Origin of the sequence: Nocardia sp. NPDC049707, assembly GCF_040674855.1 — a bacterium.
Classification (GTDB): Bacteria; Actinomycetota; Actinomycetes; order Mycobacteriales; family Mycobacteriaceae; genus Nocardia.
Genome location: NZ_JBFANN010000007.1, coordinates 1 through 115,343 on the forward strand (window position 1 = coordinate 1; position 115,343 = coordinate 115,343).

99 protein-coding genes, 1 tRNA gene and 1 pseudogene (1 of these 101 running past the window's edge) are annotated in these 115,343 nt (G+C 66.1%); 50 read left to right on the forward strand and 51 right to left on the reverse strand.

Going from position 1 to position 115,343, the window contains the following annotated elements:
• Window positions 1-205: 205 nt before the first annotated feature.
• Window positions 206-290, reverse strand: a tRNA-Leu gene (locus AB0J29_RS09190).
• Window positions 291-346: 56 nt separating this feature from the next.
• Complete coding sequence (locus AB0J29_RS09195; RefSeq protein WP_364781820.1) at window positions 347-505, reverse strand: hypothetical protein; 159 nt, start codon at window positions 503-505, stop codon at window positions 347-349.
• A gap of 543 nt (window positions 506-1,048) precedes the next feature.
• Between AB0J29_RS09195 and AB0J29_RS09200 the strand changes: the two genes are divergently transcribed.
• The 3 genes from AB0J29_RS09200 (at window position 1,049) to AB0J29_RS09210 (ending at window position 3,683) form a co-directional block, all read left to right on the forward strand.
• Window positions 1,049-2,209 (forward strand): nucleotide disphospho-sugar-binding domain-containing protein, encoded by a 1,161-nt coding sequence (locus AB0J29_RS09200; protein ID WP_364781823.1) that lies wholly within the window; start codon window positions 1,049-1,051, stop codon window positions 2,207-2,209.
• A gap of 92 nt (window positions 2,210-2,301) precedes the next feature.
• Window positions 2,302-2,496 carry a DUF3046 domain-containing protein gene (locus tag AB0J29_RS09205; RefSeq protein WP_364781826.1) on the forward strand — a complete coding sequence of 65 codons (195 nt, stop codon included), beginning with the start codon at window positions 2,302-2,304 and terminating at the stop codon, window positions 2,494-2,496.
• A gap of 2 nt (window positions 2,497-2,498) precedes the next feature.
• Entirely contained in the window at window positions 2,499-3,683 is a 1,185-nt protein-coding gene (locus AB0J29_RS09210) for a tetratricopeptide repeat protein (protein WP_364781829.1), read from the forward strand.
• Window positions 3,684-3,685: 2 nt separating this feature from the next.
• Here the strand turns inward: AB0J29_RS09210 and AB0J29_RS09215 are convergent, their stop codons facing one another.
• Window positions 3,686-4,201: a CGNR zinc finger domain-containing protein gene (locus AB0J29_RS09215; RefSeq protein ID WP_364781832.1), complete on the reverse strand. Its 516-nt coding sequence runs from the start codon at window positions 4,199-4,201 to the stop codon at window positions 3,686-3,688.
• A gap of 154 nt (window positions 4,202-4,355) precedes the next feature.
• Here AB0J29_RS09215 and AB0J29_RS09220 point away from each other — a divergent pair, with 154 nt between their 5' ends.
• From AB0J29_RS09220 to recX, 5 genes are all read left to right on the forward strand, one after another.
• Window positions 4,356-4,817, forward strand: coding sequence for a VOC family protein (locus AB0J29_RS09220; RefSeq protein WP_364781835.1), 462 nt, complete (start codon window positions 4,356-4,358; stop codon window positions 4,815-4,817).
• Between the two features lie 36 nt (window positions 4,818-4,853).
• Window positions 4,854-5,741, forward strand: a complete 888-nt coding sequence (locus AB0J29_RS09225) for a pyridoxamine 5'-phosphate oxidase family protein (protein ID WP_364781838.1) — start codon at window positions 4,854-4,856, stop codon at window positions 5,739-5,741.
• 26 nt (window positions 5,742-5,767) lie between these two features.
• Window positions 5,768-6,217: a nuclear transport factor 2 family protein gene (locus tag AB0J29_RS09230; RefSeq protein WP_364781841.1), complete on the forward strand. Its 450-nt coding sequence runs from the start codon at window positions 5,768-5,770 to the stop codon at window positions 6,215-6,217.
• A 426-nt stretch (window positions 6,218-6,643) separates the two neighbouring features.
• Complete coding sequence (recA, locus tag AB0J29_RS09235; protein WP_364781844.1) at window positions 6,644-7,690, forward strand: recombinase RecA; 1,047 nt, start codon at window positions 6,644-6,646, stop codon at window positions 7,688-7,690.
• 730 nt (window positions 7,691-8,420) lie between these two features.
• Window positions 8,421-9,089: a recombination regulator RecX gene (gene recX / locus AB0J29_RS09240; RefSeq protein ID WP_364781847.1), complete on the forward strand. Its 669-nt coding sequence runs from the start codon at window positions 8,421-8,423 to the stop codon at window positions 9,087-9,089.
• Between the two features lie 144 nt (window positions 9,090-9,233).
• On the opposite strand, the gene AB0J29_RS09245 is transcribed toward recX, so the two are convergent.
• Window positions 9,234-10,118 (reverse strand): NAD(P)H-binding protein, encoded by an 885-nt coding sequence (locus tag AB0J29_RS09245; protein ID WP_364781850.1) that lies wholly within the window; start codon window positions 10,116-10,118, stop codon window positions 9,234-9,236.
• A gap of 96 nt (window positions 10,119-10,214) precedes the next feature.
• Here AB0J29_RS09245 and AB0J29_RS09250 point away from each other — a divergent pair, with 96 nt between their 5' ends.
• The gene (locus tag AB0J29_RS09250) at window positions 10,215-11,165 is read left to right on the forward strand and encodes a LysR family transcriptional regulator (RefSeq protein WP_364781853.1); all 951 of its coding nucleotides are present in this window, start codon (window positions 10,215-10,217) and stop codon (window positions 11,163-11,165) included.
• A gap of 208 nt (window positions 11,166-11,373) precedes the next feature.
• Here AB0J29_RS09250 and AB0J29_RS09255 read toward each other — a convergent pair whose 3' ends face one another.
• The 4 genes from AB0J29_RS09255 to gluA form a co-directional block, all read right to left on the reverse strand.
• Window positions 11,374-12,273 carry an amino acid ABC transporter permease gene (locus AB0J29_RS09255; protein WP_364781856.1) on the reverse strand — a complete coding sequence of 300 codons (900 nt, stop codon included), beginning with the start codon at window positions 12,271-12,273 and terminating at the stop codon, window positions 11,374-11,376.
• Window positions 12,270-12,944 (reverse strand): amino acid ABC transporter permease, encoded by a 675-nt coding sequence (locus tag AB0J29_RS09260; RefSeq protein ID WP_364781859.1) that lies wholly within the window; start codon window positions 12,942-12,944, stop codon window positions 12,270-12,272. The genes AB0J29_RS09255 and AB0J29_RS09260 overlap by 4 nt, the downstream gene beginning before the upstream one ends.
• A 121-nt stretch (window positions 12,945-13,065) precedes the next feature.
• The gene (locus AB0J29_RS09265) at window positions 13,066-13,899 is read right to left on the reverse strand and encodes a glutamate ABC transporter substrate-binding protein (RefSeq protein WP_364781862.1); all 834 of its coding nucleotides are present in this window, start codon (window positions 13,897-13,899) and stop codon (window positions 13,066-13,068) included.
• Window positions 13,900-13,964: 65 nt separating this feature from the next.
• Window positions 13,965-14,693: a glutamate ABC transporter ATP-binding protein GluA gene (gene gluA, locus AB0J29_RS09270; RefSeq protein ID WP_364495602.1), complete on the reverse strand. Its 729-nt coding sequence runs from the start codon at window positions 14,691-14,693 to the stop codon at window positions 13,965-13,967.
• A 253-nt stretch (window positions 14,694-14,946) separates the two neighbouring features.
• Here gluA and miaB point away from each other — a divergent pair, with 253 nt between their 5' ends.
• Complete coding sequence (gene miaB / locus AB0J29_RS09275; RefSeq protein ID WP_364781865.1) at window positions 14,947-16,503, forward strand: tRNA (N6-isopentenyl adenosine(37)-C2)-methylthiotransferase MiaB; 1,557 nt, start codon at window positions 14,947-14,949, stop codon at window positions 16,501-16,503.
• A 419-nt stretch (window positions 16,504-16,922) separates the two neighbouring features.
• Complete coding sequence (locus AB0J29_RS09280) at window positions 16,923-17,504, forward strand: hypothetical protein (protein ID WP_364781868.1); 582 nt, start codon at window positions 16,923-16,925, stop codon at window positions 17,502-17,504.
• A 392-nt stretch (window positions 17,505-17,896) separates the two neighbouring features.
• Here AB0J29_RS09280 and AB0J29_RS09285 read toward each other — a convergent pair whose 3' ends face one another.
• On the reverse strand, window positions 17,897-19,327 hold the full coding sequence (locus AB0J29_RS09285) for a DUF349 domain-containing protein (protein ID WP_364781871.1): 1,431 nt from the start codon (window positions 19,325-19,327) through the stop codon (window positions 17,897-17,899).
• Between the two features lie 263 nt (window positions 19,328-19,590).
• Between AB0J29_RS09285 and AB0J29_RS09290 the strand changes: the two genes are divergently transcribed.
• From AB0J29_RS09290 to trpA, 10 genes are all read left to right on the forward strand, one after another.
• Window positions 19,591-20,379, forward strand: coding sequence for a hypothetical protein (locus AB0J29_RS09290; protein ID WP_364782319.1), 789 nt, complete (start codon window positions 19,591-19,593; stop codon window positions 20,377-20,379).
• The gene (gene miaA, locus AB0J29_RS09295) at window positions 20,376-21,293 is read left to right on the forward strand and encodes a tRNA (adenosine(37)-N6)-dimethylallyltransferase MiaA (protein WP_364781874.1); all 918 of its coding nucleotides are present in this window, start codon (window positions 20,376-20,378) and stop codon (window positions 21,291-21,293) included. The genes AB0J29_RS09290 and miaA overlap by 4 nt, the downstream gene beginning before the upstream one ends.
• Complete coding sequence (locus tag AB0J29_RS09300) at window positions 21,290-22,135, forward strand: TrmH family RNA methyltransferase (RefSeq protein ID WP_364781877.1); 846 nt, start codon at window positions 21,290-21,292, stop codon at window positions 22,133-22,135. The genes miaA and AB0J29_RS09300 overlap by 4 nt, the downstream gene beginning before the upstream one ends.
• A gap of 27 nt (window positions 22,136-22,162) precedes the next feature.
• Complete coding sequence (gene dapF, locus AB0J29_RS09305; protein WP_364782322.1) at window positions 22,163-23,050, forward strand: diaminopimelate epimerase; 888 nt, start codon at window positions 22,163-22,165, stop codon at window positions 23,048-23,050.
• A gap of 233 nt (window positions 23,051-23,283) precedes the next feature.
• Complete coding sequence (gene hflX, locus AB0J29_RS09310) at window positions 23,284-24,747, forward strand: GTPase HflX (protein WP_364782325.1); 1,464 nt, start codon at window positions 23,284-23,286, stop codon at window positions 24,745-24,747.
• Between the two features lie 242 nt (window positions 24,748-24,989).
• A complete protein-coding gene (locus AB0J29_RS09315) occupies window positions 24,990-25,889 on the forward strand; it encodes a lysophospholipid acyltransferase family protein (RefSeq protein WP_364781880.1) in 900 nt (299 codons plus the stop codon).
• Window positions 25,890-25,955: 66 nt separating this feature from the next.
• A complete protein-coding gene (locus tag AB0J29_RS09320) occupies window positions 25,956-27,002 on the forward strand; it encodes an alpha/beta hydrolase family protein (RefSeq protein ID WP_364781883.1) in 1,047 nt (348 codons plus the stop codon).
• A gap of 167 nt (window positions 27,003-27,169) precedes the next feature.
• Complete coding sequence (locus AB0J29_RS09325) at window positions 27,170-28,315, forward strand: acyl-CoA dehydrogenase family protein (RefSeq protein WP_364781886.1); 1,146 nt, start codon at window positions 27,170-27,172, stop codon at window positions 28,313-28,315.
• 556 nt (window positions 28,316-28,871) lie between these two features.
• On the forward strand, window positions 28,872-30,122 hold the full coding sequence (gene trpB, locus AB0J29_RS09330; RefSeq protein WP_364781890.1) for a tryptophan synthase subunit beta: 1,251 nt from the start codon (window positions 28,872-28,874) through the stop codon (window positions 30,120-30,122).
• A complete protein-coding gene (trpA, locus tag AB0J29_RS09335) occupies window positions 30,119-30,928 on the forward strand; it encodes a tryptophan synthase subunit alpha (protein WP_364781893.1) in 810 nt (269 codons plus the stop codon). Before trpB ends, trpA begins: the two co-directional genes overlap by 4 nt.
• A gap of 80 nt (window positions 30,929-31,008) precedes the next feature.
• On the opposite strand, the gene AB0J29_RS09340 is transcribed toward trpA, so the two are convergent.
• The gene (locus AB0J29_RS09340) at window positions 31,009-31,635 is read right to left on the reverse strand and encodes a histone deacetylase (RefSeq protein WP_364781896.1); all 627 of its coding nucleotides are present in this window, start codon (window positions 31,633-31,635) and stop codon (window positions 31,009-31,011) included.
• Window positions 31,636-32,184: 549 nt separating this feature from the next.
• Between AB0J29_RS09340 and AB0J29_RS09345 the strand changes: the two genes are divergently transcribed.
• Both AB0J29_RS09345 and AB0J29_RS09350 read left to right on the forward strand, forming a co-directional pair.
• Entirely contained in the window at window positions 32,185-32,790 is a 606-nt protein-coding gene (locus AB0J29_RS09345) for a helix-turn-helix domain-containing protein (protein WP_364781899.1), read from the forward strand.
• A gap of 32 nt (window positions 32,791-32,822) precedes the next feature.
• The gene (locus AB0J29_RS09350) at window positions 32,823-33,476 is read left to right on the forward strand and encodes a TetR/AcrR family transcriptional regulator (RefSeq protein WP_364781902.1); all 654 of its coding nucleotides are present in this window, start codon (window positions 32,823-32,825) and stop codon (window positions 33,474-33,476) included.
• Between the two features lie 108 nt (window positions 33,477-33,584).
• On the opposite strand, the gene AB0J29_RS09355 is transcribed toward AB0J29_RS09350, so the two are convergent.
• The 3 genes from AB0J29_RS09355 to AB0J29_RS09365 form a co-directional block, all read right to left on the reverse strand.
• On the reverse strand, window positions 33,585-33,974 hold the full coding sequence (locus tag AB0J29_RS09355; protein WP_364781905.1) for a nitroreductase family deazaflavin-dependent oxidoreductase: 390 nt from the start codon (window positions 33,972-33,974) through the stop codon (window positions 33,585-33,587).
• Window positions 33,975-34,327: 353 nt separating this feature from the next.
• A complete protein-coding gene (locus AB0J29_RS09360) occupies window positions 34,328-35,356 on the reverse strand; it encodes an AraC family transcriptional regulator (RefSeq protein ID WP_364781908.1) in 1,029 nt (342 codons plus the stop codon).
• A gap of 358 nt (window positions 35,357-35,714) precedes the next feature.
• On the reverse strand, window positions 35,715-36,359 hold the full coding sequence (locus AB0J29_RS09365) for an SUMF1/EgtB/PvdO family nonheme iron enzyme (protein ID WP_364782328.1): 645 nt from the start codon (window positions 36,357-36,359) through the stop codon (window positions 35,715-35,717).
• A 108-nt stretch (window positions 36,360-36,467) separates the two neighbouring features.
• On the opposite strand from AB0J29_RS09365, the gene AB0J29_RS09370 reads away from it, so the two are divergent.
• The gene (locus AB0J29_RS09370) at window positions 36,468-36,755 is read left to right on the forward strand and encodes a hypothetical protein (protein ID WP_364781911.1); all 288 of its coding nucleotides are present in this window, start codon (window positions 36,468-36,470) and stop codon (window positions 36,753-36,755) included.
• Between the two features lie 19 nt (window positions 36,756-36,774).
• On the opposite strand, the gene AB0J29_RS09375 is transcribed toward AB0J29_RS09370, so the two are convergent.
• Window positions 36,775-37,536: a DUF6875 domain-containing protein gene (locus AB0J29_RS09375; RefSeq protein ID WP_364781914.1), complete on the reverse strand. Its 762-nt coding sequence runs from the start codon at window positions 37,534-37,536 to the stop codon at window positions 36,775-36,777.
• Window positions 37,533-38,384, reverse strand: coding sequence for a thioesterase domain-containing protein (locus AB0J29_RS09380; protein ID WP_364781917.1), 852 nt, complete (start codon window positions 38,382-38,384; stop codon window positions 37,533-37,535). Before AB0J29_RS09380 ends, AB0J29_RS09375 begins: the two co-directional genes overlap by 4 nt.
• Window positions 38,385-38,903: 519 nt before the next feature.
• Between AB0J29_RS09380 and AB0J29_RS09385 the strand changes: the two genes are divergently transcribed.
• Window positions 38,904-39,569, forward strand: coding sequence for a class I SAM-dependent methyltransferase (locus AB0J29_RS09385; protein ID WP_364781920.1), 666 nt, complete (start codon window positions 38,904-38,906; stop codon window positions 39,567-39,569).
• Here the strand turns inward: AB0J29_RS09385 and AB0J29_RS09390 are convergent.
• The 6 genes from AB0J29_RS09390 to lexA form a co-directional block, all read right to left on the reverse strand.
• Window positions 39,550-40,194 carry a TetR/AcrR family transcriptional regulator gene (locus AB0J29_RS09390; RefSeq protein ID WP_364781923.1) on the reverse strand — a complete coding sequence of 215 codons (645 nt, stop codon included), beginning with the start codon at window positions 40,192-40,194 and terminating at the stop codon, window positions 39,550-39,552. The two genes, AB0J29_RS09385 and AB0J29_RS09390, sit on opposite strands and share 20 nt — an antisense overlap.
• 35 nt (window positions 40,195-40,229) lie before the next feature.
• A complete protein-coding gene (locus tag AB0J29_RS09395; RefSeq protein WP_364781926.1) occupies window positions 40,230-41,762 on the reverse strand; it encodes an NAD(P)/FAD-dependent oxidoreductase in 1,533 nt (510 codons plus the stop codon).
• Entirely contained in the window at window positions 41,759-42,616 is an 858-nt protein-coding gene (locus tag AB0J29_RS09400) for an SDR family NAD(P)-dependent oxidoreductase (RefSeq protein WP_364781929.1), read from the reverse strand. The genes AB0J29_RS09395 and AB0J29_RS09400 overlap by 4 nt, the downstream gene beginning before the upstream one ends.
• Window positions 42,600-43,553, reverse strand: a complete 954-nt coding sequence (locus tag AB0J29_RS09405; protein ID WP_364781932.1) for an alpha/beta hydrolase — start codon at window positions 43,551-43,553, stop codon at window positions 42,600-42,602. The genes AB0J29_RS09400 and AB0J29_RS09405 overlap by 17 nt, the downstream gene beginning before the upstream one ends.
• Window positions 43,534-44,886, reverse strand: coding sequence for a cytochrome P450 (locus AB0J29_RS09410; RefSeq protein WP_364781935.1), 1,353 nt, complete (start codon window positions 44,884-44,886; stop codon window positions 43,534-43,536). The genes AB0J29_RS09405 and AB0J29_RS09410 overlap by 20 nt, the downstream gene beginning before the upstream one ends.
• A 597-nt stretch (window positions 44,887-45,483) precedes the next feature.
• Window positions 45,484-46,194, reverse strand: coding sequence for a transcriptional repressor LexA (lexA, locus tag AB0J29_RS09415; protein ID WP_364781938.1), 711 nt, complete (start codon window positions 46,192-46,194; stop codon window positions 45,484-45,486).
• 322 nt (window positions 46,195-46,516) lie between these two features.
• Between lexA and AB0J29_RS09420 the strand changes: the two genes are divergently transcribed.
• From AB0J29_RS09420 to nrdR, 3 genes are all read left to right on the forward strand, one after another.
• Window positions 46,517-46,957 carry a hypothetical protein gene (locus tag AB0J29_RS09420; protein ID WP_364781941.1) on the forward strand — a complete coding sequence of 147 codons (441 nt, stop codon included), beginning with the start codon at window positions 46,517-46,519 and terminating at the stop codon, window positions 46,955-46,957.
• A 150-nt stretch (window positions 46,958-47,107) separates the two neighbouring features.
• Window positions 47,108-48,361 carry a hypothetical protein gene (locus tag AB0J29_RS09425; protein ID WP_364781944.1) on the forward strand — a complete coding sequence of 418 codons (1,254 nt, stop codon included), beginning with the start codon at window positions 47,108-47,110 and terminating at the stop codon, window positions 48,359-48,361.
• A 176-nt stretch (window positions 48,362-48,537) separates the two neighbouring features.
• Window positions 48,538-49,014: a transcriptional regulator NrdR gene (gene nrdR / locus AB0J29_RS09430; RefSeq protein ID WP_364781947.1), complete on the forward strand. Its 477-nt coding sequence runs from the start codon at window positions 48,538-48,540 to the stop codon at window positions 49,012-49,014.
• A gap of 9 nt (window positions 49,015-49,023) precedes the next feature.
• Here the strand turns inward: nrdR and AB0J29_RS09435 are convergent, their stop codons facing one another.
• The 3 genes from AB0J29_RS09435 to AB0J29_RS09445 form a co-directional block, all read right to left on the reverse strand.
• A complete protein-coding gene (locus AB0J29_RS09435; RefSeq protein ID WP_364781950.1) occupies window positions 49,024-49,248 on the reverse strand; it encodes a hypothetical protein in 225 nt (74 codons plus the stop codon).
• A gap of 102 nt (window positions 49,249-49,350) precedes the next feature.
• Window positions 49,351-53,610, reverse strand: a complete 4,260-nt coding sequence (hrpA, locus tag AB0J29_RS09440) for an ATP-dependent RNA helicase HrpA (protein ID WP_364781953.1) — start codon at window positions 53,608-53,610, stop codon at window positions 49,351-49,353.
• A gap of 5 nt (window positions 53,611-53,615) precedes the next feature.
• The gene (locus AB0J29_RS09445; protein WP_364781956.1) at window positions 53,616-53,939 is read right to left on the reverse strand and encodes a hypothetical protein; all 324 of its coding nucleotides are present in this window, start codon (window positions 53,937-53,939) and stop codon (window positions 53,616-53,618) included.
• A gap of 157 nt (window positions 53,940-54,096) precedes the next feature.
• On the opposite strand from AB0J29_RS09445, the gene AB0J29_RS09450 reads away from it, so the two are divergent.
• Genes AB0J29_RS09450 through AB0J29_RS09460 form a run of 3 tightly spaced genes read left to right on the forward strand, consistent with a single transcriptional unit; the run spans window position 54,097 to window position 55,664 of the window.
• Window positions 54,097-54,180 (forward strand): hypothetical protein, encoded by an 84-nt coding sequence (locus tag AB0J29_RS09450; RefSeq protein ID WP_364782331.1) that lies wholly within the window; start codon window positions 54,097-54,099, stop codon window positions 54,178-54,180.
• A gap of 15 nt (window positions 54,181-54,195) precedes the next feature.
• Complete coding sequence (locus AB0J29_RS09455; protein ID WP_364781959.1) at window positions 54,196-54,429, forward strand: hypothetical protein; 234 nt, start codon at window positions 54,196-54,198, stop codon at window positions 54,427-54,429.
• Window positions 54,430-54,440: 11 nt separating this feature from the next.
• Window positions 54,441-55,664: an aminotransferase class III-fold pyridoxal phosphate-dependent enzyme gene (locus AB0J29_RS09460; protein ID WP_364781962.1), complete on the forward strand. Its 1,224-nt coding sequence runs from the start codon at window positions 54,441-54,443 to the stop codon at window positions 55,662-55,664.
• 12 nt (window positions 55,665-55,676) lie between these two features.
• Here the strand turns inward: AB0J29_RS09460 and AB0J29_RS09465 are convergent, their stop codons facing one another.
• From AB0J29_RS09465 to AB0J29_RS09490, 6 genes are all read right to left on the reverse strand, one after another.
• Complete coding sequence (locus AB0J29_RS09465) at window positions 55,677-57,110, reverse strand: aminobutyraldehyde dehydrogenase (RefSeq protein ID WP_364781965.1); 1,434 nt, start codon at window positions 57,108-57,110, stop codon at window positions 55,677-55,679.
• Between the two features lie 271 nt (window positions 57,111-57,381).
• Window positions 57,382-57,669, reverse strand: coding sequence for a hypothetical protein (locus tag AB0J29_RS09470; RefSeq protein ID WP_364781968.1), 288 nt, complete (start codon window positions 57,667-57,669; stop codon window positions 57,382-57,384).
• A gap of 73 nt (window positions 57,670-57,742) precedes the next feature.
• A complete protein-coding gene (locus tag AB0J29_RS09475; protein ID WP_364781971.1) occupies window positions 57,743-58,699 on the reverse strand; it encodes an alpha/beta hydrolase in 957 nt (318 codons plus the stop codon).
• A gap of 135 nt (window positions 58,700-58,834) precedes the next feature.
• Complete coding sequence (locus AB0J29_RS09480; protein ID WP_364781974.1) at window positions 58,835-59,377, reverse strand: YceI family protein; 543 nt, start codon at window positions 59,375-59,377, stop codon at window positions 58,835-58,837.
• Between the two features lie 6 nt (window positions 59,378-59,383).
• Window positions 59,384-60,316 carry an RNA polymerase sigma factor SigJ gene (sigJ, locus tag AB0J29_RS09485; RefSeq protein WP_364781977.1) on the reverse strand — a complete coding sequence of 311 codons (933 nt, stop codon included), beginning with the start codon at window positions 60,314-60,316 and terminating at the stop codon, window positions 59,384-59,386.
• Window positions 60,313-61,506 (reverse strand): FAD-dependent oxidoreductase, encoded by a 1,194-nt coding sequence (locus AB0J29_RS09490; protein WP_364781980.1) that lies wholly within the window; start codon window positions 61,504-61,506, stop codon window positions 60,313-60,315. The genes sigJ and AB0J29_RS09490 overlap by 4 nt, the downstream gene beginning before the upstream one ends.
• A 182-nt stretch (window positions 61,507-61,688) precedes the next feature.
• On the opposite strand from AB0J29_RS09490, the gene AB0J29_RS09495 reads away from it, so the two are divergent.
• From AB0J29_RS09495 to AB0J29_RS09505, 3 genes are all read left to right on the forward strand, one after another.
• Window positions 61,689-62,519 carry an SDR family NAD(P)-dependent oxidoreductase gene (locus AB0J29_RS09495; protein ID WP_364782334.1) on the forward strand — a complete coding sequence of 277 codons (831 nt, stop codon included), beginning with the start codon at window positions 61,689-61,691 and terminating at the stop codon, window positions 62,517-62,519.
• Between the two features lie 141 nt (window positions 62,520-62,660).
• Window positions 62,661-63,293, forward strand: coding sequence for a helix-turn-helix domain-containing protein (locus tag AB0J29_RS09500; protein WP_364781983.1), 633 nt, complete (start codon window positions 62,661-62,663; stop codon window positions 63,291-63,293).
• Window positions 63,290-64,933, forward strand: a complete 1,644-nt coding sequence (locus tag AB0J29_RS09505) for an MDR family MFS transporter (protein WP_364781986.1) — start codon at window positions 63,290-63,292, stop codon at window positions 64,931-64,933. The genes AB0J29_RS09500 and AB0J29_RS09505 overlap by 4 nt, the downstream gene beginning before the upstream one ends.
• A 63-nt stretch (window positions 64,934-64,996) precedes the next feature.
• On the opposite strand, the gene AB0J29_RS09510 is transcribed toward AB0J29_RS09505, so the two are convergent.
• Window positions 64,997-65,461, reverse strand: a complete 465-nt coding sequence (locus AB0J29_RS09510; RefSeq protein ID WP_364781989.1) for a L,D-transpeptidase — start codon at window positions 65,459-65,461, stop codon at window positions 64,997-64,999.
• A 295-nt stretch (window positions 65,462-65,756) separates the two neighbouring features.
• On the opposite strand from AB0J29_RS09510, the gene AB0J29_RS09515 reads away from it, so the two are divergent.
• The 4 genes from AB0J29_RS09515 to AB0J29_RS09530 all read left to right on the forward strand — a co-directional run bounded on the left by AB0J29_RS09515 (window position 65,757) and on the right by AB0J29_RS09530 (window position 70,480).
• Window positions 65,757-66,122, forward strand: a complete 366-nt coding sequence (locus tag AB0J29_RS09515; protein WP_364781992.1) for a hypothetical protein — start codon at window positions 65,757-65,759, stop codon at window positions 66,120-66,122.
• Complete coding sequence (locus tag AB0J29_RS09520) at window positions 66,119-67,408, forward strand: hypothetical protein (RefSeq protein WP_364781995.1); 1,290 nt, start codon at window positions 66,119-66,121, stop codon at window positions 67,406-67,408. Before AB0J29_RS09515 ends, AB0J29_RS09520 begins: the two co-directional genes overlap by 4 nt.
• The gene (locus AB0J29_RS09525; protein WP_364781998.1) at window positions 67,395-68,375 is read left to right on the forward strand and encodes a hypothetical protein; all 981 of its coding nucleotides are present in this window, start codon (window positions 67,395-67,397) and stop codon (window positions 68,373-68,375) included. The genes AB0J29_RS09520 and AB0J29_RS09525 overlap by 14 nt, the downstream gene beginning before the upstream one ends.
• 449 nt (window positions 68,376-68,824) lie before the next feature.
• The gene (locus AB0J29_RS09530; RefSeq protein ID WP_364782001.1) at window positions 68,825-70,480 is read left to right on the forward strand and encodes an acyl-CoA synthetase; all 1,656 of its coding nucleotides are present in this window, start codon (window positions 68,825-68,827) and stop codon (window positions 70,478-70,480) included.
• On the opposite strand, the gene AB0J29_RS09535 is transcribed toward AB0J29_RS09530, so the two are convergent.
• Window positions 70,473-71,201 carry an SDR family NAD(P)-dependent oxidoreductase gene (locus tag AB0J29_RS09535; protein ID WP_364782004.1) on the reverse strand — a complete coding sequence of 243 codons (729 nt, stop codon included), beginning with the start codon at window positions 71,199-71,201 and terminating at the stop codon, window positions 70,473-70,475. The two genes, AB0J29_RS09530 and AB0J29_RS09535, sit on opposite strands and share 8 nt — an antisense overlap.
• Window positions 71,202-71,388: 187 nt before the next feature.
• Between AB0J29_RS09535 and AB0J29_RS09540 the strand changes: the two genes are divergently transcribed.
• Window positions 71,389-72,426: an AraC family transcriptional regulator ligand-binding domain-containing protein gene (locus AB0J29_RS09540; RefSeq protein ID WP_364782007.1), complete on the forward strand. Its 1,038-nt coding sequence runs from the start codon at window positions 71,389-71,391 to the stop codon at window positions 72,424-72,426.
• A gap of 242 nt (window positions 72,427-72,668) precedes the next feature.
• Window positions 72,669-73,361: a DUF5134 domain-containing protein gene (locus tag AB0J29_RS09545; RefSeq protein WP_364782010.1), complete on the forward strand. Its 693-nt coding sequence runs from the start codon at window positions 72,669-72,671 to the stop codon at window positions 73,359-73,361.
• Window positions 73,362-73,770: 409 nt separating this feature from the next.
• Here AB0J29_RS09545 and AB0J29_RS09550 read toward each other — a convergent pair whose 3' ends face one another.
• The 4 genes from AB0J29_RS09550 to AB0J29_RS09565 form a co-directional block, all read right to left on the reverse strand.
• Window positions 73,771-74,445: a PhzF family phenazine biosynthesis protein gene (locus AB0J29_RS09550; protein WP_364782337.1), complete on the reverse strand. Its 675-nt coding sequence runs from the start codon at window positions 74,443-74,445 to the stop codon at window positions 73,771-73,773.
• A 140-nt stretch (window positions 74,446-74,585) separates the two neighbouring features.
• The gene (locus AB0J29_RS09555; protein ID WP_364782013.1) at window positions 74,586-77,864 is read right to left on the reverse strand and encodes a DUF4132 domain-containing protein; all 3,279 of its coding nucleotides are present in this window, start codon (window positions 77,862-77,864) and stop codon (window positions 74,586-74,588) included.
• A 133-nt stretch (window positions 77,865-77,997) separates the two neighbouring features.
• Window positions 77,998-78,537, reverse strand: a complete 540-nt coding sequence (locus AB0J29_RS09560; protein WP_364782016.1) for a carboxymuconolactone decarboxylase family protein — start codon at window positions 78,535-78,537, stop codon at window positions 77,998-78,000.
• 49 nt (window positions 78,538-78,586) lie between these two features.
• Window positions 78,587-79,174: a peroxiredoxin gene (locus AB0J29_RS09565; protein WP_364494490.1), complete on the reverse strand. Its 588-nt coding sequence runs from the start codon at window positions 79,172-79,174 to the stop codon at window positions 78,587-78,589.
• Window positions 79,175-79,288: 114 nt separating this feature from the next.
• On the opposite strand from AB0J29_RS09565, the gene AB0J29_RS09570 reads away from it, so the two are divergent.
• Both AB0J29_RS09570 and AB0J29_RS09575 read left to right on the forward strand, forming a co-directional pair.
• Window positions 79,289-80,203: a hydrogen peroxide-inducible genes activator gene (locus AB0J29_RS09570; protein WP_364782019.1), complete on the forward strand. Its 915-nt coding sequence runs from the start codon at window positions 79,289-79,291 to the stop codon at window positions 80,201-80,203.
• Window positions 80,204-80,232: 29 nt separating this feature from the next.
• The gene (locus AB0J29_RS09575; protein ID WP_364782022.1) at window positions 80,233-80,715 is read left to right on the forward strand and encodes a gamma-glutamylcyclotransferase family protein; all 483 of its coding nucleotides are present in this window, start codon (window positions 80,233-80,235) and stop codon (window positions 80,713-80,715) included.
• Between the two features lie 33 nt (window positions 80,716-80,748).
• On the opposite strand, the gene AB0J29_RS09580 is transcribed toward AB0J29_RS09575, so the two are convergent.
• On the reverse strand, window positions 80,749-82,263 hold the full coding sequence (locus AB0J29_RS09580; protein WP_364782025.1) for a hypothetical protein: 1,515 nt from the start codon (window positions 82,261-82,263) through the stop codon (window positions 80,749-80,751).
• Window positions 82,264-82,447: 184 nt separating this feature from the next.
• Here AB0J29_RS09580 and AB0J29_RS09585 point away from each other — a divergent pair.
• Window positions 82,448-82,552, forward strand: a pseudogene (locus AB0J29_RS09585) (23S rRNA (guanosine(2251)-2'-O)-methyltransferase RlmB); the annotation flags it as partial.
• 749 nt (window positions 82,553-83,301) lie between these two features.
• Here the strand turns inward: AB0J29_RS09585 and AB0J29_RS09590 are convergent.
• The 7 genes from AB0J29_RS09590 to AB0J29_RS09620 form a co-directional block, all read right to left on the reverse strand.
• Entirely contained in the window at window positions 83,302-87,273 is a 3,972-nt protein-coding gene (locus AB0J29_RS09590; RefSeq protein WP_364782028.1) for a DUF5682 family protein, read from the reverse strand.
• Window positions 87,274-87,279: 6 nt separating this feature from the next.
• Complete coding sequence (locus AB0J29_RS09595) at window positions 87,280-88,362, reverse strand: AAA family ATPase (RefSeq protein ID WP_364782031.1); 1,083 nt, start codon at window positions 88,360-88,362, stop codon at window positions 87,280-87,282.
• Window positions 88,363-88,440: 78 nt separating this feature from the next.
• Complete coding sequence (locus tag AB0J29_RS09600) at window positions 88,441-91,818, reverse strand: DUF4132 domain-containing protein (RefSeq protein WP_364782034.1); 3,378 nt, start codon at window positions 91,816-91,818, stop codon at window positions 88,441-88,443.
• 135 nt (window positions 91,819-91,953) lie between these two features.
• Window positions 91,954-93,156, reverse strand: coding sequence for an adenosylmethionine decarboxylase (gene speD / locus AB0J29_RS09605; RefSeq protein ID WP_364782037.1), 1,203 nt, complete (start codon window positions 93,154-93,156; stop codon window positions 91,954-91,956).
• Window positions 93,157-93,164: 8 nt separating this feature from the next.
• The gene (locus tag AB0J29_RS09610; RefSeq protein WP_364782340.1) at window positions 93,165-94,265 is read right to left on the reverse strand and encodes a type III PLP-dependent enzyme; all 1,101 of its coding nucleotides are present in this window, start codon (window positions 94,263-94,265) and stop codon (window positions 93,165-93,167) included.
• A 126-nt stretch (window positions 94,266-94,391) separates the two neighbouring features.
• Window positions 94,392-96,890, reverse strand: coding sequence for a DUF3516 domain-containing protein (locus AB0J29_RS09615; protein ID WP_364782040.1), 2,499 nt, complete (start codon window positions 96,888-96,890; stop codon window positions 94,392-94,394).
• A gap of 49 nt (window positions 96,891-96,939) precedes the next feature.
• Window positions 96,940-97,884 (reverse strand): PAC2 family protein, encoded by a 945-nt coding sequence (locus AB0J29_RS09620; RefSeq protein WP_364782043.1) that lies wholly within the window; start codon window positions 97,882-97,884, stop codon window positions 96,940-96,942.
• 263 nt (window positions 97,885-98,147) lie between these two features.
• On the opposite strand from AB0J29_RS09620, the gene AB0J29_RS09625 reads away from it, so the two are divergent.
• Window positions 98,148-98,870, forward strand: coding sequence for a sensor domain-containing protein (locus tag AB0J29_RS09625; protein WP_364782046.1), 723 nt, complete (start codon window positions 98,148-98,150; stop codon window positions 98,868-98,870).
• Window positions 98,871-99,240: 370 nt separating this feature from the next.
• Window positions 99,241-100,545 (forward strand): DUF4192 domain-containing protein, encoded by a 1,305-nt coding sequence (locus AB0J29_RS09630; RefSeq protein WP_364782049.1) that lies wholly within the window; start codon window positions 99,241-99,243, stop codon window positions 100,543-100,545.
• A gap of 102 nt (window positions 100,546-100,647) precedes the next feature.
• Here the strand turns inward: AB0J29_RS09630 and galE are convergent, their stop codons facing one another.
• Together galE and AB0J29_RS09640 are read right to left on the reverse strand one after the other, a co-directional pair.
• Complete coding sequence (galE, locus tag AB0J29_RS09635; RefSeq protein ID WP_364782052.1) at window positions 100,648-101,628, reverse strand: UDP-glucose 4-epimerase GalE; 981 nt, start codon at window positions 101,626-101,628, stop codon at window positions 100,648-100,650.
• A 3-nt stretch (window positions 101,629-101,631) separates the two neighbouring features.
• Complete coding sequence (locus tag AB0J29_RS09640; protein WP_364782055.1) at window positions 101,632-102,318, reverse strand: iron dependent repressor, metal binding and dimerization domain protein; 687 nt, start codon at window positions 102,316-102,318, stop codon at window positions 101,632-101,634.
• Between the two features lie 199 nt (window positions 102,319-102,517).
• Between AB0J29_RS09640 and AB0J29_RS09645 the strand changes: the two genes are divergently transcribed.
• A complete protein-coding gene (locus AB0J29_RS09645) occupies window positions 102,518-103,795 on the forward strand; it encodes an acetoin utilization protein AcuC (RefSeq protein WP_364782058.1) in 1,278 nt (425 codons plus the stop codon).
• A complete protein-coding gene (locus AB0J29_RS09650) occupies window positions 103,788-106,556 on the forward strand; it encodes a GNAT family N-acetyltransferase (protein ID WP_364782061.1) in 2,769 nt (922 codons plus the stop codon). Before AB0J29_RS09645 ends, AB0J29_RS09650 begins: the two co-directional genes overlap by 8 nt.
• Window positions 106,557-107,607: 1,051 nt before the next feature.
• On the opposite strand, the gene AB0J29_RS09655 is transcribed toward AB0J29_RS09650, so the two are convergent.
• The 3 genes from AB0J29_RS09655 to AB0J29_RS09665 all read right to left on the reverse strand — a co-directional run bounded on the left by AB0J29_RS09655 (window position 107,608) and on the right by AB0J29_RS09665 (window position 111,106).
• On the reverse strand, window positions 107,608-108,576 hold the full coding sequence (locus AB0J29_RS09655; protein WP_364782064.1) for a sigma-70 family RNA polymerase sigma factor: 969 nt from the start codon (window positions 108,574-108,576) through the stop codon (window positions 107,608-107,610).
• 195 nt (window positions 108,577-108,771) lie between these two features.
• Window positions 108,772-110,289, reverse strand: a complete 1,518-nt coding sequence (locus AB0J29_RS09660; protein ID WP_364782067.1) for a methyltransferase — start codon at window positions 110,287-110,289, stop codon at window positions 108,772-108,774.
• 76 nt (window positions 110,290-110,365) lie between these two features.
• The gene (locus AB0J29_RS09665) at window positions 110,366-111,106 is read right to left on the reverse strand and encodes a VOC family protein (RefSeq protein ID WP_364782070.1); all 741 of its coding nucleotides are present in this window, start codon (window positions 111,104-111,106) and stop codon (window positions 110,366-110,368) included.
• Window positions 111,107-111,380: 274 nt separating this feature from the next.
• On the opposite strand from AB0J29_RS09665, the gene AB0J29_RS09670 reads away from it, so the two are divergent.
• Window positions 111,381-112,658, forward strand: coding sequence for an MFS transporter (locus tag AB0J29_RS09670; protein ID WP_364782073.1), 1,278 nt, complete (start codon window positions 111,381-111,383; stop codon window positions 112,656-112,658).
• A gap of 239 nt (window positions 112,659-112,897) precedes the next feature.
• On the opposite strand, the gene AB0J29_RS09675 is transcribed toward AB0J29_RS09670, so the two are convergent.
• The gene (locus AB0J29_RS09675; RefSeq protein WP_364782343.1) at window positions 112,898-113,251 is read right to left on the reverse strand and encodes a DUF3099 domain-containing protein; all 354 of its coding nucleotides are present in this window, start codon (window positions 113,249-113,251) and stop codon (window positions 112,898-112,900) included.
• Window positions 113,252-113,422: 171 nt separating this feature from the next.
• On the opposite strand from AB0J29_RS09675, the gene AB0J29_RS09680 reads away from it, so the two are divergent.
• On the forward strand, window positions 113,423-113,656 hold the full coding sequence (locus tag AB0J29_RS09680) for a DUF3039 domain-containing protein (protein WP_364782076.1): 234 nt from the start codon (window positions 113,423-113,425) through the stop codon (window positions 113,654-113,656).
• On the opposite strand, the gene AB0J29_RS09685 is transcribed toward AB0J29_RS09680, so the two are convergent.
• On the reverse strand, window positions 113,632-114,708 hold the full coding sequence (locus AB0J29_RS09685) for a YihY/virulence factor BrkB family protein (protein ID WP_364782346.1): 1,077 nt from the start codon (window positions 114,706-114,708) through the stop codon (window positions 113,632-113,634). The two genes, AB0J29_RS09680 and AB0J29_RS09685, sit on opposite strands and share 25 nt — an antisense overlap.
• A 372-nt stretch (window positions 114,709-115,080) precedes the next feature.
• Here AB0J29_RS09685 and AB0J29_RS09690 point away from each other — a divergent pair, with 372 nt between their 5' ends.
• On the forward strand, window positions 115,081-115,343 hold the 5' portion of the coding sequence (locus AB0J29_RS09690) for a DEAD/DEAH box helicase (RefSeq protein ID WP_364782079.1). 1,444 nt of this gene lie beyond the right edge of the window; only the first 263 of its 1,707 coding nucleotides appear in the window; its start codon is at window positions 115,081-115,083; the stop codon falls past the right edge of the window.

Consider the following 115,343-nt stretch of genomic DNA (forward strand, 5'->3'; position numbering starts at 1 on the left):
CATCGGCAGACCGGCACCGATACCGCAGGCATCGCCGCCGACCAGGCCGATGGAGGAGAAGGAAGGGATCAGCGGAGATAATGTGTCATCGGTCACATCGACCACCGCAGAACAGAGCAAAACCGCAGGTGACGGGGTACGACCAGGACAGCGTGTCCAGGCGATGCCCGGACCCGATTTTGGAGGCATAAATGCCACAGTTAGGTGTCCGGAGGGGGACTTGAACCCCCACGCCCGATAAAGGGCACTAGCACCTCAAGCTAGCGCGTCTGCCATTCCGCCACCCGGACCGGTGTTGCTGAGCAAGGGTAACGGATGGGTGGGGAAGTATTGAAATCGGTTGGGGTCAGTGGGTGTCCGCGACTCGTTCGATCACTGGGCGCCAGGATTCGACGGAGGCGACGCGCAGACCGACCATCTTGGCCGCGTCGTCGGCACGGCGGAGGGTGAGGGCGGCGGTGAAGTCGGGATCGGTTCGGAATTCGGCGATTTCGGCTTCGGTCATGGGGCCGCCCTGGGCGACCGGGGTGTGCCGGCTGGCGGGGGAGAGGGAGTGGACGGTGTCGGTGGCGGCCGAGTAGCGCGTGGCGACAACGTGCAGTTCGACCAGTCGGGTGACGCGGTCGCCGAGTAGCGCTCAGATCGCGTCCGCACTGTGCTGGCCCGCATCGTCGCCGGGGACGAGTTTGTGGCCGATATCTGCAGGCGTCCGGCGAGTTGCAGTTCCTCGTCCTCCAGGTGGGATCGGCGCAGCAGGGCGCGAGCATTGCGGGTCGCGGTCCAGCGTGTCGGTGGGGTCGTCGCTGCGGTCGGGACTGTCCCAGACATCGGCGCATCCGGTCAGCAGGTTCGCCAATTTTTCGACGGTGGTGACGGGCACCTCGACCCCAATCTGTCGATCGCTGGGGAATGGTCTAGAACAACATGCCGTCGATCCGCACTCGGCGCGTTGCGCCTGGGTGGCATTTCGATGAACGCACCCAGGGGCGGATCGGGAACCCGAACCGCGTCGCACCGAATTCCGATATCGATGTGGCAGGCTGGCCGCATGCGTGTTGCCGTTGTTGCCGGGCCGGATCCCGGCCATGCGTTCCCGGCGCTGGCGCTGTGCGAACGGTTCCTGGCCGCCGGTGATGATCCGGTGCTGTTCACCGGACCGCGTTGGTTCGATGCCGCCAAGGAGGCGGGCATCGCGGTGCGCAGGCTCAAGGGGCTCGCGCCGCGCACGATCGACGACGACGATGACGCCGGTCAGCGCATCCATGAGCGTGCGGCGCATATTTCGACCGAAATCCTGCCCGATCTGAGCGCGATGCTGCCCGAGCTCGTGGTGTCGGATGTGCTGACCGCGGGCGGTGGCATGGCTGCCGAGCGACTCCGGGTGCCGTGGGTCGAGCTGTCGCCGCATCCGCTGTATCTGCCGTCGAAAGCGTTGCCGCCCATCGGAAGTGGCCTCGCGCCCGGGGAGGGGGTGCGCGGACGCCTGCGTGACGGCATGTTGCGCACCATGACCGCACGCGCCATTCGCAACGGTGTGCGTCAACGGGAGCGGGCCCGCGAAAGTGTCGGACTGCCCGTGGCCGATCCCGGCCCGGCGGCCCGCCTGATCGCCACCTTGCCCGCGCTCGAGGTGTCGCGCCCCGATTGGCCCGAGCACACCCACATCATCGGCCCGTTGCTGTGGGAGCCGACTCCGAAAATCCTCGAACCACCCCTCGGTGCCGAGCCGCTGGTCATGGTGGCACCGTCGACCGCGCACACGGGTGTCGCGGGCATGGTCGAAACCGTGCTGGCCGCATTGGACGGCGGGGGCGTCCGGGTGGCCATTTCCATGCTCGACACCCCGCCCACCGACCTGCCGCGGTGGGCGACCGCCGGACTCGGTCGCCAAGACGAACTGCTCACTCACGCATCGGTCGTAGTGGGCGGCGGCGGCCACGGCCTGCTCGCGAAATCGCTGCTCGCGGGTGTTCCGATCGTCACGGTTCCCGGCGGCGGCGACCAATGGGAATTGGCGAATCGCGCCGCCCGCCAAGGCAGTTCTATCCTGGTCCGCCCGCTGACCGCCGATGCGGTGCGCATCGCGGTCCTCGATCTGCTCAACACGCCCGATTACACTGCCGCCGCGCAACGAGCGGCCGCGGGTATCGCGGACGTCGCCGACCCGATCCGTATCTGCCACGACGTGCTCAGCGTTCGGACCCACTAGCGCAAGGTTCAAGCGGATTCCATCGGATAGCCGCTGACGCCAATCGAACGGCCCGGGTGGGGGACCGCAGCGGCGCGAGTATCTTGACTACGGTGCGGTTGACCGAGTTCCAGGAGCTGTTGCACACCGAGTTCGGTGTGGCCCGCGGCGATGCGCTGCTCAAGGATCACACCATCCCGGCATTGGACGGGCGGACGGGTGCTGCCGCCATCGAGGCGGGCACCGACCCGCGTGACGTGTGGCGCGCACTGTGCGCGGATTTCGACGTACCGAGATCACGCTGGTGAGCGTGTACCGCTTCGACGAGCGGCTGCGCATGATCGCGACCGATCATGCGCAGCTGGCCGCTCACGTTGCGGCCGCGCGACCCGTCGACTTCGCTGAATTCCGCAAGATCGGCATCGAGCTGATGCTGCTCGGCCGCTACGCCGAGGCCCTCGATCACCTCGATCGCGCGCTCGAACTCGCGGATAGTGACTATCGCCGGATGTCGGTTTGGATCAATCTCGGTGATGTCTACCGCTATTGGGGTGACACCGTCACCGCCGAAACGCTGTATCGCCGAGCCGTGGACCGAGCTGGCGATTCCGAGGTGCTGTCCTTCGCGCTACAGCATCTGGGCAAGGCCCTCGCCGAACAGGGCCGGTTGCCCGAGGCCAAGGCTCGGCTCACCGAGGCGCTGAAACTGCGTGTCGTCGAGGGGGATGCCGAGCTGATCGAATCCACGCGCACCACCCTCGACCTCCTCGACGACCTGCCGGCGACCTTGCCGCCGAAGGTCGCCGCGGTGCTGGGTGACGACCCCATATGGTCGGCGGAGCACGAGGGGATGAGTGGCGGTGTCGCGTATGTTGATGGTGCGTACTGGGTCAAGCGGGGGCCGCGGGCCACTGCCGAATATGAGCGGCTGAATTGGTTGCGGGATAAGGGGATTCAGCTCCCGGACATCGCAGTGTTCGAAGCGGATATCCTTGTTCTGGCCGACGCGGGTCTGCCGAGTCTGGCTGCCGAACCGACGGAATCGGTGGGTGCGGTCATGGGTGCGCTGCTGCGGCGTCTGCACGACATTCCCGTCACCGAATGCCCGTTCGACGGCACGCTGGACGTCATGCTGGCCCAGGCGCGGCGCCGCGTGCTCGAGGGTTTGGTCGACGCCGACGACTTCGACGACGACAATCGAGGGCTGGCGCCGGAACAGATCTACCAACGACTGCTCGTCGAACGTCCGCCGGACGAGGATCTCGTTGTCGCGCATGGTGATTTCACCCCGTCCAATGTGTTGGACGGCGGTCTGCTGATCGACCTGGGTGGTCTGGGTGTCGCGGATCGATACCGCGATCTGGCCTTGGTCGAGCGCGATCTGCGCGCGGACTTCGAAGCCGACGAACTGTGCGCGTTCTACGCCGCCTATGGGTTCGCCGAGCCGGACCGGCGGCGCCTGGGCTACTACCGATTGCTCGACGAACTCTTCTGAGCTCAGACCTTTTTCGCGTAGTGGCGTGCGGCTTTGGTGCGATTGCCGCAGGTCGCCATCGAATGCCACCGTCGGGTGCCGTTTTTCGAGGTGTCGTAGAAGAACAGCACGCAGTCCGGATGGGCGCACTGACGGATCCGGTCCGGCGCCTCGGCCAGTAGCCGGAGCAGGCTGTCGGCGGCGAGCCAGCCGGGGAGCCAGGTGGCTTCCGGTACGTCGACGAGATCGGTGGGGCCGGTGTCGGTCAGGGTGCGTCGGATCCGGCCGTGGTCGAGCACGTTGTTGAGCGCGGTGTGTGAGGCATGTTTCACCACGTCGTAGATGGCGGTGCGGGTGGCGAGTACTGCCTGCAGGGTCGGCTCGTCGGCATTTGCGCGATCGTCGAGTCCGGCCGTGGTCAACCAGATGTCGAGACCTGCGACATCGGTGAGCAGATCCTGCGGTCCATCCTGGATCCACCGGGTGTTCAGCAGGTCGAGTGCCAGCGGTTCACCGAGGTGGGGGCGTGGATCGGGCATACCTGAGGGTAACGATCTCCCTGTCGTCGCCAAGACAACCACCACCGTTCTAACCAGCTAACCTCATTTTATAGGTTGACTCGCGTATCGACTCTTGCTACGTTTTAACCGTTAAAACGCTATATAGCGGTTAAGCATTCCGAGGAGGATTACTATGACGACAGCCATCGCTCCCCAGCTCGCCACCGGACACATCGGCCTGAACGTCTCCGATCTGGACCGATCGGTGGACTTCTATCGCCGCGCATTCGGTTTCGAGCAGCTCGCGGCCAGTACCGACGACGACAGGCGCTGGGCCTTCCTCGGCGCGAACGGCAAACTCGTGCTGACCCTCTGGCAGCAGTCCGATGGCGCCTTCTCCGCTGAAACTCCTGGCCTGCATCATCTTTCGTTCCAGGTCGACACCATCGAACAGGTGCGCTCGATCGAGGCGCTGCTGCGCGAGCTCTCGGTGAGTTTTGCCCACGATGGTGTGGTCGCGCACGGCGAGGGCGTCGCTTCGGGTGGCATCTTCTTCACCGATCCCGACGGCATCCGCCTCGAGGTATACGCACCCACGGGCGCGGAATCCGCTCCCGCGCCCAGCGGTGCCGCCCCGACGTGCGGATTCTTCTGAGCCCGACCCCCTGTTGAACGCCGCGGGAGGATCCTGATGACGCACTATCATTCGGGCGAGGTCGCCGTGCAGCAGCGCATGGGTCAGGCGCATATCGCTGATCGGGTGGGACGAATGATTCGCGCCGACATCCCGGATGTAGCGGCGGGTTTCCTCGCGGAGCAGCCGATGGTTGTGATCGCGGCTGCGGACCGTGCTGGGCGGATGTGGGCAGGCACGTTGGTCGGGTCGCCCGGATTCGTGCACGTCATCGATGCCGAGACCATCGCGATCGATGCTTTTCCGGCCGTCGGGGATCCGCTGCACGAAGCGCTGACCCGACCGGCTCGGATCGGCATGATCGCGCTGCAACCGCAGCGGCGTAGGCGAATGCGCGTCAATGGATTCGTGGTGCCGACGGAGTCGGGGCTGCGGTTTACCGTCGAACAGGTGTATTCGAACTGCCCGAAGTACATCTCGCGCAGGCAGCTCGAATCGTACCGCCCCGACGTCGACCTCCCGCCGCCCCGTCATGACACGGAACTCGATGCGCGACAGCGCGCGCTGCTCGCGGCGGCGGACACCTTCTTCGTGGCCACCGCGGATACCGATGGCAATGCCGACGCCTCCCACCGTGGCGGGAATCCCGGCTTCCTCCAGGTGCTTTCGTCCACTCGGCTGAGATGGCCGGACTACCAGGGCAATTCGATGTTCATGACGCTCGGGAACATCGCGGCGAATCCACGCTGCGGCATCCTGATCCCGGACTGGACCACCGGCGGAACTCTGCAACTCACCGGAACCGCCGAACTGTCCTGGGCGCCCGAAACCTTCACCGCCGGGGCCCAGTGCTCGATCGACTTCACCATTGCGGAAGTGATCGAAGTCCACGGCGCGGGCCCGCTCCGCTGGGGCCCCGCCGAACTCTCCCCGGTCAACCCCTGACCTCCGATACCCGAAAAGGAATTGCCATGCGACCTCCGCTGCCGCCGTTCGACCTGGAATCCGCCAAAGCCAAGGTGCGCGCTGCCGAGGATGCCTGGAACACGAGGGATCCCGAGCGCGTCGCCGCCGCGTACACCGAGGATTCGGTGTGGCGCAATCGCGATGAGTTCTTCGCCGGCCGCGCCGCCATCGTCGAATTCCTCACCCGCAAGTGGTCCATCGAAAACGGTTACGCACTGCGCAAGGACCTCTGGGCGTTCGAAAGCAACCGCATCGCGGTTCGCTTCCAGTACGAATGGCACGACGAATCCGGTCAGTGGTGGCGCAGTTACGGCAACGAACAGTGGGAGTTCACCCCGGAAGGCCTGATGTCGCGGCGCGAGGCCAGCATCAACGACGTCCGCATCGACGAATCCGACCGCCGCATCCCCGGCCCGCGGGCGGAAGGTGACGAATCCGTCCTGCCGCAGCAGTAATCGGCAGGTGCCGGGCATCCGGTCGCCGGACCGGGTACTCCATGTGTGGGGTGCCCGGTTGGTACGTGGTGTGCCTGGCCGGATCGCGGGTTGCCGGGGCCGATGACGGTCGCGACGGTCGGTGCTCAGGCGACGACGGTCTCCCGCTGGAAAGGTGGAGGTGACGCCCGTGTTGCGCGGTGTACAAGCATGCGCAGACAGTGCTGGACAGTGATCGGATCTCGCTGGTGCGGTGCGATTCGGTGCCGCGATCGGCGGTAGCGTGGCGGTTGCCGTGTTCGGGAAGTTTACGGCGCGTGTTGTCGGGCGCGTCGCTTGACTCGAACATCTGTTCGGCTAGGCTGGTCGCCAGAACTTGTCGGTGCCGCCCTCTAATGTGGGCGCCAACCACGAACGAGACTTACCTGTCGAAAAGGGGATCAGGATATGGCACCACAGGCGTACGACCGTGACAAGGCGCTCGAGCTGGCGCTGGCTCAGGTCGAGAAGAGCTTCGGCAAGGGCGCGGTCATGCGTCTCGGTGAGGAGGCGCGCCAGCCCATTTCGGTGATCCCGACCGGATCCATCGCCCTGGACGTGGCGCTCGGCATCGGCGGTTTGCCGCGCGGACGCGTCGTCGAGGTCTACGGTCCGGAGTCCTCGGGTAAGACGACCGTCGCACTGCATGCGGTGGCCAATGCTCAGGCCGCGGGCGGTGTCGCCGCCTTCATCGACGCCGAGCACGCGCTCGATCCCGATTACGCCCGCAAGCTGGGGGTCGACACCGACGCACTGCTCGTCTCCCAGCCCGATACCGGTGAGCAGGCGCTGGAGATCGCCGACATGCTGGTGCGTTCGGGCGCGATCGACATCATCGTCATCGACTCGGTGGCCGCGCTGGTACCGCGCGCCGAAATCGAGGGCGAGATGGGTGACAGTCATGTCGGTCTGCAGGCGCGCCTGATGAGCCAGGCGCTGCGCAAGATGACCGGCGCGCTGAACAGCTCCGGCACCACCGCCATCTTCATCAACCAGCTGCGCGAGAAGATCGGCGTGATGTTCGGTTCGCCCGAGACCACGACCGGTGGTAAGGCGCTGAAGTTCTACGCCTCGGTGCGTCTGGATGTGCGCCGCATCGAAACGCTCAAGGACGGCAGCGATGCGGTCGGCAACCGCACCCGCGTGAAAGTCGTGAAGAACAAGGTTTCGCCGCCGTTCAAGCAGGCCGAATTCGACATCCTCTACGGCCAGGGCATTTCCAAGGAGGGCTCGCTCATCGATATGGGCGTCGAGCATGGCTTTATCCGCAAGTCCGGCTCCTGGTACACCTACGAGGGCGATCAGCTCGGCCAAGGCAAGGAGAACGCCCGCAAGTTCCTGCTGGAGAACACCGACGTCCGCGACGAGATCGAGAAGAAGATCAAGGAGAAGCTCGGCATCGGCGCCGACGTGACCGCGGATGGCGCGGCCGCTGAGGTTCCCGCCGACTTCTGATCCGATGACCTCTCGGCGCCCAGCCCCCACCCGGCCCGCACCCGATACAACGCGGCCCGACCCGGTCACCGAGGCCCGCCGCCGCCTGAACGAACTACTCTCCGCCTCAGGCCGCCCACCCATCCCAACCCCTACCGGATCCGGCTCAGGCGAGCAAGAGCCGGACCGGGGCCGTTGGTCTGAGGTCGAGTCGGCCGCCGACGGTTTTCGTTCGGATGAGCCCGAGCCAGGGCGCGGCCAGTGGTCCGAGGACGGCTCGAACGCTGACGGGTTTCGTCCGGATGAGTCCGGGCGAGCGCAGCGATCCGCGTTTGATGCGGAGCCTGCGGAGTTCTGGTCGAATGAGTCCGAGTTGGACCGAGTGCGGTGGTTCGAGGCCGATCCGGGGAGCGACGGGTTCACGTCGGGTGAGATCGAGTCGGGTCGAGGTCGGAACCGTTGGACCGCTTCACGGCTCGGTCGTGCCGGAGCGGAGGAGTCCAGAGCAGGGCAGGGGCGGTGGCCTGAGAGTGCTTCAGGGGCTGCTGGTTCCGGGTCGGGCGAATATGGATCTGGGCGAGAGCGGTGGTCTGAGGGAGATACGGAGGACTCGGGTTTTCGGGTCAGGGGGCGGGGGGATAGGCGAGTCCGGTTGGCCGAAGGTGGTTTGGCCGATTCGGACATCATGGGAACTCGGTCGAGCGCGCCCGATCCGCAGCGGGCGCGTTCGACTGGGTCCCGGCGCGGTCGCGTGCGCCGGAAGGAATTCCGGCGCGACGACTCCCACTCGGCTGACTTCCAGAGTTCCGAAGGCCGATGGGCGGATCTGGTGGCGGCCGGATCCGAGGGGGGTGCGCAACAGACAGGTGCCGTCGGTTCCCGCGCAGACGAGGACGATTCGCGGTCCCATGCCGAGCGCACTCCCCAAGGCGGGACGGTCGAGCAGGCGAAGGAGGCGTGTCTTCGCCTGCTCGCCGTCCGCGCCCGCAGCCGTGCCGAACTAGCGCAGCGTCTCGCGGCCAAGGGCTTTACGCCCGAAATCACCGAACGGGCCCTCGACCGCTTCACCGAGGTCGGCCTGATCGACGACGTCGCCTTCGCCGAACAATGGGTCCACTCCCGCCACACCTTCTCCGGCAAGGGCAAACAGGCTCTCGCCCAAGAACTCCGCCGCAAGGGCGTATCCCAATCCGACGCCGCCTCTGCCCTCGACGCCATCACCGCCGATGACGAGGAACAGCGCGCCACCGAACTGGTTCGCCGCAAACTGCGCACCATGCCCACCAACCTGGACCGCGACAAAATTATCCGCCGTCTCGTAGCCATGCTCGCCCGCCGCGGTTACAACCAATCCACCGCCTTCACCGTAGTGAAAGCTGAACTCGCACAGGCACAGTCCGACGCGGCGGACTCCGACTGAGCCGCAGTCGCGCGCCCGCAGTGTGTGGCGGTCATTCCTCTGGCGAATTGCCCTGGAGATGGTTGCCGCAAGGTGCACACTCTGTGAAGCTGGATCGGTTTCGCATCGGTGCCCTGCCGATGAGCCGGGCCGCTGCGGCGACAGTCAGCAGTCGAGGGCGGGGGCGAGGACTTCTTCGCACCACTGGCGGAAGGTGGTCGGAGTCGTGGCTTGGGGAGTGCGGGGTTCGGCATTGTCGAGGCCGTTCTCCTTTGCTTCCAGCATGTCGTACATGCCCTGGGCCATGGCCGCGGACATGCCGGATTCGAGCATGGTGGCTTTATAGGCTGCGCCGGAGACTTGTTGGAACCGGATCGGGCGAGCGAGCACTTCGGACATGATTCGCGCCATGTCGCTGTTGGACAGGTCTTCTGGGCCGAGTACGGGGACGCTGTCGTATCCACGCCACGAGTCGTCGAGCAGCAGTTCGGCGGCAACGGCGGCGATATCGCGGGTCGCGCAGGTGGGGCGTTTGAGATCGGGGGACAGCGGTGCGACAAAGATGCCCTGACTCTTGATCAGCTCGACCTGCCAGAGGTAATTGTCCATGAACGAGGGCATCGTCAGCGCGCGATAGTTCACGCCGGTGCTCGCGATCAGATCGTCCATCGCCAGTGATGCCGTGACCAGCCCGGCCTTTCCGACCGACGCGGCCCCGCGCCCGAGGCCGGATACTCCGACGACGCGCTGGACGCCCTGGCTTTTGAAGGCCTCGCATGCGGGTCGGGTGAAATCCAGAAAGGCCGCATCGAGACTCGCGGTCTGCCGATCCGGCGGAAGCAGCCAGAATACGGCATCGGCACCGGCGAATGCCTCGGTAACGACATCGATGTCCCCGTGCGAACCAGCTACGACGTCGACGCGCTCGCGGATGTCAGCGGGCAGGCGTGCGGGATCACGCGCGATGACGCGGACCGGCACCTCGGCGGCGAGGAGATGCGGGAGAACCTGACGGCCGATGGCGCCGGTAGGGGTGGTGACAACGATCATGACGACCTCTGCTCGAGTGACTGGGCACTGATCAGTCAAGTCGGCGCGGTACCGAACCTGAAGGACCGATCCGATAAGCGTTGATACCGTGGGGATATGAGTGATCTGGAGGTTCGGCAACTCCGATACTTCGTGGCCGTCGCAGAGGAACTGCATTTCGGACGCGCGGCCGAGCGACTGGGGATGGCGCAACCACCCCTGTCCCGCGCAATCCGAGAACTGGAACGTCAACTGGGCGTTCAACTTTTCGAGCGCACCACCCGGCACGTCGTACTCACCCCTCCCGGCGAGACCCTGCTCCGCGACGCCAGGACCGCCCTCGATGCCGTCGCTGCGGCTGCGCAGCGCGCCCAGCACGTGGGTCTGCACGCACCGGGTCTGCGCCTCGCGCTCAAGGCTGACTACGACGCCGGACTGCTGCCGCAGATCGTCGAGACATACCGCCTCGACGAAGCGGCTGTCCCGGTGGAGTTCATGTTGGGTGGGCGGGGGGAGCAGGTCCCGGCATTGCACCAGGGCCGTGCGGATGTCGCGCTCCTTGCCACCCCGTTCGACGACCGCGGTCTGGATATCGAACCGCTGGTCACCGAACCCCGCCTTGTCGCACTGGCCGCCTCGGATCCGCTCGCCGCCCAGGCAACCCTGTGCCTGGCCGACCTGGCCGGTCGACTGCTCCCTGATGGAGCGCCCGCCGACCATGACGGCCTCGTCCTGCCATCGGAGACTCCGCGTCCAGTGCGGGATCTTGCGCAGATCTTCAACCTGATCGAACTCGGCGACAGCATCTGGTTCCCGCCCGCCTCGGTCGCCCGCCGCCACCACCGCCCCGGCATCGCCTATCGGTCCGTCACCGACCTGAAACCAACCACCCTCGCGGTAGCGTGGCCGCAGAACTGTCACTCACTCGCGGTGGCCGCCTTCGTCCGCGCTGCCACCGCCGTGGCCGCAGCGAACTACCCACCCGAATCCGTCCCGTTCGCCGAGACTTTCACCTCCCCGGTCCACCCCGAGGCTGCCGAACTCCGCAGCACCGCACCCTCGTCCTGATCACTGCGGCCGAATACTCGGACGTGTCCGGCCACCCGGACTGCCCGTGGCCGCACATCGATTGTGCGGCCGCCACGGCGAGGGTGATCGCTGAGAACGCCAACGAAGCCGATTCCGCCCGAAAACGGGTCTGAGCGCGCACTTTCCCGCGAAATCCAGCAATTTCTGCCGGATTCAGGCGAGAAGCGCACGCTCAGACCCGCTGGACTTACGGCTTCTGGGTGATATCCATCCCAGGAGTCGCATCGGTCAGAATCGAGTCGGCAGCCACGACAGCCGCGCCCTTGGCCCGCTTGCGCGAGCGCAACCGCTGCTCCAGCTTATTGGCCACGATCGTCAACGTGCTGTTCAGCAGAATCATCACGACGGCGACGACCATCAGTGCGGGCACCGTATTGCGCTCGGCCGCACCGAGTTGCGACCCCTGACGCACGATCTCGAGGTAGGTGATCTGATAACCGAGCGCCGAATCCTTCAGCGCCACAACCATTTGCGAAATCAATGCGGGCAGCATGGCGGTAATCGCCTGCGGCAGCAGGATCAACCGCATCAGCTGCCCCTTGCGCAGGCCCAGCGCGACGGCGGCCTCGGTCTGTCCCTTCGGCAGCGATTTGATGCCCGCGCGCACGATTTCGGCGATGACCGAACCGTTGTAGACGGTCAGTGCGATCACCACGGCCCACAGCGCGAGCTGGTCGACCTTGAACACCTTGTAATCGGAGAAGACGTAGAACAGGAAGATCATCAGGATCAGCACCGGAATGGACCGGGCCACTTCGACGATCGCGCCCGCCACCCAGCGCACGACCCGGTGCTCGGACAGGCGCAGGATGCCGAAGACCATGCCGATCACCAGCGCGAACACGATGGACAGCAACGCCGCGACCAGGGTGCCGCGCAGACCGGGCAGCAGATAGGTCTTCCAGACGTCCGCCTCGATGAACGGCTTCCACTTCTCGGCGGTGAACTGGCCCTTATCGGCGAAACCACGGTAGAACACCCAGCCGAGTGCCAGCACCGCGACAATCGCTATGACGGAATAGATTTGGTTTCGAATGCGCGCGCGGGGTCCGGGCGCATCGAACAGAACCGAAGCTCCAGCACTCACCGGGCCACCTCGAATCGCTTGGCCAGCCAGCCGAACAGCAGGCCGGTCGGCAGGGTCAGGATTACGAAGCCGAGTGCGAAGATGAAGCCGATGGTGATCAGCGCGGCCTCGTTCTCGTTCATCTTGGCCATCAGGGTCGCGGCCTCGGCGACACCGATCGCCGAGGCGATCGTGGAGTTCTTGGTGAGCGCGATCAGGACACTGCCCAGCGGGGCGATGACCGAGCGGAATGCCTGCGGCAGCACCACGATTCGCAGATTCTGGGTGAAGGTGAGGCCCAGTGAACGGCCCGCCTCGGACTGGCCCATGGGCACGGTGTTGATGCCCGAGCGCAATGACTCGCATACGAATGCCGCCGTATAGATGCTGAGTCCGAGTACCGCGTAGCGGAAGTTGTTCTGCGCCAGCGAGTTCGGCCCCTCCGGTGCGAGCTTCCAGCCCATGGTGGAGTAGAGGCCCAGTGAGCAGAACACGATGATCAGCGTCAGTGGGGTATTGCGGAAGAGGGTGACGTAGGCGGCACCGAGAAAACGGCCGACGGGCACGGGCGAGACGCGCAGCGCAGCGACGAATGTGCCCAGGATCAGGGCGAGGACCGCCGACGACGCGGTCAGTTTGATAGTCACCCAGAAGGCGCCGAGGACGTCATACCTCGAGATCAGGTCGAACACGGTAGACGCGCCCCTCCGATCGGATTGTGCGGCGGCCGGAGATCGTCCTGCCGCGCGCGATGTACAGGTTGCTCGTAGCGAAGCGATCGGGTGGCCCGTGCGGGCCACCCGATCACGAATCTCAGTACCGGTTCACCGTCGGCGGTGTCGGCGCCTGGTAGCCGGAGATGCCGACCGTGGAGTCGAACGCCTTCTTCCACGACCCATCGGCGATCATGGCCTCGATCGCGTCATTGACCTTTCCGCGCAGCTCTTTATCACCCTTCTTCAGGCCGATGCCGTAGTTCTCCGTGGTGAACGGCTTGCCGACGACCTTGAAGGTGCCCGTGCTCTGCGCCGCGTAACCGGCCAGGATGATGTCGTCGGTGGTCACCGCGTCATACGAACCGGCCTGCAGGCCCTCGAGGCACAGCGAGTAGGTGTCGTTGGTCTGCAGCTGCGTAGCGGGGTAGTTCTTCTCGATGTTCTGGGCCGGGGTGGAGCCCTTCACCGAGCAGACTTTCTTACCCTTCAGATCGTCGGGGCTATTGATGCTGTTGTTGTCGGCCTTCACCAAAAGTGACTGGCCCGCAACGTAATACGGCCCGGCGAAGTCGACCTTCTGCTTACGCGCGTCATTGATCGAGTAGGTCGCGACGATGTAGTCGACCTGACCATTCTCGATCAGCGTCTCACGCTGCCCGGACGGGGACTCCTTGAACGTGATGTTCTCCGGCTGCACACCGAGCTTGCCCGCGACATACTTGGCGACCTCGACGTCGAAGCCACTGAACGAGCCGTCCTTATTGCGCAGGCCGAGGCCCGGCTGGTCGAATTTGATGCCGACGGTGAGCTTTCCGCCCTTGGCGTTGTCCAGTGCGGACTTATCGCTACCACCGCCACACGCGGCGGTTGTTGCGGCCAGCGCCAGAGCTAACGCCCCGATACCGAGTCGAAGCGAACGGTTGATCCTCATCGATTTCCTTCTCTTTCTGGTGATTTCGCTGCCCGTGGTCTTTACGGTTGCGGTGATTTCTCGGTTCAGTGGCTCAGAATCTTGCCGAGGAAATCCTTGGCACGGTCAGACTTCGGCGCGGTGAAGAACACCTCGGGTGTGGCGTCCTCGACGATCAGCCCGTCGGCCATGAACAACACCCGGTTACCTGCCTTGCGCGCGAAGCCCATCTCGTGGGTGACGACCAGCATCGTCATCCCCTCCTTGGCCAGCGACACCATGACGTCGAGCACCTCATTGACCATCTCCGGGTCCAGCGCCGAGGTCGGCTCGTCGAACAACATCACCTTCGGGCTCATCGCCAACGCGCGGGCGATCGCCACGCGCTGCTGCTGGCCGCCGGACAGCTGCGCCGGATACTTATCGGCCTGATTGGCGATCCCGACGCGTTCGAGCAGCTCCATCGCGCGCTTGCGGGCATCCTCCTTTTTCGCCTTGCGAACCTTCAGCGGCGCGAGCATCACGTTCTCGACGATCGTCTTATGCGCGAAGAGGTTGAACGATTGGAACACCATGCCGACATCGGCGCGCAATGCGGCAAGCGCGCGGCCCTCTGCGGGCAGTGGTACGCCGTCGATGGCGATATCGCCGGAATCGATCGGCTCCAGTCGATTGATGGTGCGGCACAGCGTCGACTTCCCGGACCCCGAGGGGCCCAGAACGATGACGACCTGCCCCTTGGGGACTTCGAGATTGATATCGCGCAGCACATGCAGGTCACCGAAGTGCTTTTCCACATTGCTCATCGAAATCATCGGTGCGTTCATTCCGGTACTGCCCTCATCAGAACTAGCTGCCCCGGTTTTGGCCAACCCGATTGTGTCGGGTGCGGTGGCGTCGTCGGTCATGGTTCAAGACCTTAAGCGGAAAACGGCGATTTGCCCGAGTTTCGGCGACACACCGTAACGCCGCGCCGACACGACACAGCGCTGTAACCCATCCGATGCAGCCCAGAGCCTGCGCCGATGCGCTGAAAACCGGCGTTGCGCACCCCCGTACCCTGGACGGGTGGATTCGATCGGACAGGCAGTGCTGTCTCCCGCCCCTGCGGCCGCGGACGGCGCACGCAGTTACGAGGTCCGTACCTTCGGTTGCCAGATGAACGTGCACGATTCCGAACGCTTGTCGGGCCTGCTCGAGGATGCGGGTTATGTGAAGGCCGCGCCGGGCGCGACGGCCGATCTCGTCGTCTTCAATACCTGCGCGGTGCGCGAGAACGCGGACAACAAGCTCTACGGCACCCTCGGGCACCTCGCGCCGATCAAGGCCGACCGGCCGGGTATGCAGATCGCCGTCGGCGGCTGCCTGGCACAGAAGGACCGCGACACCGTTGTGCGCAAGGCGCCGTGGGTGGATGTGGTGTTCGGCACACACAACATCGGATCGTTGCCGGTGCTGCTGGAGCGGGCGCGGCACAATGCCGAGGCGCAGGTGGAGATCCTGGAATCGCTGGAGGCATTCCCGTCGAGCCTGCCCGCCAAGCGTGAATCCGCCTATGCGGGTTGGGTCTCGATCTCGGTGGGCTGCAATAACACCTGCACGTTCTGCATCGTGCCGTCGCTGCGTGGCAAGGAGGTCGACCGGCGTCCGGGTGACGTGCTCGCCGAGGTGCAGGCGCTGGTCGATCAGGGCGTGCTGGAGGTCACGCTGCTCGGCCAGAACGTGAACTCCTATGGTGCGTCCTTCGCCGATCCCGATGAGGCGCGCGATCGCGGTGCCTTCGCGAAATTGCTGCGCGCGGCTGGGGGCATCGATGGGCTGGAGCGGGTGCGCTTCACCTCGCCGCATCCGGCCGAATTCACCGATGACGTGATCGAGGCGATGGCCGAAACGCCGAATGTCTGCCCGCAATTGCATATGCCGCTGCAGTCCGGGTCGGATCGAGTGCTGAAGGCGATGCGCCGGTCCTACCGCAAGGCGCGCTACCTCGGCATCATCGAGAAGGTGCGGGCCGCGATGCCACATGCCGCGATCACCACCGACATCATCGTCGGCTTCCCCGGCGAGACCGAGGAGGACTTCCAGGAAACCCTGGATGTGGTCCGGCAGGCGCGGTTCACCAGCGCTTACACCTTCCAGTACTCCAAGCGCCCCGGCACACCCGCCGCCGATATGCCCGACCAGCTGCCCAAGGCGGTGGTGCAGGAGCGCTACGACCGGCTGATCGCGCTGCAGGAGGAAATCTCCCTCGACGCGAACAAGGCGCTCATCGGCACCGAGGTCGAATTGCTCGTCGCCGAGGGCGCGGGCAAGAAGAACGCCGCGACCGCCCGTATGAGCGGCCGCGCCCGCGACGGCCGACTGGTGCATTTCCGCCCCGAAGGCGCCGCGGAGAAGATCCGCCCCGGTGACATCATCACCGTCGACATCACCAATGCCGCCCCGCACCACCTGATCGCCGACGCGCCTGTCAAATCCCACCGCCGCACCCGCGCGGGCGACGCGCACGCACAGGGCATCACCCCCAAAACCGAACCCATCGGCGTCGGCCTCGGCCTCCCCCGCATCGGTGCCCCAGCCCCCGAACCCGTCGCCACAGGCTGCTCGACCGGCTGCGGCGCATGAGTACCCAGCCGGGTGACGACGACCTGACGCGAGCTGCGGGAGCGGATCGCGCACCCGGTGCGTCTGGGGCGGGTTCGCCGGAGTCGGGTTCGGCTGGTGCGGAAGCGGATCGCGGGGGCCGCACTACCGGGGGAGCGGATCGCGTACCGGGTGTATCTGGGGCGGCATCATCGGCGTCGGGTTCGGCTGGTGCGGCACCGGGTCGCAGGGCGGGTACTGAGGACAGTGCCGCGCCGAACAGTGAACGCGGTGAGGACACGCCGAACTCACCCGCGGTGAACTCGCTCGGGGATTCAGGTGCGGAGGATGCGCGTACTACCGGACGTAGTGGGGTGGCTGCGGAGTATGGGCGCGGTGATGGCACAGTGGATGCCGATAAGGCAGCGGAGCAGGGAACAGCCGAAGGAGACGAGGGCTCAGTGAACTCGGTCGAGAGCAGTAATGGCTTCGAGCAGTTCAAGAATGATCTCGATGCCGTCGAGCGGCGCATCGCGGGGGAGATCGATCCGGGGGTGCGCGCGATGGTGGTCGCGGGCGCGGTTTTCCTGCTGCTGTTTTCGCTCGTGCTATCGCATGCGGGTGGTGCCCGCGGATTCGATGTGCTGCTCGGAACCGATGCCGCGCGCGCCGAGCACATCGGCCTGCCGTCGCGGATCTTCGTCTGGTTCGCCGTGGTCTTCGGCATCGGCTTCTCATTGCTCGCGCTGATGACCCGCCGCTGGGTGCTCGCCTGGATTGCGGTCGCCGGTTCCGCCATCGGCAGTGTCTTCGGCGTCTTCTCGATCTGGCACCGCCAGACCCCCGGCCTCGGCAACTACCACGGCGCCGGCCCCGGCATCGGCCTCATCCTCGGTGCCATCGCCATCAGCATCCTGACCTTCCACTGGATCCGCGTCGTGTGGAGCCGCACCGCGCTGCAACTCGCCGCGGAAGAACAGCGCCGCAATGCCGCGGCCGCCGCCGAGGAACGCGACCGCCGTCGCCGCACCGGCGACTCCTGAACCACCCGGCGCGTACCTACCTCTGCCGGAACCGCGCACTGTGGCAGTATGTGGCAGAAATCACTCGAATCTGCATAGCGCACCGACTCATGGAGTCGACTGTGCCCTGAGCTGCCCGCGTCTGTTGGCATGAACATCCGCCGCCGACGATGGGCCGGTATGCAATGCTCTTGTGCGCGATTTCGCGAGCATGCGGTAAGAACTTCGATTCGGTGGAGCATGCGCGCTCATCGAAGTTGGCGACTCTCTGAGCTGTCCTGCGCGCGCTTCGGCGCTCGGCGTCCCGGACCCGGGCACAGTCACTCCGGCGGCCGGATGCCGATCGCAGCCGAGTTCGGCAACCGGTCGCGGGGCCGACCGATGAGGTCCGCACCGGAGTGCATGTCGCCGGATCAGCGGTTGCTGACTGCGCCTTCGGCGGCCTCGGCCCATTCGCGCCACTGTTTGGCCTGCTCCAGGGCCTTCTCCGCATCGCGCTTATTGCCTGCCGCGGTTGCCTTGGCAGCCTGTTCCTCGAACTGGGCGACGCGCTCGCGGAACTGGGCGGCTCGGGCCACGGCCTCCGGGTCGGTGCGGCGCCATTGGGCGTCGACCGCGTCGCGGACGCGCTTTTCGATAGCGCGGAGTTTGCCTTCCAGTTCCTGGATGCGGTCGCGTGGGACCTTGCCGATCGCGTCCCATTTGTCCTGGAGTTCGCGTAGGGCAGCGCGGGCGGCGTCCAGGCCGGCGGCCGGATCGATGTGGTCGTAGGCGCCCAACAGTTCTTCTTTGGCGGCGGCGTTGTGCTCGAACTCGGCGTCACGCTCGGAGACGGCGGCATTGCGCGCGGCGAAGAAGACGTCCTGGGCGCTCTTGAAACGCCGCCACAGTGCCTCATCGGCCTCGCGCGGTGCCCGGCCCGCTGCCTTCCACTCTGCGAGCAGATCGCGGAACACACTGGCCGTACCGGCCCAGTCGGTGGAGCTGGACAGTTCCTCGGCGCGCACGCAGAGTTCTTCCTTGCGCGACTTCGCGGCCGCGCGCTCGCGATCGAGTTCGGCGAAGTGCGCGCCACGGCGCCGGTTGAACGCCTCACGCGCCTTGGAGTAGCGCTTCCACAGTGCGTCGTCGACCTTGCGATCCACGCCGCGGATGGACTTCCATTCGTCCAGGATTTCGCGCAGCCGATCGCCCGCGGCCTTCCACTGGGTGGATTCGGTGGCGATCTTCTCGGCCTCGGCGCACAGCGCTTCCTTGCGCTCGGTGTGCTCGTGCCTGGCCTTTTCCTTCTCCTCCTTGGCGTGCGCGGCCGCCTCTTCGGAGTGTTCGGCAATGGCCTGCAGTCGCCGCGCCAGCCCGTCGACGTCACCGATCACCGCAGCGGTGGGCAGCGATTCGGCGATGGCGACCGCGGCCGCCTTGGTCTTGCGGGCATCCGCCCCGGCGGCCAGCCGCGCTTCGAGCAGCGCCACCTCGGTGGCCAGATCGTCGAACCGACGGCCGAAGTGCGCCAGGCCCTCGGTGGCGTCGCCGGCCTGCCAGGATCCGACGATGCGCTCGCCCTCGGCGGTTTTCACCCATGCGGTGCCGTCGTCGTCGACGCGACCCCACGCACTCGGATCGCTGACAGTCGGAACGACCACGGGATGCGGATGCTGCTGCGCGGCCGGTCCCGGTGCCGGCTTGACCGCATGCGGCTTGGGATGGGCCGTCGACCCACCCGGTTTGGGGGTCGCGGATGGTTTCGGGGTGGCGGAAGGTTTAGGCGCGGCGGCCTTCGGGGAATCCGAGGGGCGCGGCGCGCTGCCGGGGGTCGCTTTCGCCGTTCCGTTGCTATCGCTCATTGCTCCTCGTCCCTGCCGCGCGTCACGGCTGCCTGGTTACGTCCTAGCTCACTCCATTGAACCCGGTTCGAGCCCGGTAAACCATCGATCAATGCCCTCCGACTGATGATTCCCGGGGAAATCAAACCGTGATGACCTGGGTTGTAGCACCTCGAACACTATCAATCCCGGCCGAGTTTGCGGCAGAGACACTCGAAGCCCGTGGTTGCGGGGCGGCAGCAGTGGTGTGGATCGCACATTCGGCGAACGACTACGGTTACGGCGTGTTCTCCATTGCGGCCCTGGTCCCGTCGCCGCCGATCCTGGTGCCCGAGCTCTGCGGCGCCGTCGCGCGGGCGGCCGGGCCGGATTCCGACGACGCGCCCGCGGTGTTGCGCGCGGCGGCGCTCGCCGCGGTCGGCGCCTTGGCCGCGACGACTCGGCACTGGACGGTTGTCGGTGTGGGCGCGGCCGCGCAGGTCGTAGGACCGGATGCGGTCGGCACCTTCCGCGGTTTCGGTGCGAACGTGCGGGTCGGGCTTTCGGAGGACGCGCTGTCGCGATCGCGGCACACGCCCGGCGCAGCAGATCCCCAGCAGCCGCTACCTGCGCTGATCGCGGGGTGGTTGCGTGGTCAGGTCGCGCCAGAGGCGGTGGCCGCGACCACCCTTATCGCCGCCGACACCCCCGCCGACGACTGCGCCCGGATCGGCGCGCAGTTGCGTACCGCGCTGGACGATTCGCCCGAGCGGGCGGGTGTACTCGTCATCGCGGACGGTGCGGCGACGCTGACCCGCAAAGCACCGGGATACCTCGACGAGCGCGCCGTCGACGTGCAGCGCGAACTGGACCGCGCACTGGCCGAAGGCGATGCCGCCGGACTGCTCGCCCTGGATCCGGCCTTGTGCGCCGAACTCGGGCTGTCCGGCCGCGCGGCCTATCAGGTGCTCGCCGGACTGTTCGCCGCCGACCCGATCGCGCCCTCCGTCGAAACCCTCTACAGCGATGCCCCGTTCGGCGTCGGATATCAGGTGAGCGTCTGGCGGCCGAGCGCACCGGGAGGTGATCGGTGATAACGCCGATCGCCGTCGTCGGCCCCACCGCCACCGGCAAATCCGATCTCGGTCTCGATCTCGCCGAACGACTCGGCGGCGAAATCGTGAATATCGATGCGATGCAGCTCTACCGGGGCATGGATGTCGGCACCGCGAAACTGCTGCCCGCCGAACGCCGGGATATCCCGCACCACCAACTCGATGTGCTCGAGGTGACCGAAACCGCCACTGTCGCCGCCTATCAGGCCGCGGCCAGTGTGGACGTGCGCGAGATCATGGCGCGTGGCCGGATGCCGATCATCGTCGGCGGTTCGATGATGTATGTCCAAGCGCTGCTCGATGATTGGGAATTTCCGGCCACCGATCCGACGGTCCGCGCGCGCTGGGAGGCACTGCTGACCGAGCGCGGCGTCGGTGCGGTGCACGACGCATTGCGGGCGGCCGATCCGGCGGCAGCGGCGACCATCCTGCCCACCGACGGCCGCCGCATGGTGCGCGCGCTCGAGGTCGTCGAACTCACCGGCCGCCCGTTCGCGGCCTCGGCGCCGGTCATCGGAAAACCGCGCTGGGACACCGTGATCATCGGCGTGGACCGCGACACCACCGAACTCGATGCGCGCATCGAACGGCGCACCGCGCTGATGTTCGAGGCCGGTCTCGTCGACGAGGTCCGCGGGCTCATCGATAAGGGTCTGCGCGCGGGCGTCACAGCGCGCCGGGCGATCGGCTATGCACAAGTCCTGTCGTATCTGGACAACGAATACGACCTGAACCACGCGCGGGAACGCACCCTGATCGGCACCCGGCGTTATGTCCGGCGGCAGCGCTCGTGGTTCCGCCGCGATCCAAGGGTGCGGTGGGTGGACGGCGCCGATCCCGATCTGGTCGCGACCGCGTTGTCCCTGTTAGAGAAGGAACAGATGCCGCAGTGACACGTCGTGTGAGTACCCGCAATGCCTCGGTCCAGGTGTGGCAGGCGTATCTGAACAATCGGACCAAGCGCCACCGCGACGGCCGCTTTCTGGTGCAGGGCGTGCGGCCGATCACCCAGGCGATCGCCAACGACTGGCCGCTGGAGACGATGCTCTACCGCCTCGGCGGACCGGATCTGTCGACCTGGGCCCGCGAACTACTGGAGACCAGCGGTGTGCCGCAGGTCGGCCTGGTGCCGGAGCTGATGGCCGATCTCGGCGAAAAGTCCAGCGGCATACCGGAATTGGTGGCCATCGCGATATCCAGGCAACCCGAGCTCGATACTTTCGAGCCCGGCGAACCCGGTGATGCCGCGCCACCCGTCGTGGTGGTTTTCGACCGTCCCAACTCGCCAGGCAATCTCGGCACACTCATCCGCTCCGCCGACGCCTTCGGTGCCAGCGGCATCATCGTGACCGGTCACGGTGCCGACCAATACGATCCGCAAACGGTCCGCGCATCCACCGGTTCGCTGTTCGCCATGCCGGTCTTCCGCGCGGCCGGGCCTGCACAGGTGCTCGAATTCCGCGACCGGCAGGTCCAGCGCGGCATCCCGACCCGCATCGTCGGCACCGATGAGCACGGCGCGGACGCGGTCTTCGACTACGACTTCGCCGAGGCGACGATCCTGGTCGTCGGCAATGAGACCGGCGGTATGAGTGCGGCCTGGCAGCAGGCCTGTGACGATATGGTCTATATCCCGATGGGCGGCACGGCCAGCTCGCTCGGTGCGCCCTCGGCCGCCGCGATCGCGCTGTACGAAATTTCGCGGCAGCGCCGTACGTTGGTTCGAGGACGATAAGCAGGGAGAATGCGCGACGTGTCGGATATCGAGTTCACGAAGGGCCACGGCACCGAGAACGACTTCGTGGTGCTGCCCGATCCGGAGGTCCGGCTGGACCTGACGCCGGACCGGGTCGCCGCGCTGTGCGATCGCCGCCGCGGACTCGGCGCGGACGGTGTGCTTCGGGTGGCGCGTGCCGGTGCGCTGCGAGACGCGGGTGTGCTCGCCGAGATTCCCGAGGGGATCGCCGAGACCGACTGGTTCATGGACTACCGCAACGCCGACGGCTCGATCGCCGAGATGTGCGGCAACGGGGTGCGGGTTTTCGCGCACTACCTGGCGGCGAACGGGCTCGAATCGCGTACGGAGTACGTCGTCGGTAGTCGTGCCGGGGCTCGTCCGGTCACCGTGCACGCCGGTGGGCCTGCCGATGGCGAGGTCACCGTGGGGATGGGTATCGTGCGCGAGCTCGGTTCCTCGACCGCGACCATCGGCGGCTGGGCCCTCCCCGGCATCGGCATCGACGTCGGCAACCCGCACCTGGCATGCGTCGATTCGAGCATGTCCGTGGACGCGCTCGCCAAACTCGATCTCACCGTCGCCCCAGGCTTCGATCCAGACCTGTTCCCACAGGGCGTGAATGTCGAGATCCTGACCGGACTGGTCGACGGCGCGGTCGATATGCGCGTCTACGAACGCGGCGTCGGCGAAACCCGTTCCTGCGGAACCGGGACCGTCGCCGCCGCGGCATCCGCCTTGTCCGCCAACGGCTTCCGCATCGCCGCCGATACCGGCGAGGTGCGCGTCCGGGTGCTCGGTGGCGAGGTCACCGTTCGGCTCGCCGAGGGCGCGGCCTGGTTGCGCGGACCGTCGGTGCTGGTTGCGACCGGTCGGATCGCGGAAAACTGGTGGTCGTCGCAGTCGGCCAGCTGAGTGCTGATAACCCTCGCCTGAGCAGAGCGGTGCTGGCCGGGTCCGGACCGACGCCGGCCGTGTGCGGGGATAACCGAATGCGCAACGGGGAGCAGTCGTGGCAGCATGGATGGCGTATGAGGAAATCGAAGACTTATGAATTCACTCCGGCCGCCGACGACAACGACCACGTCGAGGCCGTCGAGGACACGACGGAAGACACCGGCGATGTCGTCGCCGAGCACGCCGCGCGGATGCGGCGGTCCGGTTGGACCGCCGACCCCACGGTGGGCGAGATGCAGCTCGACGAGCGCTCCTCGCTGCGGCGTGTCGCTGGCCTGTCGACCGAGCTCACCGATATCACCGAGGTCGAGTACCGGCAGCTGCGACTGGAGCGGGTCGTGCTGGTCGGGGTATGGACCACCGGTACCGCGACGCAGGCCGAGGCCAGCATGGCCGAACTGGCGGCACTCGCCGAAACCGCGGGCTCGGAGGTGCTCGAAGGACTGATCCAGCGTCGAGACAAGCCGGATCCGGCCACCTATATCGGCTCCGGCAAGGCCGACGAACTGCGCGCCGTGGTACTCGAAACCGGCGCCGATACCGTGATCTGCGACGGTGAACTGACCCCGGCGCAGCTGACCGCGCTGGAGAAGGTCGTCAAGGTCAAGGTGATCGACCGGACCGCACTGATCCTGGATATCTTCGCCCAGCACGCCACCTCCAGCGAGGGTAAGGCGCAGGTATCGCTCGCCCAGATGGAGTACATGATGCCGCGACTGCGCGGTTGGGGTGAGTCCATGTCCCGGCAGGCCGGTGGTCGCGCGGGCGGCAATGGTGGCGGTGTGGGGCTGCGTGGTCCCGGTGAGACCAAGATCGAGACCGATCGCCGCCGCATTCGCGAGCGAATGGCCAAGTTGCGCCGCGAGATTCGGGAAATGAAGACCGCGCGCGATACCAAGCGGGCCCGTCGCACCTCCAGCGGTATCCCGTCGGTCGCCATTGTCGGCTACACCAACGCAGGCAAATCCAGTCTGATGAACGCGTTGACCGGCGCGGGGCTGCTAGTCCAGGACGCCCTGTTCGCGACCCTGGATCCGACCACCCGCCGTGCCGAACTGGACGACGGCCGCGAGGTCGTCTTCACCGACACCGTCGGATTCGTGCGACATCTGCCGACCCAGTTGGTCGAGGCCTTCCGGTCCACCCTCGAGGAGGTCACCGGCGCCGATCTGCTGCTGCACGTCGTCGACGGTTCCGACCCCCTGCCCGCCGAACAGATCAAGGCGGTCCGCGAGGTGATCACCGATGTGATCAAGCAATCCGGGATATCGGCACCGCCGGAGCTGTTGGTGGTCAACAAGATCGATGCGGTCGACCCGGTCGAGCTCACTCGGCTGCGCGCGATGTTGGCCGACGCGTCCTACGTTTCCGCGCGCAAGGGCACCGGCATCACCGAGCTGCGTGAGCGCCTCGCTGAGGTGCTCGGCGGCCTCGACGTCGAAATCAGTGTGCTGCTGCCCTACACCCGGGGCGATCTACTCGCCCGCATCCACGCGGACGGTCGCATCACCACCTCCGAGCATGAGGAGGGCGGCACCCGGGTACGCGCCCGCGTACCGCACGCACTGGCGGCGGCGTTGTCGCCGTACGCGCACGCGGGTGGTTCAGCCGACGCCGACGGAGCGGGTTCATCGGAGGCGAATGGGACTCGTTAGGCGGGTGCCAGCGGCCGGCGAGCGGTTTCCGAGTGGGTCGACGAGACATCTTCCGCGCCACTGATTTCGGGAACACATGGGCAACTCGCCTGGTACGTCCGAAACGCAACCCGCTGATCGGGCGCCGGTTCGCCAGATCCGAGTCGCCCAACGACTCGCGGGCCGGCAAAGGTTCCCGAGAGGCGGAGGAGCGCAGGCGAATTCGTTGCGCTATCGTCATCGAATCGACATCAGGAGGGTAAATGTCGCATGACCACTCCGGTCAGGCCGATTCGGGTGATCGGCGTTCCGGTGCTTCGTCGCTCGATGCGCCGGTGCTGAGTGACGGTGCGCCACTATCGGTTTCGCTCACCGACACCGATATTCGGGTGCTCGACACCGTGCTCGCGCCGCTGCGCGCATGGACGAGTCCGCGGTTCTACGGTCTGGAGAACATTCCGGCCGAGGGGCCGGTGCTGCTGGTCGGCAACCACAATCTGATGGGCGGCATCGATGCACCGCTGTTGCTGCCCGAGGTGCTGCGCAGGCGTGGTCGACTGATCCGCGGGCTGGCCGAGAATGTGCTCATCAATGTGCCCGGCATCCGTCAGGTGCTGCACCACTTCGGCTCGGTGCGCGGTAACCGCCGCAACTGCCTGGCGCTGCTGGCCCGCGGCGAAGCCGTCATCGTATTTCCGGGCGGCGGTCGAGAAGCGGTGCGCCGCAAGAACGAGAAGTACGTCCTCAAGTGGGAGGGCCGCTCCGGCTTCGCGCATATGGCGATCGAGGCTGGCGCGCCGATCGTGCCGGTGGCGATGATCGGCGTCGACGACGCCTACGACATCGTCTTCGATGGCGACCATCCGGTCATGCGACCGGTGCGCTGGGCTGTCGAGGCACTCGGTCTGAACCGCGATCTGACTCCGCCGCTGATCCGCGGCGTCGGCCCGACCGGCATCCCGCGTCCCGAGCGCTTCTACTTCTCCGCCGGTGCGCCGATCGACCCGACGCCGTGGCGGGATGCGCCGGATAAGCATGCCGCCGCGGTGCAATTGCGTGACGTGGTGCGCAAGGAATTGGAGGAGGAGCTGAAGTTCCTGTTCAGCGAGCGCGATCGGGATCCGGGTCGCACCTTCTTCGGCCGACTGCGCAGTCTGTTCTGAGTCTGCTCTCAGTTATTTGTCAGTAACTCTCCATACCTTGGCCGAATGGCTGGAACGAGAGTGCGAATGGCAGCAGTGGCGGGTGTAACAGCAGTTCTGATGGGATTCCCCGCCGCATCGGGTGGCTTTCTCGCGTCCGCGGCCGGCGTCGCCGATCCGGTCATCGCGTCCGGCAAACTGCTCACCTCGTCGCGCTCGTCCGATGGCTCGTATGTCGCCGATGTCGCGGTGCACGACAACCGCAATCTGACCTTGCAGGTGTACTCGGCCGCGATGGGCAAGAACATCGAGATCCAGGTGCAGCGCCCTGCCGACACCTCCACCCCGCGCCCGACCCTGTATCTGCTCAATGGCGCGGGCGGCGGGGAGGATTCGGCGACCTGGCAGGCGCAGACCGATGCCGCGCGGTTCTTCGACGACAAGAATGTGAATGTGGTCACACCGGTCGGAGGCAAATGGAGCTACTACACGGACTGGCGCGCTCCCGATCCGGTGCTCGGCGTGAATATGTGGAAGACCTTCCTCACCGAGGAATTGCCCTCGCTCATCGATAGCGGACTCGGCGCGAACGGCACCAATGCGATTGCGGGCCTATCGATGTCGGGTACTTCGGTACTCCAACTGCCCATCGCCGCACCGGGCCTCTACCAATCGGTGGCGGCCTACAGCGGATGCGCGCAGATCTCCGACCCGGTCGGCTACAACTTCGTGAACGCCGTCGTCGCCGCGGGCGGCGGTGATTCGGCGAATATGTATGGGCCGCAGGGTGATCCGATGTGGGCCGCCAACGACCCGTACGTGCACGCCGACCAACTGCGCGGCCTGAACCTGTACATCTCCGACGGCAGTGGTATGCCCGGCCGATGGGACACCTTGAACGGCCCGCACGCGCTGCCCGGCGCCGGTGGCCTCGTCAACCAGGTCGCCGTCGGCGGCGCACTCGAAGCCGCGGCCAACTACTGCTCGCACAACCTGCAGACTCGCCTGAACCAATTGGGCATCCCCGCCACCTATGACTTCCAGCCCACCGGCACTCACTCCTGGGGCTACTGGGAAGACGCGCTGAAGGCGTCGTGGCCGGTCCTGGCACGGGGCCTCGGGCTGCCCGCCTAGGGTCGGCGCACTTCTGTATTTGCTGATCGGTACGGCAAATTTCCTCCGCTGTTCGAGGTGAGACCGCGATTTCTGGTCCAGAAGTAAACGATAGTTCTCATTCCGGGTACCGTATGTAGCAACGACGGGTCGGTGTGGACCGGCCGTGTGGTCACTAGGAGGTTGGCGTGGAGCGCACACTGTTCGAACCCGAACACGAGCTGTTCCGGGAATCGTTCCGCAAGTTTCTCGATCAGCACGTCGCGCCGAATCACGCGCAGTGGGAAGAGCAGGGCGTTGTCGACCGCGATGTCTGGCTCGAGGCCGGTAAGCAGGGATTCCTCGGCATGGCCGTGCCGGAGGAGTTCGGCGGCGGCGGGGTAAAGGACTTCCGCTACAACGCGATCGTCACCGAGGAATCGGTGCGTGGCCAGTACTCCGGCCTCGGCTTCGCCCTGCACAACGATGTGATCGCACCCTATCTGCTCGAACTCGCCAACGATGAGCAGAAGCAGCGCTGGCTGCCCGGGTTCTGTTCGGGCGAGATCATCACCGCCATCGCGATGACCGAACCGGGCACCGGTTCCGACCTCCAGGGCATCAAGACTCGCGCGGTTCGCGACGGCGACGACTGGATCCTCAACGGCGCCAAGACCTTTATCACCAACGGCATCAACTCCGATATTGTCATCGTGGTCGCCCAGACCGACCCGGAGAAGGGTGCGATGGGCTTCAGCCTGCTCGTCGTGGAACGCGGCATGCCCGGCTTCGAACGCGGCCGCAACCTCGACAAGCTCGGCCTGAAGGCCCAGGACACCGCCGAGTTGAGCTTCACCGATGTGCGCGTCCCGGGCAAGAACCTGCTCGGCACCGAGGGCATGGGCTTCATCCACCTGATGAACAACCTGCCGCAGGAACGCCTGTCGATCGCCGTGGTGGCGGCCGCTGCCATGGAATCCTGCCTGGAGATGACCATCCAGTACGTACGCGACCGCAAGGCCTTCGGCAAGCCGATCGGCGCCCAGCAGAACACTCGCTTCGTGCTGGCCGAACTGGCCACCAAGACAACCGCCGTCCGGGTCCTGGTCGACCGCTTCATCGAAGACCTCAATGCGGGCAAGCTGTCCGTCGAGGACGCCGCCATGGCCAAGTGGTGGAGCACCGAGGAGCAGCTCGATCTCATCGACCGCTGCCTGCAACTGCACGGCGGCTACGGCTATATGAAGGAATACCCGATCGCCAAGGCCTACATGGATGCCCGGGTCCAGACCATCTACGGCGGCACCACCGAAATCATGAAGGAAATCATCGGCCGTAGCTTGAAACTCTCCTGACGGGAGGCGGTTTCCCGGCTCAGCCGACGGCTTCGATCGCCTCGTGGGCGTGGGTGTACACGGTCGGCGGTCGACTGTCGAGTTCGTCGGCGATCGTGAAGCTGGTTGCGCGCTAACCGAACCGGCCGCGGGGCCGCAGTCGGCAGCCAAGGCCCGCGGCGGCACCAGATATCCGCATCTGTGTTCGGAACGCTATGTGCAACAGGATATTTCAGTGCCGCTCGGGGTCGGCGGTGACCCGGCGTTGTTCCGGTCCGGCTGGTAGCTGCTAGCCTTCCTGCGTGCCCATCGCTGTCCGTCTTGCTCCTGGTTGCCGCCCGCGCGGCTGCCGGGCTCCCGCGCGGCGGGTGCACGGACGCCGGGTGCGATGGGTGATCGGCTCCGAGCCGGGTCAGGTCAACGGGATGCGATGGCGGTGCGCGTCGCGCACCGTGCGAGGTAACTGAGGGCGTTTCGGGCCGTTTGCGGCCGGTTCCTCGCTGCACGGGTACGCGTTCTCGTGATTTCACCAGCCATCGCACCGGAACGTGTGTTCCGGCTCAGGAGCGTGTCGACAATGACCAGCGAATTCTTCATTCCTGCCCCGGAGGGGCAGAATCCCAGCGCCGAAGGGTATTTCGGCGACTTCGGCGGCAAGTTCATCCCGGAGGCACTCGTCACTGCCGTGCAGGAAGTGGCTACGGCATATCAGAAGGCCAGCTGTGATCCCGGGTTCGTGGCCGAGCTCGAGCAGTTGCTCGTCCATTACGCGGGGCGGCCCACGGCGCTGACCGAGGTGCCCCGGTTCGCCGAACATGCCGGAGGAGCACGGGTTTTCCTCAAGCGCGAGGACCTGAACCACACCGGGTCACACAAGATCAACAATGTGCTCGGACAGGCGCTGCTCACCAAGCGGATGGGCAAGCCGCGGGTCATCGCGGAGACCGGCGCGGGCTCGCACGGGGTGGCGACCGCCACCGCATGCGCGCTGTTCGGGCTCGAATGCACCGTCTACATGGGCGAAGTCGACATGAAGCGGCAGGCGCTCAATGTGTCCCGGATGGAAATGCTGGGGGCGCAGGTCGTTCCGGTCGGTTCCGGGTCACGCACTCTCAAGGATGCCATCAACGAGACGTTCCGGGACTGGGTCACGAACGTGGACAACACGCACTACATCTTCGGCACGGTCGCCGGGCCGCATCCATTCCCGACCATGATCCGCGATTTCCAGCGCGTCATCGGTGTGGAGGCCCGGCGGCAGATAGTGGAACGCACCGGGCGGCTGCCGGACGCTGCCGTGGCGTGCGTCGGCGGCGGATCGAATGCGATCGGGCTGTTCCACGCCTTCTTGGACGACGAGCACGTGCGGCTCATCGGTTGTGAAGCCGCCGGACACGGCATCGAGACCGGTCGGCACGCAGCGTCGTTGTCGGCAGGCGAGCCCGGCATTCTGCACGGGTCGCGCTCCTATGTTCTCCAGGACGAGGAGGGACAGATCACCGAGGCGTGTTCGATCTCGGCCGGACTCGATTATCCGGGTGTCGGCCCCGAGCATGCTTTTCTGCACGACCGTGGTCGTGGTGAGTACCGCCCGATCACCGATAACGATGCCATGCAGGCATTTCGCCTGCTGTCCGCAACCGAGGGCATCATCCCGGCGATCGAAAGCGCCCATGCACTGGCCGGTGCGCTGGATCTCGGCAGGGAGCTCGGCGCGGACGGATTGATCCTGGTCAATCTGTCCGGCCGCGGCGACAAGGACATGGATACCGCGACCAGCTATTTCGGCCGGGGTGCCGAAGCGACCGCATCGGAGGGACAGCAGTGAGCGGAAACATCCAGTTGCTGAACGAGACCCTGGCCGCGGCTGGACAGGCAGGGCGTACGTCACTCATTGCCTATCTGCCCGCTGGTTTCCCGACCGTCGAGCGCGGCATCACCGCCATGACAGCGGCCCTCGACGCCGGTGCCGACATCCTTGAAGTCGGCCTGCCGCACAGCGATCCGATCCTGGACGGTCCGGTCATCCAGACCGCCGCCGATATCGCCCTACGCGGCGGCACTCGGATCAAGGACGTGCTGTTCACAGTACGCGAGGTGCATCGGGCCACCGGTAAACCGGTCCTGGTGATGACGTACTGGAACCCGGTGTCGCGCTACGGGGTCGAACGATTCGCCACGGAACTCGCCGAGGCTGGCGGGGCGGGCTGCATCCTGCCGGATCTACCAGTCCAGGAATCCGCCAGCTGGCGCGAACAGGCGGCCACGCATGGCCTGGCCACCGTGTTCATCGTCGCGCCGAGCACCGACAGCCAGCGATTGACCCAAATCACCGCTGCCGGTTCGGGATTCGTGTATGCCGCTTCGCTGATGGGTGTCACCGGCACCCGCGCGTCGGTCGGCGAGACCGCCGGGTTCCTGGTCGAGCGCATTCGGGCGGTCACCGATCTGCCAGTCTGCGTCGGCATCGGTATCTCGACCGCAGATCAGGCCGCTGCGGTCGGGGGTTTCGCCGACGGTGTCATCGTCGGCTCCGCGCTGGTGAAGGCCCTACTCGACGCGCCCGACGAGTCGGCTGCGCTGACAGCTGTCCGAACCCTGACGAGTTCCCTCGCCACCGCCGTCCGGAGCTGACCGCCGAGTTACGCATGGTCCGCAGGTGCCGCACGGCATGGTGGATTTCACGGATCATCGTGGTCAACTCGGCTGGGGTCTCACGCGCCCTGACAACCCAGCAGGGTGGTGATGGTGGCGGCGGTCCAGCCTAGATCCGCGCCGGGGCGGGTCGCGATATAGGCGGCGATCTTTTCGACTGTCCAGGTGTGGGATTCGATCAGGCCCGCGGCGAGGTGGCGGATGTAGGCGGCCGACGGTGGGTTGCCAGGGAGGTCGGTATAGCGCCAAGGTGCGGTGATGGTGAGGACCGGATGTCCTTCGAAAGTGCCGGTGCAGACGACGGTTTCGTAGCGACCGGGACCCAGCGTCGAGCGGCCGCGGGTGATTGCTTCGCGCAGGCCCAGGTCGGTGCCGGGGGTTCGGTACATCTCCTGGGCGGCGATATCGCAGAACTGGTCGATGGTGACCAGGTGGGCGCGGGCGGCGGTCGCACCGTGGGCGTCGGGGTCGTAGAAGGCTCGCCCGCCGGTCCAGGTCAGGGATTCGGTGGCGAAGTATTGCACGCCGGGAAGCATGAGTGGTACGGACCGCGGCGGTTCGGCCGGGTGGCGGCAGCCGGGGAGTGTTACCGCGCCGCCCTTGGGTGTGCCGCCGGCCAGGTAGCAGCGCAGGCGGCTCAGATGCATATTCGAGCCGTATGACGCATACCACACGGTCTCGGTCATGGTGCTGGTCCAGGCATCGCACCCACCTTCGGGTTGGAATCGCCGATAAGACGAGCATGCCACGGGTGGTGGCATCAGTGCCTTGCGCCCGTGAGCACGTCCGCCACCAGCGAGTTCGGCAGCGGTGGATGCACCGGCCGGTGTTCGATAACGGTGAGTTCGGGCGCCCGTATCTCCGCCGGCGGCGGAAAGTAGGCGAGTCACCGCACGGCGGCCGCATCGGGAAGTTGTAGAGCTGCGTGGCCCGGTTCCCGCCGTGGGGTCACCAATCCGTTGAGTGCGCGCGTCGGCGCTGCCGACATGGCAGACATCGCTGTCCTTCGAAGCTGTCCCAACAGCCCATATTGTCTGGGACGGATTCGACACCTGTACCGATTATCGGCGGGCGCCGCACGGATACAACGGGATCGAATTCGACGCATCCCTTGCGGCGGTGCGTCACTCGCGCGTTGGGAAGTGGAATCCGCGGCGCGCGAACGGAATGCGTACACTTCTGCCAGCCGGAAGCGATCTGAAACAGGCGTCAGTCGGCCGACATTGGAGGGGTAATTGTCAACACGACGCGACGACATTCTCGATGCGGCACGGGACCTGATCGTGCGCGAGGGCTACGCCGGCGCCAGTATGCATGCGATCGCGCGAGCGGCGGGCCTGACCAGACCCGCGCTGTACGCCGAATTCTGCGATCGGGACGACTTGTTCGAGGCATTGTTCGATCGTGAGGAACAACGGGTGTTCGCCATGGCGGCCGAGGCTATGCCGGTATTCCAGGAGGACGTGGATCTGGCCGCCATAGCGGCGGACGTCTCGGCCGATGCCGTCGATATCTTTCTCGACCTCGTCGCAGCCGCGCCACAGAGCTGGCGATTCGTGCTCATGCACGGCGAGGGACTGCCCGAAACCGCGCACCAACGGGTGGATCGCGGCCGTGCGGCCCTGCGGGCGCGCAGTCGAAAGGTGCTCGGGCTGATGGCCGCGCTCACCGAGCGAGAAATCGATGAGGAGTTGTTGAGCCACGCGGTGATCAGTGTGAGCGAAACCGGCGCCAGACTTGTGCTCGCCGACGGTGGCGCGCAACGGCGCGCAGCGGTATCCGAGACACTGCGCTGGCTGGCACGCCGGGCGGTCGCCGGGGCCGGAGTCGGGGAGAAATAGCGATGGCCGAAACGGCGCCCCATGAGCTATCGATGCCTCGAGCACCTAAACGCAAGTACGCCAGGCGGCTTCAGCCTGCCGACCGACGTGAGCAACTACTCGACGCAGCATTACGCATTGTGGCGGAGGCGGGGTTCACCAGCGTCAGTATTGCCGCCGTCGCCGAGCGCGGCGGGGTGACCAGGCCGGTCGTCTACGACTCCTTCGGCAGCCGCGGCGAATTGCTGGAGGCGCTCATCGAACGCGAGACTGCCCGCATGGCGGCGGCGGTGGCCCGCTCGACCGCCACAACGCCCGACTTCGGTTCCGCCGCACCAGAACAGCTGCCTGCGATGCTCGGGCACTTCCTCACCGAGGTCTGCTCGATGCCCGACACCTGGCGGCTGATCTACTTCCCGATCGACAGTGTGCCGCCGGCACTGCGGGACCCGCTCACCGCGGCGCGCGACGAATTGCGCTCACCGCTGCGGCAGGCACTCGGGCGGTGGCTGACCGAGCAGCCCGATGCCGATGGCGTGGATCCGGACGTGTTGGCCCAGGTCGTACAGTGCACCATCCAAACCGCGGCGGGCCTAGTGCTCGACCATCCCGAGCAATTCGGCATCGACCGGATTCTGGCGCTGTTCGACTATCTGTTCCTCCGTGCGCCAGTGCCGGCGAGTGAACCGTCAGCACTGCGCGCATAGCGTCTTTCGACGGTGACGGAGGGAGCGGCCCGGCGTCGGCGATGGCGATCGCTGTCGTTCCGGTCTCGGGTCGAGCCGATCACGGGCAAACTGGCCTCTCGAAGAGGACTACCCAGCGCCGATCGAGGTGAGTTCGAACACCGGGTGGTGCTCGGCTTCCGCGACAAACCGCTCAACCGGATCGTTCCGGTCGGCCTGAAAGTAGCGTCGAGTGGCAGAGGCGATCTGCACATAGCGCTGGAGCACCGGCCCGGCCTCCTGCGCAGACGCCTCTCGGATGGTGTAGGTGCGGTTCCCGCGCCGGCGGGTGAGCGTCACTCGCCCCGCGTTGCGGGCGTTATGAACCCAAGGCACCGCCCCGTACGGGGCCACCAGCCACAGCCGCCCGTCGTGGTCCACGACAGTGACCGGGTTCCGTCGAGTCAGGCCGGTTCGGTGCCCCACCGTAGTCAACACATATGAGTGCGGCACCAAACCGCCACTGGTAAACGCCGTCATGACGACATTCTCGATACGACGCCAGCGACCCGGCCGGTACCGCCGCTCAGGACGAAACTCCACCGGCTCAGGCTCTCCACCACTGTTCACGTCCTCAATCTACCGTCCATCGGCGGGAGGGGTAGATCCCGCAGAATCCCACATTGCCAGCGGCTTTCGACAATGCGATCGCGCGCTGGCGAAGAATCGGGCGCACCAATTCGCCACCTATGGTGAACTCGCCGCCGCCGCACAGGATGCGCTCGCGGGACGCACGGTCGCACCGCCGCCACCGAAGAAGCGCCGGGGAGTGTTGAGCGCGGTAGTCGCGGCCGTACTGGCCGCCGCGGGCTGCCGCAACGCGTGGGCCAGGGCTATCTGGTTCCGACGAGCGTCCCGCGTGTTCGGAATTCCTGCGGTGGGCAGCCTTGCCAGCGCCGGAATGCGCGGATGAAGGAGGCGGCCTCGGCGTAGCCGAGACGGGCGGCCACTTGTTCGGTGGTCATATCGGTGTGGCTGAGTAGTTCCTCCGACATCATCTGGCGTACTTCGTCGAGGAGACCGCGGAAGGAGGTGCCTTCGTCGCGGAGGCGGCGTGACAGTGTGCGCGGGCTCATGAAAAGCGCTGCGGCGATGGCGATTTGGTCCGGAATCTCGCCAGGATTGCGAACCAGCAGATCGCGCACCGAACCGGCGACACCGCTGCGAGCGCGGCGGGCGGTGAGCAGATCGCGGCACAGCTGTTCGCATGTTCCGCGCGCCCATTCGGTTGCCTGCGGCAGCGCGACATCGAGATACGCACTGTCGAAGGCCAATTCGTTGACCGCCGCGTCGAATTCCGGCTCGACCCCGAAGACGTCCCGGTAGCGCGTCGTATCCGCCGGCGCGCGATGGCGGAAGCTGATCCGGGTGGCTGGCACACCCGCGGAGAACCGCTCCCGGCTGATGGTCTGGATGCCGGTGATGTTGCGTTCGGTCAAGAAGGCGCGCACATCCGCCGGAATCTCCGAATCGTCGACGACGAGCCGCGACTCTTCCGGTCCCTCCTCGAAGGTCAACCGGCCGAAGGCGAAGGCCGAATCGACATAGCGCAGCGAAACCTCGATCACCTCGCGCACCGTGCGACTGCTGAGCAGCGCCAGCCCCCACGGCCCGTACAGAGCCAACTGATAGCGGTTCCCGGCCTCGACGCCCAATCCGGGTTCGGCGCCGAATCGCGCGAGCAGATTGCGCACGACGCGCACCTCTTGATGCGCCGTCACCGCGGCATCGGGATCGTTTATCGCCGCGGGCACCAGTTTCGTGCCCTCGAGACAGGCTTCCGGCGGCATGCCGCGTTGTTGTGCCAATTGCATCAGCACATGCACGCTGGATGTTTTACGCAGTAGATCCCAATCGAACACTGAACTGCATCCTCGTCGAAGCTGGTCCCGTCGTGCTATCGGCGGAACGTATCAACCCTTTCTTATCCATCGCAGAAAAATCAATGGCTCGTTCGCGAATCTGTTCAGCTTCGCACTGCCGATGGGCGGATGGCAGGACTCCGGGATCGGTACGCGATGGGGCGGTGCCGCCGGAATCCGGAAATACAGCCGCCAGCGAGCGATTACGGTGCCGCGCGGACCGGCGTTGAAGCGTGAGTCGACGTGGTACCCGGCCTCGCGCATACGGTTGCGAGCGGTGACCGGATTGATGCGCGCTGGACGGGCGTGGCAAGCGCAAGCTATCGATGTTCTCGGTCGGCAAGCGATAAGTGCGGGCTCAGACGGATATCGAACGCGCTATCCGGAATCCGACATCATCGATGCGGTAGGTCGGATGGCTGCGCCGTCGCACCGAGGCCCGGCAGCTCCACTTCTCGTCGGACCACCCGCCCCCGCGCAGCACCCGATACGAGTCGTACACCTCAGCGTCGTAAATGTCCCAGCACCAATCCCAGACGTTGCCGAGCATGTCGTACAGGCCCCATGCATTCGGCAGCTTGCCGCCGACCTCGTGCACGTGCTCCGCGGAATTGCCGCGATACCAAGCGATTTCGTCGAGCTCGCCATATCGCGGACCCGCGGTGCCCGCCCGGCACGCATACTCCCACTCGGCTTCGGTCGGCAGCCGGTACCCATCGCTATCGGCATCCCACGTGACCTCGTCGTCCTGCACGCGATACGCGGGCGGCAAACCCGCACCAAGCGACAGACCATTGCAGAACCGGACCGCATCGAACCACGAAACGCTCTCGACCGGCAGCCGATCACCGTGCGTCGCACTCGGCAACTCCCCGGTGACCTGCTCGTACTGCGACTGGGTAATCGAAAACGCCGCCAACCGAAATCCTGCCACCTCGACCGCCCAACTCCGCTGGGTCCGCCGATCCGACAGCGTCACGTGCCCCGCAGGCAGCGTGACCATCTCGATTTCCGCACGCATAGCTAGCCGATAGTAATGTATGCGTATCGTGGATTCGGACGCCGCCGACCCGATGGGAGAGGTTCGCCGAACTCCGGCGCCTGGCCGATCATGGCAATGCCGATGCGGCTGAACAACTTTTGCCCATGTCACGCTCTCGAATACCGTGAGTCCACGACCATTCCCGCGCAGGCACGACAGCAGGGTTACGACAGATACACCGGTTTCGAGTACGAGAGCCACGCTGATTCGATCGTCGATCTCGTTGTCGGAGACGAATTCTCGGGAGTGCAGCAGCGCCGTAGCGCACGCCTCTTGCCGATCGTCACGGTGCAGAGCACGAATCCGGTGGTGACCCGGGCCGTGGCATCCGCCGTCCTGCCGCATCTGCCGCGCTGAGGAAGCACTTGTCGTACATTCAATTCCGGTGATCGCCACCATTTCGCTGGTTCGGCAGCGGATGGGCGGCCGATGGTGCGGTTGTCGTGTCCCGACCCCGATCTCGGTGGCCGGTCGAGTCTTCGGTTGGTTGTACGAGTCTGTCGGACATGGTGCTGGTGATGAATTTGGGGATGGCGGGGGCGAATAGTTTGAGGTAAGAGTCCATCCATTCATGGCGGGTGTTGAGGAATGGGAAGTCGGTGGGGGCCATATAGCGAACGGCGAGCATGGGCAGTGGCGCATCGAGTGCGGGGAAGTCCGGGTTGTGCAGCCCCGCGGCGGTGCACCCCGGATAGAACTGACCCAGCATCAGGCCCATTTCGACGAACCGAGACTTCTGCTCGTATTGAATCGCATCGATGTCGGCGTATTCGGTGAGGTCCGGGAAGACCGCGAGGACGGCCTTGAGCTTGGAATCGGGTTCGTCCCGGGGCGGCAAGGCGGGGAACAGGTCGAATAGATCGTCGACGACCGCAGTCAGGTACTCGGCGTCGATGGAACGACCTTCGAGAAATGCGGCCCACAGGAAGTGGTTCGAGATAGCGCGGCTGGTATAAGGACAGACCGGGCCGGATCGACCGAGGTCGGGGTGCGGCTGACACAGATATTCGCGAGTCCACCTTCGCAATTCGGCGGCACGCGAGTGCGCGGCGATCCGCGGCGTCCCTGGATCGGGAGCGAACAGGTTGACTGGTTCGATGCCGGAACGTGTCCCGACGATTCGGTCCGTGTTCATCATCGGCTTGTCCTTGTGGGGGTGTTGGGCTCCGGTGCGGTAGTTCGTGATGAGCGGAAGTGCTCGGTGAGGACGAATCCGATCGCGCGGAGCGAGTCGGGTTCGATCATCCGTTCGTGCCGGATGGGAATGCGATGGTCGGTGATCCGGCCGGTGATGAGGTTGTTCCATGCGAGGACGGGCCGGGGGTCGTCCTCCGGGTGGGCGGTGGCGCTGAAGTAGATCAGGTCAGCCAGGGTGGCGACGGACTCGCCGTCGGCGCGGAGTCGGACGGCGATCGCATGCGCGATGGTGCCGCCGAGCGAGTAGCCGAGCAGGTGGTACGGGCCCGTGGCGTAGGTGACCGCGAGCGTGACATCGCCGCTGTCATGGTCGGCCGAGACCACGAACCGCAGGTCGAAGCGAGACGCCGCTTCGGACAGATCGACCACCGGCAGCTCGACATCGGCCTCGAGATTCCGCAACGCCAGCATCACCTGAAACGGCGGATGCCCGGAGTGCGGCCGCCGCGGAACGCGTTCGTCCACCATCTGCTCGAACGCAACATCGGCATGCCGTGACGGGTCGAAGAACTGATACGGCTCGCCGTCGACCTCTACCAGCCGCAGGTATCCCGACTGGAACTCGCGGCCTGCTCGAATCGTCACCGCGCGCAACAGATCGACATCGAGATCTCCACGCAACTCGATGTACTGCGCCTCGGATATCGGCACATCCGGACTCAACTTCTGCGCCAGCCATAACCCACGTTGCCCAGCTGACAGCGGCACCTGCGTTATTGCTGACGCTTCCGGCTCGGTAACGTCGCTTGATCCCTCGTTGGGATAAAGCTGTGGTCGCAGAACGGTCATTGAACTTTCCTCTATCCCGACCACGGCCAGTCTAGGCGGAATGGTTCGCTGTGCCTACCCGGACTTCGAATCCGCAGCGCGGAATTGTCAACGAATTCCGGAGTGTACCGGGCAGTGCTCTAAAGGTTTCTTCGAGAGCTTTATCGCATGTCAGGGGGTCGAACGTAACACTGTGTCACGCAGGGACCTTCGGTCCTCGATTAGATGACGGAATGCCCTATCCTTCAACGGTGTATGTCATATATATGAACGGCCGGAATGTAATATCGAGATGCGCAAAACGATATAAATTCTGGCACGTTGTTAACATGCGATCGTGGTATTGCGATTGGTTTTGTCCGAATTGGTGAACCGGTCCAGCTGGCGGTAGCTCGGCTGTCGCTGCCCGGTCGCGTCGGATCTCCATGGCGCTTTGCATCGGCAGATCGACCGTCGCCGCCGATCGGGTCCGAGAAGGTTTTGGCGCGTCGATGATCTCCGGCCTAGCCTGTACGCGCACCGTGCGAAGAGGAGACAACCGTGCCCGATGTCCGTGAACTATGGCAGAGCCGAGTCTGGGGGAATCTCGGGGCTCCGGTATACGACTTCGTGCTCGACCATCCGCAGGTGGCCCGGCCCGCCGGACAGGTGATGTGGGGTTGCGATACCCGCCGGATGTATGCGGCGATGGATATCGTCAATCAGCTGCCGGAGGGTTCGGCGCTGCTGGATCTGCCGGTCGGCGGCGGCGTGACCCTGCGTCGACTCGAACACGGTCGCAAGCTGCGCTATGTGGCCGCGGACATCTCCGATGACCAGTTGGCGGCGGCGCGCCGCGTGGCCGAGCGCGCCCGGCTGTCCGATATCGACTATGTGCGCGCGGATGTGGTCGATCTGCCCTTCGCCACCGGCGAATTCGATCTGGTAGTGAGCTTCGCCGGCCTGCACTGCATGCCGGATCCGGCCGCCGCCATCGCCTCGCTCGCTCGGGTACTCGCGCCGGGTGGACGGCTGGTCGGCAGTTGTGTGGTGCGCGGCGTCCGGCCGCGCTTCGACCTACTCATGCAGGTGATGCGGACGATGGGCGTATTCGGTCCGTCCGGCACCGCGGCCGAGCTATCGGACTGGATCGCCGCGGCGGGTCTGCGTGAGGTCGAGCTGGTGTGCAATGGCGCGCTGGCGCAGTTCATCGCCGTGAAGGACTAGGCCCCTGGTCGTAGCGCGGGCCGACCAGGGCAATGGCCGTATCGACCGCGACGTCGATGATGTCGCGGATGTCCTTGCCCTCTTCGACAGTAGAGGCGATGAGTTCGCGGAAACCGCCGTAGAGGATGGTCGCCATCTGACGGGTCGGCGGATGCAGCCCGGGAGCTTCGAACCTCGGCGTCGCGGTGATGCTTTGGATCAGCTCGATGAAAGCCTCACCCGCGTCGTGGTGGACCAGGCGGGCGGCCTCGCCGAGCGCGGGGGTGTCCCGAATCCAGGCCAGGGTGATCGTCGGATCCTGACGGGATGCGTGGATCCAGGCTTCGATGGCCTGTCGGACCTGGGTGCGCCAGGGCGCGGCTGGGTCGACGGCATCGTAGATTTGCTGGATCGTCTCATTGTTGCGCTCGGCGAGCAGTGCGATGAAGCAATCCTGTTTGCTGTCGAAATGTTCGTAGAAGGTGCGACGGGACGTGCGCGCGATGCGAACCACATCGGCGACCGTCGTCTCGCGATAACCACGATCGCGCACGGCCTCGGCCATCGCGTCGAGGAGTCGACGCCGGAATGCGGACTCCGGCGTCCCCTCGGTGGCGATGCTGGCGGCGGGCTGGGCACGGGTCACGAGAATCAGGTTAGTTCGCCCCGCCGCCACGGCGATCATGACCTCGCACGCACCTGAATATGGTCGGGTGCGGCGGCCCGGCTCGCGAATCGGATCGTGCCGTCCTCGATTCGCCCGTGACGCAGTGCGAGCACATCATGGGCGTAGCTCATGCCCAAGCGCCACGGGCGTCGCGATCCGGCCCTGGGAAAACGGTCGATGGAGCGTTGGACGTAGCCGGATCGGAAATTCAGCAGGGGCTCCGGGGCGATGCTCGGATCCGGCCACGGCGTGCACTGGTCATAGCCGTTGTCGTTCATATGCCGCAACAACCGGCACACGAATTCGCCGACCAGATCGGCCTTCAACGTCCAGGACGCATTGGTGTAGCCGATGGTGAAGGCGAAGTTGGGGACACCACTGAGCATCATCCCCTTGTAGGCCATGGTGTCGGACAGTGCGACCGCCCGGCCGTCGACGCTGAATTCGATCCCACCGAAGGCGAGCAGTTGCAGACCGGTGGCCGTCACCACGATATCGGCGGGGAGATCGGCGCCCGAGACCAGCCGCAGGCCGTCGGCGGTGAACTTCTCGATGCGGTCGGTCACCACGGCGGCGCGCCCGGCCCGGATCGCCCGGAACAGATCCCCGTCCGGCACCAGGCAGAGCCGTTGATCCCATGGGTTATAGGTCGGTTCGAAGTGGACGTCCACCTCGTATCCGGTCGGCAATTGCGCGGCCGTCTGCTTGCGGATGAAGTTGCGCATCATGCGCGGGCGGCGCTGGCTGAGTTGGTAGATGATCGTGCCGATCAGCACGTTCTTCCACCGGGTGATCGTGTAGGCCCGGCGGGGGCCGAGCCGTTCGCGCAGGCGGATCGCCAGCGCGTCCTCGGTGGGCATGGACAAGATGTATGTGGGGGAGCGCTGGAGCATGGTCACCTGCGCTGCCGTCTCGGCCATGGCCGGGACAAGGGTCACCGCCGTGGCCCCGCTGCCGACCACGACGACTCGCTTACCCGCATAGTCCAGGTCGGCGGGCCAATGCTGCGGATGCACGAGTTGCCCACGGAAATCGTCGATTCCGGCGAATTCGGGGGTGTAACCGTGGTCATAACGGTAGTAGCCGCTGCACACATACAGGAAGCCGCAGGTGAATGTCGAGGTGGTGCCGCCATGTTCGGCCGTCACCGTCCACTGCGCCGCTTCGGTCGACCAGGATGCCCCGATGACCTTGTGCCCGAATCGGATTCGACGATCGATACCGGCTTCGGCCGCGGTGTTGCGGATGTAGTCGAGGATCGATGACCCGTCGGCGATGGCCGCGGCCTGGGTCCACGGACGGAAACGGTAGCCGAGGGTGTGCATATCGGAGTCCGAACGTACCCCTGGATAGCGGAACAGATCCCAGGTGCCGCCGATTGCCGTGCGCGCCTCCAGAATTGCGTAGCTGCGCTTCGGGAATGCCGTCTGCAGATGGTGTGCCGCGCCGATTCCGGAGAGACCGGCGCCGACGATCAGCACATCGATATGCTCCGGCCCACCCGTCGCCCGGCCACCCCCGATCGAATCGCTGCGCGATGCTTTCATGCTGTCACCCCCGCCTCGGCGCGTGCCCGCAACCGCCGCTCGATTACCGCGAATATGTCGTAGTAATGCGTCGGCGCGACCCGTGCGAGTGCGTCGAAGACGTAGGCATCCGGCCCGACCAGAATACGGGACTTGCCGCGCTCGACTCCGCGACAGATGATTTCGGCGGCCTTATCCGGCGAGGTCATGGTGATCGCTTCGAACTCCGCCGCCAGCTGTTCATGTGAACGGCCGCGTCCCTCGGGATCCTTGCGCACCCGGGCATTGCGCGCGATATTGGTGGTAATACCACCCGGATGCACATTCACCGCGGAAACTCCCGTGCCCCGAAGTTCCTGGCGCAGTGCGTCGGTGAAACCGCGCACCGCGAATTTCGCAGCGCAATACGCACTTTGATTCGGCATGCCGAGCAGTCCGTACACACTGGAGGTATTCACGATGACGCCCCGGTCCTGTTCGACCAAGATTGGCAGAAATGCACGGGTGCCGTTGACCACGCCGTCGAAGTTGATCTGCCGTAACCATTCGTCGTCTTCCGGAACCGCGTCGAGCACCGATGAGGTCACCGCCACACCCGCGTTGTTGAAAACCGCCGCCAACGGCTCGGTCAGCCAGTCCCTGACCTCGGCGGCGAAGGCGAGTTGGTCGGCGGCATCGCGGACATCGAGTACGCGGGTGAGCACCGGGCCGGTCAGTGTGGCAGCCGTATGCTTCAGCCCGACCGCGTCGATATCGGCGATCGCCACGGGTGACCCACGGCGCGAAAGTAATTGGGCGAGACTGCGGCCGATGCCGGAGGCGGCACCGGTAATCATGGCGGGACGGCCGGACAGCGGCCTAGCGGCGCGGGGCATCGGTGCTCCTGGCGGTGCGGATATGGGTATCGATGAGGTCGGTGAGCATCGGCCGGACACCGACGGGCAGGTCGTGGCCCAGGCCGGGCAGGGTGTGCAGACGCGCACCCGCGATGGCGCGCGCGGTGACGGTGCCGCCGGTCGGGTGCACCATCAGGTCGCGGTCACCGTGCAGGATCAGCGTCGGGGCGGTGACGGCGGCGAGTTCGGCGGTGCGGTCACCGGATTTGAGGATGCCGGCGAGTTGACGGCCGACGCCTGGTGCGGGATGGGGATCGCGGTCCCAGGTCGTCGCCGCGGCGGTGCGCACCGCCTGCTCGTCGAACGGATAGCCGTGTGAGCGGATGTGGCGGTACATGCGCACCGTGCGTTCGATGTGTTCGGTGCGCGTGCCGGCCGGTCGGCCGAACATCAATCGCCAGGTCGACAGGGCCGGACGCCCGACCCGTGCCGCACCTGTGGTCGACATGATCGAGGTCAGTGAGGCGACCCGGGCCGGATAGCGGGCGGCGACGGTTTGCGCGATCATCCCGCCGAGCGACATCCCGACCAGGTGCGCGGTGCTCAGCTCCAGCGCGTCGAGCAGGCCGACGGCGTCGGCGGCCATATCGGAGAGGTCGTATTGCGCTGTGTGCCAACGCTTTCGCAGAAAGTCGAGTGGGCCCGGCGGCGGAAAGCCGAAGTGCGTCGACTTGCCGACATCGCGATTGTCGAAGCGGATGACGTCGTAGCCGCGTGCGACCAGGAGCGCGCAGAGACCGTCTGGCCAATCGTGCAGTTGCTGACCCAGTCCGGCGACGAGCAGCAATGGGGTGCCGCCGTCACCGAGGCGCTCGTAAGCGAGGGTGACGCCACCGCCCACATCGGCGAAGTGCTCGAGCCCGCCCGTCACCCGGCCACCACCTTTCATCGGATCGCTACGCGATGCTCTGCTCATGGGTCACCTGTTCGGCCTCGGCCGTGACGGGCCGAGGCGCGCGGCGGTACACCACAGCCCGGCCCTTCTCGGCGGGCACCAGTGCGACGCCGCGGAAGTGCGTGCGCTCATCCGGCGCCTCGGTCGGTTCGAGGGTGAAATCTCGCAGCAGCGTGCGTAATACGACATTCAACTCCATGGTGGCGAAGGCCGCACCGATGCAGCGCCGAGCGCCGCCGCCGAACGGAATCCAGCTGAAGGTGCCCGGCCGGACACCGACGAAACGGTTCGGATCGAAGGTGCGGGCATTCGGGAACAGGTCCTCGTTGTCGTGCATGAGCCGAATGCTGACGACCACATTCTGCCCCTTCGGCAGCGTCCACCGCCCCAACTGCATCGACTCCGCACGGATCTTGCGGGCCGTCATATCGATGACCGGACGCACCCGCTGCACCTCCAACAGGGTGGCCTCGCGTAGTGCCGAACCGCCTTCGTCGACCTCGTCGACCAAGCGCCGCAGCACTTCCGGATGCCTGCGCAACCGTTCGATGGTCCACGACAGGGTGGTCGCCGTGGTCTCGTGGCCCGCGGTGAGCAAGGTGAGCAGTTCGTCGGCGATCTCGCCGCGGGTCATCGGAGTGCCGTCGTCGTAGCGGGCCTGCAGCATCATCGCCAGCACATCGTCGCGCTCGGCGAGCCGCTCGTCGGTCGCTGCGCGATCGACGAGCCTGCCGACGATCTCGTCGTAGTCGCGGCGGTATGCGGCGAAGCGGGCCCATGGCCCGTATCGCCCCAAGAACTTTCGTGGCACCGGCAGCGCCGCCAGCGCCGAGCCGACCAACACCAATTTGGGCAGCAACTCGCGCAGTTCGTCGAATTCCTTGCCCTCGGCGCCGAATACGGCGCGCAGGATCACATTCAGGGTGATCCGCATCATCGAATCCATCGTCGCGAACTCCCGGCCCTGTGGCCAGGTGGCCAGCTCGCGCACCGTCTCCTCCTCGATCAGCGTCTCGTACACCGCGAGGCGACGACCGTGGAACGGCGGGGTGAGCAATTTGCGCTGTTTACGATGTTCGGCGCCCTCCAGTGCGAACAGTGAGCCGGGACCGAGAAACTCTCCGAGATTGACATCGACGTTGTCGGCCACCTCGGCACTCGCGGTGAACAGCGCCTTCACCTCGGCCGGTTCGGATAGCACGACCACCCGCCCGAAGCGGGGAAGGTAGACCGTGAACGCCGAGCCGTACCGCTCATGCAATCTGCGCCATGCGCGGGTGCGGCCCGCCATCACCTCGATGGCCTGTAAGAAGGCCGGACTCGTCGGCCCGTCGGGCAATTTCACCGTGGTCATGCGGCACCTCCCAGCGTGGTACATCTGTGTACCACCGGTATGGTACACAGATGTACCACGATGTGGCAAGGATCACTGTCGGGATTGCCGTCCGCTCCGGCGGTGCTGCTGGTCGAGGTGAGCACGTGCGCAAGCATCGTTGGGTGACAACCGCAGGCTGGGGTTGGTTCGCCATCCTCGCGTCGGTCATCGTGCTGATCGGCGGGGCTGGACCGGCGCCAGTCGGCCGCCGCCGACCTCGTCACTCTCGAGGCCGGCCAGTTGCGCGGTGTCCTGGCCGCGGAGCATCGGTTGTTCGCGGGCATTCCCTACGTGGTGCCTGCGCGGCCTCGGCTGGATCTATGGCGCCGTCGTGACACCGGATCGGCAGCGCCTCGCCACCGAAACGCGAAGGTACCGGGGTTGATTCACCATCGACACCCGCCCGGATTCGGCAGGTCTAGAGCCGATCCGGGCCTACGATTCGGCCGCACCACTGGTCATGTCCTTCCGGCTGGCTGGAAATCGGCTCATCGACTCCTACGCCGCCGACCACCGAGCCGACTTCTGGATGCCATGCTGCCCCGCTGAGCCGGGGCAGATAGCACTGAACTGGGATCAGACCTTGCGGATAACCGTGACGACCTTGCCGAGGATCTGCGCGTCATTACCCGGAATCGGTTCGAACAGCGGATTGTGCGGCATGAGCCAGACATCCTTACCGGTGCGCTTGAAGGTCTTCACCGTCGCCTCGCCCTCGATCATCGCGGCCACGATATCGCCGTTGTCGGCGACATTCTGCTGACGCACGACCACCCAGTCGCCATCGCAGATCGCCGCGTCGACCATCGATTCACCGACGACCTTGAGCAGGAACAGCGATCCGTCGCCGACCAGTTCGCGCGGCAGCGGGAAGACATCCTCCACGGCCTGCTCGGCCAGGATCGGGCCACCGGCGGCGATCCGACCCAGCACGGGCACGAAGGTCGGGATCGGTCGGCCGGTCTCGGCATCCTCGGTGGTCGGCAGACTGGTCACCGCGCGGACCGCTTCGTCGAGTCCGCGAACATCAACGGCGCGTGGACGATTCGGGTCGCGGCGCAGATAGCCCTTCCGCTCGAGGGTGCGCAGCTGATGGGCGACCGACGAGGTGGAGGTGAGTCCGACCGCGTCGCCGATCTCGCGGATGCTCGGCGGGTAGCCGCGTTCGCTCACCGAGGTGCGGATGACCTCGAGAACCTTGCGCTGACGCACGGTGAGATCCGCCCCGGTACCGGACGGGACGGGGCCAACTCCGCTCTCGTCACCCGTGTCGTCTGTGTGGCTCACCGCAACCGCCCTTCTGTGTTCGATGTGCGCCGTTCGCGGGGGCGCTGCGTGACTATCCACGCGGGGTGGTTACGCAAGCTGCCGCCTCCATGCCCGTCGCTCTCGTCGCCTGTCCATTGGTTTCGTCTCAACGAATCTAGTCCGGTCGCGTCGATGTATCAAACATCTGTTCGAGGCATGTCGGCGTTTTCTGCTGACTTTGTCGGTTGGGCGTGGTAGAAATCGATCGCAACTTCTTCGAACATTTGATCGAACAGCTACCTCTCATCATCTCATGACATACCTGAGCACCCACCACCATCCCTTCACGGAGGTTTGTCCGATGAGCACAGCGATCAGCGCCCTGAGCATCGACCTCGAGGACGAGGCCGACGTCGATCTCGGCTTCGAGTCCGGTCGGCGCGTGCAGCGCCCGCATCGCGGTGGTGTTCGGGCGCTGGCCGCCGCGCGCGCCGTGGCGGACCGGCGTCCGCGCGACGGTCGGCCCGGCGGTGCGGTGGTGCTGTACGACCGCGGTCCCGTTCGAACGCGCGCGCTACATCAGGCGGGGGGTCCGCATCCGATGAAGCGGGTCGAACAGGCGCAGGTCGGTTTCGCGGTGCTCGCGGTGGCGGCGCTGTTGAGCGCGCTGGTGGTGACGGCTCTGGTCGGGTTGGCGCATTGGCGCGCCGGAACTTTCGGTGCCGACACCCCGGCGACGGTGCCCGTCGTGGTCGAGCAGCGGTCGGTTCCGGACGGTGTGGGAGTCGGTGTGCCGCGGTAGCTCGTCGAAAACCGGTGTGGCGGATGGTGATCGGCCGATCCGCCACCCAGGGTGGCCGAAATTGTCGATTGCAAATCAGGGCATATTGTTACTGTGCCTGAAACGTGACCTAGGCAACATTTGCCGACGAACGATTTCGGACACTACGCAATGACGTATCGCTCAATCGCTGCACACGCCGTCCGTCTGCCCGCCCGGATCGCCGGCCTGCTGGCCTGTATTATCTTCGGGCTCAGCGTGATTCCGGCCGCACAGGCGGCACCCGCATACGAGATATACCTGGATCTACCCGTGCTCACCGGGGACGGTGCCGGCGGCGGCGGTCTGAATCCCGCACTGCCACTGGACGAGTCGACATTACGCGCGGCGCTCGATCAGGCCAGGGCCGACGGAGTGGCGCCGAGCCGTTATGCCACACTGCTGCACCAGTACTGGCTGGTGATCTCGACCCGCAATGCCGATATCGACCTCGCGTCCTGGGATCCGGCGCTCGGCGTACATGCCAACCAGCGCACCTTCAGCCAGGTGTACGTCAACTACTTCCGGCTGGCGAATGACCATCCGGAGTTCTGGTGGGCGGGCCTGGCCGGAATCGCGGGCGGCTCCTTCGCCTCGGGTTTCTTCGACCTCGGCGATGTCGGTCTGGTACTCGATGTACCGGGCATCCATCAACTCGGCGATGCGGTCGCCGACCTGTTGCGCGACACCCCACCGGAATTGGTGGCCAAGGTGCCCGCCGACATTCGGCTGCTAGCGACCGAGGGTTCGCGCCTGAGCGCCGAGGATATCGCCTGGTACCAGACCCGGCTGATCATCATGCAGAAGCACATCTTCACCGATCTGGTCCCGATGCACGAGGCCTATGCCGCACTCGGGATGGTCGGCATCGACGAGATGTATGCGGCCGGGGTGATCGATGCCGATATCCGCACCGCCTGGCAGTCCATCGATTCGCATACCTACGACGGATATGTGGACGCGCTCATCCGCATGACCGATCGTGAGCAGAACCAAGTCATCGCCGACCAATGGGACGCCACCTCGGCGGGCCGCGGCGCAATGGGACGGGTGCTGACCTACGTGAGCACGGTGGTCGGTAAGCCCGCTGTCCCCGGTGTCCGCGCACCCGGTGTTTTCGCGCCCGCCACCGTCAATGCGGATATCGTGGGGCGCACCGTCTCGCTGCGCATCCCGCTGCCGGACTTCAACTGGGCCGACCGCGATACCCGCTGGGTCTACATCATGGGAGATCTGGCGCAGCGCCATATCGATATGGAGAGCAACCGGCCGTTGGCCGAGGTGGTGCTCGGTGAATCCTTCTGGAGTAAGCTCGCGCACGGCCGGATGATCGCGCGCATTCCCGATCTGATCGCCGATCTGACGACACAGTGGCAACTCGGCTGAGCGGTCGGTCGACGGGATAGTTGGGACGGGTGAGACGGTTGTTGACCCCGCCCGGGTATCCTGGATTAGATATCGACGTATCGGTCTAGACCCCTGTACACGTGCTCGCCGGATCGGGACTGGCGAACCGGAGCCGATTCGGACGCGGGCGCGCGCATCGACGAAGGATCTCTCGGATGCATTGCCCCTACTGCCGACACCCCGACTCACGGGTCGTCGACTCGCGTGAGGCCGAGGAAGGCGCGGCCATCCGCCGCCGGCGTTCCTGCCCGCAGTGTGGGAGACGATTCACCACCGTCGAGACCGCGATCCTATCCGTGGTCAAGCGCAGTGGAGTGACCGAACCGTTCAGCCGGGAAAAGGTCATCCGCGGTGTGCGCCGGGCCTGCCAGGGTCGCGAGGTCGCCGAAGACGCCCTGAACCTGCTGGCCCAGCAGGTGGAGGACGCGGTGCGTGCGAAGGGTTCCCCCGAGGTCCCCAGCCACGAGGTCGGCCTGGCCATCCTCGGGCCGCTGCGCGACCTGGACGAGGTGGCCTACCTGCGGTTCGCCTCGGTCTATCGCTCCTTCACCTCCGCCGACGATTTCGAACGCGAAATCGCCGATCTGCGCAGACATCGCGAAGCGGCGACAGTAGCGGCCAGCGCGGACTGATCCCTGCGGTCACAGGCAGATGCCCGGCGGACATGAGCAGCCGAAGCTGCCCATTTCCTGCCCGGGACAGATGGTGACCGATCCAGTGTCGAGCGGCCGAACCAGTTGCCGCAGCAGGTCGCTATCGGCCTGGACCAGTGTCGGCTCTGGTGTCGGTGGCCGCGCCGCGGCGGCCGCCATCGGGGCGAGCGCGACGGCACATGTGGCGATTATCGATGCGAGGGATTTCCGCATGCTCCTGCGTGCCACCATGTTCGGTGACAGTAGCCGCGCTATCGGTACCTCGTCGTGCCCCAGAACTACCGGTACACGACCAGCCCCGGCGCGCGACGGGCATCAGCGGCGGATGGCGGCGATGGCCTTTTCGATGCGCTTGGTGGAGACCGGGTAGGGCGTGCCGAGTTTCTGCGCGAAGAGGCTGACGCGGAATTCCTCGATCATCCACCAGATTTCGGTGATATCGGGGGCGTGCCTGCGGGTTTCGGGCAGTGCGTTGACGAGGCGGTCGTATGCGGCGAGGACGCGGTCGATTTCGACCATGCCGTGTCGGTCGCGGACCGCTGAGCCGGGTAGCGACCGCAGCCGCATGCGGGCGGCCGCCAGGTAGCGGGGGAGTGCGCGCAGCCGAGCACTGCCCCACTCTGAGATGAAACCGGGGAAGATCAGGTCGTCGAATTGGTGGCGGACATCCTCGGCGATATCGCGTTCGGACGTTTCGGCGAGTGCGGAGGAAACCTGGTGCGCCTCAGCCAGCACCGGCACGACCAGACGCACGATACGGGCCACCGCGGATACGAAATCGGGGCGGATCTTCACGATCAGAGCATCGAACTGATTCGGACTGCGCACCGGTCCACCGGCGGCGGCGATCAGTTCGTCCGCGGCGGCGGCGCGGCAGTCCTCGATGAGCGCGTCGAGCGAACCGTACGGATTCTGGCTCAGCGCAAGCCGATCCCGCGGTGGCAGACTCGCGGTGACGGTGCGGACCGAGGTGGGAATCGCGCCGAGTACCAGTGCGCGCGTGCCCGCGCGCATGGCGGCGGCCTGCTCGGCGGGGGAGCTCAGGACGCGCACCGCGACACCTTCGCCCTCGGGGACCAGCGCCGGGTAACCGGTGACCGTCTGACCGGCCACCTCGCTCTGAACCGTCGGCTCGACCGTCCCCAACGATTCCGAGGTCCACACGGTTGCGGGGGCGCGTTCCGCACCCGCGGTAGCGCGGGCCACCGAGGCCGAAACCTGTTCGGACAGTGTGGTTTTCAACTGCGCCAGGTTCTTCCCGCGCGCGAGTACCCGGCCGCCGGCGTCGATCGCGACGAAGGTCATGCGCAGATGGTCCGGAAGCGCGGCGGGGTCGAGATCGCTCGGCGCGATGGTGACCGCACCCAGCCGTGACAGTTCCCTCGCCAGGCCGGTGCGCAGGGGTTCGGCGCGCGGCGTCAGCGCGGCGAGGGCCGCCGCGGCGAAGTCCGGTGCGGGAACGACGGTGCGGCGCAGCGCCTTCGGTAGCGTCTTGATCAGTGTGGCGGCCAACTCTTCGCGCATACCGGGCACCAACCAGTCGAAACCGACGGCGCGCACATGCGCCAGTTGCTCGACCGGGATCCGTACGGTGACACCATCATCGTCATTACCGGGCTCGAATTGGTAGGTGAGCGGGAAGCTCAACTCGCCCTGGCGCCAGGCGTCCGGGAAATCGGTCGGGTCGAGGGTCGCCGCAGCCTCATTCACCACGGTATCGGTCGAGAAGTCCAGCAGTGCGGGATCTTTGCGCTTCGCGGTGCGCCACCATCCGTCGAAATGGCGCACCGAAACGATATCGGCCGGGATGCGCTCGGCATAGAACTCGAACAGCACCTCATCGTCGACGAGTATGTCCCGGCGGCGGGCGCGGTGCTCCAAATCGGCGACATCGTCGAGGAGTTCGCGGTTGCGGTGGAAGAATTCGTGGCGGGTCTGCCACTCACCCTGGACGAGGGCATGGCGGATAAGCAACTCGCGCGACAGTTCCGGATCGATCCGGCCGTAATCCACGGCGCGGCTCACCACCAGCGGCACGCCGTACAGCGTGACCCGCTCGTAGGCGCGCGCTGTGCCGCGCTTGGCCGACCAATGCGGCTCGGAGTAGGTGCGTTTCACCAGATCTCCGGCCAAGCGTTCGGCCCACTCCGGCTCCACCCGGGCCGCCATCCGGCCCCAGAGCCGGGAGGTTTCGACGAGTTCGGCCGCCATCACCCAGCGGGGCGGCTTCTTCGCCAGCGAGGAGCCGGGGAAGATCATGAATTTGGCATTGCGGGCACCGAGGAATTCGCGGGTCTCGGCCTCGCGGACGCCGATGTGGGAGAGCATGCCCGCCAGCAGTGCCTGGTGGATGTCGGTCGAATCCCATGGGGTGCCATCGTTTTCGGGTGTCTCGGCGGCTTGTTGTTTCGCACCGGTGGAGCTGTCGCGGCTGCGGCGATTTGCTTTCGCGCGAGAGCGGTCCGCGTCACGCCGCGATCCATCGCCGGAGCCATTGGTGGCGGATCGCCCACGGCGCGAACCACTTTCCTCCGAACCGGAACCGTCACCGAGCGCCGACCACCCGAGGCTCCGAGTGATCGTCCGCAACTGTCCGTGCAGATCCTGCCACTCCCGGATCCGCAGGTAGTGCAGGAACTCGTCACGGCACATGCGCCGGAACTGATTGGCCGACAGCGACTTCCGCTGCTCGGTCAGATACTCCCACAACCGCAGGTAGGCCAGGAAATCCGAGCCCTCGACCACGAAGCGGGCATGTTTGGTGTCCGCGGCCTGCTGATGGTCGACGGGACGCTCGCGCACATCCTGAATGGACAGCGCCGCAACGATGATCAGCACATCCGCGAGCACACCGTTGCGCTGGGCTTCGACCAGCATGCGCGCCATTCGCGGATCCACCGGAATCTGGGCCATTTCACGCCCGGTTGTGGTGAGGGTCAGTGTCGCATCCGACACCTGCTCGGCTCGGATCCGTTCGGACGCGGCGCTATCCGACTGGTCTTTCGCCATCGAATCGGCCTGCCGCCGAGCCGGTTTCGGGGTCGCACGTGCTACGAGCGCGCCCAATTCCTCCAGCAGTGCGATACCGTCGCGAATGGCCCTGCGGTCGGGCGCCTCCACGAAGGGGAACTTCTCGATATCGCCGAGTCCGAGCGCGGTCATCTGCAGGATGACGGCGGCCAGATTGGTCCGCAGGATCTCCGGTTCGGTGAACGCGGGCCGGGATTCGAAGTCTTCCTCGGAGTAGAGGCGGATGCAGATGCCGTCCGCGACGCGACCGCAGCGTCCTGCGCGTTGGCGGGCCGAAGCCTGCGAAACCTCCTCGATAGGAAGACGCTGCACCTTGGTGCGCATCGAATAGCGGGAGATCCGCGCGGTGCCTGGATCGATGACGTAGCGGATGCCGGGGACGGTCAGCGAGGTCTCGGCGACATTGGTGGCCAGCACAACTCGTCGCCCTGGATGCGGGGCGAATACGCGATGCTGTTCGGCCGTGGATAGTCGGGCGTAGAGCGGCAGGATCTCGGTGCGCGGCAGTTGTAGGTCGCGCAATGCATCGGCGGTGTCGCGGATCTCGCGTTCGCCGGATAGGAAGACCAGCACGTCACCGTCGCCCTCGGCGAAGAGTTCGCGCACCGCGTCACCGATGGCATCGACCGGGTCGCGGTCCACGATGCGGGTGTCCTCGTCGTCGTCATCGATGGCGAAGGGTAGCTCCAGCGATAGCGGCCGGTACCGGATTTCGACCGGATAGGAACGGCCGGATACTTCGACAATCGGTGCGGGAGTGCCTGATTCGTCCGCGCTCGGGGCATCTGTTTGCTCCGCACGGTGGTTATCTGTTTGCTCCGCAAAGTGGTCATCGGTCGGCTTCGCGAAGTGGCGGGCGAACAATTCCGGATCGATGGTCGCCGAGGTGATGATCACCTTGAGATCCGGTCGGCGCGGCAGCAATTGCTTCAGGTACCCGAGCAGGAAGTCGATATTGAGGCTGCGTTCGTGTGCCTCGTCGATAATGATCGTGTCGTAGCGGCGCAATAGTCGGTCGCGCTGGATTTCGGCGAGCAGGATGCCGTCGGTCATCAGCTTGACCAGTGTGCGATCGGAGGCCTGATCGGTAAAACGCACGGTGTAGCCGACGACATCGCCCAGTTCGGTGCCCAATTCCTCGGCGATGCGCTCGGCGACGGTGCGCGCGGCCAGGCGGCGCGGCTGGGTGTGCCCGATGGTGCCGCGGATGCCCCGGCCGAGTTCCAGACAGATCTTCGGAATCTGAGTGGTCTTACCTGATCCGGTCTCACCGGCCACGATGACGACCTGGTTATCCATGATCGCCTTGGCGATCTCGTCGCGGCGCGCGGAGACCGGTAGCTGTTCCGGATAGCGGATTTCGGGTAGCGCGGCGCGGCGGGCCTCGACGCGCTGCTCGGCCGCCGCGATCTCGGCCGTGATGCCGGTGAGATCGCCACCGCGGGCCCGATCCAGGTTGCGGCGCAACCGGTGTTCATCGCGGAGGGTCAGGGCGGCCAGGCGGGTCCGAAGCTCGCGGAGATTCGCGTCGGCTGTCCTGGTCATTGCGTTCACCAGGGTAGCGAAACCGGCGCGCCGAATCCGCGTCGGGCGTGGGCATCCGGTGCGCACACCGGCGACACTGCGCCGCTCGCGCGGGCCGGTTCACCGATCGAAGCGGTTCTGATGTGGGAAAACCCGGCGATGACAGCCGGTGCCGCGCCACCGTTGATCCGTGTCTCGCGCTTCGCCTGTGCTGTGCTCGGCATCCTTGCACTGGTCTGGATACCGATCCGCAACACGACCGCTCGATCAACGATGTCCTGCACCGCATCCTGCCGATCGTCACGGTCCTGGTCGGTCCCGGTGCCCCGGGGCATCGCCCACGCACTCATCGGCGCCTGGCTCATCCACCCGGCCCGATGTGGCACCTACACCCTCCTCCGCAGCCCCAGCGTGGAGTGGTACCCGTAGCCTTCATCGACCCGCGCGAGCAGGGCTACGTGTCCCTCATCATCGGCCTGCTCATCCGCACCGGCGTCTTCGCCCGCGGTGGCCGTAGCCGCCCTCGGGGCCCTGGTCGAACGGCGACGTGTCGCGAATCAGCGAGGCAGGACCACCGCTGATCGCGGGTGACGGAATCCGGATGCGGTGAGCGCAAGCGCCGAGGTCGGCAGCCCGCTGACCGCGATCCACAAGGTCTCGGTGGGAGATGAACCGGGGTGGGTGGATGACGTGCCGCATCGCCTCATGCCTATCGTGATGATCGTGGACTGGGTGCTGGCACGGGTTGCTCGGTATTGTCCGAGCGGCCGAACGCGGGCCCGCCTGGTCTGCGGCGTGGAGGAGCCGGGGGAGCGACGAAGCGATCTGGTTGTCGAGTAGAGGTGGTAGATATGGGTGCGCTATGGCACGGGTTCGCCGATATGGGCGCGGTCGAACGCGACGGTGCGTTCGTCGTGGCGCGTGGTGACGGTGCCTACGTCTACGACCAGGCGGGTACCAGGTATCTGGACGCGACGGCCGGGCTGTGGTTCACCAATGTCGGGCACGGTCGCGCGGAGATCGCTGATGCGGTTGCCGCGCAGCTGCGCACGGTCGCGCACTACTCGAACTTCGGTGATTTCGCCGAGCCAGCCACTCAGGAATTGGCGGAGAAGCTGGCAAGCATCGCACCCGTGCCGGGCAGCAAGATCTTCTTCACCTCCGGCGGCTCGGATTCGGTGGACACCGCCGCGAAACTCGCGCGCCGCTACTGGCACGAGTTGGGGCGGCCGGATAAGACGATTGTGGTCGGACGTCAGCGCGCATATCACGGAATGCATGTCGCGGGAACGGCTTTGGCGGGTATCCCGGTCAACCGGGAGGGCTATGGCGAGCTGATGGCCGATGCCCGCACCGTCGCATGGGATGATGCGAAGGCGCTGCTGGCGCTGATCGAGGAGATCGGCGCGGAGCGCATCGCCGCATTCTTCTGTGAACCCATCATCGGCGCGGGCGGGGTCTACCTGCCGCCGCAGGGCTACCTCGCCGAGGTCCGCCGTATCTGCCGCGACCACGACATCCTCTTCGTGGTCGACGAGGTCGTCACCGGCTTCGGCCGCATCGGCGGATCCTGGTTCGCCGCAAGCCGTTTCGACCTCGAGCCCGACCTCATGACCACCGCCAAGGGCCTCACCTCCGGCTACATCCCGATGGGCGCGGTCTTCATCGCCCCGCACATCGCCGCCCCCTTCTTCAGCGGCGGCGTCTGGTGGCGGCACGGCTACACCTACGGCGGCCACGCCGGAGCCGCCGCCGCGGCCCTCGCCAACCTGGCCATCGTCGAGCGGGAGGGCCTGCTCGACGAGGCGAAGCGCCTGGAATCCACCCTGCACACCAAACTCGCCCCGCTCGCGGACCACCCGCGCGTCGCCGAGGTCCGCAGCGGTCTCGGGGCGGTCGCCGCGATCCAGCTCGCCGACCCTTCCGAGGGCTTACCCTTCGTGAAAACCCTTCGGGAGCACGGCATCTCAGGACGCGCGGCGGGCCAGGGCGCAATGCAGATCTCGCCGTCATTCGTCATGTCCGACGACCAGGTCGACGAACTCGTCGAGGGATTCACCCGCGCGCTGGGCTGAGCCCTCGCGGCACTAGTCGATCTTGGCCATCACATGCTTGACGCGCGTGTAGTCCTCCAGCCCGTACATCGACAGGTCCTTGCCGTGCCCGGACGACTTGAACCCGCCGTGCGGCATCTCGGCGATCAATGCGGTGTGAGTGTTGATCCACACGCAGCCGAAGTCGAGCGCGGCCGATACGCGCAGCGCCCGCGACACATCCTTGGTCCATACCGAGGACGCCAGCCCGTATTCGACGCCATTGGCCCACCGGATCGCGTCGTCTTCGTCGGTGAACGATTGCACGGTGATCACCGGGCCGAAGATCTCGTTCTGGCTCAGCCGGTCATGCTGGAGCAGTCCGCCGATGACCGTCGGCTCGACGTAATACCCGTGGTCACCTTGGCGGTGCCCGCCGACCACGACCGAAGCATGATCTGGCACAGCATCGAGGAAGCCGAGTACCCGCTGTAGTTGGTTGGCGTTGTTGACCGGTGGCACCCAGGCGTCCCTGTCATCGGCGGGCTTGCCGAATGTCGTTGTGGCAGTGCCTGCCTGCTCGGCCAGCGCCGCGGTCAAATCATCGGCCACCGACGCATGACCGAGCACCCGGGTGGCCGCCGTGCAATCCTGCCCGGCGTTGAAATAGCCCGAGGCCGCGATGTCCTTGGCGGCAGCGGCGATATCGGCGTCGGGGAATACGATTACCGGCGCTTTGCCGCCCAACTCCAGATGTGTGCGCTTCAGCCGGGCACCGGCCGACTCCGCGACGGCACGGCCCGCTGCCACCGAACCGGTGATCGACACCATGTGCGGGGTCGGATGTGCCACCACCGCCGCACCGGTAACCCGGTCACCGGTGACCACGTTGAGCACACCCGGCGGCAGGTGCTCGGCGGCCAGTTCGGCCAGCATCACCGTCGTCACCGGAGTGGTGTCGCTCGGCTTGATCACCACGGTGTTGCCTGCCGCGATCGCGGGAACAAACTTCCAGATCGCCATCATCATCGGGTAATTCCACGGCGTCACCTGCCCGATGACGCCGATCGGCTCCCGGCGGATCCACGATGTATGGCCCGCCAGATACTCGCAGGCCGACTTGCCCTCGAGTACTCGTGCCGCCCCCGCGAAGAATCGGGTCTGGTCCAGCATCTGCGGGATCTCCGCGGCCGAGGTGATGTGGTTCGGTTTGCCGGTGTTGCGGCCCTCGGCCGCGACGAGCGCGTCGGCGGCAGTCTCCAACTCGTCCGCGAAATCCAACAGCGCCTTCTGGCGGTGCGACGGCGTCGTGCGCTTCCAGTCCTCGAACGCCCTGGCCGCCGCCGCGTACGCGTTGTCGATGTCCTGTTCGTTGGACGCCGGGGCGGTGCCGTACTGATCACCGGTGGCAGGGTCGACGAGCGCCATCGTCGCACCACCGACCGAGTCGACGAGCTTGCCGTCGATGAAGTTCTGGACCACTGTCATGCTGCCTCCTCGGTTGCTCTGTTGAGTCGACAATTCTCGGGCGTGGGACGTTCGGTCGACTTGGCATCTTTTCGCCGTCGCCTACTACTATTTCATCAACATTTCGATGTTATCGGCACCGAATGGATTGAGCTTACGCCTTTTGTCGCTGCTGCGGACGACGCAGTCGGAGCCTTATTTACTTTCGGTGGATAACTTTGTTTCGTCTTCCGCTGCAACGAATTTCGTCTTCGCAACAATGTTCTCATCGAAGTTTCGGAAAATCCGTGCGTCACCCAACTCCGCTGTCCGGGTTATCCGGCAATTCGGATACGACCTCATGCTCTGCCATCGCATCGGTGTGGGTGGAAAGCGAAACCAGGCTGAGTGGCGCAGAGCCGCTCGCTCGCGAGTTCCACTGGCACCGCATCGAATTCGCCGGGAACGCGTGCACGTCTCGCAGCACCACTACGCCACCGCGCAACAGATACTCGGTGTCACCACGTATACCGGCGAGGGTGCCAGCGAACAGATAATGCGAGTCATCGCCGCCGACCTGGGCGTCGCCGACAGCTACCACCCCACACAGTCGGCGTCTTCCTGGGCGCCCCTCGGGCACGATGGTGCCCGAGGGGTGCGGTGCCCTTCGATCCTCAGGGGCCGAGGAATCCGGTCAGTTCCGCAGTGACAGCGACCGGATCATCCTCATGGGCGTTGTGGCCGGCGCCCGCGAGCATTCGCAAGGTCGACCCGGAGATCAGGTGCGCGAGCGGCTGTGCCTGCGACGGGTCGACGACACTATCGAGTTCGCCCCAGAGGATCAGCGTCCGCGCTCTGACCATGCCCGCCTCCCGCTGCACCTCGGCCGGATCGAGATTGCGTGGCTGCTGCCACATCGCGGTGCGGTTCTCGGTGCGGCTCTGCGGAATCCAGTACGTGTGCGCCAGTTCTGTCGTCAACGTCTCGGGGTGTGCATACGCTCCGCGCAATCCCGCCACATAGATGTCCTCGGTCATCACCTGTGTGGCCAGTTCACCTACGACGGGCATGCGCATCAGCCGGAGGTTCGCATTGAGCTCGGTATCCAGAACCAGCGGTGAGATGAGCACCAGCTGATCCACCTCCGAGGGATATCGCGCAGCGAAATCCACTGCGACAGAACCATTGAGGGAATGCGCCAGCACCGAGACCCGGGTCAGGCCCACCGCCGCGATGAACTGGCGCAAGGACTCCGTCATCGCTCGCACGTCGTATCCGAAATCCGGATCGTGCAGCGTGGTGAACCCCGAACCCGGCAGGTCGACCGCATAGACGGTGTGGCTGGCGGCGAGCGCGGGCATGATGTCGCGGTAGGTGTACGACCAGAGCGCGCCGCCCGGCAGCAGCACGATGGGCGGTCCCTCGCCGGCCTTCCGAAAATGAAAGCGCGCCACCGAGGTTTCGACGAATTGCCCGCCATCGACAGTCGGAGACGCCGCGCTGCGGTCCGCCGGGCTGTCCGCCCGTGACATCGTCGACGGCATCGTCGCGCTGACGGACACCAGCGCGACGATCGTCGACAGCGCTCCCAACCACCGGCGTCGACGGTGTGTTGTCCCGTCACTCGCCATTCGACTCTCCTCTCGTATCGGCATTCCCGCGGCAGCGGGCCCGCCCCCTTGGACGAGCCCGGCAGCATTTTCGTGACGCGCTTTTGCGGTGCCGCGCGTCACAGTCGTGAAATGCCGATGTCGGGTTCTGTGTGCTCAGCGCTGCCGTATCGCGGCAACGTCGAACTCCAGCGTTACCTTGGGGCTGACCATGCCCGTGGCCGCCTTCCAACGCACGCCCCAGTCCTTGCGGTTGATCGTGACGCTGCCGGTGAAACAGACCCGGAGTATGCGTTGCTTGTCGCGGTCCACACCGGTCGGTTCGAAGTTCACGGTGACCGCCCTGGTGACACCGCGAATGGTCAGATCGCCGGTGACCATGATGTTGGTCGAGGTGAACTGCTCTACCTCGGTCATGGTGAAGGTGATTGTCGGATGGTCGTCGACGCCCAGGAATTTTCTGCCGACCAGATCGTCACGCTGATGGTTTCGAGTATCGATGCTCTTCGCCTGGATCGTGAGCTGGGCGCTCGACTTCGACGGTTCCTCGCCGTCCAGGTGCGCGCTGCCCTCGAACTCGGCAAACTTTCCGCGCACTCTGGTGGCCATCGCGTGCCGGGCGATGAACCCGATCCGCGTGTGGGCGGTATCGAGGAGGTAGTCACCGGTCAGGTCGCTGCGTTCGATCGTGGTTGCCATGGTTGGTCACTCCTGGAGCGGGGATGGGATGCCGGGATTGCGGGTGATAGCGCGCGCGCTCGCGAGAGCGGCAAGTTTGTCGGGATTGCGGATGGCGTAACCGTTGATGACCATGCCGTCGGCGATTTCGAGTACAAGGACGGCCTCGAGGCGGTCACCCGAATAGATGGCCACCGCGGGCTCGCTGTTGCAGATCATCGGTTCGATCCGCGTGTCCGGCCGGCGCTGGATCGGGCGCAACAAGGTCGTGAGAATCGTGGCCACCTGTTTCGCGCCGGTCATCACCAGCTGGCGTACCGCGGTGGCTTTGCCGCCGCTGTCGGTGGTCCAGGTGACATCCGGTGCGAGCATCGACAGCAGGCCCGCCATGTCACCGGTGGTCGCGGCGGCCATGAACCGTTCGGTGAGTTCGGCGGTGTGCGCAGCGTCGATGGGCCCGAACCGGTTGCGCCGCGCCCGCACATATTCGCGGGCCCGATACGCCATCTGACGCACCGCCGTCGCGGATTTGCCTACCGCCGTGGCGATGTCGTCATAGCCGAAGCCGAACACCTCGCGCAGCACGAACACCGCGCGTTCATCGGGGGTGAGCGTTTCCAACAGCACAAGCATCCCCATCGACACCGATTCGGCGAGCACGATGTCGGCCGCGGCATCATGCTCGATCAACAGCAACGGCTCGGGCAGCCACGGGCCGACGTAATCCTCGCGACGCCGGACCCTGGCCCGCAGCGCGTTGAGCGCCTGACGGGTAACCAGTTGCGCCAGAAACGATTTCGTATCCCGCACGGTCGTGAGGTCCACTTGGGCCCAGCGCAGGTAGCTGTCCTGCAGCACATCGTCGGATTCGGTTGCGGAGCCGAGGATTTCGTACGCGATCGTGAACAGCAGCGGCCGCAACAGAGTGAACCGCTCGGCATGCTGGTCGGCGGAGCTCACGGGTTCGCCAGCGCGTCGGAGGCCGTCACCTGCTGCTCGACGTGCCTTCCGCCCTTGAGCCAGATCAGCGAGCCGGGTCGGCGAGCTTCCCAGCGTATTCCCGACAGCGTCCATTTGGTGGCCGCCTCTTTGATCGCCGCGCTGATGAAAGAGACGCCGACATAAGCCTTCACGGCGGTGTCATTCTTGCGGCTGAACTGCACGATGCCCGCCCGTCGGCCGAGGCTGACATTGGAACCAAGAAAGGCCATGTCCAGCACCGCGGGCCGAGCGCCGGCGATTCGGGCCAGCACGGTGTCGGCGGCCTGCGCGCCGAGGGGTCCGGCGGCCTGGCAGCTCATTCGCAGCGGTCGCCGCGACGGCGCGGCCGCGTCACCGGCGGCGACGATGCGATCGTCGTCGATACTGGTCAGCGTCTCGTCGGTGACCAGCCGACCGAGTGCGTCGGTGCGCAGGCCGCTGCGTGCGGCCAGGTCCGGCACACCGAAACCGGCGGTCCAGATAGTGATCGCGCTGGGTACCACGCGACCGTTGGACAGCACCACCTCATCCCGCAGGACCTCGGCCACTCGTACGTCCTCGAGCACCTCGACACGATGTCGGGCCATCCACTCGGCCACCAACCTCCGCCCCCGCTGGGAGAACGTCGGAGCCAGCCTCTCGCCGCAGACCAGCGTGATCGCATGGCCCTGCTCGGCCAGTTCGGCAGCTGTCTCGATCCCGGTGAGCCCGGCGCCGACGACGGTGACTGCCGTGTTCGGCGGCAACCCGCCGATGGCGGCGCGCAGCCGCTCGGCATGCTCCAATTCTGCTATGGGATAGGCGAATTCGGCCGCTCCGTCTACCGATGTCGGCACCGCCGCGGTGCTGCCGACCGCGTAGATGAGGTAGTCGTAGTCCAGCGTGCGGCCCGATACCAGCTTCACCGTCCGTGCGGTGACATCGATGCGGGCAGCGTTGTCGACGACCAACCGCACACCGTCACCGAGCAGCGTGCTGTAATCGAGCGCGGCCGCGCCGGTGCCGGCCACCAACTGGTGCAGCCGCAAGCGCTCGACAAACTTCGGGCGAGAATTGATCAGGGTGATCTCGACATCGTCGCGCCGCTGTAGGCGGTTGGCCGCCACGGTTCCGGCGTAGCCGCCACCGATCACGACGACCCTCGTGCAGGTGCTGTTGTGCTCAGTCATGCCATCGAGACACCTCCCACCACCACGATGTAACAACACGTGAGATAAGTCACCTTGCGGGAGGCGCTCGGCGGTGGTGGCACACGTCACGTCGCCGTGCCGTTACGGCGATCGGGTCGTCGGCGTCTCATGGTCGTTCGGTGCAGCCGCACGGAACATCACCGCAGAAAGAACGGTAGGACATCATGAGCAAGGTCTGGTTCGTCACCGGTTCCTCTCGCGGTCTGGGCCGAAACTTCGTCGAGGCCGCGCTGGCCAACGGCGATATGGTGGCCGCGACCGCCCGGAATGCCGACAGTCTCGCAGAGCTGGTCGGCACCTATGGTGAGGCCATCCTTCCCCTGGACCTGGACGTGACCGATCGGGCAGGAGTCTTCGCGACCGTTGAGCGTGCTGCAAAGCATTTCGGCCGTCTCGACGTCGTCGTGAACAATGCGGGCTATGGCCTGCTCGGCGCTGTCGAGGAACTGAGCGAGCAGCAACTTCGAGATCAGTTGGAGACCAACCTGTTCGGCGCGGTGTGGGTCGTGCAGGCCGCGCTGCCACAGCTGCGTGCGAGCGGCGGCGGGCACATCATCCAGATTTCCTCGGTCGGCGGCTTGGCCGCCTGGCCGCTGGGTGGTGCGTACCACGCCTCCAAGTGGGCCCTCGAAGGTCTGAGCGAATCCCTCGCCCAAGAGGTCGCCGGCTTCGGCATCACGGTGACCCTGGTCGAGCCCGGCTCCTACGCCACGGAGGGCGCGGCCGGCGGCGTGCACGCCGAGGCCGACCCCCTTTACTCCGGTCTCCGAGAAGCCTTCGCCGCCCACGCACAGGGACTCGATTCCGGTGACCCGGCCGCTGCCGGCCGGGCGCTCCTCGAGATCGTCAACTCACCGAACCCGCCCCTGCGGGTGTTCTTCGGCGCCCAGGGCAACCAAATCATTTCCCAGGTCTACAACGACCGACTCCAGGCCTGGGCGAATTGGCAAGACCTCGCTATGAAGGCGCAAGGCCACACGCCCCCTGCCTGATCGGCTATCGGCCACATCGCCGGTGGCGGCGCAGCTCGGCCCGGCTCGAGTCGGATAACTCGAGTCGGGCCGGGATTCGCCTACATCGCCCCGTCAACTTGCAGTTTCTGAAAAATTGCAGTTTGTGCTACTTTGGCGAACGTGTCCAAGGACGAGCGCCCGATCGGGTTGCGGGAGCAGAAAAAACGCCAGACCGAGCTCGATCTCTGTATGGCCGCACGACGGCTTGCGGTCGAGCGCGGGCTGGACGCGACGACCGTCGAGGACATCGCCAGAGCGGTAGGGGTATCGCCCCGCACGTTCTTCAACTACTACGAGACGAAAATGGCTGCGGTCGTGGGGCCGATCAGCGAGATCAGCACACCGGATTTGCGCGAGCGGTTCATCGCGGGCGGGCCCAGCGGTGTGCTGATGGACGATCTCACCTGGTTGTTCGCGCAGGGCTTCGAATCCGAAAGCGACGTGCGCGAGGGCATCGCGCTTATTACCGAGATCATCAAGTCCGACCCGCGGGTGCTCGCGGCCTTCATCGCCTCCGGCGCCCGCTTGGAGAGCATGATCGCCGACCTGCTCTCGGCTCGGCTCGGCCGTGCGGTATCGCCCGAATTCGCCAGTCTGGCAGCGGGATTCATGACAACCATCACCACTCGGGCGGCGATGTCCTCGGCCGACGATCCGGCCGTACCGCTTGCGGCGGCGATACGCGAACACTGTGCGATGGCCGCGCGGCTATTCGAAGAGCATGACGGCACGAAAAGGAGACGCAACGGATGAATGTCGCCGTATCACGAAGCGATTCGACGGGGGGCGGTGGGGCGACAGGTGGGCCGCCTGAATCGCCGCCGGCGCCGATTATTCTGACTCAGAAGCGGATCTGGCTCATCTTCGGCGCGTTGATCGCGGGGATGTTCCTGGCCAGCCTGGACCAAACCATCGTCGGCACCGCGATGCCGACCATTGTCGGCGATCTCGGCGGCATCTCCCATATGGCATGGACCGCAACGTCATATCTACTCGCAACCACCATCATGATGCCGATCTACGGCAAGTTCGGTGATCTGTTCGGCCGGCGCTGGCCGTTCCTGTTCGCCATCACGATTTTCACCGTGGCCTCTATCGGCGCCGCCGCGTCGACGAGTTTCTGGGAGTTCATCACCTTCCGCGGTCTGCAGGGCGTCGGTGGCGCTGGTCTGATGATTCTGGCGCAGGCCATCATCGCCGATGTGGTGCCGGCCAAGGATCGCGGCAAATATATGGCCCCGATGGGTGCGGTCTTCGGCATCACCTCGGTCGCGGGTCCATTGCTCGGCGGCTTCTTCGCCGATCACCTCGGCTGGCGCTGGTGCTTCTGGATCAATGTGCCGATCGGAATCGCCGCGCTGTTCATCGCCTTTCGCTACCTGAGCCTGCCCAGTCATCGGCCCAAGACCCGGCCCGACTATCTCGGTGTAGTGCTGATGTCGGCCGCGACCACGCTGCTGATCCTGATCACCGACTGGGGCGGTAAGCAATACGCTTGGGGCTCAACGGTTATGATCACCATGATCGCGGCGTTCGCCGTGGTGGTCGCGGCCTTCGTGCTCGTGGAGGCGCGCGCCGAGGAGCCGATGCTGCCGCTGTGGTTGTTCCGCAACCGCACCTTCGTGCTGACCTCCGCAATCGGCTTCCTGGTCGGCCTGGTGATGTTCGCCGCCCTCGCCTTCATCCCGACCTATCTCCAAATGGCGACGGGCGCTTCGGCTTCGGTATCGGGTCTGCTGCTGATTCCGATGATGGTCGGCCTGATGATCGCCTTGATCGGCTCGATGACGATGGTCACCAAAACCGGCCGCTACAAGGTCTATCCGCCGCTCGGCGCGGTTTTGATGTTCGCGGACATGCTGTGGTTGACCCGCCTGGACGCGGACACCCCGATGTGGGTCGTCTCCGCCATGCTGTTCGTCATGGGGGCGGGCCTCGGTCTGATCATGCAGATCATCGTCCTGGTCGTGCAGAACGCCGTGGCCCCAGACCAGATCGGCACCGCGACCAGCGCTAACAACTACTTCCGTGAAATGGGCGGGGCACTGGGCGTGGCGATCTTCGGCTCCATCTTCACCAACCGTTTGACCGAGGGCCTCACCGGTGTCTTCATCTCGCACGGCCCCGAAGCCGCGGCCGCGAAGCTGGATCCGGGCGGATTGGTGCCCTCGGTGGTCAAGCATCTGCCCGACGGCCTGCACGATGCCATCGTCGGCGCCTACGTGGACGCCTTGGTTCCGGGTTTCTGGTACCTGCTCCCGGGCGTGGCAGTCGCCTTCGTGCTCGCCCTGTTCATTCCCCATATGAAACTCGCCGATGAGGCGGGCATGGTCGCTCGCGGCGAGGCGGTCATGGCCGACGACGCGGATCCGCAGCTCGTCGGCGAACGCTGACGCGGACGACGAGAAGGTCCCGGACGGAATCCGCCCGGGACCTTCTCACGCGCAAAGCCGGTGTCAGCGTACGACTTCGACCACATCGCCGGGGTTGAGATAACGGTAGGTCGTTTCGGCGCCCTCGGGGGTCATCCGGATGCAGCCGTGCGACTGCTCCTCGATGGGGCCGATATGGGTGGCGATATCGCCGTTGAAGAAGACCGCCCACTTCATCGGAGCGTTGTGCATGGTGCTCCAGAAGTCTTCCCGCTTGAACGCGACCTTGAAGACGCCGGGCGGTGTCTCGTATCCGGGCCGCCCGTGCGAGATCGGGGTCGGACCGTAGGTGACCTTGCCGTTGTCCATCAGCCACGCCTCGTTCGTCGACAGCCGCATGCACATCCGTGCGGTCTCGCCGCACGGTGCGGACACCGGAGCCGGTGGAATGATCGCCGGAGTGCCGATATCCGGTCCACCGGGCCACAACGGTTCGGCCTGCGCCGTAGCCGCCATCAGCACTCCGGCGGAAACGGTACCGACGAGCATTGCGGATCTGACCGACCAGTTTCGACAACGTTTGCTGTTCTTCACACGCTTCCACCCCTCTAACCTGTGCCGGCACCCTGCGCGTGGATCGCCAGGGTGATGATGGGATCAACTTCGTCCCGACAAGCATAGAACCGGCGCGGGTGAAAATGATCACTTCCGCATTCGACCTCGGTATCCGGTGGAACCGGGCCGAGGTCGTATAAGCGAGCGGTCCGGCGGCATAGACTTCAGCGGAACGAAAGGATCCCCGCGCGCATTGTCCGGGGCCCAAGTACGCTCTGAGTGTCGAAATATGACGCGACAGTTTGGTTTCCGTATTGATCAAGGGGGAACAGTGGACGCGCTGAAGCTCGACCCGGCGGCTATGGCCGCCTACACCAAAATCGCGAATACGGTGTCGCAACAGCTGGCCTCGGCGTCGGCGGTCGCGGGTGCGGCGGTGAACCCCGAGCGGCTGGTCGCCGACCTCGGTCCGGTCGGTGCCGGATTCGTGGCCCGGTTCACCGAGAAGGTGAACGAACACGTGCAGGCGCTCTCGACCGCGGGGCAATTGGTCGCCGCCTACGGGCAGATACTGCGCGACTACAGCACGGACATGCAGGGTATCGATGTTGATTCCGCGGGCGCTCTTGCCCGGCAAGGAGAGGCGCTGCCATGAGACGACTGCTGCGTCGGCGCCCCGTGCACAACGCGTCGGATATTCCCGCGAGTACGCCCATCGATCCGAATGTGGATCCGCCGATCGTGGCGGCGCTGGTCGAGCCGCTGCTGCAATTGCGTGCCTCACTCGGCAGTGGCGTCGCGACGCCGGACCAGACCGTCGTCAACGCGCTGTCCACCGCGTCCACACAGGCCGCCGATACCGAGGGCCCGCACCGCGACGGCCTGCACGCCCTCGAATCGACCTGGACCTCTCGTGCCGCCGCCGACGCCGTTCCGGCATTGCGCACCACACAAACTCAGATCGGTGATATCACCGACCGTGGACCCGAGTACCTGTCGGTGCTCGGCGACGCCCATGCCACCAGCGCCCGCGCCGCGCAGAAGGTGGACCAGATCATCGCGGACTTCCGCCGCGACGCCAAGCAGATCCTGAGCACCGCGAGCGCGTCCTCGGATACCGACGCGGTGATCGCGCGGGCGACCCAGGCGCTGCGCGACGCGGTCACAGCGGTCAGCACGGCGCAGTCGGAAATGGACCGCCACACCGCGCGGTTGGATGCGATGGGGCCGCTCACCGTCACCACACCGCAGGGTGTCGGCACTACCCAGCAAACGGTCGTGCCCGGTACGACCGACGGCACCACCACCGCGGGCGTGACGATAACGACGCCATTGGATCCGGTGCAGGCGGCCCAACTCCAATTGCAGCAGTATCTGATCAACGCGGGCGTTTCGGTCGGTACCGCCGCCATCGACGCCGGGGTCAATATCGGCACCCACCTGATCGATAAGATCGCCGAAGTCGGCACGCACGCCATGGATACCGTGGCCGCGTCCGCGGATAAGGGCATCGATAAGGCGATTGCCGAACTCATCCATCCCGGCAGCACCACGAATTCGCCCACCGGCGGTGACAGCGCGAGCAAGCCTTCGAACATCATCGACTTCGGCGGCGGATCGGGGCTGTCGTCCAAGCCCGCGCCGAATACTGGAACCAATTCGGTGATCCCGCCGAATATGGGGGGTTCGACCGCGACGAAACCGGCACCCGCGCCCACGCCGCAAGCACCGGCCGCTAGCGCGGACACGCCGCCGTCGCGTCCGTCGGGGCCGGAACCGGCGAATCAGCCCGGCACCACCGGCGGTATGGCAATGCCGCCGTCGTCGCAGTCGGATGAGGACCGCAGACCACGTGATGGCCAACTCGGCGTCACCGTGCCGACCGTATTGGCGACCGTCCCGCCTGCGGTGATCGGCGAATTCGACGATGACGAGCTCTGATTCCGGCTCTCCGAGCCAGAACCAGGACAATCCGTTCGACACCGGGCTGCCCATGGTCCGGCCCGCCGCTGCGAGTCCGAAGCGGCGCCGCCGTCCAGGCGCACGTCGTGGCGCGGGTCAGCGCCGGACACCGCTGACCGAAGCCCTCGATCCACCCGAACGGCCGCGCCGTCCCCGGCCGGCCGGGGATTGGCAGGAGTGGCTCGAACCGCGGCGTCCCGCGCAAGCGCCACTGGTCGCGGAGCCCAGTCGGGCGCCGGCGCGTCCGGTCGAGGCCGAGTTACCGGCGGAGACCAGTTCCGTCGTACCGACGATTATCGATCGGTCCGGTGGCAATCCCGGTCCGGCATTGCGGCATCCGCCGCGTCGCCGTGATGCGCAGCCGACCGGTGGCGGCAACCGTGTCGTCGCGGTGCTGATCGTGCTCGGTGTGGTGGTGGCGGTGGTCTCGGTGCTGATGTTCGTCTTCGGCGGTTCGGACAGTCCGAAGCGACCGGCCGCGGCGACGATACCGGCGGTTGCCCAGGGGACCGGCGGACGCACCCCGGCGACCACGACACCCGCTGACCAACCGTCCGCGGTCGCGACCCCGGGCTGCGAACAGCGGCGCACCGGTGATGTCATCTCCGGCACCGACCCGGGCGGCACCAGCGATGGGCCATCGGCGATCCTCGCGTTCGAACGCGCCTACTATGTGCAGCGTTCCGGATTCGCCGCACGCGGCGTAGTCGCCAACGATGGGAATGTGCCCGCCGCCGACCAGATCCAGCGCGGGATCAACCAAATACCGATCGGCACCCTCTACTGCGTGCAGATCACGCGCGCTGGCAGCGATGCGGGAGCGGCGCATTGGGAGGTCCGGCTGACCCAGCAGGTTCCGGGCGAGCAGCCGCAGACCTTCACGCAGATCATTACGACCCGAACGGCGGGCAACCGCACGCTGATTACCGCGATCGACGCGGCCTGACCGATCCTGCTGGCGTCACCGATCCACGTGACTTTGCGCGCTGAGTGTCAGTGATGTCCGTCGGATGCGTGGCCTCAGCGGACGCACGTCATCGATTCGAATTGATCCACCGTGCGCCGCGGATCCGCTGGACATCCGTCCATCATGGATCGTGCCTGCGGCGGGCCTGCTGTCTGGGTCGGTACTCGACGAATCCGCCGGCGACGCTTACTGTGAGGGCACTCGCCCTCACCTAGGTAGACAACGATGCCGAAATTCGAGAACTTCGCGCCACGCACAAATCGTGCGCTGGTCGAGCCGCGCTGTCTGCCGGTACCCCTGGATGCAGCGGTGCTGACCACCGGCGTGTTCAGCGGAATCGGCCGGACAGCCGCGGTATCCGAATCGGCTGCGGCCGAAGGGATCCGAGTCACCGCGCGTTCAGGTGAGATTGGCGTCAGGATCGAATCATGAAGTTTGCGAACAGAGTCGGGGTGCTGGCCACGACCGCGGCGCGTCGGGCCGCCGATGAGACCTACTACGCCGCGCTGACGGTGCGTGCCGGACTCGCGACCCCCGAACGCCCGGATCGACTGGCTCGTATGGGTGCCGCGGTGCTGCGCTCCGGACTGCTCGGTGGGCTGACAACCGTTGCCGCCCTGCGCTATCGCGATCGCACCGCCATCATCGATGAACTCGGCCGCGTCAGCTTCCGTGAACTCGACGAGCGCAGCACCGCGCTCGCGAATGCCTGGCGGGCGCGCGGACTGCGCGACGGCGAGGGGGTGGCCATCCTGGCACGCAACCATCGCGGCTTCCACTACGCGGTCTTCGCGGCGGCCAAATGCGGTGCTCGAATCATCCTGCTCAATACCGATTTCGCGGCGCCGCAACTGCGTGAGGTAATGACCCGCGAGGGCGCCGATCTGCTGATCTTCGATGACGAATACGCAAGTATGCTCGGCGATTTCACACCGCGCCGGGGCCGCTACCGCGGCTGGGCCGATAAACCGGGCGTCGACACCATCGATAATCTGATCGCGGGCGCGGCGCGCACACCACCGCGCAAGCCACGTACCGCCGCCCGCATCATCCTGCTGACCAGCGGGACGACCGGTACCCCGAAAGGTGCGCCGCGCGGCAGCGAGCCGGCCTCCCTGTCGCCACTGGGTGCCATCCTCGGCAAGGTGCCGTTCCGGGCCCGCGAAATCACCGAATGCCCTGCGCCGCTATTCCATACGCTCGGGTTCGCCCATGCCGTTCTCGCGGTCGGCTTCGGATCCACGCTGGTGATCCGGCGGCGCTTCGATCCGCAGGCGGTGCTGGACAGTCTGGACCGGCATGGTGCCACGGCCATGATCGCGGTGCCGATCATGCTGCAACGACTCGTCGACGCTGGGCCGAAAGTCTTTGCCGGACGTGATCTTTCGCGGTTGCGGATTATCTTCGTCGCGGGCTCACAGCTCGGTGCCGATCTGTGCGTCCGGGTGACCGAGGCATTCGGGCCGGTGGTGTACAACGTGTACGGGTCCACCGAGGTGGCCTACGCGACCATTGCCACTCCCGCGGATCTGGCCGTCGAGCCCGGCTGCGTCGGCTCGCCCGTGCCGAGCACCGTCGTGAAGATCTTCGACAACAACGACCGGGAAGTGCCTCTGGGCGCGACAGGTCGCATCTTCGTCGGTAATAACTATCAATTCGAGGGCTATACCGGCGGTGGTGACAAGGCGCGCATCGGACGGTTGATGTTCACCGGCGATATCGGCCATTTCGACCATGCCGGAAGGCTTTTCATCGATGGACGCGATGACGACATGATCGTCTCCGGTGGCGAGAACGTCTTTCCCGGCGAGGTGGAGGAACTGCTCGCCGCGCATCCGGCGGTGGCGGAGGTCAGCGCATTCGGGGTGTCGGACGATCGATATGGACAGCGCCTGCGCGCGGTAGTAGTGGTCCGCGAAGGACATTCGCTCACCGAGGACGAGGTGCGCGAGCATGTCAAGACGCATCTGGCGCGCTTCAAGGTCCCGCGTGAGGTGTTGTTCGTCGACGAGCTTCCGCGCAACCCCACCGGAAAGATTCTCAAACAGGTGCTGCGAGAACTCCCGGCCCGACGGCTCACATGACGCCGAGCATCCGCCACAACGTATGACGCAACTGCACCGGATCCGGCATTGCGGTTCGGAACCACCCGGTCGGCGGCACCACCACCAGTCCGCCGCGCCGGTGCTCGACACAGTCGACGATCGCATCCGCCACCGCCTCCGGATCGGGTGTATAACCGGGCGCGATGGTGCTGACCAGCACGCCTTGTTCGGCGAGTCCGCGATGCAGTGCGGTGCCGAGTCCGACCACCGCATGCTTGGTCGCGCAGTACACCGCGGCGCCGAGTGCGGCCGTGACGCCGATGGCCGAAGCGATATTGACGATATGTCCGTGGCCCTGTTCGACGAAACGCAGTCCGGCGAGCCGGGATCCGGTGATCACCGCGCGGAGATTGGTATCGATCTGCCGATTCGACTCCTGATCGGATTCGGCTAGAAACGAACCGGTTGGTTCAATATCGGCGGCATTTACCACGACATCGAGACCGCCCAGTCGGTGTTCGGCGGCCGCCAGGAATTCGGCGAAACGCGCGTCGTCGGTGACCTCGACGGGTAGGCCGACGGTATCGGCCGCGTGAATCCGGTTGAGCTGGGCGGTGATTGCACGCACTTTGCCGGCATCCGCGTCACCGATCGCCACATCGGCACCGGCGGCAAGGAAGGCCAAAGCGGCTTCCTTGCCTATACCGCAGGTACCGCCGGTAATCGCGACACGCGTGCCGACAAGGGTCTTTCTCGGCATGTTGTTCTCGCCTACCTTGATCTTCGCTCGACGATAGCCACGACGGTAGACACGCGGTGGTGCGGTTGCCATGCGATATCGGGTCATGAGATTGCGCATACCGGTCAGTTCGAGCCGAACTCGCCTGGTGTATCCGATGTTCGGCCAAAACCTTGCGAGTATGGCCACCTGCGCTCACGATGTATCCGTGGCCTCTTGGGAGTGGCGACGGTCGGTGGGGAATGCGGCGATCCTTGCCGAGCTCGCGGATGATCACCATCTAACGCGCGCGGATCTCCTGCGTGGCACCGGTATCGATCCGATGGCATTGAAAACGCCCGGCGCGGAGATCACGGCGGCGCAAGAACTTCTACTCGTCCACAATCTCGTCACCCTGCTCGACGACCGACCCGGGCTGGGCTTCGAAGCGGGTATGCGCACGCGTATCACCACCCTCGGCGTACTCGGTATGGCGGTGCTGAGCAGTCCGACCATGCGTTCGGCCATCGATGTTGCGATGCGCTACTTCAGCATGATGACCTCGTTCGCGCGAGCCTGGCACGTCTATCACGGCGACGAGATCTGGCTCTACGGCGACGACCGCGATCTGCCCGCGGATGTGCGCACCTTTCTCGCCGAACGAGATGTGGCGGCCCTGCTGTACAACTGGTATCTGGTGTTCGGGGTGCCGCCGCCGGTGGTGCGGGCCGAGGTCGCGGGTGGTCTGCTGCCTCGAATTCGGCCGATACTGGAGCAATTCGAGATTCCCAGCACCGAATCCTCGGAGCTCCAACTCGTGGTCTTCGATGCCACCGATATCGATCGGCCGATGCCCAACGCCAGCCCGCTCACCGCACTGCTCTTCGAGGAACAGTGTGCCGAGCTGCTGCAACGCCGGGGTTTGAAACAGGGCCTGGCCGGATCGGTGCGCGAGGTGCTGCTGCATCAGATGAACGGTCGCATCACCCAGGAGAATGTGGCCGAACGCCTGCACATGAGCCTGCGCACCATGCGTCGGCGACTGGCCGACGAGGGCACCTCCTACCGTCGGCTGTGTATCGAGACCTACGGCGCCCTCGCCGAGGAACTACTCGCCACCGGTCTCACCGTCGAGGACGTCGCCTATCGCATAGGCTATTCCGGCGCACCGAGCTTCTCCAACGCCTTCAAACAATGGCGCGGCATCTCACCCGGCCGCTTCGCTCGCGCCGCCGCCGATCGCCTTCGTCCCAGCGTCGCACGCTGACCCCAGATCAGCTGGCCGCCAGCCATTTCGCCGCGATCGACCAAGATCACAACCGGTAGCGCCGGCTTCTCGCGGTTTGCCACCATGGTTTGCACGTTGGCCAACGGGTGCCTTCGGGTTTCCGCGTTCGTTGTGGGTGTTCGCACGAGCCGCGCGGAGGCTGAGATGGGGTGTGGCTGTGGAGTGTTGGTGGGGAAGGGGCAGCAGGGTGGGTGCCGGGGTGCGAGCATAGAGGGGAGGATGTGGGTCGGGAGGTGATGGGTGTGGTGGAGTTCGCGCAGGAGTATGCCGCCCTGCGGTGGTCGGTGGTTGTGGCGTTTCTGTTCGCGGCCACGGTGGTGCTCGGGCGGTTGGTGGCTTCGGATGGCGTTGGCGGGGCCGAACCTGTTCGCGTGCAAGCGCATTCGCCCGGTGCGCTGGCATGTCACGAGTCCGATGCCGCCCATCTGATCATGTGCATGGTGATGCTCGCGATGCTGGTTTTTCCGATGGGAGCGGATCCGGTAGTGCTGCGCGGGGTGCTGATCGCACTCATCATCGTCTTCGCGGCATTGTTGGCAGATCGAATCGCACAGTGGCGCAATGCGACTCGCGCGCTACCCGATGATCGAATGATCGCGCTCGGTTATCACATCGCGGTCGCGGCCGTCATGTTGTACGCAATGGCGGGACATCATGCGGGCGCGCACGTCGGCGGGCCCGCACCCGGACCGGCGCTCTCGCTGGCCACGCTGTTCACCGCCGATGCGCTCGCCTTGATCGTCGCGGCCAGTACCGGCCGGTGCCAGCGTTGGCTCGGCCACCCCATCGGCATCCGAACCGACTCCCGGCAGTCGGCTTCCTTGGTCGGCCGCGCACTGAGATCCGCAATCGTGCCCCATATCGTCATGGACCTGGGCACGGCCTACATGCTGATCGCTGCTGCCTCCGGATAGACCGCCATCGGCTGCCGTTGTCCGATCAGGCCGCTGCGAGACTTGGGAAGACGGCCTCGGCGCTGCCGCGATTGATCGCGTCGAGCTGGTCGGGTTCGAAGCCGTCGTAGCTGTCCATCAGCGAGTCGAGGAGGTCACCGGCCGCTTCGGGGGCGAAGGGGAAGTCGCCGCCGTAGCAGAATTCAGCTCGCGAATTTTTGTCGTGTAAGCCAGTTCCGTGTTTCGCCCGCCGAACGGGTTCTGCTGGTCACGCTGCTGCGCCGCCACGCCGAATCCGACCGCCATGCGCGGCCGTCATCGTCGACCCGCGGCAGGGACAGATAGCCGACCTCCGAGCCGTGTCCCACATCGATCCTGGTCAGCGGCAGTATGTTCCGTGCGAGCGGACCTACCGCCGGACAGTCGCGGCCTACAGGTCGATGACCGAGTCGGCGACGACGCGGCCGCCGAGTCGGACCCAACCGTCCGAGTCCCATTCGGTGAACAGCTGGGAGCCCTTGCCCTGGGTGATGATCAGGCCGCGGCGGAGTAGCGCGGTGAGGGCGACGGCGGCGGCGCCGGTGGCTTCGTCCTCGGCGACGCCCATGGCGGGGGCGAACATGCGGGAGCGCAGGGCGCCGCGCTGCTCGTCGGTCCAGGTCCAGAGGTAGTGCGAACCGCTGTCGAAATCGTTGGGGCGCAGATTCGCCAGCTCATCGAGATCGTCGAGCTGATGGAAGGTGAATTCCGGGGCCCACTCGCCGCGTGCGGTGATCCAGACGAGCCCGTCGGTGAGTTCGACGGCGACCGGACCAGCCGACACCTCCAGAACCCGCACCGGCTGGCCCTGCTCGGCGAACCACCACGCGGTACCCACCGACGGATGCCCGGCGAAGGGCAACTCGACCGCGGGGGTGTAGATCCTCACCTTGGCGACCTCGTCGACGGGGTCCTCGACAACGACGGTCTCGCTGTACCCGGCCTTCGCCGCCAGCGCCTGGTGATCGACCTCGGCGACGTCGGCGGCGCGAGCGATACCGAGCTCGTTGCCGCCGTGCCCGGCCGGGTCGGTGAAAACACGCACGACCTCGACCCGCGTACCCATGGCCTCTGGTTCACTCTGTGTGCCCATGGTCGTGAGCCTACCGGCTGTCGAAAGGGTGATCGCCGCCGCAGAATTTCCGTCTCGGATGAATTGCCATGTGACGTGCCGATTTGCCTGCGACGTCCGCTCGGGAAGTGCTGTTAATGCGGGCCGCAGAGCCACGCGAGATCCCGCAGGATCTCCGACACGGTGATCGGGCTGAGGTCGGCGAAGGTGGGGGAATCGCGGCCGGCGAGCGAAGCGTACCTGAGCTCGTGCACGGGAGCGACCGGTTCGAACGGCTCCATGCCCGGATCGATTCCGATGCTGAAAACCCGGTCGTCCGGGAGCCGTTTGTCGAAGGTGTCGATGCGACCGCCGGCGCCGCGTTCGGGCGGATTCCAGCTGCGGCTGGTCAAGCCGTGGATGCGGCCGAGGGGAGCAGTGGCATTCGCGGCAATCGGCACTATGGAACTGGCGAGCAGCTCCGGATCCGGATGGTGCACTTCCCGGCCGGTCTGTGGAAATGGTTGCAGGAGTTCGTAATCGGCGAGCACATCGGCCCATGCCGCAGTCAGCTCGGTGCCGAGGTGGAGCGGATGGGCGATGCCGATGACGGCGTTCTCGGCGATGTCGAGTGCGGCATCGTCGGCATCGGCGAAGGTGTTGTCCTCGGCGATGCGGAACGAGTCGAGCACCTGGTCGTCGCGATAGGTCGCCCAGATCAGGCGGCGAGTCACGTTGATGCGCACCGGATGTGCGATGAACAGGGTGCGCAGTTCATCGAGGGTGAAACGGCGTTCGGTGACCATGGCGCATTCGAGTCGCCGGATCTGGTCGGCGGCGAACTTCTTGACGGACTTGCGGATCGAGCGATATGCCGCGGTCGCCGCGGCGGCCAGGTCATCGTCGTCGCGAACCCCGGCCTTGGGCAGGGCCTTGTAGCGGGTGCCGTCGGCACCGGTTATGGTGGGGCGCAGCTGCTCATCGAAGCCCAGCACGAAGTGGCGCGGCCCGAAGTCGAGCAGCGCCGTGCCGTCGGGGCGCAGGCCGAGATCCGGAACCAGACGGTCGGCGAGCTGATCCTCGGTTAACCCCATTTCCTCGGCGAGTTCGGTGACTCGAAGCTGTGCCGCTGACCGAACCACGGCGTTTCGCCCCTGCTCACTCATCTTGATCAATGCCGACAAGGCGTAATCCGAGCCGATCGCGGCGAGGACATCCAGCGCATTGTCCTTACCGGTGTCCCAGGTGATCTTCGGCAGCAATTTCGCGACCGTGTCGTCATTCCCGAAGGCTGCCAATGCTTCCCAGACCCAGGTGTCCTTCGAGCGCGCACCCCCATCGGTCCACTGCTCGAAGATCGCACCTGTCGCGGCGGCGAGAGTTGAAGTGTCGCAATGCTCACGAATTCGCGCCAACGCACCATGCGGTTCGGCCGGCTCGGACAACATCATGAAGATGATCAGATTGGCGATGGCGTCGTGCGGCAGTGGTTGCCCGCTCGTCAGCATGATCGGCGGCAGTGCCGGAATCGACAACCATTGCGGGAGAACCGGAATACGCGTCGGCACGATTTCGGCAGGATCGGCTTCGAGCAGTTCGCGCACCGCGACGGTCGCGCCACAGGCGTCCGCTGCGGTCATGATCGCATCGGTGTGCCCGAGGCTTACGAGGGTACGCAATGCCGCGCCGTACGTGCGTCTTGTCTTGCGCGCCTTGCCGACAGCGCCCGGAATCAACGCGGTGGCGGCATAGGCGGGATGACGGCGCAGCCAGTCCAAGGCGATCCTGCGGCGCGAGCGCAATCCGAGCCACCCTACGACAAGCGCTGCGGCGGCGGGACTTTCGAAGGGTGTGATCGCCGCGGCCAGCTCACGGGGGTCCTGTGTGACGGCACCGATGACAAGGTCGTGGGCCGCGGTACCATGCGCGGCCGTGACCGCCATCAAGCCGTGGATGTCCCAGAGCAACCAGCCGGTGTGTTCGGCTCGCAGGATCGGTTCCGCGATCGCGAGATCCGCCCGAGCCAGCGCCTGCAGTGCCCAGTCGCCGAGGTCACGGGGATTGGACGCGGCATCTTTCAGACGCCTGTGCAGCTCGTCTTCGGTGAGTGTGTCGCGCGAGTCGAGCCAATGCTCGCATTCGCCGTCGCGCCACGAAACCTGAACGGCTGATGGCACTTCGAGGCTGACGGTGGCAGTCGGCTTGGGGCGCGGGCGATTCCACGGCGGATCGCGCAGGATCGCCGGTACCAGTTCGTCCGGGGTGGTGCCCGTCGGCCGGCCGGGCAGACACTCGGTAATCAACTGCCGTGCGGACTCGGGCAGTTCGTCGCGCATGACGACGGCGAGTTCGGGATGACGGCGGACGTGCCGGCAGAAGTCGGCGGCGTTCTCGTGCCGGGTAGTCCGTGCACCGAGCACTCGCATGGCACGGACCGGAAACCGTTCGGTCGAGGCGAGCAGCGCCGTGGCGGTCACATTGCTCCACGAACGCCTGGCCAGGAAGTCCATGGCGTCGTCGGTGGGGAGGTGGGCGAGGACGCGCGACAGGGTCGCCGCGCCCGGCGCGGAACTGTTGCCCTGACCCGCCTCCCACAGTCGAGTGAGGACCGAAGCGGCATCGGGGCCGAGATGTGCTGCGACACTATAGATCAGCGATTTGTTGTCGCGCAGCAGATGCCAACGCCAGCTGAGCAGATCGAGGATGCGGTGCGCGTGCGCCGAATCGGTCACCGAGGCGAGCAGAAATATCGATCCGAAGCTGTCGGTGAGATTCGGATCGGCGAGATCGGTTGTCACCCAGTCTTGTTCGGTGGGGAATAGGTACGAGGTGAGCAACCGGATCGAGAGCGGGCCGCGGCGTAGCTGGCGTGCCTGGTCCCGGGCATCGGCATAGTCCATCTCCCCGGCGGCGGCCAGTAGGGTGCGCAATCGCCGGACCAGGGTGGCGGGCGGATCACAAGGACGTGACACCACCACGCGATTCGATTGCCCGCCCGGGGCATCCGATGCCTCCGCGTGGATGCCGGTAAGTGCTGCCACGGTCGCGACGGCACAGCCGAGACCGTGGGTGGCAACCAGATAGTCGGCCAGATCCGCGTGGTTGTCGTAGTAGCGGCCGAGGGCCTTGGCATCCCACAGCTCCGCGTCCATCCCGATCGCGGCGCACACGGCCGCGCCGAGCGGGTCGGCGTGGCGATCGGCCAGGTACTGCGCACCCCGTTCGGCGAGCACCCGGTGCGAGGCGGAATGACTCAGGATGGCGCGGATCGCATCCGCGGACTGCGCCAATTTGTCGGAGATCGTCTGTGCCGCAGCCGCGTTCACGGCAACCTTGCGCGCGGGCCACCGCCCGCGGAACGGATCGGTTTTCGACCACCAGGCGGCGGGTGCCACCCAGGTGTTCTCATCGGTCAGCGGCGTGCGGACGGCCATCGGCCTGCTCCCTTGTTCACGAGGTGGGTATCGCGGACAGGCTAGCGAGCCGCTCCGACACGTGCCGGTCGGCGCGGAAACGACAACGGCCCCGTCCATCCGGACGGAGCCGTTGCGCGCTTCCTGCGAGATATCAGACTGCGGCCGTAGCCAGCGTCTCCGTGGATTGCACGGCCTGACCGACACCGGCCACGATCGCGGCGGCGCGCAGCGATTCGAAGATCACCTCACGCGAGACGCCCGCCTCACGCAGTGTCTTCTCGTGCGCCTCCAGGCAGTGCGCGCAGCCGTTGATCGAGGAGACCGCGAACGACCACAGCTCGAAATCGGCCTTGTCGACACCCGGGTTGCCGATGATGTTCATCCGCAGACCGGCACGCAGATCGTCGTAGCGGCCTTCCAGAAACGCCTTGCCTCGGTAGAACACATTGTTCATGCCCATGATCGAGGCGGCGCCGAGTGCGGCGTCGTAGGCCTCCGCCGACAAATTGTCCGCGGCTTCCTCGGCGATTTCACGCAGCGTCGTCGCCGACCGGGTCGCGGCCGCCGACGCGAGCAGCGTGCCCCACAGCTGCTGTTCGTTCAGCACGGTGGTGCGTGCGATGGACGACAGATTGAGCTTGAGGTCCTTTGCGTACTCGGGAAGGGAGTTCTTCAGGGTCTCAATGCTCATTCGGCGAATCCTCTTCTAGTTCGGGGTTTTCAGGTGTTTCGGATAGTGCTCAGACGCTCGCGGCGAGCAGTTCGCCCGCGTTGATGGTCGGATCGCCCTTCTTCCAGTTGCAGGCGCACAGCTCATCGGACTGCAGGGCGTCGAGCACACGCAGCACCTCGTCGACATTGCGGCCGACGGAACCCGCGGTCACCGAGACGAACTGGATCTCGTTGTTCGGGTCGATGATGAAGGTGGCACGGTCGGCGACGCCGTCGGCGTTGAGAACGCCAGTGGCGGAGGCCAATTCGCGCTTGAGGTCGCTCAGCATCGGGAACGGGAGGGTCTTGAGATCCTCGTGCTGGGCGCGCCACTGGAAGTGCACGAACTCGTTGTCGACCGAGGCGCCGAGCACCTGTGCATCGCGGTCCTCGAACTCGTCGTTGAGCTTGCCGAAGGCGGCGATTTCGGTCGGGCACACGAAGGTGAAGTCCTTGGGCCAGAAGAAAACGATGCGCCACTTACCGGCATGGTCGTCGGAGGTGATCTGGGTGAAGTAGTCATCAGGCTGCTGAGCGTTGACCTTCGACAGGTCACCGCCGATCACCGCGGTGAGGTTGTATGCCGGGAATTGGTCGCCGATGGTCAGCAAAGCCATGCTTGTCTCCTCGTCAGTCGGTTTGCTAGAGCGCGTGGATCGAAAAGCTCACCGGTGATCATGCCCAAAGGCCGGCGAAAGGTAAACGTGATCAGTCGCACTACACTGATAGGCATGACTGATCAGACTTATCAGCCAACCCTGTCGCAGCTGCGTGCGTTCGTGGCAGTCGCGGAGTACCGCCACTTCGGCACCGCGGCCGCGCGGCTCGGTGTGAGCCAACCCACGTTATCGCAGGCACTTGCCGCATTGGAACAGGGGCTGGGACTGCAGCTGATCGAGCGAAGCACTCGGCGGGTGCTCGTCACCGCCGCGGGTATGCGGCTGCTGCCGCAGGCGACGGCGACCCTCGAGGCCGCCGATCGATTCGTCGCCTCGGCGACCGGTGACAGCCTGGGTGGCACTCTGCGGATCGGCATCATTCCGACGGTTGCTCCGTATGTGCTGCCGGGTCTGCTGCCCGAATTGCGCAAAGCATTGCCGGCCTTGAAGCCTCAGGTGATCGAGGACCAAACCGCTCGGCTGCTGGAGGGTTTACGCACCGGCGTCCTGGACGTGGCGCTGGTCGCGCTCCCGACCGAGGCGCCGGGGCTGGTCGAGATCCCGTTGTATACCGAGGAATTCGTGCTGGTGACCCCGCGCGGGCACGAGCTGGCCGGTCGCACCGATATCGCACCAGCCACCCTGGACGCGCTGCCGCTGCTGCTGCTCGACGAGGGCCACTGCCTGCGTGATCAGACCCTGGAATTCTGCCGCTCCGCCGACGCCCATCCGGGCGCGGTCGGTGATACCCGCGCCGCGTCGCTGGCGACCGTGGTCCAGTGCGTCGCTGGCGGTCTCGGGGTGACGTTGATTCCGGAGATGGCGGTGGCGGCCGAAACCGCGCGCGGCACATTGGAAACCGCGCATTTCGCCGCACCTGCACCGGGGCGCACCCTCGGTCTGGCGTTTCGCGCGTCGACGGCGCGCGTGGACGATTACGAACGACTGGCGGAGATCATTCGGTCGCGGCGGCCCGCGGTGAACTGAGGTGTGCTCATCGGGCGTAATCTCCGCTGGTGGGCAGTTGGAAAGGGGGCGTGGTGGACGAGTCGGGTGCCATGGTGTCGACCGAGCCGGGCCGGCGGGGCGGTCGCTCGATTGCGGACGGTGATCGGCTGTTCGTCTACGGGACGTTGCAGTTTCCCGAGGTATTGGTTGAGTTGATCGGGCGGTGTCCGGAGTCAGTGGCGGTGGAGCTGACCGGGTGGCGGGTGGCGGCACTGCCGGGGCGGGTGTATCCGGGGCTCGTGCCCGCCGCGGGCGGGGTCGCCCGGGGTGTGGTGCTATCGGGGCTCGATGCGGGGGAGTGGGCGGTGCTGGATGCGTTCGAGGGTGACGAGTACGAATTGCGGCGGGTCCGGCCGGGTGCCGCGCCTTCAGTGTGGACATATGTGTGGACTTCCGTTGTCACACAGGATGATTGGGATGCCGAGCGTTTTGTTGCCGAGCATGTGGGCGCATTCGTGGCTCACTGCGCCGAATGGCGAAGGCTGCTCTGATACGGGCCTGGTCACGGGGTGGATCCGCCATAGTTAGAGCTGCTCGGCGGTGACGAGGAGGCGGAGGTGGGTGTCGGACCAGAGGTTTAGGGTGGTATCTGTCGAGGTGGGGGTGGATAGGGCGGTGCGGAGGGTGGCGAGGGTGGTGGCTGCGTTGGTGAAACCATAGCGGCGGAGAGTGCCTGCGGCATCGGTGGCGCGATCGAACCAGCTCGGTGGTAGGTGGCGGGTGCCGCGGTGGGCTACCTCGGCGGTGATGGCGAGTGCAGTGGTGATGGTCGCGGTGAGCGGGTCGTCTATGGCTGCTGATCCGTTGGGTGGTGCCAGGGTTCCGGTGGGCGCGAAGCTCGGAACTATGACGCGTCGGCCCGCGACGACAGCGGTGGGAGTGATGGTGAGGTGACCAGCATGGCGTTCGAGGATCCCGGCGACATAGCGGACCGGACCCAGTGCGCCGGACAGGGATTCGGTGAGCGCGTCGATGGCACCTGCTGTCGCACTGGAATGCATGCAGATCGCGGTGGCGGTGCCGACCGGTCCGCGTAGTTGGGCGACGAGGCGTTGTTCGCCGGGGAGGTAGCGGATGTCCTCGACGGCATCGACTATGAGGGCGCGTACCGATTCGCCACGGATGCGGGGACGGATGGGTGCTGGTGGGAGCGCGGCAATACGCGCGGATTCCGCGTCGAGATCGCCGATCAAGAGCTCCGGTGGCAGTGTCTCCCACGCACCTGACGATGGCATGACCGAGGTGCGGGCGACGCGACTGTTGGCAAGGCGCACAGCACGATTCGCGGACCGGACGGCGCTTTCGGTGACCACATTGCCCGCCGCGATATCGGCGATGCGGGCCGGGCCACTGCGGCGCGCGCCGAGCGCGGCGCCCTCGGGCGGCTGGGCATCGGCGGGGACGGTAATCGACTGGTGCAGTGTCAGGACGATGCGCGCCTCCGGGTGCGCGAGATACAGCTCGACACCGCGGGTTTCGGCATCGCCGTCGACTCGAGCACCCAGACCGGTCAGTCGCAGATGCCGCAGCGGGGTTTCGGCCGGTTCCTCGGTTCCGAGCACCGGAACCCAGTCGTGCCGGCAGGCACGTTGTCGCGCAACGAGTTCCGCGATGAGTGCCGCCGTTCGGACCGGGTCATGCCGCGCACTGCGATCCCGATGGGCGGCGAGTTGGTCGAGCAGATCGTCCAGCGCGTCATGCGGCCACCGCGCGCCCGCGCGGTCGAGGTCGCGGCGTGCGTTGGCGAAAATGGCGGGGAGTCCGGACCCGGCATGAGCTACACCATCGGCGAGCAGGTCTGCTAGCGGTGCCAGAATCTGCCGGACGGCCGATACCGCCGCAGCGCCATCCGCGGCATCACCTACCGTCACAGTGACCGATTCGGCGGACCGATTCAGCGCATCGGCCACCTGAAATGCCCACACCGCCAACGCGATAGCGTCCGGGCGTGCACCACGCGCGGCATCGGCCCGCGCATACCCGAGATCGCCGGGAACCAGAAACCGGACCGTCACCGCGGCGAGCTCGACCGAAGGCACTGGATCGTGGCCCGTCGCGCGCCGTACAGTAGCCCGATACCCGGTCCGCCGCGCGCGACGAGCAGCCGTGAACGCGCGCTTGCCCAGCAATTCGTTCAGTTGATCGTCAGTGAAATCACCAGGTGTCCAACCCGCATGCGAAGTATGACTGTCGATCGTGCTGGTATGCGGATGCGGGTCGCCGGTCATCGGACTGGACGCGGGTGGTGACACCACCCTCGATGATTTCGACGGCCGCATCCCCACCGTGATCGTGGTCGGTTCGGAGGGTAAGGGCCTGTCCCGGCTCGGTATGTCGGATGGCATCAACTCGGGTGACTCCGAGTCGGCTATATGCGGGTGCCGCGTTGCGACATCGACCGATTTTTGTACCGGTTGATCTCCGGCGACACCGACGAAGTCCGTTTCCGGCTCCGCTACCTCGCCGAAGACTGCCGATGCCGACTCGGTCAGCTGAGAGTCGGTGCCCGGAGATCTGCCGGTGTGGTCGGAGTGCGGTAGGTCGCCGGTCGTACTATGGCCATCGGCGAGTGCGGGAGGTCGATGCCCGAGGTGGTTGGAACTCGCGTCGCCAGTTCGTGTCTGTTCGTCAGTGTCCGACGACGGGTTGCCCGCGTGCGGCCCACCCCGAGAGCCGGTCTCCGGGGGGCAGGCGTCTGCGGGATCCGGCGCCGTGCCGTCGGTCGGTGTCGAATTCGGTTCGGCTATTTCGGAGTTGGGCGCATCTGGCGTCGTGACTATGGTTCGTGTGCGTGCGGGGGCCGTAGTCCGAGCGTCGCGGTAGGCCAGGACGGTCATTACCCGGTGGCGGCAGAGCGTAGGTGCGCCGCAGGAGCAGGGCGCGGCGTCGATGGTGACACCTGGAGGCAGGGTCGTGTGGGTGCCGTCGGGAAAGTCGGCCTCGACGGTGGTGTCCGGATTTTCGGTGAGTTGTGGTGGGGTGGTGGCGTTTTCCTTGATGGCGCGTTTGACTATGCCGCGGTTGGCGAGGGCGATGAGGGAGTCGTCGGTGAGGGCGAGGAGGTCGGCGCGCATCGGTTATCCGATCGTCTCGGCGATGAAGGTGGCGAGCTCACCGGGTGTCATCGCACCCACATGGACGCCGACGTCGGCGAGTCGTTGCCCCATATCGCGGTCGAAGGCCGGATCGGCCTGTTCGTCGAGGGCGGCCAGGCCGAGCACAATGGTGCCCTCGGCGACCAGGGCGGCCGCGGTGCGGATCAACCAGGCCGGGTCACCACCCTCATAGAAGTCGCTGATCACGGCGATGATGCTGCGGCGTGGATGTTCAACGAGTTGCGCGGCGTAGGCGACGGCACGGGCGATATCGGTGCCGCCACCCAGTTGTACACGCATCAGCAGCTCGACCGGATCGTCGACGTCGGCAGTGAGATCGACGACCGCGGTATCGAAGGCGATCAGATGGGTTTTGATGCCGGGCAGACCCCACAGACACGCCGCCGTGACGGCGGAGTGGATGACCGAGCCGGCCATGGAACCGGACTGATCGACCAGCAGGATGACCTGCCAGGTATCCATATGCCGTCGGGAACGGGCCCGGAAATGCGCGGTCTCGACATAGAGCTTGCGTTCCTGCGGTCGGTAGTGCGCGAGGTTGGTGCGCACTGTCTTCGGGAAGTCGAAGTCGGCGGCGCGCGGCAGGCGGCTCGGCCGACGTGAGCGGGTTCCGGCGAAACTGGTACGGATCTCGGTCGCCAATTTCGCCATGAGCTCGCGCACCACCCGCTCCACGATCCGCCGCGCCATCCGCAGCACCTCGGGATTCATCAGATGTTTGGTGCGCAGGACCGCACCGAGCAGCTCGGCATTCGGCTCGAGCCGCTCCAGCACACCGGGATCGGTAATCACCTCGTGTAATCCGAAACGCTGCACCGCATCCCGTTCGAGCCGCTCGATCGTAGTCTTCGGGAACAGCCGATGAATATCGTCGAGCCAGTCCACCGCGTTGACCAGCGATGGACCGCCCCCGCCGGTCCGTCGAACATCGCGTCGATCCATATCGTCGTCGCGCTCGTACAGCCAGTCGAGCGCGGCATCCTGTGCCGCACCCTGGCCGCTCAGAGCGCTCGTGGCCGCCCCTGCGGATCCGAGGATGAGCCGCCATCGTTCGAGCACCGGATCGATGGCTGCCGCACCGGAACTCGTTGCACTGCTACCGGATTCGGGTGGCCTCGTCCGTGACGTGGTTCCCTGGTCGAGCGGAATGTACGAGCTCGCACGGTCGACGCCCGCAGCGCGATGACCGGTCGCGGTGCCCGAATGATCTGCGGTGCATGCCGATTCGGTTGTTTGCTGGTCGCCCTGCCGCCCTGGGCGAGATCGGCGATCGGCCATGCGGGGCGTTGTGTTGCTCGCGATCTCAACCGATGCGGACGACACACCTGCCGTCATCGCCGCTTGCGGCACGATGGGGTGGGAACCGTCATCGGTAGCGGGATATTCGCCCGTTGCCTCGACATGTGGCTGGACGCTTTCGCGCGCCGAATCCTGTTCCGGCGGCCCGACATGCAGGCGGTCGCCGTGTGGGATTCGCATGTCGCCCGCATCGGGGACACCGTCGAGCGCTCGGCTCACCGAGGCGGGCGTGTCGGCCGCGACAGCGATCAGTCCGTGATCGCCGAGCAGCTCGTCTACCCGAAGTTCGACGGCCTGTGCACGAGCGACCAGGGCGGGGTCTGCGGGAAGGCGAAGTAGAGCGGCCGCGGAGCCGACGACCCCGCGGAGTCCGAGTAGGCGGTTGGCGATGGCCGCGCGTTCACGGGGCGGGAACCAGGCGAAGGCGAGGCGCAGGGCGGGTAGAGCGGCGAGGAAGTCGGGCTGGGTGAAGCGGGCGATGAGGTCGTCGAGGACCGCGATGAGCGAGGATGCCTGGTTGCCTTGGGCAGCAGCGGGATCCACGAGAACCTGCTCCCGGGCGAGGGCGAAGAGACCGGCGAGGAAGTCGCCGAGCACGATGGGCGCCGCGGCCAGCCGGACGGCTCGGGCGAGGTCGGTCGTGCGCTCGGGTTCGAGCACCGCGACCATGCCGACGGCGGCGCCCCGTAGTGCCGGGGGTCGATCGGCGGCGGTGCATCGACCGAAGACGCCGGTGAGGTCGACTCGTTCGACACCTACGGTGGATTCGGCGTGCAGCGCGACATCGCGGACGGCGATGAGCGCGTGCAAGAGGCCGTCGTCGGCGGGTACGGGCCCGCCGCGAATTCCTTCCACCAGCCAGAGCAGGCGGATGACGACGGCGTCCATGAGCACCCCGAGGGTGGGCGAGGCGCTGGTGCCGAAAATCCTGTCGTGCCGCCACAATCCGAGAGCGGCGGCTAGCAATCTGCCGAGAGCTGTTGTGTCGCTACTTGATCCGATCAAGGTGCGGATGGTCCCGACAATGTCGTCGGCCAGTTCCGACAATCCGCAGAGGGTGGCGTCGAACAGAATGGCCGCCAAGGCGGCCGGGTCGGCGCCACTGTCGGTGAAACGGTCGCCGAGCCGGGCGGCGGCGGCCTCGGCGCAGCTCGCACCGAGCGCGCCCGCTTCGATCAGTGCGGGGAGTCGCAGTTCAGCGCTCGAAATCCGCCACATTTCGGTGAGCTCCGGTGCGCGTCCGGCGGCCGGACCGCTAGTGCGCTCGAATCCCGGAATCTCGAGCACCCGCAGCCGATGCAGGACGCGGCTCGCATCGAGTCCGGCGGCGGTGGTCAGATCGCCAGTGAATCGACCGGATTCCGGAATGCCACAGCGTAGGAGTTCCCGCTCGGCGTCGGCGACCAATGGTGGATGCGGGGTCAACTCGTGTAGGCGGCCGACGGTGTCACCCGCGAGCGCCGCCACCATCTCCACCACCACTGGATCGGTACCGGGCCGCAACTGCCCGTGCCCGGTCCACGGCAACGGCCGATCCAGTGCCTCGGTGATCAGCGCACCCGCCAACCCGTCCAGCACGTCGGTGCGCGCGGGTGCGATATGCCCGCGCAACCGACTGAGCCCGAGTGTGAGGGCTCGGGCCCCGATCAGATCGGCGGTCGACACGGCTTGTCCGCGCCCACGCAACCGCGCTACCACAGCCTCGGTGATGCCGTCGGCGGCGACGGATGCGCCATCGTGCCACAGCATGTGGTAGTACGCGGGCGACGGCATCCCCGACTGATAGCCGGCGAAAGCATCGAGCCGGCGGAAGGCGTACGGCACCAGATAACTGCCGCCGACACTCTCGTCGGGGAAGCGTGGAATCTCCGGCCAATCGGTCTCGGCTGTGGGTTCGGTTTCTTGTCGCCGCGAATCCGCGGTCACTGGGCTGGCCAACGGGACGAATGAGTCGCCGAGTGCCGTAATCCGCCGAACGAGTGCGGGTCGGTGAAACCCTCCGGTCACCACGATAACTGGAGCCGGAGCGGCACCTACGCGCTGCGCTTGCCAGGTGACATCGGCCAATGCCGCACGAATCCACCGCGACATGTACTCCTCGCGCGCGTGGTCGCTGTCCGCGGCCGCATCCTCGCCGCGCACCAGGTCGAAGTAGGTGTCGATTCGGGTGGGCAGGGTTGCGTCGTCGCCGACTTCGAAGAGGTGGTCCCACAGGGTGTCGAAATTGTCGACGCCGAATTCCGCGCAGAGGCGGGAGATGGCTCGGTCGTAACGGCGTTCGGCATCGGCATAGCGGTTTTCGGTGTCCGCCAAGGCCGGATGCCAGGCGGGTAGGTCGATGAATCGGACCTGTGCGCCGATGGCACGGCCTTCGGTCAGGCCGACCCATTCGGGGGAGTAGTCGCACAGCGGCGTCCACGACAGGTGGCGGGTAGCGGAGTCGCGGTAGCTGGTGAAGATCGCGATCGGCAGATCGTGTCCGAGCAGCAGTTCATCCAAGCGGTCGTTCATATCGGCGGGGCCCTCGATGAGGACATGCGCGGGCCGCAGGGCGCGGATGGTATCGCGCACCAAACGCGCGCAGGCGGGGCTGTGGTGGCGCACGCCGAGGAAGGTCACCGGACCGGTTGGCACGGTCGATCAGCCCGGCAACTGGAATCGGGCGTCGTGCAACGCCTTCCACACCCGACCGGATTTGCGCGGCACCTGCTGTTCCAGATACCGCCGCAGCCGCGCGAGATCGTCCGGATTGTCCTTGGCGGCCGTGCCCGCGAGGCATTCGACGATATCGGCGGCATTGCCCGGTTCGCCGCGCAGATACCAGCCCCGCAGGCCGACCGCATGCGCCACCGAGACGGCCTCGGCGGTACTCATCACCGCCGACATCCGATCCAGGGAATCGCCGGCATCGGTAGCGCCGGAGCGCAGTTCGCGGAAGGTGGTGACCAGCACCTCCAGCACGTCACGCGGCGGCACCTCGGGCACGCCCGAACGGGCCAGTAGCGCGGTCGCCTCGGATTCGACCAGTGCCAGCTCGGTGCGCAGGTCCGGAATCGGGAAGACGGTCTCGAAGTTGAAGCGGCGCTTGAGCGCGGCACTCATATCGTTGACGCCGCGGTCGCGGGTATTGGCGGTGGCGATCACGTTGAATCCGTCCACCGCGTAGACCATTTCGCTCAGCTCCGGCACCGCGAGCACCCGGTCCGACAGCAGTGAAAGGATCGAATCCTGGACCTCCAGTGGACACCGGGTCAGCTCCTCGAACCGCACGATCTTGCCCTCGCGTATGCCGCGCAGCATCGGTGCCGGCACGATCGAGCGGTGCGACGGGCCCTCGGAGACCAGCAGGGCATAGTTCCACCCGTACCGGATCTGGTCCTCGGTGGTCGCCGCGCCGCCCTGGATGGTAAGTGTCGAATCGCTCGAGACCGCGGCCGAGAGTAGTTCGGACAGTAGCGATTTCGCGGTGCCGGGCTCGCCGGTCAAGAGCAGCCCGCGCGTGGTGGCCAGGCTGACCAGCGCCCGATCGATGAGCGAGGCGTCACCGACGAATTTGCGCTCGATACCGAGCGCCGGATCACCGACGATGAACCGCTTGGCGGCATCGATGGACAGCGCCCACCCGGGTGGCCGCGGTGCGGTATCGCCCGCACGCAGCCGCGCCAAATCCTCGGCCCAGCGCAGTTCGGCCGGCGGTCGCTGCAGATTCTCGGTCGTCGTCATAGATGTCCTGCCTTCAGCCAAGCGATATCGCGCAGTATTTCAGACGCGGTGAGCACATCGGTCGGGTCGAGGACTGCCTCAGCGGCCATTGGTCAGGATCTCCAACTCGCGCAACAGTTCCGATGCGACGATCGCATCGAGCTCGCCGAACGTGTGCTCGGCGGCGGTGGGCTGCCAGCGGGTGTACGCACCACTCACCAGCTTGACCTCGGTGATCTTCTGTTCATCGAATTCCATGGCATACCCGGCCGCGATTCCCGGATCCAGTTCGACGATCACCGTCAGATCCGTGCCGACGGTGCGCAACATCGCGCCCTGGATACCGGCATCCTGCGGAGTATCCCGCTCCCATCCGTATTTGGTCAGGCCGAGTACCTTGCCGGTGGGCAGGGTGTGCCGATGGAATCGGGGCAGGAAAACTCCGGCGCGTTCTTCCTCGGTGAGTGTGTGAGCCTCGCGTTGGAGCTGTGGAAACGGTTGCAGGATTTCGTAATCGGCGAAGACCTCACCCCATGCACCGAGCGTTTCGGCGAGGTGCAGCGGATGGGCAATGCCGACCAGTACGTCATCGGCGAGGGTAACCGCATCGTCGTGGGCGTCAGCGCGGGTGCGATCCTCGGCAATGCGGAAAGAGCCTGTGACGGTATCGGTTTCATCGAAGGTCGCCCACACCAGTCGTCGGCTCAGATGCCACAGGAGTGGATGCTCGACGAACAGGCGCTGCTGCTGATCGGCCGTCCAGCGGCGACCGGTGACCATTGCCCGCTCGAAGCGCCGAATCTGATCGGCGGCCCCGGTACGCACCTCTTTCTTCAACGCGCCGAACGCTTTATATGCCGCCACCGAGAGTTCCGGATCGTCCTTCACGCCAGGCTTCGGCAACGATTTGCGGCGGGTGGTGGCGCGCCACTGTCCATCGTCGTCGCGTGCGGCGTCGGAAACGGTGGGTGCGAGGTGTTCGTCGAAGCCGATGACGAATCCGCGTGGGCCGTAGTCCAGGACCATGGTCCCGTTCGCATCCAGGCCGAAGGTCGGCACCAATCGGTCGGCGAGCTCGTCCGGTGTCAGACCGAGTTCGGCGGCAACCTCGGCGACTTTCTCCCGCGCCTTGGTCTGCAGACCCTTGAACTTCACCTTGTCCGCGATGCCCGCCAGCTGCATGAGCGCCGCATCACTGCCGATGGCCGTGAGCACATCCAATGCGGAAACGGCTCTGGCGTGGGCGGATTCGCCCGGCCAGAGGCGAATGAGAGCGCCGAGCCGCCGCACGGTTTCGTCGTCGCCGAATAGGCCGAGTGTGCGCAGCACCCAAGCTTGCTCGGGCGGATACCCCGCGAGCTTCCACGCCTCGAACAGTTCCAACGTGAACGCCGCCAGCGATGCGGGTTCGGAGATCGCGGCGACCTGCTCGACACCGGCATAGTCACCGCTCGGCCCCGGCATCGCCAACATGGTGCACAGGTTGTTGACGGCGGCGTCCGAGAGCGCGAGTCCGTTGTCCCGCAACAGGATCGGCGGCAGCGCGGCGGGGACCAACCAGGACGGGGCGGTGGGGATCTTCTTCGGCAGCAACATGAGAGGGTCGATATCGATGATCGCGGTGATCGCGGCACGTACCTCGGGGCCGAGTGCGTTGGCGGCCGCGAGGATGGCGGCGCGGTGGCCCCGGCCGGTGAGTATGCGCAGTGCCGATTCGGCCGCCGTTCGGTCCCGGCCCGGTTTGGCCAGTGCGTCTCCGATCAGATCCGTTGCGGCCGTGCGGATATGGCGATCGAACCAGGCTCGTGCGGTGACCGAGGTGAGTTTTCCGCCGAGCCACTTCGCCATCAACCGGGTGATTTCCGTGCCGGTGATCGGCGGTATCACCGCGGTGAGGGTCGGACGATTCTCCCGCGCGCTGGCTAGGACCCAGTCGAGCGCCTCGGTGCCGAATCTGGCCAGAATGCGACGCATTCCATCCTCGGCGTCCCACAGATGGGCCGGTTTCGCGGTGGACAGGTATTTCCGGACGAGGTCCGGCGGTGCGGTGGCGAAGATAGGGACAACCGACCACAGTCGGTGCTCGACTGCATCGGCGATCCGGTTCGCCCAGTCGGTGCCGAGGTACGCCGGCACCGCGACGCGGATCGCCGCCCACTCGTCCTGTTCGTTGGGGGCCCAATCCAGCCTGATCGGTCGTGGTTGGGCAATGGCGGTCAACACCACAGGACGTGGGCTTTCATAGGAACGTTCCCAGGGGGGAGTCCTGAGCAGTTCGGGCAGCTGATCCTCGGTGCACGTCGGCGGGCGCTCGGATGCCACGCCGAATTCCACCGCGAGGTCCGGGTACGTCGTCACATGGGTCCGCAGGACGTACCGCATACTCGACGATCGCGCGGACGCTGCGAGCAGTCGCATCGCCCGTCGCGGAAAACGCTGGACCGCAGCAAAAACCGCGTCCGCCGTACCCGGGCGGTCGAGATGACGGAGCAGAAGCTCGAATGCTCGGTCGGTGGGTAACTGGGCCAATACCTCGGCCAGCACCTCGACGTAATCCTTGGGCAGGTCCTTGTGGTTCAGGGCACGGCCGACCAGCGCGGCGCAGTCGGGGCCGATATGTGCGAGGGCGCTGCAAAGGACGCGACCCCGCCCAGCGTCGTAGCTGTGCGGGTTGGGGGAGAACGGGCTGTCGTTCAAGCGCTCGGTGAGCAGGTCCAGCTGGGCGATATTCGTGGCGCAGGTCATGAGCAGCGGGAACGGCCCGCGACTGTCCACCGGTTCATCGGCAGCGAGTTCGCTGTCGAGCCAATCCTGTTGGGTGGGAATCAGATAGGTCGCCGCGATGCGCGCCGAGCGCGGACCCGAGGCGCGCACTTCGGACAGCCTGGCGATGACGCCGCGGTATTCGGCATCCGACAGCACCGCGAGGTGCGCCCGGACGCGAGCCAGCACGTGGTACGCCCCACGATCACCGTTCGAATCCGATGGCAGCCGCATCGGCAGCCGGCGATTCCGTTCCGAAGCGGAATGCGTATAGCTGTAACTCAGCCCGGCGAACCGCACCGCGGTCTCCGCGGCGAAGCCCGCACCATAGCGCGCGATCCAGCCATCGGCGATCCGGGTGTTCCACTCGTCCCAGGTCCAATCCTCGGACATGCCCCAACTGGCCAGCGCAACCGCCGCCACCCCGAGCGGCGTGTGACCGTCCGGCTGATCGAGAATCGTCATCGCCGCATGTGCAAGCTCGGCATCCGATTGAAAACTGTTGTGGGACAGTAACCGTCGAATAGATTCGGTGTTCTCCGCCAGTAGCGCCATCCATTGTGCCGCCGGATCCTCGGTCACACTCGGCGCCCGCGCGGGCCCCAGCCCACGGAACGGCAGTGCCTGCGCCCACCATTCAGCGGGCACCGCCCACCGATCCTCATCGATATGCGCAGTCTGGATCATCAATCCCCCGATCTCCTGGAACGTCATCGACACCGAATGTAGCGGCACCCTCCGACAAGTCCGGAAAACCGAGTCCGGTCGAGCGCGCGCACCCGGCCGAACGCAGAATCGCACCGGCTCGAAGGGAAATCCTTTGGGAGCCGGTGCGATTCGCGAGTGCTGCTAAACGCGCAGCGCGTACGGTTCGATCGCGCCGCGCACCAGCGCCCGCGCGTCGATCGTGTCGGCCTGGTAGGGCAGCGTGCCCAGCCGATCGGTCATCGCCTGCACCGGGTGATCGATTCGCTCGTTCAACCCGAACAGGAATGTCCACTCGTGCTCATCACTGCCGTACTGCACCACGGTGTCGAACTGGTCGTGGAAGCGCTGCCATGAGCGCTTCAACGTCTCGTTGCGCCACATTGTCGCGCATCCGGCCTGTGCGCTGAGTACGCCGCCGGGTGCGAGCAGTGCCTGACATCGCGACAGGAACTCCGACTCGTAGAGCCGGTTGTGCTGCGCGTCCTCGACCCGCTCGTCGGGCAGATCGATGACGATCACGTCGTAGCGGGTACCCGCCTCGGACGCGTTGGCCAGGAAGTCCCAGCCGTCGGCGTAGTGCACCTTGACCGGTCCTTCGCCCTTCACCGCGGCGGCCAGCTCGTCGCTGGTGTAGCCGTAGGGCAGGTGCTCGGCGCACAACTCGACCTCGCGCTGGTCGATATCGACGTGATCCACCAGCGTCGCTCCCGCGGCGACCGACATCTGGCTGGCCACACCCTCACCCGAGCCGATGATCAGGACCTTGTCCAGCTTCGCGGCCAGCGCGAAGGCGGGGACCATCATCGCCTCGTGATAGGTCAGCTGGGAGAACTCCGTGGACTGGCGATCGTCGTCGGAGAACAGGCTGATGCCCTGTTCGGTGCGCGCGATCACCATGTGCTGGTACGGAGTACGGGTGTCGACGATGACCTCGTGCAGATCCCAGATCCGGGTCAGGCCATTGCCCACCGGCTCCTCGATCCGCGTCGAGCCGTGCCCGCGCTGGATGATCTGTACGCGAGCATCTTTGGGAGACAACTTATCGCGCAGTAGTTCGACGGCCTTCGACGCGCCGGCGCCGATACTTCCGCAGGTGAAGACGTCGACAAAGATGTCGCCGGACTCCGGATAAGTGTGAATCGAGGCGTGGGACTCCGACAACAGCGCGAGGACGGTCACCCCCTGCGGATCGAACTTCTTGTGTACGACATCGCAGATGGTGACGCCCGCCGCGATCAGAGACTCACGCAACGCCGATTCGAGTTGTTCGAGATCGTCGCAGAGATCTGCATCGACACCACCGAACTCGGCCAGCACATGCCAGCCGGTGAATTCCGCCGTCATGGGCAAACTCACTCTCGCTCAGCGCCCGAGACATGAACGGTCAAGGGCGGAAAACCATTGAAGGACACCGACGAATAGCTCGCGGTGTAGGCGCCGGTATCGAGGATCTGGATGCGATCACCGGCTTGCAACGAGGTCGGAAGAAGGACCTTCGTGCGTTGATACAGTACATCGTCGCCATCACAGGTCGGTCCGGCCACCACCGCTTCGTCCACGGGATCTCCGTCACGTTCGGTGACGAAGCGGTATGCGATGTACTCGTTCTCGGTCTCGGCCATTCCGTTGTAGCGGCCGATGTCGAGATACACCCAGCGCCGTCCGTCCGGCGCACTGCGCACGCCGATGACCTCGGCGTGAATGGTGCCCGCCGAACCTACGAGCGCGCGGCCGGGCTCGACGACGAGTCCGGCGGTCTCGGGCAGGAATTCGGCGGTGGCGGCCGCGATGACGGCGCCGATATCGTCGAGCGCGGGTGCTGCATCGACGTACGAAATGGGCAGACCGCCACCGATATTCACCGTGCGTACCTGAATATCTTTGTCCGCCAACGCTGCCACGATGCGTCCCGCCTGCTCGATACCGATGTGCCAGGCCTGTGGATCGGTCTGCTGGGAGCCGACGTGGAAATACGGACCACCGACGATCAGTCCGAGATCGCGGGCGCGCACCAGCAGGCGCAGCGCCTCGGTCGGGGAGCAGCCGAATTTGGTGCCGAAGGGCGTCGTCGACTGCGGCGCCGAGGACAGGAATCGGCACTCGACCTCCGAGCCCGGCGCGTGTTCGACGATGCGCAGCAGATCGTCCTCGGTGTCGAAGGCGTAGCGGCGCACGCCCGCGGCGTAGGCGGCCGCGATATGGGCGGCCTTCTTGATCGGGTTCCCGTAGCACATGCGAGCCGGGTCGACGCCTTCGCGCAGGCACAGCTCGATCTCACCGACGCTGGCGACATCGAACTCCGCGCCGTGGTGGTCGAGCAGACGGATGATTTCCGGCACCGGACTCGCCTTGACCGCGAAGCGAATTCGGGCTCCGGATACCGCGGCCTGGAGTGCGCGATAGTTCTCGCGCACCCGCTCGGGGTGGATGACCAGATAGGGCGATTCGGGCAGGTTTGAGCTGGTCAATCTAAGGGAACTCTCCGTCGTTTGGGGGTCGGCCGTTGTTCAGGTACCGCGCGAGAGAGTATCAGCGCGATGCCCCCGGTAACCAACTCGTTGACGATACCCTGGTCAAGATCACCCCGCGACTACCGTGACCTCGTCGAATACGACCTCGCCCGCGGCATCGGACTCGGCGAGATCGACCACTGCCGCCAGCGCCCAACCGTGGTCTCCGGCGGGATCGTCGAGCACTTGACGCACCCGCCAGAAACCGGGGCGTTGTTCCACCTGGAACAGTTGTGGACCGCGGGCGTCCGGGCCGGTGCCGATGCTCGCGTACTCGTCGAAGTAGGGGGTCAGCTCGGCCGCCCAGTCCGGCCCGGTGCCCAGCTCGGCCAGGGTCTCCCAGCGGCGCAGCGCGGCGAGTTCGACGCGACGGAACATGGCATTGCGGACCATCACCTTGAACGCGCGCTCGTTGGCCGAGATCGGACGCACCGATTCCGCACCGAAGGCGACCTGATCGGCATCGGTCTCCGCGCCCGGATTGGTGAGCTGCTCCCATTCGTCGAGTAGGCTCGAATCCACTTGGCGCACAAGCTCGCCCAGCCATTCGGTCATATCGTCGAGATCCTCGGTGCGCGCGGCGTCCGGTACGGTGCGCCGCAGCGCGCGGTAGGCGTCGGCGAGATAGCGCAGCACCACCCCCTCGGAGCGGGCGAGTTCGTAATGCGAGATCAGCTCGGCGAAGGTCATCGAACGTTCGATCATGTCGCGAACAACCGATTTGGGGGACGGGGCGAATTCCGACATCCAGGGGTGGCCGGCGCGGTAGGTCTCGAAGGCGGGTTCGATCAGCTCGGCCAGTGGTTTGGGCCAGGTGACCTCTTCCAGCAGCTCCATGCGTTCGTCGTATTCGATGCCGTCGGCCTTCATCTCGTTGATCGCCTGGCCGCGGGCCTTGTGCTGCTGGGCCATCAGCAGTTGGCGCGGATCCTCGAGTGTCGATTCGATGAGCGAGATGACGTCGAGGGTGTAGCCGGAGGCGTCCTTGTCGAGCAGCTCGAGGGCGGCGAGGGCGAAGGGGGACAGGGGCTGGTCGAGGGCGAAATCGCGCTGCAGGTCGACGGTGAGTCTGGCGCGGCGGCCCTGTGCGTCGGGTTCCGGAAGTTGTTGCACCACACCGGCATCGCGCAGGGCACGGTAGAGGCGGATGGCGCGCAGGATGTGGCGGCGTTGCGCGGGGCGGGGCTCGTGGTTGTCCTCGAGCAGGTGACGCATGGCATCGAAGCAATTGCCCGGCCGGGCGATCACGTTGAGCAGCATGGAGTTCGTCACGTTGAAGCGCGACACCATCGGTTCGGGGCTGGCGGTGACGAGCCGGTCGAAGGTCTCCTCGCTCCAGGAGACGAACCCCTCCGGCGGTTTGCGGCGCACCACCTTGCGCTGCTTCTTCGGATCGTCGCCCGCCTTGGCCAGCAGCCGGGTGTTCTCCACCTCGTGGTCGGGAGCCTGCACGACGACGGTGCCCATGGTGTCGTAGCCCGCCCGGCCCGCGCGGCCCGCGATCTGATGGAATTCGCGGGCCTTGAGCCTGCGGGTGCGCACACCGTCGAATTTGGTGAGGCCGGTGAGCAGCACCGTGCGGATCGGCACGTTGATGCCGACGCCGAGGGTGTCGGTGCCGCACACCACCTTCAGCAGACCGTCCTGGGCCAGGCGCTCCACCAGGCGGCGGTATTTGGGCAGCATTCCCGCGTGATGTACGCCGATACCGTGGCGGATCAGCCGGGACAGGGTCTTGCCGAAGCCGGAGGAGAAGCGGAAATCGCCCAGTGCCGTTGCGATGGCGTCCTTTTCGGCGCGGGTGGCGAAGTTGACGCTGGTCAGTGCCTGGGCACGTTCCAACGCGGCCGCCTGGGTGAAATGCACGACGTACACCGGTGACTGGTTGGTCGTGACGAGATCTTCGAGGGTTTCGGTGATCGGGGTGCGCGCGTAGGAAAAGCTCAGCGGGACAGGACGTTCGGTGCCCGCGACGATGGCGGTCGGATTACCCGTGCGGCGCTCGAGATCGGTGGCGAAGAAGTCCACCTCGCCGAGAGTGGCCGACATCAGCAGGAATTGGGCGCGTGGAAGTTCGAGCAGCGGCACCTGCCAGGCCCAGCCGCGGTCCGGATCGGCGTAGAAGTGGAATTCATCCATCACGACCTGGCCGACTTCGGCGGCCGCGCCCTCGCGCAGCGCCATATTCGCCAGGATCTCGGCGGTGGCGCAGATGATCGGCGCCTGCGGATTCACCGCCGCGTCACCGGTCACCATGCCGACCCGATCCGCGCCGAAGACATCGCACAGGGCGAAGAACTTCTCGCTGACCAGGGCTTTGATGGGTGCGGTGTAGTAGGTGCGCAGACCACGAGTCAGCGCGAACAGATGCGCGCCGACCGCGACCAGCGATTTACCGGACCCTGTGGGGGTGGCCAGGATGACATTGGATCCGGACGCCAATTCCAGTAGCGCCTCGTCCTGCGCCGGATACAGCGGGGTGCCCTGCTCGGCCGCCCACGCCCCGAAAGATTCGTATAGCGCGTCGGCGTCGGTTCCCGGTATCTCGAGCAGTTCGGTCAGATCCACTCCGACTACCCTACGTGCAGCCGTTCACGGCTCCATCAGGGTGATCGGTTCAGTTGGGCGCTGCGTCCCCGTCGCCGTCGTAGCCGCCCTGTTCGGCCAGGAAGCGCTCGAATTCGGCGCCCAACTCGTCGCCGCTCGGCAGTTCACCGTCGCCGACCAGCAAACTCGACTGGCGTTCCTGGGCGGTGACGAAGCTGTCGTACTGGCGTTCGAGCGCGTGTACCACCGTCTCGACCTCGGAATTGCCCGCGATGTGCTCGTTGACCTGTTCGCGCACCCGCGCGGCGGCCTCACCGAGCGCGGCCAGCGGGAATTCCAGGCCCGCGTTGTTGGCGACGTGCTCGAGCAGGGTCTGCGCGGCCTCCGGGTAGGCGGTCTGCGCGAGGTAGTGCGGCACATGTACGGAGAAGCCGACCGATTCGTGGCCGTGCTGGGCCATCCGGTACTCCAGCAGCGAGGACGCGCTGCCTGGCACCTGTAGTTCGCCGGGCCAGCGCTGGTGGTCAGCGATGAGGTCGCGGTCGGAGGAGTGCGCGGTAATGCCGAGCGGGCGGGTATGCGGGATCGCCATCGGGATGGCACTCAGTCCGATACTGCGTCGCACACCGAGCTGTTCGGCGAGCAGACGCACCGCGGTGCTGAACTTCTCCCAGCGCAGATCCGGTTCCAGGCCGGACAGCAGCAGGAACGGGGTGCCCGAGGTGTCGCGCAGCGCCCAGAGATTCAGCTCGGGTTCGGCGTAATCAGAGAAGTGGTCGGACTTGAACGTCATCAGCGGACGACGCGAGCGGTAGTCCAGCAACTCGTCGACATCGAACGAGGCGACCAGTTCGCTCTCGAGACTCTCGCGCAGGTGCGTCGTGGCCAGCCGCACCGCATGCCCGGCATCGGTGAAGCCCTCCAGTCCGTGTACCAGGACCGGACCCAAGCCATCGTCGTTCGACAGCTGCGGAGCTGGGAACTCCAACTCGTACATTCGCGACTCGTGGTCCATCGCGTCTCCTTCCTGCGCGGTTCACCGATGCGAGCTTCCAGGTTCACAGGCCTTTGGGGCAATTCGCGGCGGTCAACCACTGTCCATTGTCCCCCATGGCCACGACACACGTTGCCACGGGCGACACCGACCCATAAGACAGGGCAACATCGGTGATGCCCCGCCCATTCCCGGCCCGGTCACCGCTGGCGATCACGCGCAGGTCACTCGAAGAATCGGCGTGGCTTCGCGGGCGGGCACGGGGACTTTGGCACAGTGGAGCGGTGACTGTGCCGGATTCGTCGCGCTGGGGGCAACGCGGATTCGGGGTATCGGGTTGGGTGCCCCTCACCGCGGGTGCTGTGCTGCTCGCGGGCTGCGCGTCGACGGTGACCGGACATCCGGTCGCCTCCGGACCGAATACGGTGACCCAGCATGTGACGGCACAGCTTTCGACGCTGCTGCCCGATGCCACGCAGTTTCCGGTCGGATACGAGGCCGTGGTGCTGTCATCAGAAGCCGCCGCGCAGGCGGCGGGCGATCTGACCGGGGTCGGGCGCGGTGCGACAGTGCAGCCCGATGGATGTGTTCCGCCCGCTCAGCAATTCGGTCCGAATCAGACGGCCGTCACGGTGGGCACCGACAACCGGACACGCGCCACCATGACCGTGGAGTTGACCAGGACCGGGCAGCCGCTGTCGACCTTGCGGGAGCAGGTGAAGCGGTGTCAGCAGGTGCACGTGACCCGAGCGGGTGCGACGACGACGGTGACCACCGAACTGCAAACGGCGCCACCGATCGATGCCGACGACACCCTCGCGCTGCGCCGCACGGTGGCGCCGCAGGTGAGCGCGGCCGGGTTGACGCAGTCGATGCAGACGCTGACCGGACAGGTCGCCGATGTGCGAATCACGGTGACGTACATGACATTCGGCGATAGGACGCCGGATACGGCAGCGTTGGACGAGCTGTTCACGACGGCGGTGGGAAAGGTCAAGAAGGGGTGAACGCCGCGGTGTCCGCCGATCGCCGGCTGGAGCTTGCGGCCGGACGGTAGCAGGTGGCACCGACATCGTCGCCGCAGTTTTCGTATTCGGTGCCCGCTTCGTGCACAGCCCAAATGTTATCCACAGGGCAAATCGATCCCAAGGTCAGCGTCCCGGGCGCAGCGGTGGATGCGCGCACCCTCGATGCATGACGACTTCCACGAACCCCGCTCCCGCCCTCGGCGATCCAGGTGATGGCGCATCACCCCGCACTGGATTTTGCACGAGCCCCGCCGTTCAGCTCCGCAAATCCGTCCGCGCGGCACCTGTCAGCGGCTCGGGCCGATGCGATGTGGAACACCCGCATGACGGCGCGGAAACAGGCGGCGCGGTGCGAATCGAAGGCGATGGCGTTGCGACGCACGCGTATCGAACGTGGCCCGCCGACAAGGTCGCCGCCCGAATCGGTGCGCTGTCCTTCTTCGACCCTGATATCGACGACGAATCGTCGGAGTGCACACGGGGGTTCGCGATAGCGCCGCGCCCGGGGATCTGTGCGGAACCGCCGCCGGAATTCGGGGATCGGATTCCGGGGGATGCGCTGCATGTCGACGATCCTGGAGAATTGATAGTGGCGGTGCCCGCGATGGTCGGCTTCGTGCCGGAGCGATCGCTGGTGGTGGCTGTGCTGCGGGGCACGACCGACGCAGAGCAGAGTCCGATCATCGATGCGGTGGTGCGGTTCGATTTGGATCAGGAGGGTGGAGGTCGCCGCGGGCTCGCGGCGGCATATGCGGAGTGTGTTTCGCACATCTGTGCCGCCGAGGGAGCCACCGAGGTACTCGCGGTAATCGTCGACGACCGGGCGCGCGAACCGCGGCGTACCCGCCGAAACGGTGCCGCGAGTATGGGACCGTGGGGCACGCTCATAGCGGCGTTCGCGCGGCGGCTGGCGCGGGCCGAGGTGTACCTCGAAGGTGCCTGGGCGGTGCGCGCGATCGAGGCGGAGCAGCGGTGGTGGAGTCTGCTCGATGCGAATCATCGTGGGACGCTGCCGGATCCGGCGACATCGATGGTGACCGTGGCGCATGTGCTCGACGGGCGGCCGATCCGTGGCACCCGTTCGGAGCTGACCGATCTGGTCGCACCGGATGCGGAACTGGCGCAACAGGTCGCGGTGTATCTCGACAGCGCCCTCGCACTCGCGCACGAGCGGTACGCGGCGGCGGTCCGGCGCGGTGATCCCGACGGATATCACCGGCGGGCACTCGAACATGTGGTGTGGCAGATCGCCAATATCGACTCCGATGTGGCCCTCACCGCCAAGGAATACGCGGAACTGGCCGCAGCACTGCGTGATCGGACGGTGCGTGACGCACTGTTCGGGCTGGCCGTCGGAGACCACGCCGCCCCCGCGGAAACGCTGTGGGTGGCGCTGACCCATGCACTGTCGGGCAGCGACCGTGCCGATGCCGCAACACTGCTCGGCTACAGCGCCTACATCCGCGGCGACGGGCCGTTCGCCGGCATCGCACTACAAGCGGCCTTGGCAGCCGATCCCGCCCATTCCATGGCGAGTCTGCTCGAGATCTCCCTGCACACGGGGATGCGCCCGGATACGCTACGCCGGCTTGCCTACTGCGGGCTCGGCATTGCCGCGGACCTCGGCATCGACCTGGGGCCGGCCGTCCGGTGACCTTGCTCGCGTTCTCGGGCGGTCAGCGGTGAGCCAGCGAGTCACATGGTGGTGGTGGCAAGGGCAGCACCACCATGTGACTGCGCTTGATGCGGGACCTGCCTATTTGGCGCTGTGTGCCAGCGGACCGAGGTCGCGGAGGAATTCCCAAGCGTCGGCGACGATTTCGTCGAGGTTGTTGTGCTTGGGCTGCCAGCCGAGGTCGGTGATGGCACGATCGCTGGACGCGATCAGGGTGGCCGGGTCGCCGGCGCGGCGCGGCGCGTCCTCGGCCGCGATGGGCAGGCCTGTGACGCGCTCACAGGCGGAAATCACTTCGCGGACCGAGAAACCGGTGCCGCTGCCGAGATTGAGGATGCGATGTGTGCCGGATTCCGCGGAGTCGAGGGCCAGCAGATGGGCGTCGGCGAGGTCGCGGATGTGGATGTAATCACGGACCGCGGTGCCGTCGGGTGTTGGCCAGTCGGTGCCGAAGACCGAAATCGCCTTGCGATGACCAAGGGCGACCTGGAGTACGAGGGGGATGAGATGGGTTTCCACCACCCGGTTTTCGCCGAGGCCGCCGTAGGCGCCCGCGACATTGAAATACCGCAGGCTGGTCGCGGCCAAGCCGTGGGCAATCGAGTAGGAGGTGATGGCGTGGTCGATGGCCAGCTTGGAGGCGCCGTAAGGGTTGGTCGGCCGGGTCGGCGCGTCCTCGGTGATCGGCACCTGTTCGGGTTCGCCGTACACAGCCGCGGTCGAGGAGAACACCAGCCGCGGTGTTTCGGTGCGGCGCATCGCCTCCAGCAATTCGAGCGTCTTCACCACATTGCCGTGCCAGTACTTCTCCGGCTGCTGCACCGACTCGCCGACCAGCGACTGCGCCGCGAAATGCAGCACACCATCGAAGGATTCGGCCTCGAGCAGTGTCGGCGCCGCGACCGCGATATCACCCTCGACGAACCGCGCCTCGGTCGGCACGCCCTCGGCGTTGCCGGTCGACAGATCGTCGACCACGACGACCTCGTGCCCCGATTCGAGCAGAACCTGCGCGCAGACACCACCGACGTAGCCCGCGCCACCCGTGACCAGAAGTTTCACGCCTCAGACCAGCTTCACCTGGACGGCATGGGCCATTTCATCCGAGAGCCCGAAACCTTCGTGGCCGGGCACGGTGATGACCACCGAACCGGGCTTGGTCTCGACCGTTACTCGGGCGTCGGGCACCACGCCCGCCTCCCGCAACTGGCCGATGACCTCGGGATCGGTCTGGATGTGCTCGGCGAGGCGACGTACCACGACCGCGTGCACCTGGCCGTGCGGCAGATCCGACAGCCGCACAAGGGTCTCGTCGGCGGCATTCGGCGGGGCGATGCCGAGCTCGTCCAAGCCCGGAATCGGGTTGCCGTAGGGAGAGGTGGTCGGGTGATTGAGTACCTCGACCAGCCGCCGCTCGACATCCTCGCTCATGACGTGTTCCCAGCGGCACGCCTCGGCGTGCACGTTCTGCCAGTCGAGCCCGATGATGTCCACGAGCAGCCGCTCGGCGAGGCGATGCTTGCGCATTACCGCGACCGCCATGCTGCGGCCCTTCTCGGTCAGTTCGAGATGGCGGTCACCGGCGACCAGCAGCAGACCATCGCGTTCCATCCGCGCGACGGTCTGGCTGACCGTCGGTCCGCTCTGCTCGAGGCGTTCGGCGATGCGCGCACGCAGGGGCACCACGCCCTCTTCCTCGAGGTCGTAGATGGTACGGAGGTACATCTCCGTGGTGTCGACCAGATCCTTCACCTGTTACCCCTTCGTCGGCACGAATTCTACCCACGCACGTCGACACCCCCGCGTCCCGCTTGGTTTCGCGCTACACCCGTGACCGCGCTGTGGGAATTCTGTCGGCGCACGGCCCGTCACCGTGGTTCGCTGTTGCTTGTATTTCTACTGCATACGAACGCCCAACGGGCCAGTTACCTTCCCGCGTAGCGTTGCGAGCATGGACACTGCACCGCACGGCGAACAGTCCGCGCCGCTCGACAAAGGTGATCGCGAGACGCGATCCGGGACCGTTGTCTGGACCGACCGCTTTCTCGACTACGCATGGACGCCGGAGCACCCGATGAATCCGGTGCGCCTGAAGTTCACCATGGCCCTGGCGGAAAGTCTCGGAATACTCGACGGCGTCGAGCGATTGGTGCCCGAGCAGGCCGAAGTATCCGATTTGCTGCGTGTCCACACTGCCGACTACATCGAGGCCGTCGCACATGCCACACCGCCCGCGGGTGCGCCGCTCGCGCCGCCGTACGGCCTCGGCTCGCCGGATAATCCGGTGTTCCCGCGGATGCATCAGGCGGCCTCGGTGATCGTCGGCGGCACATTGGCCGCCGCGCGCGAGATCGCCCATGGTCGGACCAGGCGCGCGGTGAGCATCGGCGGCGGCATGCATCACGCGATGCCGGATTCTGCGGCCGGATTCTGCGTCTACAACGATGCGGCCGTGGCCATCTCCTGGCTGCTGGACAACGGATTCGATCGGATCGCCTACATCGATATCGACGTGCATCACGGCGACGGTGTGCAGCGCGCCTTCTACGGTGACCCGCGGGTGCTGACGATCTCGATTCATCAGCACCCGGCCACCCTGTGGCCCAATACCGGCTGGCCGGAGGAGATCGGTCACGGCGCCGCCGAGGGCACCGCGATCAATCTGGCGGTCCTGCCCGGCACCCGAGATCCCCAGTGGCTGCGCGGCTTTCATGCGATCGTGCCCGGCGCGCTGGCCGCCTTCCGGCCGCAGATCGTGGTCAGCCAATGCGGTGTCGACACCCATCGTGAGGACCCACTGGCCGATATGGAACTGACCGTCGACGGTCAACGCGCCGCCTTCATCGCCATGCGCGATCTGGCCGACGAATACGCCGAGGGCCGTTGGCTCGCTGTCGGTGGCGGTGGTTACGGCCTGGTGCGCGTGGTGCCACGCGCCTGGACGCATCTACTGGCGACCGCACTGGATCGCACCATCGCACCGGAAACCGCGGTGCCGCACGACTGGATCGATATGATCCGTTCCGCGGCACCGACCGTCGACCCGCCGCGCACCATGGGTGACGGCGGTGACACCTCCTACCATCCGTGGGATGGTCCCGGCGGCACCGGGGAGACGGGGGACGCGCGCACCGACCGTGCGCAACGCGCTGTCGATACGGCCGTATTGGCTACCCGCCGAGCCACCTTCGGGCTGTTCGGCCTGGATCCGGAGGACCCCCGTGACTGAGAACCCGCCCGTCCCGGACTCCCCGAGCACGCCCGTGGTGCCGCCACCGCCGCCGCAACACTGGTTCGCCGATGTCCTCGCCTCCGACGGCGGCGTGGTGCGACTGTGCCCGATCACGCCCGGCGATGCCGAGCGGCTGCAGGAGTTCCACACCGCACTGTCGGATCGCTCCCGGTATCTGCGCTACTTCGGTCCGTACCCGCGTATTTCGCCCAAGGATCTGTACCGCTCCACCCACGTCGACCATCACGATCGGGTCGGTTTGCTGCTCGTACTCGGTGAGGCGATCATCGCGGTCGGCCGCTACGAACTGCTGACCGACCGCACCGGACCGCGCGCCGCCGAGGTCGCATTCGTGGTGGCCGACGAACATCAGGGACGTGGACTCGGGTCGATTCTCCTCGAACATCTCGCGGGTGCGGCCGCCGAGAACAAGATCGAGACATTCGTCGCGGAGGTGCTCGCCGAGAACACCGTGATGGTCACCGTATTCCGCGACGCGGGCTATCAGGTGGAGCGGGCCAGGGACGGGTCGGTGCTGCATCTGGAATTCGCCATCGATCCGACCGAAGCGCTGCTCTCGGTGCGGGATTCGCGTGAGCGCGCCTCGGAGGCGCGCAGCGTCGGCAATCTGCTCGCCCCGCGTTCGGTCGCGGTGATCGGCGCCACCGTGGGCCCGGCCCGGGTCGGCGGAGTGATCTTGGCCAACCTGCTGTCCGGGGTCTTCCAGGGGCCGGTGTTCCCGGTCAATCCGAACCGGCGATCGGTGCGCGGGGTGCGGGCCTACCCGACCGTGCGCGATATTCCCGATGAGGTGGATCTCGCGGTGGTCGCCGTGCCGCCGGAGGCAATCGGCTCGGTTCTCGACGACTGTATGGCCAAGGGCGTCAAAGGATTGGTCGTGCTGACCGCGGGCTTCGGGGAGACCGGCGCGGGCGGTGTCGTAGCCGAACACGAGTTGGTCGCCGCGGCTCGCGGACACGGGATGCGAGTGGTCGGACCAAGTGCGCTCGGTATCGCCAATACCGATGCCGCGGTTTCCCTGAATGCCACGCTCGCCTCGGTGCTGCCCGGGCGCGGACGCATCGGATTCTTCTGCCAGTCCGGGCCCTTGGGTGCGGCCATCCTCGGCGAGGCCGCCGCGCGCAACCTCGGTTTGTCGACCTTCGTCTCGGCGGGCAATCGCGCGGATGTGTCCGGCAATGACCTGCTGCAATACTGGGACACCGATTCCGCCACCGATGTGATCCTCCTGTATTTGGAGAGCTTCGGTAACCCGCGCAAATTCTCCCGTATCGCGCGTAGGGTCGCGCGGAGTAAACCGATCGTCGCAGTGAGCAGTGGGCGATTGGCCGCGCGGGCTCAGCCGGCCGGCGATATGGACCGATCCATCGTGCGGGACCTGTTCACGCAGTCGGGAATCGTTCAGGTCGACTCGATTTCGGAGCTGTTCGACTGTGCGGCGCTGCTGGGCTATCAGCCACTGCCCGCGGGTCCGCGGGTCGCCGTGATAGGCAATAGCGCGGCATTGAACTGGCTGGCCGTCGATGCCGCGCGCGGGGAGGGGCTCGAGGTTCGGCGGCCCGCCACGGTGCCGAACGACGGCGTTCGGCGCCCACGCCCGACCGAGCGTGTGGTGGACGAGGATTCGATCGGCGATCCGGTGAGCCTGGGGCCGGACGCGACCCCGGGTGCGTATCTGGACGCGGTGGTCGCCGCGTTGCGGTCGGATGAGATCGACGCGGTAATCGTGGTTTTCGCGCCACCGGTGCCACTGCCGATGGCCGGCTTCGCCGAATCCATTCGCGAGGCCGCGGCGGCCGTGCCCGATGCGGGTAAACCCATTCTCACCACTTTTGTTGCCGAGCAAGGGATTCCGAACCTATTGGCGGTGCGCGGTCCGAGCGGTACGGCGGCGCGTGGCTCTATACCGTCCTATCCGGATCCGGAGCGCGCCGCACGGGCGCTGGCCAGGGCACACCGGTACGCACAGTGGCGCACGAAACCGGTGTCGACGGTGATCCGTCCGGCGGGTATCGATGCGGACCGGGCCAAGCGGCTCGTCGCCGGATGGATGCGCGACTCCGATGGGCGTTGGCTCACCGATCTGGAAGCCGTGGATCTGTTGGAGTGCTACGGAATTCACGTTGTCGAATTCCGCGAGGTGCGCAGCGCCGACGAAGCGGCAGCGGCGGCCGAGGAACTCGGCTATCCAGTGGCGGCCAAGGCGACCGGCGAAATGTGGCGGCGCCGACCGGATCTCAGCGGCGTCCGACTGGACCTGTGGCGCCCGGAGGCCGTTCGCCAGGCCTATTCGCATCTGGTGGAACTCTGCGGTGACCCCGCCGTGCACATTCAGAAGATGGCCACCCCTGGTGTCGGCTGTGTGCTGCGGGTGCAGGACGATCCGTCCTTCGGTTCGGTCATCGAATTCGGTCTCTCCGGCATGATCATCGAACTCCTCGGCGACCGTGCCTACCGCGCGCTCCCACTCACCGCAGACGAAGCAACCGCCCTCATCGACGCCCCGCGCGCCGCCCCGCTCCTCTCCGGCACCCGCGCCAGCCCGCGCGTCGACAAACCCGCCCTGGTCGAACTCGCCCAACGCGTCTCGGCCCTCTTCGACGACCTCCCCGAAATGCGCGAACTATCCTTTGATCCCATACTCGCCTCCGCCAATGCCGCCGCAATCCTCTACGCCCGAGCCCGCTTCGGCCCCCAACCCAGCCGCTTCGACACCGGCCCCCGCCGTCTCGGCTGAGCCCCGTAACCCCCGCCTCCGCGTGTCGCCCGGTCAACGCAGCAATCTGCAGCACACATGCGTGTCGGAGTCCCGCGTCGCCTGATGCACATCGCTGCCGGGTAGCGGATGGACTGGCTGTTGCGGCGACCGGTGCATTCGGACTCTCGGCGCTCGTCGACCGGGTAGCGGAGCCAGGGCGTGCTGCGCTGGTCGGTCAGCACGGCGGCGATTGGCTGCACTGGTGGGCGTTGTGGGTCTCGCATTGGCTGATGCGAATCGCTGCCGAAGTAGAGCGTGGACCGATTCGCTCGGCAGTGCGTGGTGTACGTGGACCACAGCTGCGTACGTGGACCACAGCTGCGTCGGGAGCAGGGGCAATGTCGCGATAGGTCAGCGCTGGGGTGGGGCGGTGGAGGCGTGTGTGACGGGGGAGAGGAGGACCGAGGGGCGCGGTCGGGTTCGGCGATGGATTCGAGGAGCATGCGGGCGGCTTCGCGGCCGATGTCGTAATGCGGGATCCGGTCCTGCTCGGTGCCGAGATCGCCGTTCTGGCGGAGAAGGGCGGAGTATCCCGCGTGGCCTTCATGGACTTCCTCAACGACAGGTCATGGGGTCAGTCTTCTCCCGCTACAAGATCCCGGCCTTCGTCAACCTCGATTACACACCGACTTTCACCCCGATCCTGCTGCGCGAGGATTTCGACCTCGGCCTCGGCGCGGCCCGCCGAACTCGACGTGCCGATGTCGCTCGCCGGCGACCACCGCACAACTCGTCCAGGCCAGCATCGGTAGCGGTCGAGTGTAGGAGGATTTCGCGATCCTGCTCGCCCTGCGGGCGGAGAACTCCGCACTCGAACTGAAACCGGAGAACGTCACGGTCGACAACGGACTCAGGGATTGAGGAGGTTCGCCGACCGGCTCGCGCGAAACCCGGAGGGGGCGGGACGCGCGGTCACCGGTCGGCGTTTCGAGGTGACCCGGACCGGGTCGCCAAGCCGGACACCGGACCCACCTCGGAGTAGTCCGGCGTCATGGGCACGTGCCGGGATCACCGGCACGAGTTGCGGGGATCAGCTGGCGTAGGCGCGCAGGCGGTCGGCCCGTTCACCCTTGCGCAGCTTCGACATGACCTCACGCTCTATCTGACGAACACGCTCGCGGGAGAGCCCGAAGAGCTTGCCGATCTGATCGAGGGTGCGCGGCTGGCCGTCGTCCAAGCCGAAGCGCAGGCGGATAACCTGCTGCTCCCGCTCGTCCAGGGTGGCGAGCACACTGCGCACATCGTGATGCAACAGTCCGGCGATGACCGCGGACTCGGCCGAGGTGGCCTCGGAGTCCTCGATGAAATCGCCCAGCGGGGCTTCTTCGTCATTGCCGACCGGCATGTCCAGGCTTACCGGGTCGCGGCTGTGGTCCAGCAGATCGGAGATCTTGTCGACCGGAATACCGGACTCATTGGCCAGTTCGGCGTCGGTGGCCTCGCGACCGAGTTGCTGATGCAGTTCCCGCTTGATCCTGGCCAGCTTGTTGACCTGCTCGACCAGATGCACGGGGAGGCGGATGGTGCGGCTCTGATCGGCCATACCGCGGGTGATGGCCTGCCGAATCCACCAGGTGGCATAGGTGGAGAACTTGAAGCCCTTGGCGTAGTCGAACTTCTCCATTGCCCTGATCAGGCCGAGGTTGCCTTCCTGGATCAGGTCCAGCAGCGGCATACCGCGGCCGGTGTAGCGCTTGGCGAGGGAGACCACGAGCCGGAGGTTGGCTTCGAGCAGATGCGAGCGTGCGGCCTGACCTTCGCGAACGACGATGACCAGATCGTGCTTGCGGGTGGCCGACAGTCGCTTGCCGGTCTCCAGCAGATGCTGCGCATAGAGGCCCGCCTCGATGCGCCTGGCCAGCTCGACCTCGTCAGCTGCCGTGAGCAATGCGGTACGGCCGATCCCGTTCAGGTACACACGTACCAGGTCGGCTGCAGGGCTCTGGGCGTCGAGGTCCGAATCGCTGGTGCGCACACGAGTCGTGGCGGGGCTTGTCATGACTTGCCTCCTGTCGGTGGTGTCTCACTCCGAACAACGGACCCGACAGGTAGAAAGTTCCCCGCTACTGCTCCGATAAACCGCTCTGAACTGCAGTTTCCGTCACTCGCGTCTGAGAAGTTCCTGAGAACCCCCCCACTGTCGGAACAGCCCCTGCGCACGGCGTCCGGCGGGTTGCGAGCGCTTGCCACCGCGTTACACGGGCCGCACCAAACCGTGGCGAACCAATCCGGTCACCACGGACAATGCGTCGGCCGCGAACTCCTCGGTGACCTCGCCCGATCCGGCGGCGAGTGCGAGCAGTTCCAGCAGCTCTTGTAACGGCAAGCCGTCGGCCCGCATTCCCGCGACGAGGGCGATGGTGGATTCATCAACTTCATGCTGCCAGCGCGGGCCGTCGCCGCGGTGCAGCCGCGCGACCTGCTGCTCCCAACCGAGCTCGCTGTGCAGGTAGACCCGTTCCAGTGCCGTCGCGGGATCGACTACGAAACGTGTTGACCAGGCGAGACTTTCGTCGGCGGTGACGTGGCGCAACCAGGCCGAGCGCGCGAAATACTCGGTGGCCTCGGCGCCGAGCGGATCGTCGAAGCCGTGCGTCAGGTCCTCGGCGAGCAGTTCGGTCGGGCCGTCGATGGCACGCAGATAGACGAAGCCGAAACCGATCCCGTCGACATCCGCGGCGGTGAAGGCGTCGAGCCACTGTTCGGCGCGGGCCTGTGCGGCCGGATCGCGCGGATCCAATCCAGCGTCACGTAGCCAGGTTCCGACGTACAGGGCTGGATCGGCGATATCGCGTTGGACCACCCAGGCATCGACACCGTGTGCGGGCAGCCAGGACGAGACGCGTTGGCGCCAGTCCTCGCCGTCCACGTGCACCCATGCGGCCAGCATCGCGGCGGTGCCGCCGGGTGCGAGCAGGGCGGGGGCCTGCGATATCACCAATTCGCTTGCGCCGTCGAGGGCCAGGCCGGAGTCGCGGTAGGTGTGTTCGATGCGGGCGGGCCCGACGACGAACGGCGGATTGGCGACCACCTGGTCGAAGCGGCGACCGGCCACCGGCTCGAACCATGAACCGGCCAGGAGTTCGATATCGAGTCCGTTGAGTGCGGCTGTCGCCTCGGCCAGCCACAGGGCGCGCGGGTTGACGTCTGTCGCGGTCACCCGGTCCGCGTAGGCGGCGGCGTGGACGGCCTGGACGCCACAGCCGGTGCCGAGGTCGAGAGCCGATCCGACGCGGCGGGTAGGGGTGGCGCGCAGCAGCGAGAGGGAGGCGTGGCCGACGCCGAGCACATGATCTTCGGTCAGGGTGCGCCGGAACATGGAATCGTCGAGGTCGGACAGGATCCAGCGGGTGCCTTCGCCTGCGTCGAGCGGGCGCAGGTCGAGGGCCGCGCGCACATCGTCACCGTCGCGGGCGAGCAGCCCCGCCGCCACCGCGCGGTCGATATCCACCGGTGCCAGTGCGGTCGCGACCTCGCGTTCGGGCAGTGCGTCACCGAGCAGCAACAGGCGGATCAAGCTGCCGAGCGCGCCCGCCTGGCGAGCGGCCCGCCGGACCGGTACCGGTTCGGAGCGGCCCAGTGCGGCGTGCGCGTCGGTGCCGAGCACGTCCAGCAGCGTGTCGGCGTCATAGCCGACGCGGGTCAGCGCGGACCGCAGATTGGGGCATAGCGCGGTGAGCAGCGATCCGGTGGTCGTCTGGTTGGTAGGCACACCGGTACTCTGCCACCGCGACACGCCAGCAACCGAACGTGGTCGTCGTGTCACACCGACAGTGCTCGCGCGGTCCTCAGACGCCGTTCGGATCGCGGCCGGTGATGCAGTAGGGCGCATCGGCCGGATCGGACATGACGATCCAGTGCTCATGGTGCTCGACCAGAGTCGCGCCGAGGGACTGGTGCCAGGCGGCGGTGGCGTCGATATCGGCCGAGGCGAGGTCGATGTGGGCGCTGGCGGGGCGGTCCGCACCGAGGCGCTGTAGCAGCAGCTGTACGGGCATCGGCTCTTTCGCGCGCAGCCGGGCGAATTCGGGCAGGCGACCCTGTGTCAGATCCCAGCTGGTGAGGGTGGTCCAGAAGCGGGTTTCGGCGGCGTGGTCGGTCGGGCCGATATCGAGGCAGACCTGGTCTAGTCGGGTGAGGATGCCGTCCGGAGCGCGCACGGCCGGGGCGGGAGTGCCCTTCGCCCGGCCGCAGGGGGTGAAGCAGAAGATCTGACCACCCGGTGAGCGCAGCACGGCGTAGCTCTTGTGGTTGGCGACCAGCTCGGCGTCCAGGTCGAGTGCGATACGGACCGCGGTGGTGACGTCGTCGACGTCGATATCGAGGTGGACCCGACCGAGTCCGGTCACCGCCTGCATCTTGACGCCCGCATCGGCGAAGAGTGCGGGATCCGGTAGGAGCGTGAGGAATTCGTCGTTCTCACCGCGTCGCGGCGAGAGTTGGGTGTCGGTGATCGTCGACCAGAATGTCGCGCATTCGTCGAAACGTTGCGTCGGGCGGTCGAGGAAGGCCCAGACCCACCGAATCATGCTTTCTCCTGTTTCCTGCGGAAGTTCCCGCGCCGCCATCGGTGTGCGGTTGTGCATCTTCTGGCGATTCGGCGGCGCCCGCGCCCGGGTGGCGCGAATGTGTCACACATCACTGACGCTGAGGGAGTTCCCGTCTTTTACCCCCACCACACAGTAGGTGTCGACCCGCGATGGTGTCGAGCCGGTTTCGGATCGGCGGTAACTGGCACGATCTTGGCGGTTTATGGCATTTCGGCCACTCGTTCGATGGGCGAGATTCCGGCACGCTCAGCGGGTGACTGAACTGCAGACGCCTCCGGTACCTGTCGATTCCGTGCCGAGGCGGCTGCATCCCGCCTGGATCGTCGCCGGCGTGGGTTTCATCGCGCTATTGGGCGCGGCGGCGTTCCGGTCGGTACCGAGTGTGCTATTGGATCCGCTGCACGAGGAGTTCGGCTGGTCGCATGGCACCATCGGGGCCGCGGTCTCGCTGAATCTGCTGTTGTATGGGCTGATTTCGCCGTTCGCGGCGGCGCTGATGGACCGATTCGGTATCCGCCGAGTAGTGGCATCCGCACTGGTGCTCGTCGCGACGGGTAGCGGGCTCACCGTATTCATGACCCAGCCTTGGCATTTGGTAGCGACGTGGGGGCTCTTGGTCGGGGTCGGCGTCGGATCGATGTCCATGCCGTTCGTGGCGACGATCACCGGTCGCTGGTTCGTGCGTCAGCGCGGACTGGTGACCGGCGTGCTCACCGCGGCGGGCGCGACCGGACAGCTGATCTTCCTGCCGCTGGTGTCCGCGGTGGCACACGCGCACGGTTGGCGGGTGCCCTCGCTGATCGTCGCGGGTGTCGCGCTGGCGGTGGTGCCGCTGGTCCTGCTGTTCATCCGCGACTTCCCCAGTGACGCGGGCGTTTCCGCGTACGGTGCCGAACCGGGCAGCACAGTTGGGCTGCGCGTGCGGGCGAGCGGCGGTGCGACCCGGGCGCTGACAGTCCTGGCCACGATCGCGCGCAGTCCCGGATTCTGGCTGCTCGCAGGCGGATTCGCGATCTGCGGCGCGTCGACGAACGGCTTGGTCGGCACTCATTTCGTCAGCGCCGCACACGACCACGGCATGCCGCCGACCACCGCCGCCGGCCTGCTGGCACTGGTCGGCGTCTTCGACGTGGCGGGCACCATCTTCTCCGGCTGGCTCACCGACCGGGTCGACCCCCGCTACCTGCTGGTTGGCTACTACACCCTGCGCGGGCTGTCGCTACTGATCCTGCCGTCGCTGTTCGCGCCGGACACGCAGCCGAGCATGTGGGTGTTCATCATCTTCTACGGCCTGGATTGGATCGCCACCGTCCCGCCGACGGTCACGCTCTGCCGCGAGCTCTTCGGCGCGGACGGCCCAGTCGCCTTCGGTTGGGTCTTCGCGTCGCACCAGATCGGCTCCGCCATAGCTGCCACCGGGGCCGGCATCATCCGCGATGTCCAAGGCTCCTACAACCTCGCTTGGTGCATCGCCGGAGCCCTCTGCGCCGCAGCAGCCTTGATGTCCTCCGGCATCCGCCGCCACCACTGAAGCCAGCGCCGAGAATGCGCTGGTGGTGTTCCCACGTCCCGGATCAGCTGCTGTCGAACCCGGACAACCTGTTCCATACACCCCTGAACCCAAGTCGACGTGTTGCATGGTGATCATTTGTGCAGCGTCAATGGGGCGTGTCGGCACCGGCGTGGTTGGGCTTCGGCACCGTTTCGTTGCTGGACCTGGACCTGGACCTGGACCTGGACCTGGACCCGGACCTGGACGCAGGGACCGCGTCAGGAGTCGATGGCGCGGTGCGGGCGCGATTCGATCGCGGTGCGCGGGCAGTCCCAGCGGCTGGGTTCGTCCTTGCTGCGCGGCGGGCGGTCGTTGGCGATGAGGACGGCGATCCAGGGCAGTGGAATCGAGGCGGCGATGATCAGGATCGAGAGCAGGGCGTTGCTGAATACGCTGTAGGCGACCGCGGCGAGGATCAGGCAGGGAATGCGGAACGCCATGATGGTGGTGTAGCGGCGGACCCTGGCGCGGTGCTGATCCTCCAGCGACGGCGCGGCCTCGGTGATCAGCACCGGGTGCTTCTTGTCATTGCCGGGGAAGTAGCCGGTGGACTTGCGGGGCGGCGTCGGCATCGTCACGTCCGGGCGATCATCGCTGCCGATGTCGTCGGCGTCGGGGTTATCGCCGTACTGCTGCATATCCTGAGTCTCCCACTGTCGAGGGCGCACCGCACATGGCCTGGTCAGCGGACGAACATCGACCGTCATCAGTCGAGCTCGCACGGATGCGGCATCATGGATTGCGTGAGTACCGACACCCTGGTTCGCCCGGATACGACCACCGACGAGACAACGGGCGACGACATCCCGAAGTTCTTCCACTACGTGAAGAAAGACAGGATCGCCGAAAGTGCCGTCATGGGCACCCACGTGGTCGCCCTCTGCGGTGAGGTCTTCCCGGTGACGCGGTCGCCGAAGCCCGGTTCGCCGGTCTGCCCGGAGTGCAAGAAGGTCTACGACAGCTTGCGCAAGGGCTGAGACCGCGCCCGCGATGACGCACCGCGGGGTGCGCTGAGCTGAGTTCGGGCGGCATCGTCGGCGGTGCCGTCTGTCCGCTCGGTCGGCCCCTGAGCCTCCGATGGATCCGGGGGCTGCACTGTGCCCGGATCATCTCGGTCGGTGTCGGGGTCGTCTCCGCCCAACTGTTTGGACAGCCATGCCTTCACCTGGTCGATACGGGTGCCGCGGGCGGGCCAGAATTCCTGCACCGTGGCATTGAATTCCGCGCCGAGGATGACCGCGAAGCCCAGGAAGTACGTGAACAGCAGGAATGCGATCGGCGTCGCGAGCGCGCCATAGCTGACGCCGGTCTTGGTGACCCAGGCGAGATAGCGGCGCAGCGCCTCGCTGGCGGCCATGAAGAACACGCCCGCGACGAGCGCCCCGCCGAACAGGCGATGCCACGGCAGCGATTTGTGCAGCGCCAGCTTGTACAGCGTGGTCAGCCCGATGATCAACAGCAGGCCGACGCCCGGGTAATAGAACGCATCGATCAATTGCAGCCCGGGTTCCCGCCACGAATCCGGCAGCACCCGTCCGATCAAGGTCGGCCCCACTGCGATCACCGGCAATAGGAACACTGCGACGACCAGGAACAGCACATACAGCAGCAGAGCGAAGATGCGCTGCCACACCGGATGCCGGGCATCCTGCTGACCGTGCGCCTCGACGATCGAATCCACGAACGTCGACATCGCCGAGGATCCGGCCCACAGCGACATGACGAAACCCACCGAGACGAAGGCCGCGCGTCCGCGACCGAGCACATCTTTGACGGTTGGTTCGATCAGATCGCTCACCACACTGGGGCTGAACAGGTCGCGGCTGAACGCGATGATCTTCTGCTCGACGATCTCCACGGTGTCGGGTCCGAACCATTCCCCCACGTAACCGAGGCTGCCGAGCACCCCGAGCAGCAGCGGTGCCAGCGACATCGTCTGCCAGAACGCCGCGGCCGCGGATTTGGTGAAAATCGAATCGTTCCATGACCTCACCATCACCCGCATGACAAGTTTGCCGCCCTGTTGCATGGCATGCGCGACCCGCGTCGCGGCGTTGCGTGCATAGGTCGCCGCAGTGGATTCCGCGCCGCCTCCGCCGCTGCGGATCGGCTGGTCGCCGGTCCCCGGGGTGTTGCGCGGTGGGGCACTTTCTTCGGGCATGATGCCTAACAGCATTGCGCATCCGAGCATTTTGTTCCGGTTTGCCATCGCATCGTGTCGATAAGGAGCAGATGAACACGGCGTGGCGCATGGTTCGGCATGTGATGCCCGTCGCCCATGCCGCGTCGGTTTGGCGACACGCCATGGGGGGCAGCTAGGGTCGTCTTCGTGACTGGGTCGGGTGGCACCGCTGTGGCGGGAGAAGCGGGAACACCGGGCGATTCGCAAACATCGAGCGCCGTGGGGTCCACAGGTGGTTCGCTACGTGCCTGGCAGCGCCGAGCCCTGATGAAGTACTTGTCCACCAAGCCGAGGGACTTCCTCGCGGTGGCTACGCCAGGCGCGGGTAAGACGACCTTCGCGCTGCGGGTCGCGGCCGAGTTGCTGGCCGACCGCACCGTCGACCAGGTCACCGTGGTTGCCCCGACCGAACACCTCAAACATCAGTGGGCCCAATCCGCGGCCCGCGTGGGCATTCAGCTGGATTCGCGCTTCTCCAACGC

Excerpts from the sequence above, each read along its gene's own strand:
- hrpA (WP_364781953.1), bottom strand. The coding sequence starts at position 53,610 with ATGACCAGGACAGCCGACGCGAATCTCCGCGAGCTTCGGACCCGCCTG.
- gluA (WP_364495602.1), bottom strand. The coding sequence starts at position 14,693 with ATGATTTCGATGAGCAATGTGGAAAAGCACTTCGGTGACCTGCATGTG.
- AB0J29_RS09225 (WP_364781838.1), top strand. The coding sequence starts at position 4,854 with ATGACGCACTATCATTCGGGCGAGGTCGCCGTGCAGCAGCGCATGGGT.
- AB0J29_RS09410 (WP_364781935.1), bottom strand. The coding sequence starts at position 44,886 with ATGACCACGGTGAAATTGCCCGACGGGCCGACGAGTCCGGCCTTCTTA.
- AB0J29_RS09600 (WP_364782034.1), bottom strand. The coding sequence starts at position 91,818 with ATGACGTTCCAGGAGATCGGGGGATTGATGATCCAGACTGCGCATATC.
- AB0J29_RS09525 (WP_364781998.1), top strand. The coding sequence starts at position 67,395 with ATGACGAGCTCTGATTCCGGCTCTCCGAGCCAGAACCAGGACAATCCG.
- AB0J29_RS09230 (WP_364781841.1), top strand. The coding sequence starts at position 5,768 with ATGCGACCTCCGCTGCCGCCGTTCGACCTGGAATCCGCCAAAGCCAAG.
- AB0J29_RS09530 (WP_364782001.1), top strand. The coding sequence starts at position 68,825 with ATGAAGTTTGCGAACAGAGTCGGGGTGCTGGCCACGACCGCGGCGCGT.
- AB0J29_RS09350 (WP_364781902.1), top strand. The coding sequence starts at position 32,823 with ATGCCTCGAGCACCTAAACGCAAGTACGCCAGGCGGCTTCAGCCTGCC.
- AB0J29_RS09515 (WP_364781992.1), top strand. The coding sequence starts at position 65,757 with ATGACGCGACAGTTTGGTTTCCGTATTGATCAAGGGGGAACAGTGGAC.
- AB0J29_RS09565 (WP_364494490.1), bottom strand. The coding sequence starts at position 79,174 with ATGGCTTTGCTGACCATCGGCGACCAATTCCCGGCATACAACCTCACC.
- AB0J29_RS09465 (WP_364781965.1), bottom strand. The coding sequence starts at position 57,110 with ATGACAGTGGTCCAGAACTTCATCGACGGCAAGCTCGTCGACTCGGTC.
- AB0J29_RS09520 (WP_364781995.1), top strand. The coding sequence starts at position 66,119 with ATGAGACGACTGCTGCGTCGGCGCCCCGTGCACAACGCGTCGGATATT.
- AB0J29_RS09645 (WP_364782058.1), top strand. The coding sequence starts at position 102,518 with ATGGACACTGCACCGCACGGCGAACAGTCCGCGCCGCTCGACAAAGGT.
- AB0J29_RS09375 (WP_364781914.1), bottom strand. The coding sequence starts at position 37,536 with ATGATGAACACGGACCGAATCGTCGGGACACGTTCCGGCATCGAACCA.
- AB0J29_RS09655 (WP_364782064.1), bottom strand. The coding sequence starts at position 108,576 with ATGACAAGCCCCGCCACGACTCGTGTGCGCACCAGCGATTCGGACCTC.
- AB0J29_RS09200 (WP_364781823.1), top strand. The coding sequence starts at position 1,049 with ATGCGTGTTGCCGTTGTTGCCGGGCCGGATCCCGGCCATGCGTTCCCG.
- AB0J29_RS09475 (WP_364781971.1), bottom strand. The coding sequence starts at position 58,699 with ATGGCGAGTGACGGGACAACACACCGTCGACGCCGGTGGTTGGGAGCG.
- AB0J29_RS09285 (WP_364781871.1), bottom strand. The coding sequence starts at position 19,327 with ATGAGCGATAGCAACGGAACGGCGAAAGCGACCCCCGGCAGCGCGCCG.
- hflX (WP_364782325.1), top strand. The coding sequence starts at position 23,284 with ATGCGGCGGTCCGGTTGGACCGCCGACCCCACGGTGGGCGAGATGCAG.
- AB0J29_RS09340 (WP_364781896.1), bottom strand. The coding sequence starts at position 31,635 with ATGACCGAGACCGTGTGGTATGCGTCATACGGCTCGAATATGCATCTG.
- AB0J29_RS09480 (WP_364781974.1), bottom strand. The coding sequence starts at position 59,377 with ATGGCAACCACGATCGAACGCAGCGACCTGACCGGTGACTACCTCCTC.
- AB0J29_RS09215 (WP_364781832.1), bottom strand. The coding sequence starts at position 4,201 with ATGCCCGATCCACGCCCCCACCTCGGTGAACCGCTGGCACTCGACCTG.
- nrdR (WP_364781947.1), top strand. The coding sequence starts at position 48,538 with ATGCATTGCCCCTACTGCCGACACCCCGACTCACGGGTCGTCGACTCG.
- AB0J29_RS09315 (WP_364781880.1), top strand. The coding sequence starts at position 24,990 with ATGTCGCATGACCACTCCGGTCAGGCCGATTCGGGTGATCGGCGTTCC.
- AB0J29_RS09435 (WP_364781950.1), bottom strand. The coding sequence starts at position 49,248 with ATGCGGAAATCCCTCGCATCGATAATCGCCACATGTGCCGTCGCGCTC.
- AB0J29_RS09595 (WP_364782031.1), bottom strand. The coding sequence starts at position 88,362 with ATGACGACGACCGAGAATCTGCAGCGACCGCCGGCCGAACTGCGCTGG.
- AB0J29_RS09570 (WP_364782019.1), top strand. The coding sequence starts at position 79,289 with ATGACTGATCAGACTTATCAGCCAACCCTGTCGCAGCTGCGTGCGTTC.
- AB0J29_RS09425 (WP_364781944.1), top strand. The coding sequence starts at position 47,108 with ATGACGTATCGCTCAATCGCTGCACACGCCGTCCGTCTGCCCGCCCGG.
- AB0J29_RS09265 (WP_364781862.1), bottom strand. The coding sequence starts at position 13,899 with ATGAGGATCAACCGTTCGCTTCGACTCGGTATCGGGGCGTTAGCTCTG.
- AB0J29_RS09555 (WP_364782013.1), bottom strand. The coding sequence starts at position 77,864 with ATGGCCGTCCGCACGCCGCTGACCGATGAGAACACCTGGGTGGCACCC.
- AB0J29_RS09490 (WP_364781980.1), bottom strand. The coding sequence starts at position 61,506 with ATGACTGAGCACAACAGCACCTGCACGAGGGTCGTCGTGATCGGTGGC.
- AB0J29_RS09685 (WP_364782346.1), bottom strand. The coding sequence starts at position 114,708 with ATGCAACAGGGCGGCAAACTTGTCATGCGGGTGATGGTGAGGTCATGG.
- AB0J29_RS09620 (WP_364782043.1), bottom strand. The coding sequence starts at position 97,884 with ATGGACCACGAGTCGCGAATGTACGAGTTGGAGTTCCCAGCTCCGCAG.
- AB0J29_RS09365 (WP_364782328.1), bottom strand. The coding sequence starts at position 36,359 with ATGGTCACGCTGCCTGCGGGGCACGTGACGCTGTCGGATCGGCGGACC.
- AB0J29_RS09220 (WP_364781835.1), top strand. The coding sequence starts at position 4,356 with ATGACGACAGCCATCGCTCCCCAGCTCGCCACCGGACACATCGGCCTG.
- AB0J29_RS09675 (WP_364782343.1), bottom strand. The coding sequence starts at position 113,251 with ATGCCGACGCCGCCCCGCAAGTCCACCGGCTACTTCCCCGGCAATGAC.
- AB0J29_RS09355 (WP_364781905.1), bottom strand. The coding sequence starts at position 33,974 with ATGACGGCGTTTACCAGTGGCGGTTTGGTGCCGCACTCATATGTGTTG.
- AB0J29_RS09320 (WP_364781883.1), top strand. The coding sequence starts at position 25,956 with ATGGCAGCAGTGGCGGGTGTAACAGCAGTTCTGATGGGATTCCCCGCC.
- AB0J29_RS09370 (WP_364781911.1), top strand. The coding sequence starts at position 36,468 with ATGGCAATGCCGATGCGGCTGAACAACTTTTGCCCATGTCACGCTCTC.
- speD (WP_364782037.1), bottom strand. The coding sequence starts at position 93,156 with ATGACGGCGGAATTCACCGGCTGGCATGTGCTGGCCGAGTTCGGTGGT.
- AB0J29_RS09510 (WP_364781989.1), bottom strand. The coding sequence starts at position 65,461 with ATGCTCGTCGGTACCGTTTCCGCCGGAGTGCTGATGGCGGCTACGGCG.
- AB0J29_RS09195 (WP_364781820.1), bottom strand. The coding sequence starts at position 505 with ATGACCGAAGCCGAAATCGCCGAATTCCGAACCGATCCCGACTTCACC.
- AB0J29_RS09535 (WP_364782004.1), bottom strand. The coding sequence starts at position 71,201 with ATGCCGAGAAAGACCCTTGTCGGCACGCGTGTCGCGATTACCGGCGGT.
- AB0J29_RS09245 (WP_364781850.1), bottom strand. The coding sequence starts at position 10,118 with ATGATCGTTGTCACCACCCCTACCGGCGCCATCGGCCGTCAGGTTCTC.
- trpB (WP_364781890.1), top strand. The coding sequence starts at position 28,872 with ATGACCAGCGAATTCTTCATTCCTGCCCCGGAGGGGCAGAATCCCAGC.
- AB0J29_RS09505 (WP_364781986.1), top strand. The coding sequence starts at position 63,290 with ATGAATGTCGCCGTATCACGAAGCGATTCGACGGGGGGCGGTGGGGCG.
- AB0J29_RS09400 (WP_364781929.1), bottom strand. The coding sequence starts at position 42,616 with ATGCCCCGCGCCGCTAGGCCGCTGTCCGGCCGTCCCGCCATGATTACC.
- AB0J29_RS09550 (WP_364782337.1), bottom strand. The coding sequence starts at position 74,445 with ATGGGTACGCGGGTCGAGGTCGTGCGTGTTTTCACCGACCCGGCCGGG.
- AB0J29_RS09420 (WP_364781941.1), top strand. The coding sequence starts at position 46,517 with ATGAGCACAGCGATCAGCGCCCTGAGCATCGACCTCGAGGACGAGGCC.
- AB0J29_RS09460 (WP_364781962.1), top strand. The coding sequence starts at position 54,441 with ATGGGTGCGCTATGGCACGGGTTCGCCGATATGGGCGCGGTCGAACGC.
- AB0J29_RS09250 (WP_364781853.1), top strand. The coding sequence starts at position 10,215 with ATGAGTGATCTGGAGGTTCGGCAACTCCGATACTTCGTGGCCGTCGCA.
- AB0J29_RS09405 (WP_364781932.1), bottom strand. The coding sequence starts at position 43,553 with ATGAGCAGAGCATCGCGTAGCGATCCGATGAAAGGTGGTGGCCGGGTG.
- AB0J29_RS09380 (WP_364781917.1), bottom strand. The coding sequence starts at position 38,384 with ATGACCGTTCTGCGACCACAGCTTTATCCCAACGAGGGATCAAGCGAC.
- AB0J29_RS09445 (WP_364781956.1), bottom strand. The coding sequence starts at position 53,939 with ATGAGTGCGTGGGCGATGCCCCGGGGCACCGGGACCGACCAGGACCGT.
- recA (WP_364781844.1), top strand. The coding sequence starts at position 6,644 with ATGGCACCACAGGCGTACGACCGTGACAAGGCGCTCGAGCTGGCGCTG.
- AB0J29_RS09560 (WP_364782016.1), bottom strand. The coding sequence starts at position 78,537 with ATGAGCATTGAGACCCTGAAGAACTCCCTTCCCGAGTACGCAAAGGAC.
- AB0J29_RS09395 (WP_364781926.1), bottom strand. The coding sequence starts at position 41,762 with ATGAAAGCATCGCGCAGCGATTCGATCGGGGGTGGCCGGGCGACGGGT.
- AB0J29_RS09665 (WP_364782070.1), bottom strand. The coding sequence starts at position 111,106 with ATGATTCGGTGGGTCTGGGCCTTCCTCGACCGCCCGACGCAACGTTTC.